This window comes from Shimia sp. SK013 (assembly GCF_001292625.1).
Lineage (GTDB): Bacteria > Pseudomonadota > Alphaproteobacteria > Rhodobacterales > Rhodobacteraceae > Shimia.
In genome coordinates this window covers 229,338-342,710 of record NZ_LAJH01000012.1, presented here as the reverse complement: position 1 = coordinate 342,710, position 113,373 = coordinate 229,338, and the positions used below count along the sequence as shown (strand labels likewise).

General features: G+C 57.6%; 112 protein-coding genes (2 of these 112 running past the window's edge). 51 read left to right on the top strand and 61 right to left on the bottom strand.

All coding sequences use genetic code 11. The annotated features are described in order from the left end of the window. The 8 genes from SHIM_RS11365 to SHIM_RS11330 form a co-directional block, all read right to left on the bottom strand. Positions 1-682, bottom strand: partial view of a branched-chain amino acid ABC transporter permease gene (locus SHIM_RS11365; protein ID WP_054002752.1) — the 5' portion only. It extends 302 nt beyond the left edge of the window; 682 of the gene's 984 nt are visible here — the first part of the coding sequence; its start codon is at positions 680-682; its stop codon lies beyond the left edge, outside the window. 1 nt (position 683) lies between these two features. After that, the gene (locus SHIM_RS11360) at positions 684-1,601 is read right to left on the bottom strand and encodes a branched-chain amino acid ABC transporter permease (protein ID WP_054002751.1); all 918 of its coding nucleotides are present in this window, start codon (positions 1,599-1,601) and stop codon (positions 684-686) included. A gap of 53 nt (positions 1,602-1,654) precedes the next feature. Further along, a complete protein-coding gene (locus tag SHIM_RS11355) occupies positions 1,655-2,794 on the bottom strand; it encodes an ABC transporter substrate-binding protein (RefSeq protein ID WP_054002750.1) in 1,140 nt (379 codons plus the stop codon). 128 nt (positions 2,795-2,922) lie between these two features. Further along, complete coding sequence (gene argE / locus SHIM_RS11350; RefSeq protein WP_054002749.1) at positions 2,923-4,080, bottom strand: acetylornithine deacetylase; 1,158 nt, start codon at positions 4,078-4,080, stop codon at positions 2,923-2,925. Between the two features lie 3 nt (positions 4,081-4,083). Beyond that, positions 4,084-5,268, bottom strand: coding sequence for a M24 family metallopeptidase (locus tag SHIM_RS11345; RefSeq protein WP_054002748.1), 1,185 nt, complete (start codon positions 5,266-5,268; stop codon positions 4,084-4,086). 19 nt (positions 5,269-5,287) lie between these two features. Then, positions 5,288-6,661, bottom strand: coding sequence for an aspartate aminotransferase family protein (locus SHIM_RS11340; protein WP_054002957.1), 1,374 nt, complete (start codon positions 6,659-6,661; stop codon positions 5,288-5,290). A gap of 283 nt (positions 6,662-6,944) precedes the next feature. Beyond that, positions 6,945-8,312 carry a sensor histidine kinase gene (locus SHIM_RS11335; RefSeq protein ID WP_054002747.1) on the bottom strand — a complete coding sequence of 456 codons (1,368 nt, stop codon included), beginning with the start codon at positions 8,310-8,312 and terminating at the stop codon, positions 6,945-6,947. Beyond that, positions 8,312-8,980 carry a response regulator transcription factor gene (locus SHIM_RS11330; RefSeq protein WP_054002746.1) on the bottom strand — a complete coding sequence of 223 codons (669 nt, stop codon included), beginning with the start codon at positions 8,978-8,980 and terminating at the stop codon, positions 8,312-8,314. The genes SHIM_RS11335 and SHIM_RS11330 overlap by 1 nt, the downstream gene beginning before the upstream one ends. A gap of 137 nt (positions 8,981-9,117) precedes the next feature. Here SHIM_RS11330 and SHIM_RS11325 point away from each other — a divergent pair, with 137 nt between their 5' ends. From SHIM_RS11325 to SHIM_RS11305, 5 genes are all read left to right on the top strand, one after another. Next, complete coding sequence (locus tag SHIM_RS11325; RefSeq protein WP_054002745.1) at positions 9,118-10,206, top strand: tricarboxylate transporter; 1,089 nt, start codon at positions 9,118-9,120, stop codon at positions 10,204-10,206. 78 nt (positions 10,207-10,284) lie between these two features. After that, positions 10,285-12,315 carry a tripartite tricarboxylate transporter permease gene (locus SHIM_RS11320; protein ID WP_054002744.1) on the top strand — a complete coding sequence of 677 codons (2,031 nt, stop codon included), beginning with the start codon at positions 10,285-10,287 and terminating at the stop codon, positions 12,313-12,315. Continuing rightward, positions 12,312-13,409 (top strand): 4-oxalomesaconate tautomerase, encoded by a 1,098-nt coding sequence (locus tag SHIM_RS11315; RefSeq protein ID WP_054002956.1) that lies wholly within the window; start codon positions 12,312-12,314, stop codon positions 13,407-13,409. Before SHIM_RS11320 ends, SHIM_RS11315 begins: the two co-directional genes overlap by 4 nt. Before the next feature lie 12 nt (positions 13,410-13,421). Beyond that, positions 13,422-14,243: a universal stress protein gene (locus SHIM_RS11310; RefSeq protein ID WP_054002743.1), complete on the top strand. Its 822-nt coding sequence runs from the start codon at positions 13,422-13,424 to the stop codon at positions 14,241-14,243. A gap of 46 nt (positions 14,244-14,289) precedes the next feature. After that, complete coding sequence (locus SHIM_RS11305; protein WP_054002742.1) at positions 14,290-15,270, top strand: D-2-hydroxyacid dehydrogenase family protein; 981 nt, start codon at positions 14,290-14,292, stop codon at positions 15,268-15,270. On the opposite strand, the gene SHIM_RS11300 is transcribed toward SHIM_RS11305, so the two are convergent. Then, positions 15,267-16,154 carry a LysR family transcriptional regulator gene (locus tag SHIM_RS11300; RefSeq protein WP_054002741.1) on the bottom strand — a complete coding sequence of 296 codons (888 nt, stop codon included), beginning with the start codon at positions 16,152-16,154 and terminating at the stop codon, positions 15,267-15,269. The genes SHIM_RS11305 and SHIM_RS11300 overlap by 4 nt on opposite strands. A gap of 80 nt (positions 16,155-16,234) precedes the next feature. Here SHIM_RS11300 and tcuA point away from each other — a divergent pair, with 80 nt between their 5' ends. Beyond that, entirely contained in the window at positions 16,235-17,617 is a 1,383-nt protein-coding gene (gene tcuA / locus SHIM_RS11295; RefSeq protein ID WP_054002740.1) for an FAD-dependent tricarballylate dehydrogenase TcuA, read from the top strand. Then, positions 17,607-18,668, top strand: a complete 1,062-nt coding sequence (tcuB, locus tag SHIM_RS11290) for a tricarballylate utilization 4Fe-4S protein TcuB (protein ID WP_054002739.1) — start codon at positions 17,607-17,609, stop codon at positions 18,666-18,668. The genes tcuA and tcuB overlap by 11 nt, the downstream gene beginning before the upstream one ends. A gap of 40 nt (positions 18,669-18,708) precedes the next feature. On the opposite strand, the gene SHIM_RS11285 is transcribed toward tcuB, so the two are convergent. From SHIM_RS11285 to SHIM_RS11270, 4 genes are read right to left on the bottom strand one after another with little or no spacing between them, the layout of a single operon-like run. Next, on the bottom strand, positions 18,709-19,314 hold the full coding sequence (locus SHIM_RS11285; RefSeq protein WP_054002738.1) for a pyridoxamine 5'-phosphate oxidase family protein: 606 nt from the start codon (positions 19,312-19,314) through the stop codon (positions 18,709-18,711). Further along, positions 19,301-20,041 carry a lysophospholipid acyltransferase family protein gene (locus SHIM_RS11280; protein ID WP_054002737.1) on the bottom strand — a complete coding sequence of 247 codons (741 nt, stop codon included), beginning with the start codon at positions 20,039-20,041 and terminating at the stop codon, positions 19,301-19,303. Before SHIM_RS11280 ends, SHIM_RS11285 begins: the two co-directional genes overlap by 14 nt. Further along, complete coding sequence (locus tag SHIM_RS11275; RefSeq protein WP_193749917.1) at positions 20,041-20,934, bottom strand: cell division protein FtsX; 894 nt, start codon at positions 20,932-20,934, stop codon at positions 20,041-20,043. The genes SHIM_RS11280 and SHIM_RS11275 overlap by 1 nt, the downstream gene beginning before the upstream one ends. A 5-nt stretch (positions 20,935-20,939) precedes the next feature. Further along, entirely contained in the window at positions 20,940-21,617 is a 678-nt protein-coding gene (locus SHIM_RS11270; protein WP_054002735.1) for a cell division ATP-binding protein FtsE, read from the bottom strand. Positions 21,618-21,741: 124 nt separating this feature from the next. Here SHIM_RS11270 and SHIM_RS20560 point away from each other — a divergent pair, with 124 nt between their 5' ends. After that, positions 21,742-22,842 (top strand): zinc-ribbon domain-containing protein, encoded by a 1,101-nt coding sequence (locus SHIM_RS20560; protein ID WP_054002734.1) that lies wholly within the window; start codon positions 21,742-21,744, stop codon positions 22,840-22,842. Positions 22,843-22,878: 36 nt separating this feature from the next. On the opposite strand, the gene SHIM_RS11260 is transcribed toward SHIM_RS20560, so the two are convergent. From SHIM_RS11260 to argH, 5 genes are all read right to left on the bottom strand, one after another. Further along, positions 22,879-25,467 (bottom strand): TIGR02302 family protein, encoded by a 2,589-nt coding sequence (locus SHIM_RS11260; protein ID WP_054002955.1) that lies wholly within the window; start codon positions 25,465-25,467, stop codon positions 22,879-22,881. Between the two features lie 60 nt (positions 25,468-25,527). Further along, on the bottom strand, positions 25,528-26,793 hold the full coding sequence (gene lysA / locus SHIM_RS11255; RefSeq protein WP_054002733.1) for a diaminopimelate decarboxylase: 1,266 nt from the start codon (positions 26,791-26,793) through the stop codon (positions 25,528-25,530). Positions 26,794-26,876: 83 nt separating this feature from the next. Then, a complete protein-coding gene (locus SHIM_RS11250) occupies positions 26,877-27,194 on the bottom strand; it encodes a DUF2834 domain-containing protein (RefSeq protein ID WP_054002732.1) in 318 nt (105 codons plus the stop codon). 83 nt (positions 27,195-27,277) lie between these two features. Beyond that, positions 27,278-27,475 (bottom strand): hypothetical protein, encoded by a 198-nt coding sequence (locus SHIM_RS20000; RefSeq protein ID WP_241488846.1) that lies wholly within the window; start codon positions 27,473-27,475, stop codon positions 27,278-27,280. Positions 27,476-27,726: 251 nt separating this feature from the next. Continuing rightward, positions 27,727-29,115, bottom strand: a complete 1,389-nt coding sequence (gene argH / locus SHIM_RS11245; protein WP_054002731.1) for an argininosuccinate lyase — start codon at positions 29,113-29,115, stop codon at positions 27,727-27,729. A gap of 21 nt (positions 29,116-29,136) precedes the next feature. Here argH and SHIM_RS11240 point away from each other — a divergent pair, with 21 nt between their 5' ends. From SHIM_RS11240 to phbB, 8 genes are all read left to right on the top strand, one after another. Beyond that, positions 29,137-29,754: a TlpA family protein disulfide reductase gene (locus SHIM_RS11240; protein WP_152926526.1), complete on the top strand. Its 618-nt coding sequence runs from the start codon at positions 29,137-29,139 to the stop codon at positions 29,752-29,754. Between the two features lie 27 nt (positions 29,755-29,781). Further along, complete coding sequence (locus tag SHIM_RS11235; RefSeq protein ID WP_054002730.1) at positions 29,782-30,432, top strand: hypothetical protein; 651 nt, start codon at positions 29,782-29,784, stop codon at positions 30,430-30,432. A 66-nt stretch (positions 30,433-30,498) separates the two neighbouring features. Next, complete coding sequence (locus SHIM_RS11230; RefSeq protein ID WP_054002729.1) at positions 30,499-30,888, top strand: hypothetical protein; 390 nt, start codon at positions 30,499-30,501, stop codon at positions 30,886-30,888. After that, positions 30,885-31,814 (top strand): sterol desaturase family protein, encoded by a 930-nt coding sequence (locus tag SHIM_RS11225; RefSeq protein WP_054002728.1) that lies wholly within the window; start codon positions 30,885-30,887, stop codon positions 31,812-31,814. The genes SHIM_RS11230 and SHIM_RS11225 overlap by 4 nt, the downstream gene beginning before the upstream one ends. A gap of 104 nt (positions 31,815-31,918) precedes the next feature. Beyond that, positions 31,919-32,086 carry a hypothetical protein gene (locus tag SHIM_RS20415; RefSeq protein ID WP_193749910.1) on the top strand — a complete coding sequence of 56 codons (168 nt, stop codon included), beginning with the start codon at positions 31,919-31,921 and terminating at the stop codon, positions 32,084-32,086. A gap of 124 nt (positions 32,087-32,210) precedes the next feature. Continuing rightward, entirely contained in the window at positions 32,211-33,056 is an 846-nt protein-coding gene (locus tag SHIM_RS11220) for an EAL domain-containing protein (RefSeq protein WP_054002727.1), read from the top strand. Positions 33,057-33,207: 151 nt separating this feature from the next. Next, a complete protein-coding gene (locus SHIM_RS11215; RefSeq protein ID WP_054002953.1) occupies positions 33,208-34,383 on the top strand; it encodes an acetyl-CoA C-acetyltransferase in 1,176 nt (391 codons plus the stop codon). 191 nt (positions 34,384-34,574) lie between these two features. Continuing rightward, positions 34,575-35,297 carry an acetoacetyl-CoA reductase gene (gene phbB / locus SHIM_RS11210; protein WP_054002726.1) on the top strand — a complete coding sequence of 241 codons (723 nt, stop codon included), beginning with the start codon at positions 34,575-34,577 and terminating at the stop codon, positions 35,295-35,297. 78 nt (positions 35,298-35,375) lie between these two features. On the opposite strand, the gene SHIM_RS20410 is transcribed toward phbB, so the two are convergent. Then, a complete protein-coding gene (locus SHIM_RS20410) occupies positions 35,376-35,528 on the bottom strand; it encodes a hypothetical protein (RefSeq protein ID WP_193749909.1) in 153 nt (50 codons plus the stop codon). A gap of 132 nt (positions 35,529-35,660) precedes the next feature. On the opposite strand from SHIM_RS20410, the gene gcvA reads away from it, so the two are divergent. Together gcvA and yddG are read left to right on the top strand one after the other, a co-directional pair. Beyond that, the gene (gene gcvA / locus SHIM_RS11205; protein ID WP_054002725.1) at positions 35,661-36,611 is read left to right on the top strand and encodes a transcriptional regulator GcvA; all 951 of its coding nucleotides are present in this window, start codon (positions 35,661-35,663) and stop codon (positions 36,609-36,611) included. Beyond that, positions 36,608-37,477: an aromatic amino acid exporter YddG gene (gene yddG, locus SHIM_RS11200; RefSeq protein WP_054002724.1), complete on the top strand. Its 870-nt coding sequence runs from the start codon at positions 36,608-36,610 to the stop codon at positions 37,475-37,477. The genes gcvA and yddG overlap by 4 nt, the downstream gene beginning before the upstream one ends. 20 nt (positions 37,478-37,497) lie before the next feature. Here the strand turns inward: yddG and SHIM_RS19995 are convergent, their stop codons facing one another. From SHIM_RS19995 to SHIM_RS11190, 3 genes are all read right to left on the bottom strand, one after another. After that, the gene (locus SHIM_RS19995) at positions 37,498-37,662 is read right to left on the bottom strand and encodes a YdcH family protein (RefSeq protein ID WP_082358368.1); all 165 of its coding nucleotides are present in this window, start codon (positions 37,660-37,662) and stop codon (positions 37,498-37,500) included. Positions 37,663-37,891: 229 nt separating this feature from the next. Next, a complete protein-coding gene (locus SHIM_RS11195; protein ID WP_054002723.1) occupies positions 37,892-38,662 on the bottom strand; it encodes a tRNA1(Val) (adenine(37)-N6)-methyltransferase in 771 nt (256 codons plus the stop codon). After that, complete coding sequence (locus tag SHIM_RS11190) at positions 38,659-38,880, bottom strand: putative signal transducing protein (RefSeq protein ID WP_054002722.1); 222 nt, start codon at positions 38,878-38,880, stop codon at positions 38,659-38,661. The genes SHIM_RS11195 and SHIM_RS11190 overlap by 4 nt, the downstream gene beginning before the upstream one ends. A gap of 71 nt (positions 38,881-38,951) precedes the next feature. Between SHIM_RS11190 and SHIM_RS11185 the strand changes: the two genes are divergently transcribed. Beyond that, positions 38,952-39,953, top strand: coding sequence for a polyprenyl synthetase family protein (locus tag SHIM_RS11185; RefSeq protein ID WP_054002721.1), 1,002 nt, complete (start codon positions 38,952-38,954; stop codon positions 39,951-39,953). Positions 39,954-39,966: 13 nt separating this feature from the next. On the opposite strand, the gene SHIM_RS11180 is transcribed toward SHIM_RS11185, so the two are convergent. The 3 genes from SHIM_RS11180 to SHIM_RS11170 form a co-directional block, all read right to left on the bottom strand. After that, positions 39,967-40,818 (bottom strand): 4-(cytidine 5'-diphospho)-2-C-methyl-D-erythritol kinase, encoded by an 852-nt coding sequence (locus SHIM_RS11180; RefSeq protein WP_054002720.1) that lies wholly within the window; start codon positions 40,816-40,818, stop codon positions 39,967-39,969. Continuing rightward, complete coding sequence (locus SHIM_RS11175; protein WP_054002719.1) at positions 40,802-42,514, bottom strand: tetratricopeptide repeat protein; 1,713 nt, start codon at positions 42,512-42,514, stop codon at positions 40,802-40,804. The genes SHIM_RS11180 and SHIM_RS11175 overlap by 17 nt, the downstream gene beginning before the upstream one ends. A 317-nt stretch (positions 42,515-42,831) precedes the next feature. Continuing rightward, a complete protein-coding gene (locus SHIM_RS11170; RefSeq protein ID WP_054002718.1) occupies positions 42,832-44,487 on the bottom strand; it encodes an electron transfer flavoprotein-ubiquinone oxidoreductase in 1,656 nt (551 codons plus the stop codon). A 254-nt stretch (positions 44,488-44,741) separates the two neighbouring features. Here SHIM_RS11170 and greA point away from each other — a divergent pair, with 254 nt between their 5' ends. The 11 genes from greA (at position 44,742) to SHIM_RS11115 (ending at position 58,450) form a co-directional block, all read left to right on the top strand. Continuing rightward, entirely contained in the window at positions 44,742-45,212 is a 471-nt protein-coding gene (greA, locus tag SHIM_RS11165) for a transcription elongation factor GreA (protein ID WP_054002952.1), read from the top strand. Further along, complete coding sequence (locus tag SHIM_RS11160) at positions 45,209-46,255, top strand: hypothetical protein (RefSeq protein WP_054002717.1); 1,047 nt, start codon at positions 45,209-45,211, stop codon at positions 46,253-46,255. Before greA ends, SHIM_RS11160 begins: the two co-directional genes overlap by 4 nt. A gap of 521 nt (positions 46,256-46,776) precedes the next feature. Beyond that, positions 46,777-48,366 (top strand): arylsulfatase, encoded by a 1,590-nt coding sequence (locus tag SHIM_RS11155; RefSeq protein ID WP_054002951.1) that lies wholly within the window; start codon positions 46,777-46,779, stop codon positions 48,364-48,366. 64 nt (positions 48,367-48,430) lie between these two features. Then, entirely contained in the window at positions 48,431-50,122 is a 1,692-nt protein-coding gene (locus SHIM_RS11150) for an alkaline phosphatase family protein (protein ID WP_241488844.1), read from the top strand. A 26-nt stretch (positions 50,123-50,148) separates the two neighbouring features. Beyond that, a complete protein-coding gene (locus SHIM_RS11145; protein WP_054002716.1) occupies positions 50,149-51,126 on the top strand; it encodes an AAA family ATPase in 978 nt (325 codons plus the stop codon). Positions 51,127-51,136: 10 nt separating this feature from the next. After that, complete coding sequence (locus SHIM_RS11140; protein ID WP_054002715.1) at positions 51,137-52,081, top strand: DUF58 domain-containing protein; 945 nt, start codon at positions 51,137-51,139, stop codon at positions 52,079-52,081. After that, positions 52,081-52,563 (top strand): DUF4381 domain-containing protein, encoded by a 483-nt coding sequence (locus SHIM_RS11135; protein WP_054002714.1) that lies wholly within the window; start codon positions 52,081-52,083, stop codon positions 52,561-52,563. The genes SHIM_RS11140 and SHIM_RS11135 overlap by 1 nt, the downstream gene beginning before the upstream one ends. Beyond that, positions 52,527-53,546 (top strand): VWA domain-containing protein, encoded by a 1,020-nt coding sequence (locus tag SHIM_RS11130; RefSeq protein WP_241488842.1) that lies wholly within the window; start codon positions 52,527-52,529, stop codon positions 53,544-53,546. The genes SHIM_RS11135 and SHIM_RS11130 overlap by 37 nt, the downstream gene beginning before the upstream one ends. After that, the gene (locus SHIM_RS11125) at positions 53,543-55,087 is read left to right on the top strand and encodes a VWA domain-containing protein (RefSeq protein WP_241488840.1); all 1,545 of its coding nucleotides are present in this window, start codon (positions 53,543-53,545) and stop codon (positions 55,085-55,087) included. Before SHIM_RS11130 ends, SHIM_RS11125 begins: the two co-directional genes overlap by 4 nt. Continuing rightward, positions 55,084-56,334 carry a BatD family protein gene (locus tag SHIM_RS11120; RefSeq protein ID WP_082358367.1) on the top strand — a complete coding sequence of 417 codons (1,251 nt, stop codon included), beginning with the start codon at positions 55,084-55,086 and terminating at the stop codon, positions 56,332-56,334. Before SHIM_RS11125 ends, SHIM_RS11120 begins: the two co-directional genes overlap by 4 nt. Positions 56,335-56,491: 157 nt before the next feature. Next, the gene (locus tag SHIM_RS11115; protein ID WP_054002711.1) at positions 56,492-58,450 is read left to right on the top strand and encodes a multiheme c-type cytochrome; all 1,959 of its coding nucleotides are present in this window, start codon (positions 56,492-56,494) and stop codon (positions 58,448-58,450) included. A 49-nt stretch (positions 58,451-58,499) separates the two neighbouring features. On the opposite strand, the gene SHIM_RS11110 is transcribed toward SHIM_RS11115, so the two are convergent. From SHIM_RS11110 to SHIM_RS11090, 5 genes are read right to left on the bottom strand one after another with little or no spacing between them, the layout of a single operon-like run. Beyond that, positions 58,500-59,765 carry a molybdopterin-binding protein gene (locus SHIM_RS11110; protein ID WP_054002710.1) on the bottom strand — a complete coding sequence of 422 codons (1,266 nt, stop codon included), beginning with the start codon at positions 59,763-59,765 and terminating at the stop codon, positions 58,500-58,502. A gap of 1 nt (position 59,766) precedes the next feature. Beyond that, complete coding sequence (gene mobB, locus SHIM_RS11105) at positions 59,767-60,288, bottom strand: molybdopterin-guanine dinucleotide biosynthesis protein B (RefSeq protein ID WP_054002709.1); 522 nt, start codon at positions 60,286-60,288, stop codon at positions 59,767-59,769. Continuing rightward, the gene (mobA, locus tag SHIM_RS11100; RefSeq protein ID WP_054002708.1) at positions 60,285-60,929 is read right to left on the bottom strand and encodes a molybdenum cofactor guanylyltransferase MobA; all 645 of its coding nucleotides are present in this window, start codon (positions 60,927-60,929) and stop codon (positions 60,285-60,287) included. The genes mobB and mobA overlap by 4 nt, the downstream gene beginning before the upstream one ends. Continuing rightward, a complete protein-coding gene (locus SHIM_RS11095) occupies positions 60,926-61,468 on the bottom strand; it encodes a YcxB family protein (RefSeq protein ID WP_152926525.1) in 543 nt (180 codons plus the stop codon). Before SHIM_RS11095 ends, mobA begins: the two co-directional genes overlap by 4 nt. Continuing rightward, the gene (locus SHIM_RS11090) at positions 61,465-62,349 is read right to left on the bottom strand and encodes a formate dehydrogenase accessory sulfurtransferase FdhD (protein WP_446740603.1); all 885 of its coding nucleotides are present in this window, start codon (positions 62,347-62,349) and stop codon (positions 61,465-61,467) included. Before SHIM_RS11090 ends, SHIM_RS11095 begins: the two co-directional genes overlap by 4 nt. 143 nt (positions 62,350-62,492) lie before the next feature. Here SHIM_RS11090 and SHIM_RS11085 point away from each other — a divergent pair, with 143 nt between their 5' ends. Both SHIM_RS11085 and SHIM_RS11080 read left to right on the top strand, forming a co-directional pair. Then, a complete protein-coding gene (locus SHIM_RS11085; protein WP_054002705.1) occupies positions 62,493-63,218 on the top strand; it encodes an AzlC family ABC transporter permease in 726 nt (241 codons plus the stop codon). Next, positions 63,215-63,541 carry an AzlD domain-containing protein gene (locus SHIM_RS11080; RefSeq protein ID WP_054002704.1) on the top strand — a complete coding sequence of 109 codons (327 nt, stop codon included), beginning with the start codon at positions 63,215-63,217 and terminating at the stop codon, positions 63,539-63,541. Before SHIM_RS11085 ends, SHIM_RS11080 begins: the two co-directional genes overlap by 4 nt. Before the next feature lie 17 nt (positions 63,542-63,558). Here SHIM_RS11080 and SHIM_RS11075 read toward each other — a convergent pair whose 3' ends face one another. The 5 genes from SHIM_RS11075 to SHIM_RS11055 all read right to left on the bottom strand — a co-directional run bounded on the left by SHIM_RS11075 (position 63,559) and on the right by SHIM_RS11055 (position 67,726). Beyond that, positions 63,559-64,206: a hypothetical protein gene (locus tag SHIM_RS11075; RefSeq protein ID WP_082358365.1), complete on the bottom strand. Its 648-nt coding sequence runs from the start codon at positions 64,204-64,206 to the stop codon at positions 63,559-63,561. A gap of 17 nt (positions 64,207-64,223) precedes the next feature. Then, a complete protein-coding gene (locus SHIM_RS11070) occupies positions 64,224-64,358 on the bottom strand; it encodes an aa3-type cytochrome c oxidase subunit IV (protein WP_054002703.1) in 135 nt (44 codons plus the stop codon). Positions 64,359-64,495: 137 nt separating this feature from the next. Next, on the bottom strand, positions 64,496-64,945 hold the full coding sequence (locus SHIM_RS11065; protein ID WP_054002947.1) for a DUF6173 family protein: 450 nt from the start codon (positions 64,943-64,945) through the stop codon (positions 64,496-64,498). A 13-nt stretch (positions 64,946-64,958) separates the two neighbouring features. Beyond that, positions 64,959-66,005, bottom strand: a complete 1,047-nt coding sequence (locus tag SHIM_RS11060) for an MBL fold metallo-hydrolase (protein ID WP_054002702.1) — start codon at positions 66,003-66,005, stop codon at positions 64,959-64,961. Beyond that, positions 66,005-67,726 carry an acyl-CoA dehydrogenase gene (locus tag SHIM_RS11055; RefSeq protein ID WP_054002701.1) on the bottom strand — a complete coding sequence of 574 codons (1,722 nt, stop codon included), beginning with the start codon at positions 67,724-67,726 and terminating at the stop codon, positions 66,005-66,007. The genes SHIM_RS11060 and SHIM_RS11055 overlap by 1 nt, the downstream gene beginning before the upstream one ends. 81 nt (positions 67,727-67,807) lie before the next feature. On the opposite strand from SHIM_RS11055, the gene SHIM_RS11050 reads away from it, so the two are divergent. Beyond that, entirely contained in the window at positions 67,808-68,791 is a 984-nt protein-coding gene (locus tag SHIM_RS11050; protein WP_054002700.1) for an L-threonylcarbamoyladenylate synthase, read from the top strand. Positions 68,792-68,801: 10 nt separating this feature from the next. Here SHIM_RS11050 and meaB read toward each other — a convergent pair whose 3' ends face one another. Further along, complete coding sequence (gene meaB / locus SHIM_RS11045) at positions 68,802-69,785, bottom strand: methylmalonyl Co-A mutase-associated GTPase MeaB (RefSeq protein WP_054002699.1); 984 nt, start codon at positions 69,783-69,785, stop codon at positions 68,802-68,804. A 31-nt stretch (positions 69,786-69,816) separates the two neighbouring features. Here meaB and SHIM_RS11040 point away from each other — a divergent pair, with 31 nt between their 5' ends. The 4 genes from SHIM_RS11040 to SHIM_RS11025 all read left to right on the top strand — a co-directional run bounded on the left by SHIM_RS11040 (position 69,817) and on the right by SHIM_RS11025 (position 75,237). After that, a complete protein-coding gene (locus SHIM_RS11040; RefSeq protein ID WP_054002698.1) occupies positions 69,817-70,566 on the top strand; it encodes a DUF3108 domain-containing protein in 750 nt (249 codons plus the stop codon). Between the two features lie 54 nt (positions 70,567-70,620). Next, a complete protein-coding gene (gene hrpB / locus SHIM_RS11035; RefSeq protein WP_054002697.1) occupies positions 70,621-73,065 on the top strand; it encodes an ATP-dependent helicase HrpB in 2,445 nt (814 codons plus the stop codon). A gap of 104 nt (positions 73,066-73,169) precedes the next feature. Beyond that, entirely contained in the window at positions 73,170-73,628 is a 459-nt protein-coding gene (locus tag SHIM_RS11030; RefSeq protein ID WP_054002696.1) for an NUDIX hydrolase, read from the top strand. 121 nt (positions 73,629-73,749) lie between these two features. Next, the gene (locus tag SHIM_RS11025) at positions 73,750-75,237 is read left to right on the top strand and encodes an inorganic phosphate transporter (RefSeq protein ID WP_054002695.1); all 1,488 of its coding nucleotides are present in this window, start codon (positions 73,750-73,752) and stop codon (positions 75,235-75,237) included. Between the two features lie 16 nt (positions 75,238-75,253). Here SHIM_RS11025 and SHIM_RS11020 read toward each other — a convergent pair whose 3' ends face one another. From SHIM_RS11020 to SHIM_RS11010, 3 genes are all read right to left on the bottom strand, one after another. After that, on the bottom strand, positions 75,254-76,285 hold the full coding sequence (locus SHIM_RS11020) for a 2-dehydropantoate 2-reductase (protein WP_054002694.1): 1,032 nt from the start codon (positions 76,283-76,285) through the stop codon (positions 75,254-75,256). A gap of 139 nt (positions 76,286-76,424) precedes the next feature. Continuing rightward, complete coding sequence (argF, locus tag SHIM_RS11015) at positions 76,425-77,351, bottom strand: ornithine carbamoyltransferase (protein ID WP_054002693.1); 927 nt, start codon at positions 77,349-77,351, stop codon at positions 76,425-76,427. A 12-nt stretch (positions 77,352-77,363) separates the two neighbouring features. Continuing rightward, a complete protein-coding gene (locus SHIM_RS11010; protein WP_054002692.1) occupies positions 77,364-78,545 on the bottom strand; it encodes an aspartate aminotransferase family protein in 1,182 nt (393 codons plus the stop codon). Between the two features lie 327 nt (positions 78,546-78,872). Here SHIM_RS11010 and SHIM_RS11005 point away from each other — a divergent pair, with 327 nt between their 5' ends. Next, positions 78,873-79,772, top strand: coding sequence for a DMT family transporter (locus tag SHIM_RS11005; RefSeq protein WP_054002691.1), 900 nt, complete (start codon positions 78,873-78,875; stop codon positions 79,770-79,772). A 3-nt stretch (positions 79,773-79,775) separates the two neighbouring features. Here the strand turns inward: SHIM_RS11005 and SHIM_RS11000 are convergent, their stop codons facing one another. The 3 genes from SHIM_RS11000 to SHIM_RS10990 all read right to left on the bottom strand — a co-directional run bounded on the left by SHIM_RS11000 (position 79,776) and on the right by SHIM_RS10990 (position 84,424). Next, positions 79,776-82,058, bottom strand: a complete 2,283-nt coding sequence (locus SHIM_RS11000) for a glycosyl hydrolase family 28-related protein (RefSeq protein WP_054002690.1) — start codon at positions 82,056-82,058, stop codon at positions 79,776-79,778. 154 nt (positions 82,059-82,212) lie between these two features. Beyond that, entirely contained in the window at positions 82,213-82,632 is a 420-nt protein-coding gene (locus SHIM_RS10995; protein ID WP_054002689.1) for a DUF4864 domain-containing protein, read from the bottom strand. Positions 82,633-82,780: 148 nt separating this feature from the next. Continuing rightward, positions 82,781-84,424: a lysine--tRNA ligase gene (locus tag SHIM_RS10990; protein ID WP_054002688.1), complete on the bottom strand. Its 1,644-nt coding sequence runs from the start codon at positions 84,422-84,424 to the stop codon at positions 82,781-82,783. A gap of 123 nt (positions 84,425-84,547) precedes the next feature. Between SHIM_RS10990 and SHIM_RS10985 the strand changes: the two genes are divergently transcribed. Beyond that, positions 84,548-84,976: a tellurite resistance TerB family protein gene (locus SHIM_RS10985; RefSeq protein WP_054002687.1), complete on the top strand. Its 429-nt coding sequence runs from the start codon at positions 84,548-84,550 to the stop codon at positions 84,974-84,976. Positions 84,977-85,004: 28 nt separating this feature from the next. Here the strand turns inward: SHIM_RS10985 and SHIM_RS10980 are convergent, their stop codons facing one another. Next, positions 85,005-86,627 (bottom strand): response regulator, encoded by a 1,623-nt coding sequence (locus SHIM_RS10980; protein ID WP_241488837.1) that lies wholly within the window; start codon positions 86,625-86,627, stop codon positions 85,005-85,007. 276 nt (positions 86,628-86,903) lie between these two features. Between SHIM_RS10980 and SHIM_RS10975 the strand changes: the two genes are divergently transcribed. Then, the gene (locus tag SHIM_RS10975; RefSeq protein WP_054002685.1) at positions 86,904-87,110 is read left to right on the top strand and encodes a cold-shock protein; all 207 of its coding nucleotides are present in this window, start codon (positions 86,904-86,906) and stop codon (positions 87,108-87,110) included. 105 nt (positions 87,111-87,215) lie between these two features. Here SHIM_RS10975 and SHIM_RS10970 read toward each other — a convergent pair whose 3' ends face one another. Both SHIM_RS10970 and dacB read right to left on the bottom strand, forming a co-directional pair. Then, the gene (locus SHIM_RS10970; protein WP_054002684.1) at positions 87,216-87,710 is read right to left on the bottom strand and encodes an AAA family ATPase; all 495 of its coding nucleotides are present in this window, start codon (positions 87,708-87,710) and stop codon (positions 87,216-87,218) included. 1 nt (position 87,711) lies between these two features. After that, complete coding sequence (gene dacB / locus SHIM_RS10965) at positions 87,712-89,202, bottom strand: D-alanyl-D-alanine carboxypeptidase/D-alanyl-D-alanine endopeptidase (protein WP_054002683.1); 1,491 nt, start codon at positions 89,200-89,202, stop codon at positions 87,712-87,714. 129 nt (positions 89,203-89,331) lie between these two features. Between dacB and SHIM_RS10960 the strand changes: the two genes are divergently transcribed. After that, entirely contained in the window at positions 89,332-90,153 is an 822-nt protein-coding gene (locus SHIM_RS10960) for a DMT family transporter (protein ID WP_241488836.1), read from the top strand. Here SHIM_RS10960 and SHIM_RS10955 read toward each other — a convergent pair. Next, positions 90,150-90,749: a nicotinate-nucleotide adenylyltransferase gene (locus tag SHIM_RS10955; protein WP_054002946.1), complete on the bottom strand. Its 600-nt coding sequence runs from the start codon at positions 90,747-90,749 to the stop codon at positions 90,150-90,152. The genes SHIM_RS10960 and SHIM_RS10955 overlap by 4 nt on opposite strands. Positions 90,750-90,856: 107 nt before the next feature. Here SHIM_RS10955 and SHIM_RS10950 point away from each other — a divergent pair, with 107 nt between their 5' ends. Both SHIM_RS10950 and ettA read left to right on the top strand, forming a co-directional pair. Further along, a complete protein-coding gene (locus tag SHIM_RS10950) occupies positions 90,857-91,732 on the top strand; it encodes a bifunctional helix-turn-helix transcriptional regulator/GNAT family N-acetyltransferase (protein ID WP_054002681.1) in 876 nt (291 codons plus the stop codon). Between the two features lie 189 nt (positions 91,733-91,921). Next, on the top strand, positions 91,922-93,577 hold the full coding sequence (gene ettA / locus SHIM_RS10945; RefSeq protein ID WP_054002680.1) for an energy-dependent translational throttle protein EttA: 1,656 nt from the start codon (positions 91,922-91,924) through the stop codon (positions 93,575-93,577). Positions 93,578-93,926: 349 nt separating this feature from the next. Here the strand turns inward: ettA and SHIM_RS10940 are convergent, their stop codons facing one another. Then, positions 93,927-94,871 carry an Abi-alpha family protein gene (locus tag SHIM_RS10940; protein ID WP_054002679.1) on the bottom strand — a complete coding sequence of 315 codons (945 nt, stop codon included), beginning with the start codon at positions 94,869-94,871 and terminating at the stop codon, positions 93,927-93,929. A gap of 383 nt (positions 94,872-95,254) precedes the next feature. Here SHIM_RS10940 and SHIM_RS10935 point away from each other — a divergent pair, with 383 nt between their 5' ends. Further along, positions 95,255-95,473 carry a hypothetical protein gene (locus SHIM_RS10935; protein ID WP_054002678.1) on the top strand — a complete coding sequence of 73 codons (219 nt, stop codon included), beginning with the start codon at positions 95,255-95,257 and terminating at the stop codon, positions 95,471-95,473. Here SHIM_RS10935 and SHIM_RS10930 read toward each other — a convergent pair. Beyond that, positions 95,470-95,808, bottom strand: coding sequence for a BrnA antitoxin family protein (locus tag SHIM_RS10930; protein ID WP_054002677.1), 339 nt, complete (start codon positions 95,806-95,808; stop codon positions 95,470-95,472). The genes SHIM_RS10935 and SHIM_RS10930 overlap by 4 nt on opposite strands. A gap of 112 nt (positions 95,809-95,920) precedes the next feature. Continuing rightward, positions 95,921-96,337 carry an acyl-CoA thioesterase gene (locus SHIM_RS10925; protein WP_054002676.1) on the bottom strand — a complete coding sequence of 139 codons (417 nt, stop codon included), beginning with the start codon at positions 96,335-96,337 and terminating at the stop codon, positions 95,921-95,923. Between the two features lie 88 nt (positions 96,338-96,425). On the opposite strand from SHIM_RS10925, the gene SHIM_RS10920 reads away from it, so the two are divergent. Then, positions 96,426-97,577, top strand: a complete 1,152-nt coding sequence (locus tag SHIM_RS10920) for a geranylgeranyl reductase family protein (RefSeq protein ID WP_054002675.1) — start codon at positions 96,426-96,428, stop codon at positions 97,575-97,577. A gap of 2 nt (positions 97,578-97,579) precedes the next feature. Here the strand turns inward: SHIM_RS10920 and trxC are convergent, their stop codons facing one another. The 6 genes from trxC to SHIM_RS10890 all read right to left on the bottom strand — a co-directional run bounded on the left by trxC (position 97,580) and on the right by SHIM_RS10890 (position 102,291). After that, complete coding sequence (gene trxC, locus SHIM_RS10915; RefSeq protein ID WP_054002674.1) at positions 97,580-98,011, bottom strand: thioredoxin TrxC; 432 nt, start codon at positions 98,009-98,011, stop codon at positions 97,580-97,582. A gap of 125 nt (positions 98,012-98,136) precedes the next feature. Next, on the bottom strand, positions 98,137-99,126 hold the full coding sequence (locus tag SHIM_RS10910; protein WP_054002673.1) for an ABC transporter substrate-binding protein: 990 nt from the start codon (positions 99,124-99,126) through the stop codon (positions 98,137-98,139). A 112-nt stretch (positions 99,127-99,238) separates the two neighbouring features. Further along, positions 99,239-100,084, bottom strand: a complete 846-nt coding sequence (locus SHIM_RS10905; protein WP_054002672.1) for an ABC transporter permease — start codon at positions 100,082-100,084, stop codon at positions 99,239-99,241. Beyond that, entirely contained in the window at positions 100,084-100,956 is an 873-nt protein-coding gene (locus SHIM_RS10900; RefSeq protein ID WP_054002671.1) for an ABC transporter permease, read from the bottom strand. Before SHIM_RS10900 ends, SHIM_RS10905 begins: the two co-directional genes overlap by 1 nt. Before the next feature lie 2 nt (positions 100,957-100,958). Continuing rightward, on the bottom strand, positions 100,959-101,486 hold the full coding sequence (locus SHIM_RS10895; protein ID WP_054002670.1) for a hypothetical protein: 528 nt from the start codon (positions 101,484-101,486) through the stop codon (positions 100,959-100,961). Beyond that, a complete protein-coding gene (locus tag SHIM_RS10890; protein ID WP_054002669.1) occupies positions 101,473-102,291 on the bottom strand; it encodes an ABC transporter ATP-binding protein in 819 nt (272 codons plus the stop codon). Before SHIM_RS10890 ends, SHIM_RS10895 begins: the two co-directional genes overlap by 14 nt. 17 nt (positions 102,292-102,308) lie before the next feature. On the opposite strand from SHIM_RS10890, the gene SHIM_RS10885 reads away from it, so the two are divergent. Next, positions 102,309-102,722 carry a cupin domain-containing protein gene (locus SHIM_RS10885; protein ID WP_054002668.1) on the top strand — a complete coding sequence of 138 codons (414 nt, stop codon included), beginning with the start codon at positions 102,309-102,311 and terminating at the stop codon, positions 102,720-102,722. A gap of 10 nt (positions 102,723-102,732) precedes the next feature. On the opposite strand, the gene hydA is transcribed toward SHIM_RS10885, so the two are convergent. Genes hydA through SHIM_RS10870 form a run of 3 tightly spaced genes read right to left on the bottom strand, consistent with a single transcriptional unit; the run spans position 102,733 to position 105,961 of the window. Then, positions 102,733-104,190, bottom strand: a complete 1,458-nt coding sequence (gene hydA / locus SHIM_RS10880; RefSeq protein ID WP_054002667.1) for a dihydropyrimidinase — start codon at positions 104,188-104,190, stop codon at positions 102,733-102,735. Beyond that, positions 104,187-104,714 (bottom strand): hypothetical protein, encoded by a 528-nt coding sequence (locus tag SHIM_RS10875; protein ID WP_054002666.1) that lies wholly within the window; start codon positions 104,712-104,714, stop codon positions 104,187-104,189. Before SHIM_RS10875 ends, hydA begins: the two co-directional genes overlap by 4 nt. After that, complete coding sequence (locus SHIM_RS10870) at positions 104,711-105,961, bottom strand: Zn-dependent hydrolase (RefSeq protein ID WP_054002665.1); 1,251 nt, start codon at positions 105,959-105,961, stop codon at positions 104,711-104,713. Before SHIM_RS10870 ends, SHIM_RS10875 begins: the two co-directional genes overlap by 4 nt. A 152-nt stretch (positions 105,962-106,113) precedes the next feature. On the opposite strand from SHIM_RS10870, the gene SHIM_RS10865 reads away from it, so the two are divergent. Further along, positions 106,114-106,767 (top strand): TetR/AcrR family transcriptional regulator, encoded by a 654-nt coding sequence (locus SHIM_RS10865; RefSeq protein ID WP_054002664.1) that lies wholly within the window; start codon positions 106,114-106,116, stop codon positions 106,765-106,767. 82 nt (positions 106,768-106,849) lie between these two features. Continuing rightward, on the top strand, positions 106,850-107,467 hold the full coding sequence (locus SHIM_RS10860; RefSeq protein WP_054002663.1) for a TetR family transcriptional regulator C-terminal domain-containing protein: 618 nt from the start codon (positions 106,850-106,852) through the stop codon (positions 107,465-107,467). Positions 107,468-107,688: 221 nt separating this feature from the next. Here SHIM_RS10860 and preA read toward each other — a convergent pair whose 3' ends face one another. Both preA and SHIM_RS10850 read right to left on the bottom strand, forming a co-directional pair. Next, positions 107,689-108,993 carry an NAD-dependent dihydropyrimidine dehydrogenase subunit PreA gene (gene preA, locus SHIM_RS10855; RefSeq protein WP_054002662.1) on the bottom strand — a complete coding sequence of 435 codons (1,305 nt, stop codon included), beginning with the start codon at positions 108,991-108,993 and terminating at the stop codon, positions 107,689-107,691. Between the two features lie 14 nt (positions 108,994-109,007). After that, positions 109,008-110,330, bottom strand: coding sequence for an NAD(P)-dependent oxidoreductase (locus SHIM_RS10850; RefSeq protein WP_054002945.1), 1,323 nt, complete (start codon positions 110,328-110,330; stop codon positions 109,008-109,010). A gap of 443 nt (positions 110,331-110,773) precedes the next feature. On the opposite strand from SHIM_RS10850, the gene SHIM_RS10845 reads away from it, so the two are divergent. Then, on the top strand, positions 110,774-110,980 hold the full coding sequence (locus SHIM_RS10845; RefSeq protein ID WP_054002661.1) for a cold-shock protein: 207 nt from the start codon (positions 110,774-110,776) through the stop codon (positions 110,978-110,980). Between the two features lie 231 nt (positions 110,981-111,211). Here SHIM_RS10845 and SHIM_RS10840 read toward each other — a convergent pair whose 3' ends face one another. Then, positions 111,212-111,814, bottom strand: a complete 603-nt coding sequence (locus SHIM_RS10840; protein ID WP_054002660.1) for an arylesterase — start codon at positions 111,812-111,814, stop codon at positions 111,212-111,214. Positions 111,815-111,898: 84 nt separating this feature from the next. Here SHIM_RS10840 and SHIM_RS10835 point away from each other — a divergent pair, with 84 nt between their 5' ends. Both SHIM_RS10835 and SHIM_RS10830 read left to right on the top strand, forming a co-directional pair. Further along, positions 111,899-112,585: an ABC transporter ATP-binding protein gene (locus SHIM_RS10835; RefSeq protein WP_054002659.1), complete on the top strand. Its 687-nt coding sequence runs from the start codon at positions 111,899-111,901 to the stop codon at positions 112,583-112,585. Continuing rightward, positions 112,582-113,373, top strand: the 5' portion of a protein-coding gene (locus SHIM_RS10830) for an ABC transporter permease (protein ID WP_054002658.1). It continues 1,734 nt past the right edge of the window; only the first 792 of its 2,526 coding nucleotides appear in the window; the start codon lies at positions 112,582-112,584; the stop codon falls past the right edge of the window. Before SHIM_RS10835 ends, SHIM_RS10830 begins: the two co-directional genes overlap by 4 nt.

Sequence of the window (113,373 nt, the reverse complement as noted above, 5' to 3'; positions counted from 1 at the left end):
TCGCAAAGGCCGTGAGGTATAGTCGATACGGCACCTGCCCAACCGCCTGCAAGCGTTCTTCGTTTTGCCGCGCCGCCCGCAATGCCAGACCGAAAGACGCGTTGGCCATACGGTGCACGCCCCACAGAACGAGCAGCAACAGACCGTAACAAATCGCGAAAAACTGGATCGGATCCATCGTGTTCAACCCCGGAAACGAATTGCGCACATAGATCGACAACCCGTCCTCGCCCCCGTAGGCCGACCAACTGATGGTGAAATAGAAAAACATCTGCCCAAAAGCTAAGGTGATCATGATGAAATACACACCCGACGTGCGCAGGCTGAGCGCGCCAATCGCCAAAGCAGCAAGACCGCTCGCCACTATGGCCACAGGCCAAATCACCAGCATCGATTTCGTGCCCTCAATCACAAACGGCCAGTCCATCAACGGCGTATAGGTCTGTGCATGATAGGCCAGAATGCCCATCGCATATCCGCCCAACCCAAAAAACGCAGCATGCCCAAAGCTCACCAGACCGCCAAACCCAAGCGCCAGATTAAGCCCCACGCCCGCAATTGCGAAAATCACGGCGCGCGTGGTCAGCGTGATGATAAATGGCTCATCCAATGCCCATGCCGCCAACGGTACAGCCAGCAAAAGCCCCATCAAGACGACGTTCAAACAGCTTTCCCGCGTCATGTCATGCGCCCCCAAACAGGCCCTTGGGCCGCACCAAAAGAACACCCGCCATCAGGATGTAGATGGACATCGAGGCCAGAGAGGATCCCACCGACGTGGCCGCCGCCGGAGACAGGAAAAGCGCAAAAGCCTTGGGCAAAAGAAAGCCGCCAAGCGTGTCGGTGAGGCCAACCAGAATGGCCCCGACCAAGGCCCCTTGCACCGACCCGATCCCACCAATCACGATCACAACAAAAGCAAGAATAAGAACCGGCTCGCCCATGCCGACCTGCACCGATTGGATCGCGCCAATCAACGCGCCCGCCAGTCCGGCAAGCGCTGCCCCCAATGCAAACACAAGCGTATATAGCCGCGAAATATCGACCCCTAGCGCGGCAATCATCTCGCGGTCGTTTTCGCCAGCACGAATGCGAATGCCAACCCGCGTCTTGGCAATCATCCAGAACAGCCCAGCCGCCACAGCTAACCCCACACCGATCAACGCCAATCTGTAGCGCGAATATTCAATGCCAAATGGCAGCGACACCGTGCCGGACAAAGCTTCGGGTCGGTCCAAAAAAAGCGGAAAAGAGCCAAACGCCCAACGCGTGCCCTCAGAAAAAATCAGGATCAGCGCAAAGGTCGCTAGCACCTGATCAAGATGGTCCCGATCATAAAGGCGGCGGATAATTGTGGCCTCGATCAATACTCCGGCCAACGCGGCGGCTGCCAAACTGGCGATCAACGCCAAAACGAACGACCCTGTCGCTGCGGCCACCGCGGCGGCGGCAAACGCACCAACCATATAAAGCGAGCCATGCGCGAGGTTGATCAGCCCCATGACCCCGAATATCAGCGTCAGCCCCGCAGCCATTAAAAACAGCATCACGCCGAATTGCAGCCCGTTCAGCGCCTGCTCCACAAGTAAGATCCAGGACATGTCTTCCCCAAGAAAGTGCCCGCCCCGATACCCCGGGGCGGGCCAAAAGTCACTTACATCTTACAATCAGCCGCATAGGCATCACCACGATCTTCCAGACCTACGGAGATGATCTTGTTGGTAAAGACATCGCCTTCCTGAATGACTTCGCGCACATAAATGTCCTGAATCGGGTGATTGTTAGGACCAAAGGCAAAATCCCCCCGCGTGGAGGCAAAATCAGCTGTCTGAAGGGCTGCGCGGAATGCGTCCTGATCCGCAACATCCGCCTTGTCCATCGCGGAAATCAACAGGTTCGCAGTATCAAACCCTTGGCTGGCATAGAGCGACGGCAGACGTCCGTATTTGGCAGCAAAGCTTTCCACAAAGGCGGCGTTGGTTGCGTTGTCGATATCCTTGGACCATTGCGACGTGTTGCGCACACCCAAAGCCGCCGCACCAACCGCCTGCAGGATGCCCTGATCAAAGCTGAAAGCTGGCCCAACGACAGGCAGGTCCACACCGCTGTCGGCATATTGTTTGAGGAAGGAAATCCCCATGCCGCCCGGCAGGAAGAAATAGACGCTGTCAGCTCCGGACGCGCGGATCTGCGCAATCTCGCTGGCATAGTCTGTCTGCCCAAGCTTGGTATAAAGCTCCCCCGCCAGCGCACCTTCGTAGAACCGCTTATATCCGGTCAAAGCGTCCTTACCCGCCGGATAATTTGGCGCCAGAATGAAGGAATTGCCAAGCCCAGCCGTATTGGCATAGGCGCCTGCAGCTTCGTGCAGGTTGTCGTTCTGCCATGCCACGTTGAAATAGTTTTTGTGGCAGCCCTTACCGGCCAAGGCCGACGGGCCCGCGTTTGGCGAGAGGTAAAATTTGTTCTGCGCCACGGTTGCGGGCACCACGGCCATCGCAAGATTGGACCAGATGATCCCGGTCAGCACATCAACCTTCTCGGATTGAATCATCTTATCGGCCAGCTGAACCGCCACGTCCGGCTTGCGCTGATCATCCTCGATGACAACTTCCAGATCGCTGCGACCGGCCTGCTCGACCGCCAGCATAAACCCGTCCCGAACATCAATCCCCAATCCAGCGCCGCCGCCGGACAATGTGGTGATCATGCCGACCTTAACGCCCTCGGCCTGCACCGTTGTCGCAAGCAATGCTGTGCACGCTGCCGTCACAAGTAATTGTTTCAATTTCATAGTTCCCTCCCCTCGAGTGGTTTTGCATAAATTCTGAGATCAATTTTGCGAAGACTGCGGGATCGACCACGTGTCAGGCAAGAGATTTTTGCAATATTTCCAAACTCTTGCTTTTCACGCGGTGCGGATCATAGCTCAGCGAGCTTGCCAGCCAACCCGTCCAGCACCCCAAGGCACGCCTCAAGCTGCGCAACCGCGACAAACTCATTGGCCTTATGGGCCTGCGCTATGTCGCCGGGTCCACAGACGACCACATCCATGCCCATGGATTGGAACAGCCCCGCCTCAGTGCCAAACGGCACCAACTCGGCGCTGTTGGCTCCTGTCAGGTCCATAAGCAAACGCCGCGCCTCATTGCTGTCTTCGGGAACCAGCCCCACAACTTCGCCCACCACCTCGGTGTCAATCTTTGCGTCGGGATAAACCGCGCGCATCAGCGGCAGCAATTCATCCCGGCAGTATGCTTGCAGATGTTGTTTCACAAAATCCGCATCGCTGGTTTGAACCGGCCGCATTTCCCACGCAACTTCGGCTTTCGGCGCGATAACGTTGTGCACGCTACCGCCCTGAAACGCACCGACATTCACGGTGGTCCATGGCGGATCAAACCGGCTGTCCACCGGGGCCATCCCCCTAAGCTGGTCCTTGACCGCCAACAGCCGCGCCACATACCGCACCGCATACTCGACCGCGTTCACACCCAAATCAGGCGCTGATCCATGGCCCTCAAGCCCATGAAACCGGGTCGTATATTCATGACACCCCTTGTGGCCTTCAATGATGCGCATGCTGGTCGGCTCACCGATCAACGCCATCCGAGGTTTCAGCCCGCGCTCCTTTAGAGTTTGCACCAAATGCCCCGCCCCGACGCAGCCGGTTTCTTCGTCGTAGGTAAAGGCAAAGTGCAACGGCCGCTCGGCAACCTGCGCTGCAAATTCCGGCGCCATCGTCACCGCCGCCGCGATGAACCCCTTCATGTCGCAACTGCCGCGCCCATAAAGCCGCGCGTCGCGCTCCTCCATCACAAACGGATCGCTGTGCCAATCCTGATCCGTGACAGGCACCACGTCGGTATGGCCCGACAGGACGATGCCCCCGTCGCGCTCCGGCCCCAGCGTGGCAAACAGGTTGGCTTTCTTCCCGCTGGGATCGATCATCGCCTCCACCTTGGCGCCACAGTCCTCCAAGCGCCCGGCCAGACACGCAATCATCTCCAGATTGCTGTCCGCTGAGACCGTTTCAAAGCCAATCAGCTCAGACAACAGCGCTTTGGTGGCGTCAATCATCGCTCAGCCTTTGACAAACAATTGACGGTCCACATCACACAATGGCTCCGCAGCGCCGTCGGTTCGGATCAGGATGGTTTCGGTGGTCTCAAGCCCCCAACTGTCCATCCACAACGCAGGCATAAAGTGAAACACCATACCCGACTCCAGAACGGTTTCGTCTTCGCTGCGGATCGACGCCGTGCGCTCCCCCCAATCCGGCGGATAGCTCAGCCCAACCGGATAGCCCATGCGGCCTGACCGCTCGATACCATGTTTGGCAAGCACATGCATAAACGCATTGGCAATGTCACAGGTGCGGTTGCCAGCCCGCGCAGCTTCAAGACCCGCTGTAATCCCTTCAAGCTGGGCGGCTTCGGCCCGCCGCATGTCTTCAGATGGGGTGCCAAGGAAAATCGTCCGACACAATGGCGCGTGATAGCGGCGGTAACAGCCTGACAACTCAAAGAACGTCGCCTCACCCGCCTGCATCGGAGTTCCATCCCACGTCAGATGCGCAGCAGTCGCGTCCAATCCCGAAGGCGTCAGCGGCACGATGGCTGGATAGTCGCCCCAGTCCTCGTCCACGCCTGTGATGCCGGCGTGCATGATGTCCGCCACCAGATCGTTTTTACGCACACCTGGCTCGGCGCGCTCCAACGCCGTGCGCATCACCTTGTCCGAAATCCGCGCCGCTTTGCGCACAAAATCAAGCTCTGCGTCGGACTTGATCAGCCGCTGCCAATTCACAAGCGCTGTTGCGTCCACCAATGTTGCGTCGGGCAGCTCAGCACTCAGCACAGCGTGCGCTTTGGCGGAATAATAGTAGTTCTCCATCTCCACACCGATGCGCTGGCGGGCAAATCCACGCGCACTCAGATGCTGCGCCAGATCCTGCATCGGATGCACCTCGGTGGACTGCACATAATGGTCGCCATAGCCAAGGATGTGATCGTGATCCATCCAACACGTGCGACGCCCGCCCATCATGTCCATGTACCGCCCCCACCAGATCGGCGGTCCATCCATTGTGACGATCACCCCCTGATGCACGTAAAACGACCACCCATCATAGCCGGTAAGCCAAGCCTGATTGGAGGGATCCGTGACAAACAGCACATCCAGCCCCGCAGCCGCCATCGCGACGCGGGTTTTGGCCAAGCGGCGTTCATATTCCGCAATGCTGAACGGGGCTTTTGACTGGGTCATCGTGTGGCTCCTTTCGAAATCATGGCAAAACCGACGTAACAGCACGCACTGTCGCGGCAACAACTTGGTCGGCCTCTGCGCGGGTCAGACAAAACGGCGGCGCGAACCCGAGGATGTCACCCTGCGGCATGGCGCGGGCAATCACACTGTCCTGCTCCAAAAGTTTGGCGGCAATCTGCGGCCCAATCTTGTCGCCCGCATCAAAGAACGTGCGGCTGTCCTTGTCGGCCACAAACTCGATTGCGCACAGCATACCTTCGCCACGTATTTCACCGACATTTGCATGATCCGCCAACGCAGCAGACATGCTGGCATTCAGATAGGCTCCGGTGCTGCCCGCGTTCTCAATCAGATTGAGACTGTCGATCAGCTGCAAATTCGCCACGCCTGCCGCCGCACCAATTGGATGCGCGGAATAAGTCCAACCGTGGCCAATCGGTCCGTTCTCATCGGTGCCCTGCTCCAACACCGCCCAGATTTTGTCAGATACAATCGAACCCGACAGTGGTGCATAAGCAGAGGTCAGCCCTTTGGCGATGGTGATCAGATCGGGCTTCATGCCGTAATGTTCTGATCCAAACATGCTGCCAAGTCGGCCAAAACCTGTGACAACTTCGTCAGCCACCAACAGAATATCGTGTTTGTCCAAAACCGCTTGAATGGCAGGCCAGTAGCCCTCTGGTGGCGGAACAATACCACCTGTGCCAAGCACCGGCTCGCCAATAAAGGCCGCAATGGTGTCGGCCCCTTCCCGTGCAATCATCTCCTCCAGCGAGGCCACGCATTGCGCCACAAACTGTGCCTCGCTTTGGCTTTGATCCTTGCGCCGGAAATAATACGGCGCGTCGGTGTGCAAAACCTGCGCCAACGGCAGATCGAACTTGTTGTGAAACAACTCCAATCCGGTCAGCGAGCCGGTCATCAGGCCGGACCCGTGGTACCCACGCCAGCGCGAGATGATTTTCTTCTTCTGTGGACGACCAAGAATGTTGTTATAGTACCAAATCAGCTTGACGTTGGTCTCGTTGGCATCCGAACCCGACAGGCCAAAATAGACTTTGGACATGTGATCAGGTGCGCGGTCCAGCACCATTTTGGCCAGCGTTATTGACGCCTCGGTGCCATGCCCGACATAGGAATGATAATACGCCAACTCCTTGGCCTGCTCGGCAATCGCTTCGGCGATTTCGGGTCGCCCGTAACCAACGTTGACACAATACAGCCCGGCAAACGCGTCCAGCATCCGCGCCCCACTCCGGTCCTCGATGTGGCATCCGTCACCGCCGGTCACAACACGTTGCGGCAGGTTCCCTCGCGCGAACTCTGCAAGATGTGTGGACGGATGGAAAAACGACTCGCGGTCCCACTGTTCCAGTTTATCGTTGTGTAGCATGGTTAATCCTTTCGACGATGGCGGCGCGCCGCCTGAGTGTTGAAAAGGAGCCATTTGCGCACGTGGGGCAGCAACACCCTCACTTTGAGCAGACAGGCTCCGCTCACCCGGACAGCAGCGCGCAATGCCTTTATTGTCGGGATTGACCAATCTTCAGCACAACCAAAGCATATAGATCAACAGGAAATTCCTGAGTATTGCATTTATCCGCGTGGCGGCGCTTCGCACCTTGGAAAATGCCCCAAAGTTCAGCGTCAGATACCCGCGCCGCGCCCAACGCCTCTCACGCCTGAAGCCGTGGCAACATCACCGAAAGGCTCGCGCCTTTCTCAACACGATTGATTGTTACAGTCCCGCCGTGCTGTTCGGCGACCGAGGACACAATCGCCAACCCAAGGCCGCTACCTTCTGACGGTTCAATCTGGGAAAACCGCCCAAAGGCCGTCGCCGCTTCTTCCGGCACAAGGCCCTTTCCGTCGTCGGACACTGTTATGTCCACGCTGTCCTTATTGGAGGACACTGCCACCGAAATGCTGCTTAAGGTCTCGCCGCCGTGCTTAAGCGCATTGTCCACAAGGTTCTTGACCGCCTCGCTGACAAACAGCGGATCACAAGAAACCGCCATAGGCCTATCTGGCAGATCAACCACAAAATCGATGTCCGCTGACAACACCGCCGGCCCCACGTCCGAACACACCTGACGCATCAACGCCGTCAAATCTACCTCTCGGAAATGGCCCGACCCAAGCGGCTGGCGTAATCGGTCCAACGACAAGAGTTGCTCCGTCACCCGTGCCGAGGCACGCGCCGCAGATATCAGCTCCTCCGTGCGCCGTTCACGCTCCTGCTCGCTTGGCGCATTGCGCAGGCTTTCGGCCATGGACTGCACCGCTGCCGCCGGATTGCGCAGCTGATGCGCCGCGTCCGAAATAAACGTCTGATGCGCATTCATGCTGGCATCCACCTTGGAAAAAAGACGGTTCAGAGTGCGCACAATGCCACGCGCCTCCATCGGCACCGCTCGTTTGATCCGGCTAAGGTCGTCTGGAGAACGCACAGCGATAGCCTCCTCCAAATTCAAAAGTGGGCGCAAACCAATCGCCACCCCAAACCAAACCACAAGCGCCACCGTCGCCACCAGCGCGCCAATCAGTGCGGCGGCCCGAAACGCCAAATCCACCGCAATCCGGTTGCGGTCGCTCAATCGCTGCCAGACAGTCACCGTTGTGTCACCGGTCAAAGTGTCAACCGTCACTTGCTCTGTGACTTTCATGACCCGCACACCTTCGCCGCGGTAAACCGCCTCAAACACGTTCGGCTTGTTCCGCTCCATCTGAAGGGCCGTCAGGCTGGTCGGTGGATAAGCGTAGCCCGTGACGTAACTGCCGCCGGGTCCGGTGGCGTGATAAAACACCTCCCCACCCGCGACATCGCGGATCAAACTCCGAGTGGTGGGTGACAAAGCGTCTCCGCCCGACACCGCCACATCCCGTGAAATCGCCAACGCCGTTGACAACAAAGAGCGATCAAACAGCTCTTGCGCGGTTTGCTGTGCAACCGTGAACCGCCAAAACCCCAACAGGATCGCCATCGCGATCAACGGCGTCAGGATCACAACAAACAACCGCAGCCGCAGCGACGCCCGCCGCATCAGTCCGTGACCTCAAGCATATATCCCAGCCCCCGCGCGGTTTTGATCCTGACACCGTGGTCCGCCAACCTCTTGCGCAGCCGCGACACATGCGGCTCGATCGCGTTGTCGCCAACATCCGCGCCAACCCCGTAAACAAAATCAATCAGATGCGTTTTGGACACGATCCGCCCTCGCCGCTCCACAAGACACTCCAGGACCGCAAGTTCCCTGCGGGGGATCTCAAGCGTTTGTCCAGCAGCCAAAACCTGTCGGTTGCTGCGGTCAAACGTCAGATTTCCGAGCGTTTCCTGCGCGCCATAGTCCAAATCTTTGCGGCGCGACAAGGCCCTGATACGGGCGTCTAACTCGTCCATTTCAAAGGGTTTAACAAGGTAGTCGTCCGCCCCCTTGTCCAGCCCTGCAACGCGGTCGGCGGTCTCGGCGCGTGCAGTTAACAAAATCACTGGCGTGCCATCCGCACGGGCGCGCATCGCTTGCAGAATGTCCAGTCCTGACCGGCCGGGCAGGTTGATATCAAGCACCACCAAATCCGCGCCTTCCTGTGTCAGAAAGCGGTCCGCCTCGTCACCGTCATGCAAGACATCAACTGCATGGCCGTGGTCGCGCATCCTATAGGCAATGGCATTGGCCAAGGCCGTGTTGTCTTCGATAATGGCGATACGCATTTTGGCTCCGCAAGCTTGGCGCAAGGTTGGCCTTCCATGATCGGCAGATCGAAGGGGGAATCAATCCCCGAAATTTCGAACAATCATGGTGACGCTGGAGACGTTGTCGTGCTTGTCTGGTCTACAGGGAGGAACCAATGACCATTTCAACCTTTACGCGCCGTGCCGTTGTCGGCCTGCTCGCGGCCGCTGGCCTTGCGGCTCCGGCCACCGCCGAAGTCGACTTTTCCGGCAAAACCATTGAATGGGTCATCCCTTTCTCTGAAACCGGCGGCTCGGCAAAATGGGCCAACTTCTTTGCGCCTCTGCTGTCCGAAGCCCTGCCCGGCGCTCCGACTGTGGTCGTGAAATTCATGCCCGGCGCTGGATCGACCAAAGGCGCCAACTGGTTCCAGAAGGAAAAGCATGACGACGGCACATTGCTGTTCGGCACATCCGGCTCAACGCAGTTCCCTTATCTTCTGGGCGACCCGCGCGTGCGTTATGAATACAACGACTGGACCCCGGTTATGGCATCCGGCACCGGTGGCGTGGCCTATCTGAACGCCGAAGATGGCACCAAATTTGACGGCTCGGCCAATATGCTCAAGGACGTGGATTTCATCTACGGCTCGCAGGGCGCAACCCGCCTTGACCTCGTGCCTCTGCTGGCATGGCAAATGCTGGGCATGAACGTTGAACCTGTGTTTGGCATCAAAGGCCGTGGTGATGGCCGTTTGATGTTTGAGCGCGGCGAAGCCAACATCGACTACCAAACGTCTTCGGGCTACCTTAAAGGCTCCGCCGAAATGGTTGCTGACGGCAACGCGGTGGCGATGATGACATGGGGATCTCTGGACGGCGATGGCAACATCGTGCGCGACCCGACCTTCCCTGATATCGCAACCTTCAAAGAAGTCTGCGAAGCCACCGACGGTTGTGAAACCTCGGGCGAACAGTGGGACGCATGGAAAGCCTTCTTTGTGGCGGGCTTCCCCGTGCAAAAACTGGCCTTCCTGCCCGCAGGCACACCACAAGACGTTGTCGACACCTACACCGCTGCCTTTGAGGCTGTTGTGGCCCGCGCCGACTTCGCTGAGATCTCCTCCAAGCGCGTCGGCAAATACTCGGTCTTCACCGGTGCAGGCGCACAGGCTGCACTTGGCACCGCGACCAACGTGCCAGACTCGGCGAAGGCCTACGTCATCAACTGGCTCAAAGAGTCCTACGGCGTCGAGCTGAAGTAAGCGCGACACCACAGGGACGGCCTCACCCCTCTGAGGTCGTCCCACCTTCCCATTTTTCGAACAAGAAAGGCGGCCCCCATGGAGGCTTTCGCCACAGCCCTTCCTGCACTTTCAGATGCGTGGGCTCTGATTCTGCAACCTGTCGTTCTTGGCTACTTGGTGCTCGGTGTCGTCATGGGCCTCGCGGTCGGTGTCTTTCCCGGTCTTGGCGGCATCGCCGGTCTTTCCCTGCTTTTGCCCTTCATGTTTGGCATGGATCCCATTCTTGGCCTCGCGCTGATGATCGGCATGGTCGCGGTGGTGCCCACCTCCGACACCTTTGCCTCGGTTCTGATGGGTATACCCGGCTCGTCGGCCTCACAGGCCACGGTGCTTGACGGTTTTCCCATGGCGAAAAAAGGTGAAGCCGCGCGCGCCCTGTCCGCCGCCTTTGCCAGCTCGCTGTTTGGCGGGCTTGTTGGCGCAACTTTCCTAACCGTCTTTATTCTCGTGGCCCGCCCCATTGTGCTGGCTTTCGGGCTACCCGAGATGCTGATGATCACCATTCTCGGCCTTTCCATGGTTGCCGTGCTCGCCGGGCGCTACGCCCTTAAAGGCCTCGCAGCCGCCGGCCTAGGCCTGATGATCGGCACGATTGGCGAGGCCGACGCAGGTGGCTCCCTGCGGATGTCTTCTTATGATCTGCCTTACCTCACGGACGGGCTGAAACTGGTGATCGTCGGCCTCGGCATCTTTGCCATTCCGGAAATCGTATCCCTGTTGCGTCAGGACCGCTCGATTGCCAAAGGCGCGCAACTCGGCGGCGGCTGGGTTGACGGCGTGCGCGACTGGTTCGCCAACATCTGGCTGTCGGTGCGCTGCTCCATTATCGGCGTTGTCGTCGGTGTGATCCCCGGCCTTGGTGGCTCGGTCGTTGACTGGATCGCATATGGCCACGCGGTGCAAACCACCAAAGACAAATCCAACTTCGGCAAAGGCGAAGTGCGCGGCGTGATCGGCCCTGAAAGCTCCAACAACGCCAAAGAAGGCGGAGGGCTCGTTCCCACTCTGCTCTTCGGTATCCCTGGCTCAGGCTCGATGGCGATCTTCATCGGTGCGGTGGCGCTTTTGGGCTCCGGCTCAATCGAAGTCGGCCCCGGCATGCTGAAAAACAACCTCGACATCACCTATTCGATTGTTTGGCTGCTGGCGCTTGCCAACGTGGTTGGCACGGTCCTTTGCATTGCGGCCTCCGGTGGCATCGCCAAGCTGACCACCATCCGCTTCACCTATCTGGCGCCGTTCCTCTTTATGCTGATCAGCTTCGCCGCCTTCCAGTCTGGTCAAAACTTCGAAGACCTTCTGGCGCTGTTTGTGATCGGCCTGATCGGCATCTTCCTGCGCCGCTTTGACTGGTCACGTCCCGCTTTCCTGATCGGCTTTGTGTTGTCCAATCCGGTAGAAAAATTCACCAACCAAGCTTTCCAGATCGCGTCTTTCCGCTTCCGCAAAAGCTTTGACCAAGGCATCGAGTATATCTTCTCACCCATCGTGATCGTCCTGATCGTCATCACTGTTGTGTCGGTCTTCTTTGGCATCCGTCAGGCCAAGTCGATCATGGCCGAGGGCGATGTCAAAGCAGGCAGCAAACGCGCGCCGGTTATCTTTCTTCTGGTGATCGCGGGCTACCTTCTGACCGCCTTCATCAACGCCAGCATGATCCCTGACTACAACATGACCGACAAAGTCATCCCGTTGGTGATCGGAGGGTTTGCGCTGCTCTGCTGCCTGATCCTTATGGTGCAAATGATGATGCGCCCCGAAGGCGATCCCATCTTTGCAGACAAAGAAGTCGCCGGAGACGAAGCAGACGCGCCTTACGGCCTGTGGTCTACGCTTGCGTGGTTTGCCAGCCTGATCGCCGGCACATTCTTTGTCGGCTTCATCCTTGCGCTGGTCGGCTTCCTGATCGCCTTCTTCCGCGTTCGCGCCGGTGCCAGCTGGCCACGGACGCTGTTGCTGACGGCTGCAGGCATCGCCTTTATGTGTCTGATGGCGGGGGCGCTCAACCGTGACTTCCCACCCGGCCTGCTGCAGGGAATGGTGGATCTGCCATGGCCACTCAAATGACGCAGACCGGTATCCCATTTGTCTTCATGCGGGGCGGCACCTCGCGCGGCCCTTACTTCAACCGCTCGGATCTGCCAGCGGAATTGGACACTTTGGCCGAGGTACTGATTGCCGCGGTCGGGTCCGGCCATCCGCTCAATATCGACGGCATCGGCGGCGGGGCCGCCGTGACCACCAAAGTCGCGATGTTGTCGCGCTCGGAGGATGACTGGGCCGACATCGACTATTTCTTCGCGCAGGTTTCGGTCGAGGATAAGCTGGTGGATTTCAAACCCACCTGCGGCAATATCCTGTCCGGTGTGGGTCCGGCGGCAATCGAAATGGGCCTGATCCGCCCAACCGGCGACAGCACCGACATCAAGATCCGCGCCGTGAACACCGGCGCTCAGGTCGAGGCCACCGTCGCCACCCGGGGGGGGCAGCTCACCTATGAGGGCGACACTGCCATCGCCAGCGTGCCCGGCACAGCGGCACCTGTAGCCCTTAAATTCATGGGGGTGGTTGGCTCCGCAACTGGGCAGCTTCTGCCTACCGGCAACCTGCGCGATACGTTTTACGGGATAGAAGTTACCTGCATGGATGTCGCCATGCCTGTCGTAATCGCCCGCGCCGAGGATTTCGGCCTTACAGGGCATGAAAGTGCCGAAGACTTGGACGCCAACCCTGAGTTCTTCGCCCGGATGGAAGCGATCCGCCTTCAGGCAGGCGCAGCCATGGGCATGGGCGACGTCACCAAATCTGTGACACCCAAGTTTGCCTTCCTCGCACCCGCGCAAAGCGGCGGCACCATTGCCACGCGCTACTTCATGCCATGGAACACCCACCCGTCGATGGCCGTCACCGGAGCCCAATGCATTGCGTCTTGCGCACTCACCCCCGGGTCTGTGTCGGATGGCATGTTGGACCGACCCTCTGACAGCCCGGCCAATGTTGTGCTAGAACACGCCTCGGGCACAATCGAGGTGCTTGTCGATTTCACAGCCAACAACGGGTTTGACCTCAACGCCGCCGGATTGGTGCGCACCGCCCGAAAACTGGCAGACGGTCAGGTCTATGTGCCTTCCACAATCTGGTCGGGCCACCCCGATACGTAGAAAGGATTTCCCATGAGCTTGAAGAACATCCTCGTCGCTTTCAACGGATCCGAAGGATCGGTCTCGGCCCTAAAATACGCCGCCGCATTGGCGGATGAAACAACCCACGTCACCGTGCTTCTGGCGCATTCAGACCACGACATTGTGACCTCCAGCGGCATGTGGGTGCCCAGCAGCGCGCGGGCTATCATCGAACAGGCCAACATCGACTTTGTGGCCGAAATCGAAGCGCGATTTAACGCCCTGCGCAGTGACCTAAATCTCGGCGATCGCCTGCACTACCGGCGCGAGGCCGGCCGCGTGGACGGTGTGATCTCGGAAACTGCCCGCGCCTTTGATCTGGTGGTTATCGGTCAGGATCTCCCAACCGAAGAGGTCAACGAACACATTTTCGTGCACCCCGACCGCATCGCTTTGGTCAGCGGCCGTCCGGTTCTGATCGTGCCACAAGGCCACGACGCCAAGGCCATCCACTCCCATGCGGTTCTTGCGTGGGACGGGGGCCGCGCTGCCGCCCGCGCACTTTCTGATGCGCTTGGCCTTCTCGAAGATCAGGGCCACGTCACCGTGCTTAGTGTCGGAGACACAGATGCGCCGCGCCCTTCCAAAGATCTGATGGACCATCTTGCGCGTCACGGGATCTCGGCAACCCGCGAAAAGATCCCTGCGACCCCCGGTCCAGCGCGTGCTTTGCTAGCCTATTGCCGTGAAAAAGACCCCTGTCTTTTGGTGATGGGGGCTTATGAGCATTCGAAGTTCCGGGAGGACTTTTTGGGTGGCATGACCGCGCGCGTTTTCAAACGCACCCCCATTCCAGTGCTTTTGTCCCACTGAAAACGGCACCTCCGCATTACCGACGCGATACCGACGGGATACAGACATGAAAATTCACATCCTCGACGACTGGTTTGACACACTGCGCAGCTTGCCGTCTTTTGCCAAACTTGCAGGGCATGACGTCACCGTCTGGACCGACCATACCGACGATATCGGCACTTTGGCGGAGCGTTTGTCCAAAGCCGAGGTCCTGATCCTTTTTCGCGAACGCACCGCCGTAACCCGCGCCCTACTGGAACGGCTCCCCAACCTCAAACTGATCAGCCAACGTGGCGTCTTTCCACACGTCGATGTGCAGGCCTGTTCTGACAAGGATATCCTGCTTTGCTCCAAGCAGCCCAAAGGCGGTGGAACCAACTATGCCGCAGCCGAACTGACTTGGGCGCTGGTGTTGTCAGCGATGCGGGATCTGCCAACACAGATGGCGTCCGCCAAAGCGGGGAAATGGCAAGCCGGTGTGGGAAAAACCCTTCATGGCCGGACACTTGGCCTATACGGATATGGCCGCATTGCACGCACTGTTGCGCAATATGCCGAGGCTTTTGGCATGCATGTTTTGTGGTGGGCTTCGGACGACGGACGCACCCGCGCCGCTGGTGATGGCGCACAGGTCGCCCCCTCTCGCGAGGCGTTCTTTTCAAGCTGCGACGTGATCTCTCTTCATGTCCGATTGAAACCGGAAACCCGCGGTTTGATCACCTCCCAAGATTTCGCAAATATGCGCCCTGACTCAGTTTTTGTGAACACCTCCCGCGCCGGCCTTGTGGCCGCTGGCGCCTTGCTGGACGGTCTTAACAATGGACGCCCCGGTTCAGCTGCAATCGACGTCTTTGACACCGAACCTTTGATCGACGCCAACGATGCGCTGCTGGCCCACCCCAACCTGATCGCAACGCCTCATATCGGCTTTGTCACCGAGGACGAATTCGACAAGCAATTCTCTGATATCTATGATCAAATTGTCGACTACGCCGACGGAAATCCAAGCCATATGATCAACCCAGAAGTCTGGGCGCGCACTTAAACATTCGCCCGAATGGCAGCCTTAACAGCGCTCACCAACGACGTGTCGACCTGCCCGACCCGCGACAACAAACCAATCGACCGCGATATCCCTGGCGACTGCAGCGTTGCGACGCCCACCCGCGCCGGATCAATCGCCGAAAGCGGCAACAACGCGGCCCCCATTGCCCCTTCCACCAGATCAAGCGCCGATGTGGTGCGCCCAACTTCAAAACTCCACCGCACCTGCACCCGCGCACGCGCCAAAGCTTCGTCAATCAGCAACCGGTTTCCGGTGCCTTTGGCGGGCAGGATCAACGGCAAGTTTTTCAGAGCGTCAAACGGCAGGTTTTGCTGTCCGGTCAACGCATTGCCCTGCGCGATGGCCACAACGATAGGATCATCCAATAGCGGTTCAAACTCCGTACTCGGCTCAAGCACCGGGATCGAGCACAGCCCGAAGTCCGCCTCTCCTTGGGCCACCGCCTCAGCCACCTCATTGGCCGACCCATCCAGCAAACGTACTCTGAGTGATCGGTCTGTCACGCCCTTCAAGGCCGGCACCAGCAGACGGGTTATGACCGTCGGAACACTCGCCACCGTCACCACTGTCCCGCGTTGATGGGCAAAGGCGACGCTTGCATCCCGCATCGCACGTGCAGTTTCATGTGCGTCATTGACCATCGCCTCCGCCCGCGCCTGTAGACTTTTGGCTGCCAACGTCGGTTTGACTGCCCGCGTCGTGCGCTCAAACAGCTGGCTGCCGAGCGCGTCCTCCAATTTGCGCACCCGCCGTGTAATGGCGGATTGCGACAGGTTCAAACGGTCAGCCGCTCCATGAAAGGAGCCGGTTTCTTTAACGGCCAAAAAGGCTTCAAGGTCGCCAAAATCATAATTAATGCTCATGGCGCATCAATTATGCACCAACCGTCATTTGTCAAATAAACGGCTGGTCAATATCAAAGTATCAGCCAAGGAAATGAGCCATGACGCAGTATGACATCGCAGTAATTGGTGGCGGAAACGCCGCGCTATGCGCAGCCATGACGGCCGCCGAATCCGGCGCCAAAGTTTTGATTTTGGAAACCGCCCCAAAGGCTTATCGCGGCGGAAACTCCCGCCATACCCGCAATTTTCGCTGTATGCACACGGGACCACTTGGGCCATTGGTCGAGACCTACTCCGAGGATGAGTATTTCGAGGACCTGCTAAAGGTCACCAAGGGCAAGACCAACGAAACGCTCGCCCGCCTTGCCATTCGCACATCCGAGGCTTGTCTGCCCTGGATGCAGGATCACGGGGTCCGCTTTCAGCCTTCGCTGTCCGGCACGCTCTCATTGGGGCGCACCAATGCCTTCTTCATGGGCGGCGGCAAAAGCCTTGTGAACGCCTATTACCGCACCGCCGACAAGCTTGGTGTTGATGTTCTGTATGAGGCCGCAGTGACCCACCTCGAACTCAGCGAGAACGCCGTCCAATGGGTGGACTACACCCACGAAGGCAAATCCCACCGCATCACGCCCAAAGCCGTGGTTGTCGCATCTGGAGGTTTTCAAGCAGACACGGATTGGCTCACACGCGCTTGGGGACCGGCGGCCCAAAATTTCCTGATCCGTGGAACGCCATACAACCGCGGGATTGTGCTTGCAGACCTGTTGGAACAAGGCGTCAGCCAAGTGGGTGACGCTGATCAATGCCACGCCGTTGCCATCGATGGTCGCGCGCCCAAATACGACGGCGGGATCGTGACCCGACTGGACTGCGTGCCTTTCTCGATTGTTGTGAACAAAAACGCGGAACGTTTCTATGACGAGGGCGAAGACGTTTGGCCCAAACGGTACGCTATCTGGGGGCGCCTTGTTGCGGCCCAGCCTGATCAGGTTGGCCATGTGGTGATCGACAGCAAATCGATCGACCTGTTTATGCCTTCTGTTTTCCCGCCGCTCAAAGCCGACACGCTTGAAGAACTGGCCGCGCTGATGGACATCGACGGCGCCAAGCTCAAAGACACGGTGGAGACCTTCAACGCCGCCTGCGGGGACACGTCGGATTTCCACCCAACGGAACTGGACGGTGTGGCCACCTCAGGCCTCAGCCCTGCTAAAACCAACTGGGCCCGCCCCATCACCGACCCACCTTTTTATGGCTATTCTCTGCGCACCGGCGTGACCTTCACCTACCTTGGATTGAAAGTCGACGAAAACGCCCAGTGCAGCACCGATACCGGCCCCATCAAGAACCTCTGGGCCGCCGGGGAAACCATGGCTGGCTCGATTTTGGGCCAAGGCTATCTCGCCGGATACGGCATGACCATCGGAACCGTCTTCGGACGCATCGCAGGCCGGGAGGCCGCCGCATATGCAAACTGACCTCGTTCAAGAAGCCCGCCGTCAGGCCGAAATCTGCAACGCCTGCCGCTATTGCGAAGGCTATTGCTCGGTGTTTCCGGCGCTTCATGCCAATCGCGCATTCACTGACGGCGACATCGCGCAGCTTGCAAATCTCTGCCACAACTGCCGGGGCTGCTATTATGCCTGCCAATACACTGCGCCGCACGAATTTGACCTGAACCTGCCCGCTGCCCTGGCCGAAGTCCGTCGCGACAGCTGGGAAAGCTACGCATGGCCACAGCCAATGGCGCGGCGGTTCCACACGCACGGCGCAGCCATTGTGACCGCGTTGGTAGTTGGCTTTGCTTTGCTCTTTGCCGCGATCAAGATGATTGGGTCGGCTGGCGGCGAGGGTTTTTACGCCGCACTGTCTCACAACGCCATGGTTGCGATTTTCGCGCCGGCCTTTTTGTTGCCTCTTGCCAGCCTCGGCATAGGTTTGCGTCGCTATTGGCGAGACGTCGGAGGCATCGGAATTCGCATGTCGCATCTCACCAAAGCCTTTGGTCGTGCTGCCAAAATGAAAGACCTCGCTGCGGGTCATGGCGACGGCTGTAATTTTGAGGACGAAGACCGTTTCAGCCAAGGCCGTCGACACGTGCATCAAGCTATAATGTACGGCTTTCTGTTGTGCTTTGCGTCAACTTCCACGGCCACGGTCATGCACTACGTCTTTGACATGCCCGCCCCTTATCCGCTGCTGTCTCTGCCAAAACTCCTTGGCGTTGTTGGCGGCATCGTTCTGACACTGGGGTGCATCGGCATGATCATGTTGAAACGCAAATCCGATCCGACACTCGGTGACGCAAAGGCGTGGGGCGGAGACATGGCCTTTGTAGCTTTGCTCGGGTTTGTCGGCTTCTCGGGCCTTGCACTTTATGCGCTAGGCGCCAGCACAGCCATGCCAGTACTACTTGCCATCCATCTTGGCGCAGTGCTGACCTTCTTTCTGCTCACGCCTTTTACCAAAATGGCGCATGGGTTCTATCGGCTGGCCGCCTTGATCCGCGATGCACAACGCGTCAGCTAAGGCGTTCAGCAATCACATTGGTTGATCACCCAACGGGCTGCTACCACATCGTTTTTGCAGCCCGTGCGCCCCACGCGTCGTCGTACGTTGCCCCACCTTCGGCCCCGTCGGTTTGCTCTGACAGAATATCGCCCGCAGTGGGCAGACCAGCGCTTTGGTCTTCGCCGCTCCAAAGGCCCGCGCGCATCACTGCGCGGGCGCATTGTGTGTAAATCTCTGCAATTCGGATCACGATCACCGAGCGAGGATGGCGCCCTTTGACTTCAAAGCTTGCGCAGACCTCCGTATCCGTGGTGACTTTCGCCAAGCCGTTCACGCGCACCACAGTGTTGGAACCAGGAATCACAAACATCAGTGAAATCCGTCCGTCCGCCACGATGTTGCGCAGCGAATCCATCCGGTTGTTGCCACGCCAGTCGGGCATGGCCAGCGTCTTGGGATCCAGTTCGCGCACCACCGGACCATCGTCGCCACGCGGGCTTCCATCGGTGCCCTTTGGTCCAACGGTGGACATCACGCAAAACTGCGAACCCATGATCCATTTCCGATAGAGCGGCGTTAGGTGGTCTGCGACCTTGGCAGTTGATGCAATGCCCGGCTTTCCATAGAGCGCTTCAAGCTCTGCAATGTCTTCAACCCACTTCATCCGGCTCAAACCCCGCCTCGCGCATCAAATTGTTGGACCCTGTCTCAATGGCGTCTTCCAACTGATGCATGAAATCTTTCTGGTCAACGCCCTGCTCAATCGGATCAAGAAACTCCACCACCGCCAAACCCGGGGTACGCAGCATTGTTCCCTTTGGCCAGAACATACCCGCGTTGGTGGCCACAGGCACGGCGGTTTGGCCGGTCTCTTTATAAAGTACGTAAGGCCCGACTTTGTAGGGCTGGTACTCTCCCACCGGCACCCGCGTGCCCTGCGGATAGATTACCAGCTGCCCGGGAGCCACACGGCCGCTGTCCACATCTGCCAACATGGACTTGATCGCCGCGCCTCGTTTTCCACGCCGCACAGGGACACAGCCAAGTCGCCACGCATAAACGCCGATGATGGGCGTAAACAGCAGCTCGTATTTCATGATAAAACGTGGCTGCGGGATCGCGTTGTAAATCATCAAGATATCAAGGAACGACTGATGCTTGGCGGGAACCAGAACTGCGCCCGAGGGGACCGTTCCGCGCACTTCTGTGCGAATGCCGACAAGCCAGCGGGCCGACCAAAGCGCCCAGGTCGCATAAGTCTTACAAGCTGTCATCGCCCCTTTCGGCGACACCAGCGCCCAGGGAAAAAACAAAATGCCCATGACCAACATCATCACTGCGTTCTGAAACACATAAACAATAGACATGATCCACTGGAAAGCGGTGCGCATCAGGCCAGTTCTCCCAATGTTCGTCGAGCTGCCGCCCCTGTCGCCAAATAGGCCACCACCGCGGCCAGCGGCGGGATCACCAGAGGCAAGGCCCAGCTTGCGCCAGAGAAGCCTAAACCAGTTAGAAATCCGGCTTCATCCTGTGCCGCCGGTAGCAGAAAAATCGCCAACATCCCAATCGCAGTTCCCAGCGCAGCACCGGTCAAGCTGCGCAGCGTGAAGCGGCGCACAAAAGCCTGCGCAATATAGCCGTCTTGCGCCCCGATAAGACGCAAAACCGCAATCACCTGCGCGTTAGCTGACAACGCGGCGTTGGCCGCAAGCGTGATCATCGCAGCGGTGGCCGCCCCGATCAGCCCAATCGACACCCAGCCCAGAAATCGCAGTCGTCCGGCTGCTTTTTCGAGCGGGCGCCGCCAGCGCGTGTGATCATCCAGCACCGCACCGGGCACCTCAGCCTGCAGCCGATGGCGCAACCCAACGGTGTCGTAGCCTTGTTCGGTCTCTTTGATTTCAATCAGCTGCGGAATGGGCAGGCTGTCTATTGGCAAATCCGGTCCGAACCAAGGAGACAGCAAAGCGCGCTGTTCATCCGCGCTCAAGGCGCGCGCACTGGCAACGCCGGGTGTGCTTTCAAGCACGGCCAAAGCCGCGTCGGTCTGAGCATCCAGTTGCTCGGACGGTGCCGAAATCCGCAAAGTAGAACTTTGGGCCAACTCGTTGCCCCAGCGTTGTGCAAGACGGCCTGTCGCCAAAGACAAGGCCAGCGCAAACACGGTCAGAAACGCCATCGCCGCAGCCGCAAACAACGTCAGTCGCGCGGTGTATCCAGTGGGAGGCACCACACGGTCCGCTTGCGCGTCGCCCACAAACACAGCGCTTAACGCGTTCAGAAACCTCAAAGATCCGCCCCCGCCAATTGCAACTTGCGATTGGATATCCGCAGAACACGCGCTTGCACATGGCCTTTTGCCGCGCGGATCAGGTTCATATCGTGGGTCGCGATCAGGATGGTCTTGCCCATCTTGTTCAACTCCACCAGCAACTGAAGCAGGCGCTGTGACATGTCCCAATCGACGTTGCCCGTTGGTTCATCGGCCAACACCACATCGGGCGACATAATCACGGCGCGTGCCAATGCGGCACGCTGGCGTTCCCCGCCCGAAAGCTCGGGCGGCAAAGCACCCGCGCGATTGCCAAGGCCCACCCAGCTAAGCAGCTCTTTAAGGTTGGACACTTGCTCCAAATTTTCACGCCCAGATACCATCAAAGGCAAAGACACATTCTCGCGAACGGGCAAATGATCCAAAAACTGACAGTCCTGATGCACAACGCCGATCTGGCGCCGCGTCAACGCATGATCATCACGGCTCATCTCGCGCACATCGCGACCAAACAGCTCCACATGCCCTGACGTAGGGACCAAAGCGCCGTAACAAAGCTTTAGAAAGGTGGTTTTTCCTGAGCCCGACGGACCGGTCAGAAAATGAAACGAGCCTGGGGCAATCTTGAGTGACACATCACTCAAAAGTTCACCGCCGCCATAGCTATACGCAATATTGTTTAATTCGATCAAACGGGACCCCTTTGTCTGGGCCTGTTGTGCCTGAGCATCGCTGCGGTTTCAATCCACATCGCCAGAGGCTTTGCACTTTCGCAGAGGTTTGTTACAGATTAGAATTAATGAACAAAGACAAAACATGGGGCAACGGGGACTTGCGATGCGGCTGACATGCCCGAATTGCGGCGCTCAATATGAGGTGCCTGACGACGTTATTCCTGCCGAAGGGCGGGACGTGCAGTGCTCAAACTGCGGCGACACTTGGTTTCAAGCCCATCAGGACGCGCTGTTGCCTGAGGACGACGCGCCCGAAGAGTTGCAATCAACGGTGGATTCTGTTGATGGGGACCTCAGCGAAGAGCCCGCTGAGACATTTGATGAGGTTGAGCCCCCGGATGTGAGCTTTGATGAAGACGCCGACGAATACACTGACGTTGACGGCAACGATTGGGATTTGGACGACGACTGGCAAGACACGCCTGCACAGTCTGCTCATGCCGACGAGACACCATCGCATGACGCTGAACTGACCGAAGGCTCCACAGCTGACCTCACCGACGAGCCAGACGAGGCGACTGAATTCGCGGACTATGAAGGTGTCGATGAGGCTCTTGAAAACACTCCGCTAGAGAATGACACTGACGAAACAGACACCCCCCAAAGGCGTGGTCTGGATCCGTCGGTGGCCGACGTTCTGCGCCAAGAGGCCGAACACGAAGCCCATCTCCGCGCCTCCGAAGGGCGTGAAACACTTGAAACGCAAACCGAACTCGGGTTGGGCACATCTGCACCGGACGTCGCAAGTCGGGCAACCGAAGCCCGTGACCGGATGCGCAAATTACGCGGTCTTACCGACGACGGCCCAGCCTCGGAGCCCGTCGATATCAGCCCCCAACGGGACAGCCGCCGTGACTTGTTGCCGGACATCGAAGAGACTAATTCGACACTCCGCCATTCGGGTGACATGGCGCGTCCAGCGGATGCGGATACTGCGCTCCCCTCAAGTTCTGCCCGCGGCCGCGGATTCAGGCTTGGGTTTGTCTTGGTGATTTTGCTCGCTGCAGGCGCAGTTTATGTCTACAGCAGCCACGACAGTCTCTCGGCAAGCTATCCGCAGTTTGCGCCACAAATCGAGGGATTTGTTGACAGCGCGAACAATTCGCGCGTCTGGCTGGACACTCAGGTTACCGGGTTGTTTCTGTGGCTGAACGAAATCGCGAGCGGAACGCCAGAAGGCTAATAGCTGCGACAATACCTAGCCTTTTAATAGGCTGGGTCAGAAACGATCCAATAGCCGTTCAAGATAGTTGCGCTCGATGTCAGGTCGATCTGTTTCACCGGCGCGTCGACGTATTTCGTCGAGCAAGCGTCGTGCCTGCCGATAAACGTCTTCGCCCTGCAAAAGCCCGTCATCTGTACCCGCAGCACCCCGGTTGCCCTGAGACCGCCCCAGCGGATCACGGTTTGCGCCCTGGGTCTGAGCATTTCCTTGCGCGCCCTCTTGTTGATCCTGCGCCATGGCCTCTCCCAGCTCACGCATGCCTTCTCTCAAGGCTTCCATGGCGTCCGCTTGCCGGTCAATTGCTGTGGCCAGATCATCCTGCCGCAGGGCGTCCTCAGCCCCGTCCATTGCATCCCCTGCGCGCCCTAATGACTCGCGCGCAGCGTCGCCATCCGGTGTGCCCTGACCGGGCAAATTGCGCATCTGGCGGTCCAACTCCTGACGCAGCGCTTGTTGGCGATCGCCAAGCCCCATGTCTCCACCGCCGGTTTCCTCACCTTGTTCACCGGCTTCACCTTGTCCCTGTTCAGAGCCGTCTTCCCCTTCGCCTTGTCCGGAACCTCCGGTGCCATCATGCGCCGTACCACGGCCTTCGCCTCCGCTAAGGCCTTCGTTCTCTCCAGACTGGCCCGCCTGAGCGTTGGGGTTGAACTGTTCCTGCAAATCGCGAAACGCCTCGTCCGACAACCCCTGTTGATCGCGCAACGTGTCGGCTAGCCCCTGCATGGTCTGGTCACCCTCGTTGCCCTGACCCTGCCCTTGTGTCACCTGCATGTTTTCCAACATACGCTGCAACTCCTCCAGCGCCTGTTGTGCCTCAGCCATACGGCCTTGCTCCATCAGCTCCTGAATGCGGTCCATCATACGTTGCAGATCATCTTGGTTCATCTGCATCGAGTTTTCAGCTTGCTGCTGTTCGCCGGATTGTTGGCCTTCCTGTTGATTGCGCCGCGCCAATTCGCGCATGTAATCATCGGTGGCCTCACGCAGTTCCTGCATCAGTTGTTCAATCTCGGCATCGCTGGCGCCATTTTTCATCGCCTCGGCCAGCCGTTCCTGCGCCTGCTGCAACCTTTCCAGCGCATTGCCGAGGTCGCCATCTTCCAGATTTAGTGCCAGCTCCCAAAGCGCCTCAGCCAGTTCTTCTTGTTTCTCTTCGCTCAGGCCGTATGCCTTGTACGCTTCAAGCCGGCGCAAAATCGTCCGCAAGCGCAGGTAATCCGTTTCTCGTTTGAATATGCCGTCTACCGGTCGATGGCTGATGGCGCGCATAAGTTGTGACACACGCACCGCATTGTCTTTGGACCACAAAAGGTCACGGCGAAGCTCGATCACAGCCGACGCCAAAGGATCAAAAAAGCGGCGTGCAGGCAACGTGATGGGCAAATCAATCGACTGGCCGGACTGGCCAGCGGCGTCTTCTGCGCTCAAGGTGACAGTGACTGGCAAATGCGCCCAGACATGCTTGGAAAAGTCCTCTATCAAGACTTCTTCAAAGGAAGATCTGTCCCCGGCGATTGGCAATGGCAGGGGCACAGAAATAGGGTCGCGCGCGTCCGGCGAAGCCATCAGCCCGAAGCGGCGTTCGACATTGGCAAGGTCCAAGGTGATCTGAGCTTGCCCACCGACAACTTCGTAGTCATCAAGAGCTTCAAACCCGAGTGTCATCTCTCCGCGCGCCGAGGTGTCAGCCTGTCCGGAGATGGCAATCTCGGGGGACGCATCCAGCAACAAAGCCACATCCCACTTGGCACCGCCCGGACCCGCTATTTCAAGTCCACCATCCTGAGTGACCTCAAAATGCTGCTCAGGCTCCGCAGCACTTGGCACCTCACCAGTACGGCCTGACACAGTTTCAGCCACCGTTAACGCGCCCACCTCGCCATATAGCCGCAACAGAATGCGACTACCTTCTGGGATCACCAGTGCGCCTTCAGGTTGGTCATTCAGATAAAGGGCCGGTTTTCCGGTATAAGATGGCGGCTCTATCCATCCCTCCCAAGTCGGGCCAGCAACAAGGTCCGAGCCCGCGCCGCTCGCAATATTTGCGATGTTGCCCACGCGTGTGAAGGAGCCAAACAGCAACCCGATCAGCAGAAGCAAAGTCGCGGTATAACGCAAACCAAACGGATCAAGTCGGGCCAACTTCAAATCCGGCGCGACCGCAGAAGCTCCAGCGGTGCGTTCAGCCATGCGTGCCTGATGGGCGCGCCACAGAGCCTGCGATCCCATATCGCCTTCGCCAATTGCGGGTGCGTCCCGCAGCGCCTGAATCGGCCTGCCCGGAAGGGTCGAATCCAGGCGTGAAATGGCGTCTCCGCGTGACGGCAAATGAACTCTGGCCACGCCCCGCACGATGAACCACGCACTGGTCAGCACGACCAACAAGGCCAACACCCACGTGACCTCAAGCGGCAGCACCTCCAATGCCCCGATCATGACAGCCGCAACAGCGACAAAAAGCACTGTCCAGACGGGCCAGAACGCGCGCGTCAGGGTCTCGGCCAATAGACCGAGCCGTGTCAGCCCAAGCACGAAGCTTAGGCGTTTAAGGGCTGTTTCACTGGTCGACCGATTACGCACGGCGCTTCCATTCACAGAGCAGGTTTAAAGGGTCACGATGTGACCCCCGAGGCGAATGCCTCAAAGCCATGTGGGGATGCTATCGCGGTTTATCATCTCTTCATAGGTGGGGCGTTCGCGGATAACCGCAAATTGATCCCCTTTCACCAGTACTTCTGGGATCAAAGGGCGTGAATTGTATTCACTCGACATCACCGCACCATAGGCGCCCGCGCTGCGAAACGCGACCAAATCGCCTGCCTTCAGCTCGGCCAAGTCCCGGCCCTTGGCAAAAGTATCACCGCTTTCACACACCGGACCAACAATATCGTAGCGCGCAGGCTCTTGACCCGGAGCGGCCTCGACCACCGGAACAATGTCATGATGCGCTTCATACATGGCAGGACGAATTAGATCATTCATCGCCCCGTCAATGATCAAAAACTCCCGGTCTTCACCGGATTTCACATAGATGACTTTGCTCACCATGATACCGGCGTTTCCAGCGATCAATCGGCCTGGTTCGATCTCGATCTCACAGCCCAAATAACCCAGTGTCTTTTGAACCATGGCCCCATATTCCACCGGCAAAGGCGGTGCCGTATTAGAACGTTCATAGGGAATGCCCAGCCCGCCGCCCAAATCCAGACGGCGAATGTTGTGACCATCCGCGCGCAAAGTTTCGGTCAATTCTGCAACCTTGCTATACGCCAATTCAAACGGCTCCAGCTGAGTCAGTTGGCTGCCAATGTGAACATCGATACCGATCACATCCAGCCCGGGCAAGCTTGCGGCCAGTGCATAAACCTCACGGGCGCGACTGATCGGAATGCCAAATTTGTTCTCTGATTTTCCTGTCGCGATTTTTGCGTGCGTTTTGGCATCCACATCCGGATTCACCCGGATCGTAATCGGAGCGGTTTTGCCCAACCGCGTCGCAACCGCGCTGATCGCCGCCATTTCAGGCTCGCTTTCGACATTGAACTGACGAATGCCGCCCGACAACGCATCGGCGATTTCCTCATCGGTTTTGCCAACGCCAGAGAATACAATCTTATCACCAGGTACGCCAGCCGCTTTGGCCCGTGCATATTCCCCCCCGGACACTACATCCATTCCCGCGCCAACGGCGGCTAGCGTTTTCAAAATGGCCTGATTGCTTGCCGCTTTCATGGCAAAGCAGACAAGATGCTCTATGCCGGCCAAAGCTTCGTCAAACAGACGAAAATGCCGCTCGAGCGTGGCAGTGGAATAGCAGTAAAATGGCGTTCCAACCTGCGCCGCGATTTCACTCACAGGAACGTCCTCGGCATAAAGCTCGCCGTCACGATAAAGAAAATGATCCATGTGGCGCCTCCTGCCGGTCGTGGTGTCTGTCAGCCCTCGTCATAGCGCCGCACCCGACACCATTCAATGGCGCAAAACCGTGATCACCGCACCGGCTTGGCCCGCAGGAACAGATACAGCGGCAACCCGCAGCTAACCCCGATCATCCAAATCGCCGGGATAGCCAAAAGCGCCAGCCAGTTCCGCCGGACAGCAACCTCAGAGATTATCCAAATATTCAACGTGATCGCCGATATCACAAGATCCCAATAGATGCCCGTGACCGCGTCATTTGCTTTCCACAAGGCCACCATCGCCTGAAGATCAAATCCGTTTTCCGCGATCCACGGCGCGAAATAAGCCATCGGATGAATGGCACCCCAAATGGCAAGGCCAAGAAAAACGAAACGAAGAGGTGACATTGGCGGTCTCCGACGGTGCATAAATCAATCTCGAAGACTACGCCCGAGATCGTGGAATGGTTCAACCAAAAACCAGCCTTGGTCTACCGGCATCCATAGCGGTAACACCCGCCGCCGACTGAAATCGTAACCGGTCCATTGCTGATGCCGATGCTGCCAGACGTGTGTACACCGTCACTGCCGACCCCAATCGTGCCAGACATGGTTGGCGTCCACGGCTCTCCGTCAACACCACAGGCCGCCAGGCCCAAAGTCGAAATTAGTCCAATGATTCGCAGCACATCACTCTCCCGTCAGGGCCGACAGTGTACGCTATATCCGGGCAAGTGACAAAGTTGGGGATCCGTCGGAGAAGGCCCGCGGTTCCTGTACGGAATATTGCCGCTCGTCACGCCAATCTCGGCGCTGCCGGAAATCGTAATACCCGACTGGGTTTTTTGAGGCGCCTGCTGTTGCGGCCTCGGATACCCCGAAGGGGCGCCACAGGCCGAAAGTGTGATCGCCGCAAGGGCGATAGCCGCAATAAGTTTCATCACAAAGCTTCTTTCCAGCGCGCGATTTGTTCTCGCACCCGAGCGGGTGCTGTTCCGCCATAAGACAAACGTGAGGCCACCGAGTTGTGAACACCCAAAACGTCAAACACGTCAGTGGTGATGGCCTCATGCACGGATTTCATATCTTCCAGCGTCAGGTCCGGCAAATCGCATCCGCGAGATTCCGCCATCGCCACAAGTGAGCCCGTCACATGGTGCGCATCACGAAATGGCATGTTCAGTGCACGTACAAGCCAGTCAGCCAAATCCGTTGCTGTCGAGAAACCGCTGCCGGCGGCGGCCTCAAGGCTGTCGCGGTTGGCGGTCATGTCTTTCACCATGCCTTCCATCGCGGCCAGCGCCAGCATCAGGTTGTCCGCGGCATCAAAGACCTGCTCTTTGTCTTCCTGCATGTCTTTAGAATAGGCCAGCGGCAGCCCCTTCATGACCATCAAAAGCGCGGTATTCGCACCGAATATGCGCCCGATCTTGGCGCGGATCAGCTCGGCAGCATCCGGGTTTTTCTTTTGCGGCATGATCGACGAACCGGTGGAGAAACGATCTGAAAGCGTCACAAACCGGAATTGCGCAGACGACCAGATCACCAGTTCTTCAGCAAAACGGCTCAGGTGCATGGCACAGATGCTGCTGGCTGCCAGGAATTCCAACGCAAAATCCCGGTCCGCCACCGCGTCCAAGGAATTTGCGGCGGGACGATCAAATCCAAGTGTTTCGGCCGTCATCTGGCGATCAATGCCAAAGGATGTTCCGGCCAAGGCCGCGGCGCCCAAGGGAGATTCATTCATGCGGGCACGTGCATCTTGAAACCGTGTCAAATCGCGGCCCAGCATTTCCACATAGGCCATCATGTGATGGCCCCACGTTACTGGTTGCGCGGTCTGCAAATGGGTGAACCCGGGCATCACCCATTCTGCACCGGCCTCAGCTTGCGCAACAAATGCTCGGATCAACGCAGCAATGCCTTGAATGGCCGCGTCAATTTGATCCCGCACCCAAAGTTTGAAATCCGTTGCGACCTGATCGTTGCGACTGCGTCCTGTATGCAGGCGGCCCGCAGGCTCGCCGATAATCTCTTTCAGACGCGCCTCGACATTCATATGAATGTCTTCCAGAGCCGCAGAAAACTCGAATGTGCCGCTTTCAATCTCTGACAAGACCGTGAGCAGCCCTTCCCGAATGGCCTCGGCGTCGCTATCAGTCAGGATGCCCGTCTTGGCAAGCATCGCCGCATGGGCCCGCGAGCCGGCAATATCCTGCGCTGCCATACGCTGGTCGTACCCGATCGAGGCGTTGATCGCCTCCATGATCGCGTCCGGTCCTGCGGCAAAGCGGCCGCCCCACATTTGGTTCGAGGTATCTTTGGTCATCGTCTGCCCTTCGGAGGGAAAATGAAAGTTAACGGGTTCATAAAACACTGGTCAGTGTTGGTCTATACGGCGAGTACAGTATTCGCAATTGCAGCGGGCGCCTTTGTCGCTGCCCCTGCAGCGCGCGCGGATGAAGCACGCGATTTGGCTGCGATCATCGAGATGCGAGAAGGCGACATGCGCAAACTCAACTTTCACTCCGACCCCAAACCGGTTTCGTCCAAGAGCTTCATATCTGAAGACGGAGAAGACATGACGCTTGAGGCATTCCGCGGCAAAATCGTGCTGCTGAATTTCTGGGCTACGTGGTGTGCACCTTGTCGACACGAGATGCCGATGTTGTCAGAGCTGCAAACGCAATTGGGCGGCGACTCTTTTGAGGTCGTAACGATTGCCACGGGTCGCAACATGGTGCCCGCTATGCGAAAGTTTTTCGAAGACATCAGCGTGGACAATCTTCCCCTGCATCGCGATCCGAAACAATTGCTGGCACGTGAAATGGCCGTATTCGGCCTGCCGGCCACACTAATTGTCGATGCCAACGGTAAAGAAATTGCACGACTTCAAGGGGATGCGGACTGGTCTAGCGAAAATGCCCGTGCTATCCTCTCGGCGTTAATAGAGATAGAAACACCCTAATTGCCCGGAGGTGGGCGCCTTGACGTCATGAAATATCGCCAACTGCCAACCTTCCGTATCGTTCTTGTATTAATCCTCTCCACGATGTTTTTAGGCCTGCATTTGGCTGCGGCCAATGCGCAGGGCATCAACGTCCAGAAAAAGAAAAGCCGTTTGCACGAAGTGGCAGACTTCAAGCTTCGCGGCACGGCCAAGTCCGAGTTCAAGCAGTTCAAACGCAAGGCTGAGTTTTACGGTGCCTTTTTTGCCAACCCTTCTGAAAACACCGCTGGGTACTACTACAACGCCAGTTCGATCGCCGTGGCCGAAGACTACGCACGCACCGTCTGCCAAGCCAGTTCGCGCAACCCTTTTGGCTGTGTGCTTTACGCGCGCATGCTGCCCAAAAAATTCGACCCAACCGAACCAGGGCTGACGTTGTCTCGCCAAGGCAACAAAGACTTTCGCGAGTACCAACGTCTGCAAGATCCTGAGCGCTATGGCGCTTTTGCCCAAAGCGACAACGGCGCGTCCGGCTTTAGCTGGGCGGAACACAACCGTGATTCCGCCGAAGAGGAAGCCCTAAGACGTTGCGAGAAAGCGGCGCGCAAGCTGCTGCGCAAGACCCCTGAACACTTGCGAACCACCGTTGCCGACCCATCAAAACAAATCTGTCGCGTGGTCCACCGTTCCGGGTGACCCAACGCCACCTTTGACAATTGCATCGCTCCAAGGCTTCAATTTAACCGGAGGAGGACGCACAGCATGACTTTACCGGTGTTGCTTGCGCTGGTTGTCGGCGGAATCGCGGGTATCGCGGCAATATTGCATCTCATGGGATTGACCACACCTTATCGGTTTTCCAATGGGCACGATGCCATATCCGCTTGGGAGCGCGAGGTGCCAGAGCGACCGGCAACAGGCTTCCATTTGTCATCAGATTCTCGCGCGTCACTGGTCACTTTTGAAGGTGGCGTCGGCATTGTCTGGAGCTTCGGCGGCGACACCGTTGCCCGCCTTCTTGGCGACACGCCGCCTCAAAAAACCCAAAACGGATTGCGATTCGACTTTCCGGATTTTGGGTCTTCGGCGCTTAAGGTGCGCTTGAAGGAGACCGATCTAGACATCTGGATGAAGGCACTGGAGGCCCAATGACCGATCACTTGACCTATCCCGATGTGGTTCAACTTGCTGTGCCGTTTTTCATCATCGCCATCCTGGTTGAACTTGTCTGGATCGCGACCAAGGGACGCGGCGGGCGTTACGAAACCCGTGACGCGGTGACATCCCTGATTATGGGCGCGGGCAATGTGACATCCGGTATCCTGCTAGGGTTTATTGCCTGGGGGTTTTTCATGGTGCTGTGGGAGATCACGCCACTTGATTTGGGTACCAGCTGGTGGATTGTGCTTATCTGCTTTGTCTTGGACGACCTGCGGTATTATTGGGTGCACCGCTTCGGTCACCGCATTCGCTGGGTGTGGGCTAGCCACGTCAACCACCACAGCTCGCAGCACTACAACCTGACTACCGCTCTGCGCCAAACGTGGACCGGCACCTTCACATTTATGATGGTGGTACGCGCGCCGTTGATTTTGGTGGGCTTCCATCCGGCGATGGTGCTGTTTTGCGGCGGCCTCAACTTGATCTACCAATTCTGGATCCACACAGAGGCCATCAACAGGCTGCCCCGCTGGGTAGAAGCGATTATGAACACTCCCAGCCATCACCGCGCTCACCATGGGCGCAACCCGCGGTACCTGGATTGCAACTATGCCGGCGTGCTCATTATTTGGGACAAATTGTTTGGCACTTTCGTACCTGAACAGGACGATGATAAGGTCGACTACGGCCTTGTGCACAACCTTGGCACATTCAATCCCCTGCGCATCGCATTTCACGAATGGGTTGGCATTTACCGTGACATGACCCAACGGGGCCTCACGGTCCGCGAACGTCTGATGTATGCTTTTGCCCCACCTGGCTGGAGCCACGACGGCAGCCGAAAATCATCAGACGAGCTCAAACAAGCCCATCTGCGGCGACACCCCGAAGACAAGGGCTCCGCAGGCTTTTCCTAAGGGCCGCGCCTTCGACGGATGCGGCGATAAAAGGCGGAGCTTTCTTGACATCTCTAAGGCAAGGCATACATTCGACTTGCAAACCCAAGACAGGAGGCGCCGCAATGTCCGCTACCACACAAATGATCCGCAAGGTGATGATCCGCGTTCAAAACGCAGTGTCGGGGCTGGAAGCGAGCTTAACGTCTTTGATCGCTGGGCCGCAGCTTGATGAGCGTGCCGTTTTGATCCCGGTTCGGGATGAGCGTCGCGAACAGCGGCCGGATCAATAACCCTCGCTGTTTTGCGTAAGCGTTTATCCGCTTGCGCCGAAAAACACGCGGCTGAACGTTAAAGAAGATTTCACCACTAAACCTGTATCTTGCTCAGAACCGTTGGTTCAGCGCAGGACTCGTAATGGATCGCCCCAAAAAGAAAAACCAAAAAGCGAAATTGACGCGTGAGCAGCGCGACCCGCTCGCCTACGCCGTCGATAAGCGCGATTCGTCCACTTTGGACATGGTGCGTGAAGCGATCCGTCACAAGCAAGTCATGCTCGCTTTTCAACCCGTTGTTCAATCAAGTCGAACCAATCACGCGGCCTATTTTGAAGGCCTTTTGCGGGTGTTGGATGAAACCGGACGCATCATTCCAGCCAAAGATTTCATGGGCGCCGTTGAAGACAACGAACTTGGTCGACAGCTGGACTGCCTCGCGCTGGAACTTGGTCTGAAAACTCTCGCATCCCAACCCAACCTGCGCCTTTCAATCAACATGTCAGCACGCTCAATTGGCTATGCGCCGTGGATGCAGACCCTGCAGAAGGGGCTGTCGCAAATGGGGACAGTTCCGGAACGGTTGATCCTTGAGATCTCCGAAAAGTCCGTGGTGCAAGTGCCTGAAATCGTGCGCGGTTTTATGGAAGATCTACAAATCAAAGGCATTTCCTTTGGTCTTGATGACTTCGGCGCTGGGTTGTCTTCACTGCGGGTATTTCGCGATTTCGACTTTGATATCGTTAAACTCGACGGCACCTTCAGCTACAACATCGCCAATGATTCCGCCAATCAAGTCCTCGCAGGTGCCGTGGCCGCAATTGCCCAACGCTTTGATATGATCTCGGTTGGCAGCCGCATCGAAAGCCCGACAGACGCCGTAACCATGCACGAACTAGGTTTTGATTGTTTGCAGGGCTTTGCGTTTGGCGCCCCCACTATTTCGCCACCATGGCTGAAATCGGGCCGAAAAACCGACGCCGCCTGACCAGGCAACTCCACAACGTCTCGCTGAGACAAGCTGTCCATTGCCGCAGTGCGGCAGATGCGCTATTGACGTCGCGGAAAGGTGTTTTGGCACCTTGATGGATCGGAGCATTTTGCCAATGCTACGCCATCACCAAGTGGAGGACTACCATATGACCAATGTTGTGATCGCGTCCGCAGCCCGCACCGCCGTGGGCAGCTTCAGCGGTTCTTTCGCAAACACCCCCGCCCACGATTTGGGAACCGCAGTGCTTGAGGCTCTCGTGGCCCGCGCGGGTATCGACAAATCTGATGTCTCTGAAACCATTCTCGGTCAGGTGCTCAGCGCCGGTCAGGGCCAAAACCCGGCCCGTCAGGCCCATATCAATGCAGGTCTTCCTCAGGAAAGTGCCGCATGGGGCATCAACCAGGTGTGCGGATCCGGTTTGCGCGCCGTTGCCCTTGCGGCGCAACACATTCAGCTGGGCGACGCCAGCATCGTTGCCGCTGGCGGTCAGGAAAACATGTCGCTTTCCCCCCATGTCGCGCATCTGCGTGCCGGCACCAAGATGGGTGACGTCAAATACATCGACTCGATGATTCGAGATGGCCTATGGGATGCGTTCAACGGATACCACATGGGTCAAACCGCCGAGAACGTCGCCGAGAAATGGCAGATCAGCCGTGAACAGCAGGATGAATTTGCTGTTGCCTCGCAAAACAAAGCGGAAGCCGCTCAAAAGGCTGGGAAATTTGACGACGAAGTGATCCCCTTCACTGTGAAAACCCGCAAGGGTGACATCATCGTGGACAAGGACGAATACATCCGTCACGGCGCCACAATGGCTGCGATGCAGAAACTGCGTCCCGCCTTTGCCAAGGACGGCTCTGTCACCGCCGCGAATGCCTCTGGTTTGAATGACGGTGCAGCTGGCGCGCTCCTGATGTCGGCAGACGACGCCGAAAAGCGCGGCATCGAGCCGCTTGCTCGTATCGCATCTTACGCCACCGCGGGTCTGGACCCGTCGATCATGGGCGTTGGCCCTATCTATGCGTCCCGCAAGGCTCTTGAGAAGGCCGGCTGGAAGGCTGAAGATCTGGATCTTGTCGAAGCCAACGAAGCTTTTGCCGCACAGGCTTGTGCTGTGAACAAGGACATGGGCTGGGATCCGGCGGTTGTGAATGTGAACGGCGGCGCGATTGCGATCGGTCACCCTATCGGCGCATCCGGTGCCCGTATCCTGAACACATTGCTGTTCGAAATGCAGCGGCGCGACGCCAAAAAAGGCCTGGCTACGCTTTGCATTGGCGGCGGCATGGGTGTGGCCATGTGCCTTGAGCGTCCATAATTCGGCGCCCGCAAATGATTCTGCAAAGGGGCGCCCATCTCGGCGCCCCTTTGTTGTTTTGGAGGGGGTTTTTCGCACAGGCAGCAAAAAAATATCTGCAGCGCGGCAATTCATCACGCAATTATGTTGCGTATTATGTTTATAGACCGTAACAGAATTACCAGACCACTGGACTTATTGGAGGACCACACATGGCCAGAGTAGCACTTGTCACCGGCGGCAGCCGCGGTATCGGTGAAGCCATTTCCAAAGCACTCAAAGCCGAAGGCTATGACGTTGCTGCAACCTATGCCGGCAACGACGAAAAGGCTGCGGCCTTTACCGAAGCCACCGGTATCAAAACCTACAAATGGAACGTCGCTGACTATGAAGCGTCCAAAGCCGGTCTCGCACAAGTCGAAGCGGACCTCGGCCCGATTGACGTGGTTGTCGCCAACGCTGGCATCACACGCGATGCTCCGTTCCACAAGATGACGCCCGAGCAGTGGCACGAAGTTATCGACACGAACCTGACCGGTGTTTTCAACACCGTGCACCCGATCTGGCCAGGTATGCGCGAGCGTAAGTTTGGCCGCATTATCGTGATTTCCTCGATCAACGGGCAAAAAGGGCAGTTTGCTCAAACCAACTATGCCGCCACAAAGGCTGGCGATTTGGGAATCGTCAAATCTTTGGCCCAAGAAGGCGCCCGCGCGGGCATCACCGCAAACGCCATCTGCCCAGGCTATATCGCTACCGAAATGGTCATGGCTGTGCCGGAAAAAGTGCGCGAGTCCATTATTGGCCAAATTCCGACCGGCCGATTGGGTGAACCTGAAGAAATCGCGCGCTGCGTGACTTTCCTCGCCTCCGACGACTCGGGCTTTATCAACGGTTCGACCATTTCCGCAAACGGCGGCCAGTTTTTCGTCTGACGTCTAAAACCACGACAATACAACAAGGGCCGGTCTCGCGACCGGCCCTTTTTTATAGTCCCGTAAGTGCAAACCTGCTCAGCGGGACGGCACCGTAAGGCCAAAATCGACCAGCGGTGTTTCGGACTTACCGAACAACCATTTGAACATGCCAACAAAGGCGCGACTGCGCTCGGCGTGGGCGTCTTGCATGGCTTGAGCGATGCGGGCGTTTGCGGCTGTTTCGATCATGATGCGCCTCCTTGGGCTCTAAATGATTGTCGGTTCTCAGTGTTCTTTAACTGCACCCAATATGTCGCCCAAGATACAAACCTACAAACGAGAGTTTTGACATCTTCAGTTAAGCTGTATTTAACTGAACGCATGTCTGACCGTCTCCCGCCACTCACCGCCCTGCGCGCCTTCGAGGCCGCCGCCCGCCACATGTCTTTTGCCAAGGCGGCAGAGGAACTGTTCGTCACTCCGGCCGCACTTTCGTACCAAATCAAGTCACTCGAAGAGCATTTGGGGGCACCTTTGTTTCATCGACTTAATCGGGCAGTCTCTTTGACGGAGGCAGGCACTGCTTTGGCGCCCGGCGTGCAAGACGGCTTTCAATCCCTCAATGTGGCTTGGCGCACTGTCCAGCGCTTGATGGACGACGCCACACTCATGGTTACAGCAGGGCCGGGCTTTACAGCGAAGTGGCTTGCCCCGCGATTTTTCGAATTTGCCCGTGCACACCCGGAAATTGACCTGCGCTTTTCGGCAACCCTACGCAACGTTGACTTTGCCCGAGACGAAGTCGATGTGGCCATCCGCTTTGGCCTTGAAAAGGACGCCGCAGGGCTGTGGACCTATCCACTCGCACGGGAATGGGTGATCCCGGTAATGACGCCGGAGCTCGCCAAGATCCACACCACACCTCAATCGCTCGCACATGCCACTCTGATCCATGACGATTCCATAAACTTTCTCAAGCCACGCGCTGATTGGTCGGCTTGGGCTCGGATGATGGGCGTGGCGCTGGACACATCCCACGGTCCGCGCTTCTCCGGTGCCGACCACTCTATCGACGCGGCTCTTGCAGGCGCAGGTGTCGCGCTGGGACGCCGTGCATTGGTGGTCAAAGACATTCACGAAGGCCGACTTGTTGCGCCTTTTAAGCAAGCGATCAATTTACAAGCCCGTTTCCGGTTTCTTTGCCAAAACGGCGCGAAAAATCGTCCGCACATTGCCGCCTTCCGACACTGGATTCTGGAAGAAATCGAAAAAACCGCGTACATCACCGAGGCGCTGACCCTGACCCCTATCGAGGACATCCCCCCTTCATGACACGTGCCCGTGCCACATACGTGGGATTGATTGCGATTTTGCTATGGGCCCTTCTGGCTCTGTTTACAGTTGGCAGCGCGCCAACACCGCCCCTTCTTTTAAATGCCCTCTGTTTCGCCATCGGTGGCGGGCTTGGTGTCATATGGGGCCTAATCACAGGCAATTTGTCTGCATTGCGCCGCGTGCCCTGGCATGTCTATGCCTTTGGCACCATCGGCCTCTTCGGCTACCACGCGCTGTACTTCAGCGCCCTGCGCAATGCCCCTGCTGCGGAGGCGGGATTGATTGCTTACCTCTGGCCATTGTTGATCGTTTTGTTTTCCGGACTTTTGCCCGGCGAACGCTTGCGTAGAGGCCATCTCATCGGCGCATGTTTGGGTCTGTCAGGGGCTGCCTTGATCATCTTGGGCGGCAGTACGGGTTTCGACCCTGCTCATACGAAGGGCTATATTCTGGCCGCTGCTTGCGCCCTTATGTGGTCGACCTATTCCGTCGGCTCCCGCCGCTTTGGCAACGTTCCAACAGCGTCAGTCATCGTCTTTTGCTTGGCCTCTGCTGTGCTGTCTGCGGGATTGCACTTTGCGGTGGAAGACACTGTTTGGCCCGCGGGAAAGCTAGGCTGGGCCTCGACAATCGCCCTTGGCCTTGGGCCTGTGGGGCTGGCCTTCTATGTTTGGGATATAGGCGTAAAGCGCGGTGACATTCAGCTTTTGGGGACCGCGTCCTACTCGGCGCCGCTTTTGTCAACACTTGCGCTAGTGGCTGCCGGTATCGCCACCCCCAGCTGGAAGTTGGCGCTTGCCGCGCTGCTGATCACCGCAGGGGCCGTGTGTGCCGCGCTCGCCAGTATGAAAACTGATCGTTAAGTCCGAGCGCGGCGACTGGTTTAAACAGAAAGTCGGTTAATCTCTTCTTTGAGTTTCAGCTTTTGCTTTTTCATTTCAGCGATCTCATGATCACTGGACCCAGGCGAACGCTGCTCTGCTTCGACTTGCTCAGAAAGCGTTTCGTGCTTGCGTTTCAGCTCTTCCAGGTGCGCGCTTACGCTCATGGTGTCTCTCCTATCAAACAAAAAACCGTTTGATGATTGCAGCACAGATTTCTCAGCCTGTCACGCGCGACTTGCGCCGCTTTTGCAACAACGGCGCTTTATTGCCGCCAACCGTGCGATCTGTCGCAATTCCGTTTCATCCCCGTGACACCCGCACCTCTCTGGAATCGTTTTGGAATTCCCTCGCGTGTCTCAGACCCTGATTTGCCTTGCCGCCGACCTAATAAAATCAGGCGGTTTTGGCCGAGGTTTCGAACGGCAACGGCGCACCGTCCCGCAAAACAGCGCGAATCTGCGGCGTATAACTATCACCATCCGCCTCGTGCCGAGCGCCTAGATGCATCAAAACAGGCGCATGAAGCCTAAAATCCGCCCGTCCTCCCTTCCGGCCACGCACCAAAACAAGTCCAGGCTCCCGGCCCTCGCGAGCCTGCAGCGGCAACACCTGAATAGACCCCAGCCGTCCCGACATCGCAGAAAGAAGGTCTGGCAAACGCTCGGTGCGGTGAATGAAACTTGCATATCCCCCCTGCCTAAGGCGGCGGGCGGCGGTCATGACCCAATGGGCCAGCGGCGTTGCTTCTCCCATCGCCACTTCGCGACCCGAGTCGACAGCCGCCGTGCTAGCCGCGCGATCAAAATAGGGCGGATTGGCGATCACGTGATCAAATTGAATTTGGCGCAACGGCTCTGGCAAAACCTGCAGGTCACCCTCAAAAACATCAATCTCAATGCCGTTACGGGTCGCATTCTTACGTGCCAATTCTGCGTAATCAGGCTGTATTTCGATGGCTGACAGCTTCAGCCCAGGCACCCGTGCAGCCAAACAGAACGACGCAGTGCCAACACCGCACCCAAGTTCCAGAACCGATTGCCCGGATTTGGCAGGTAGCGATGCCGCGAGCAGAACCGGATCAACACCAGCCCGATAGCCCTTCTCCGGCTGAATAATCGACAGCTGCCCGCCGAGAAATGCATTTTCTGTGACCGTTTTCGTCACAAGCCCCGCCCCAAGGCAATCCCGTTGTCGCTCATTACGACTTCGGCGTCTTGCAATTCCACCGCACGCACCATCAGACGCCTTGGCAAAATACCAATGCTGCCTTCTAGCACGCTCATATTTACGTCCATTTCAAAGCAGTCTATACCCTCTCCTCGGAGAAGAGCCGAGGCAAAAGCGATGATCGTCGGGTCGTTGCTACGCAGAAGTTCTTTCATAAGAGGATGTAAGTGCAGGGAAGACGTTTTGTCGACCCTAGCCACAAGAAGTTGAGCCAGGAAAAGTGCGTATGGGTCTGGATATCGCCACAAGCAAACCTCACGAGGCCCTCGCCGGGCTGTTGGCAGACGATATGGACGCCGTGAATACGTTGATTGAGGCCCGCATGGCCTCTGAACACGCACCGCGCATTCCAGAGGTTACGGCCCACCTTGTCGGAGCCGGCGGCAAACGTTTGCGTCCCATGCTGACACTGGCGGCCGCGCGGCTTTGTGGCTACGACGGCCCATACCATGTGCATCTTGCGGCCACGGTTGAGTTTATTCATACGGCAACTCTGCTGCATGATGACGTGGTGGACGAAAGCGACAAACGCCGAGGGCGCCCCACCGCTAACTTGTTGTGGGACAACAAAAGTTCGGTTCTGGTTGGTGACTATTTGTTTTCACGCAGCTTTCAGTTGATGACGGAAACCAATAACATCGACGTGCTGCGCATCCTTTCCAACGCGTCTGCGACAATTGCCGAAGGCGAGGTCTTACAACTGACGGCAGCAACCGATCTGCGTACAGATGAGAGTGTTTATCTTCAGGTTGTGCGCGGCAAAACAGCCGCGCTGTTTTCGGCGGCAACCGAAGTCGGCGGCGTGATCGCCGAAGCCAACACAGCCGATGTGAAGGCACTTTTTGACTATGGCGACGCACTTGGAATCGCGTTTCAGATTGCCGACGATTTGCTGGATTATCAGGGAGATAGCGCTCAGACCGGCAAAAATGTCGGAGACGATTTCCGTGAGCGTAAACTGACCCTGCCAGTGATAAAAGCAGTGGCGCAGGCCACCCATGAAGAGCGGGCCTTTTGGGTGCGTACCATCGAAAAGGGACGCCAGGAAGACGGCGATCTTGAGCACGCATTGGCATTGATGGACAAGTACGACACACTATCAGCCACTAAACAGGATGCGCTTGCATGGGCCGACAAAGCCAAGTCCGCCATAGCAAAACTGCCCACACATGAAATCCGGGATCTACTCGGCGACATTGCCGACTATGTGGTCGCGCGCCTGAATTGATCGCGCTCGCGGCTTAGCGGCACTTCACGCCGCAATCTTCGGTTGGGACAATCCACCATTTCGGGAATGCTTGGCGCAACTGCGCCAAAGCCTGATCGCGGAATTCGTCATTCTTATAGATGCCAAAACACGTCGCGCCCGACCCGGACATACGCGACAGCAAGCACCCCGGACTCACGCGAAGCTCCTCTAGGCATGTGCCGATCACAGGCTCGACAGCGATTGCTGGCGCTTCAAGATCATTGCGCTGAGCCACAAGCCAAGACAGTGCCAGATCGTCTTGGAGACAATCAGGAAAACCCTCATCCATAGGAGGGTTTTTCTTATTCGAGAGTGCTTTGAATACTTTGGGCGTCGGTACGTCCACACGTGGGTTGATTAAGATCATCGGCCAATTGACCCCTGTTCCTAACCGAATGATTTGGTCTCCGATGCCCGCCATTCGCGTCCAATCAGGTGCAAGACAAACCGGCACATCGGCACCAAGCCTCAGCGCCTCGTCCGCTGTTGGGAGTGGAATGTTGTAAAGCGTACTCAATGCTCTCAGCGCAGCAGCCGCGTCAGATGACCCGCCGCCAATCCCCGCAGCAGCAGGCAGATACTTCTCAAGCGTGATCTTCGCGGTTACCCCAAGAAGATTAGCGGCTTGAACCACCAAATTACGTTTATCTGTCGGAACTCCCGCAGCCATCGGGCCCAAAACCGTGAGTGTGGTTTCATCCGCCGCTTCGACCGTGATCTCGTCGCCCGCATCCGCAAACATCACCAAGGAATCGAGCAGATGATACCCATCAGCCCGCTGTCCCGTCACATGCAGAGTCAGATTGACCTTGGCAGGCGCGAATGCCTTAACCGTCCGAGCCATTTTCCACATTCAAAGGCGCAGCGCCTTCTTCTTCAAGAACTTGGTCCAGCCCGACCTCGAGCTTGCGCCGGATGCGGTCAGGTTTGGCCTCTTCGGCAGTTTCCTCATCCACAAAGCTCAGTGCGCGACGCCACTGAAACTGCGCCTCAAGCTTTCGGCCCACAGCCCAAAAGCTGTCACCCAAATGGTCATTCACAACAGGATCAACCGGCATCAATTCTGCGGCGCGTTCCATTTGAATGACCGCTTCGTCATACCGTCCCAAGCGGAACAAAACCCAGCCGAGGCTATCGACGATGTAGCCGCTGTCAGGCCGCGCAGCGACTGCGCGTTCGATCATGTCCAGCGCTTCATCCAGCTTGATCTGCTTTTCCACAAGAGAGTAGCCAAGGTAGTTCAGAACCTGCGGCTGCTCGGGATTTAGCTCAAGTGCCGTGCGGAAATCGGCCTCCGACTGTTCCCAATTCTCCAGCCGTTCATGGGAAATCCCGCGGGCATAAAACAGGAACCACTGTTGTTGGTCTAGTGTGTCAAAAATCTCGATTGCGGTGTCATATGCTGCAACCGCGCGTTCAAAATCCCGCTCTTGCCTATGCAAGTCACCCAGCGCGGAATGTACGTAGGGCAGTGTCCCTTGGCTGCGCGCCAGTTGCTCCAGAACTTCAATCGCAGCGTCAACTTTCCCCGACTCTCGCAGTGCTTCTGCACGGCCCATCTCGGCTGCGTGAAAAGACGGATGATCCGCAGGAACACGACGATAAGCCTGAGACGCCAATTCGAACTGCCCCAACTGCTCCAGCAACTCGGCGCTCAAAAGGAGGGCCTCGATGTGATCTGATCGCAGAAATTCTGCGATCCGAGTGTACAGCAGAGTGTAATCTGCATTGGCCTCGACCTGTAGCGCGCTGCCAATTGTGTAGTACACTTCGGCAATGCCATCTTGCGCACTGCGAATATGGCTGAACGCAAACTGCTTTCCGTCCCGCAAGTCCGCTTGCATTTGGCGCAGTTCCGGATCCAGATCACCGCCGAACACATCTTCAAGCAATGCCAGTGCATCCTCATTGCGATCAAGCTGGCTTAGCACTTCCACCTCAGCCATAACGCCGCGACGGGTGTGTTGCAGACCGTTTTCCGCGCTGTTGTCAAAAATCAGCTGCGCGCCTTCAAAGTCACCAACCGACGCCATTGCCAGCGCCTTATGGTAGGCTGAAAATCCACCGAGCATGGGTTCAGTGGCCACTGAGTCAAAAGCCGCCACCGCCTCGGACATAGACCCGCGTCCGATATGCGCCCAGGCTTTCATCAGCCCGTCCACCAACGGCCCAACGCCCCGGGTTTCCATGCGCGCCAGAAGTTCGGAATACTGACCATCCAGAACCATACTGGACGTGATCACCATTTCGGCGATCTGGCTTTTGAACCCTTCCGCGTCCAACTTGCGCGCCACGGGCATCGCACGGTCCATCTGCCCCAGTGCAAGAAACGCCAGAACTGTATTCTCCAGCAACGCAGGATTGGATGGGTCCTTGGTCAAGGCCTGAGCATAGTAGCGCGCGGAACTCGCATAATCGCTGCCATAACTTGCCTGTCGGGCCGCAAGGTAGGACCCCGCTCCTCCATCAGCACTTACCGGCACGGCAAACGCAGCCAGCAACGCCGAAACGGCAACAGAGCGGAAAAATCGATGGGCCACGGGCAACTCCCTGTTCAGATCACCAAAGAAAGGTAGTCCGCGCCCAACAGACTAGCAATGGGGCACAGCGCCTTTGAGCGGATTGATGTCCAAGAAGTGATCATTGTGTGTACCTCACTCGCACAGTGGCGCTGACATTGAGGTTTTGCCGCCCTCGACCACCGCAAAAATGTGTTCAAAAACACATCTGCACCGGTCTTGTTCAAACCAAAAGCTCCGAGCAGGATATCCCACTCGGAGCTTTTTTGATGTCCGCGCCAATGTCCGCGAAGTTCTATTACCGGTGCCTGAATGCCGCTTTCTAACGACTGGACCCGTCACATATTTGGGTAATTGGGTCCGTCACCACCTTGTGGCGTGGTCCAGGTGATGTTCTGGCTCGGATCTTTGATGTCACAAGTCTTACAGTGCACGCAGTTCTGGAAGTTGACCACAAACCGCGGATCACTGCCTTCTTCCTGCACAATCTCATAAACACCCGCAGGGCAATAGCGCTGCGCTGGCTCATCAAACTTCGCCAGGTTGACCGCAGTCGGCACCGCAGGATCAGCAAGCTTCAAGTGACAAGGCTGGCTTTCCTCATGATTGGTCATCGAAAAGCTCACGTTGGTCAAACGGTCAAAACTCAGCTTGCCATCGGGCTTGGGATAATCAATCGGCTTGTGCTTGGAAGCTTCTTCGGTTGCTTCCGCATCGTTTTTGCCATGGCCCAATGTGCCAAACAGCGAGAACCCACCAAAGATCGTCTGGAACCACATGTCAAAGCCACCCAGAACCAGCGACGGCATCAAGCCCCACTTGGACCACATCGGCTTAACGTTGCGCACTTTCTTGAGGTCTTTGCCAATCGCGCCACCGCGCACATCGTCCTCATAGCTGTTCAGCTCATCACCGGACCGCTCCGCCTTAATCGCATCAAAGGCCGCTTCGGCAGCTGCTTTGCCCGACAACATCGCATTGTGGTTGCCTTTGATACGCGGCACGTTGACCATGCCTGCAGAACACCCCAGCAACGCCACGCCCGGTGCCACTAGTTTCGGCATAGACTGATAGCCGCCTTCGGTGATCGCGCGCGCGCCATAGGCCACACGTTTGCCGCCTTCCAGCAGTTCCGCAATCATCGGGTGATGCTTGAAGCGCTGGAATTCCATGTAAGGGAACATGTGCGGGTTCTTGTAGTTCAGGTGAACCACAAAACCGACGTAGACCTGATTGTTTTCAAGATGGTAGACAAACGACCCGCCACCCGCGTTGGAATTCAAAGGCCACCCCATGGTGTGGGTAACAGAGCCCTCTTTGTGTTTGGCTGGGTCGATCTCCCAGATCTCTTTCATGCCGACGCCGTATTTCTGTGGCTCTTTGTCAGCTTGCAGGTCGAACTTCTCGATCACTTCTTTTGAGAGCGAACCGCGCACACCTTCGGACAGGAACACATATTTACCATGCAGCTCCATACCTGGCTCGGTGTTGGGGCCATAGGTGCCGTCTTCTTCCAGACCAAAGACACCGGCCACCACGCCTTTGACTTCGCCGTTGTCGCCATAGACCAACTCAGAACACGCCATGCCGGGGAAAATTTCCACGCCCAGTTCTTCAGCCTGCTCCGCCATCCAGCGACAAACGTTGCCCATCGACACGATATAGTTGCCGTGGTTGTTCATCAGTGGCGGCATCGGAAAGTTGGGCACGCGAATTTCGCCCGCTTCACCAAGCAGATAAAAATGGTCTTCAGTGACCGGTGTGTTCAGCGGTGCGCCTTTTTCTTTCCAATCAGGGATCAGAGCGTCCAGACCACAGGGGTCAAGCACGGCACCAGACAAGATGTGCGCGCCCACTTCGGAGCCCTTTTCCAGAACCACAACATCAAGGTCGGCATCCAACTGTTTCAGTCGTATCGCGGCTGACAGGCCCGCAGGACCCGCACCGACGATGACAACATCATATTCCATGGCTTCGCGTTCGATTTCCGACATTGGCTTCCCTTCCCGGATCGCTGGCGTAATATTCTTTCGCATCTGCTAGCCTGAGTTTAACGTTTCCGTCAATCGGAACCCCACGACATTTCGCGCTAAAACGACATGTTTTGCTGCGACACAGCATAATTGTGCTTGCAATGCGCTCCGCTCTTGCATTTCAAGAGCGCCTTGGGGCAAGTTGCCCCACGTGTTTTAAGACTGACCTGCCTTTGTTTGCATATTCAGGGGCCAACGACCAACGGGACCGCCCCATGGAAAAACTACCAATGACCCGCGCCGGCTACACGGCGCTCGAAGCGGAGTTGAAGCAACTCAAATCCGTGGAACGCCCTGCGATCATCGAGGCGATTGCCACGGCACGCGAACTTGGCGACCTCAAAGAAAACGCAGAGTATCATTCTGCCCGCGAAAAGCAGGGTTTTATCGAAGGTCGGGTCAAAGAATTGGAGGCCGTGATTGGCCTTGCCGAGGTCATTAACCCCACGGCCTTTTCCGGAGCGATCAAATTTGGCGCGACCGTTACGCTCGTGGATGAAGACACAGACGAAGAAAAGACCTGGCAAATTGTTGGTGAACACGAAGCCAATGTTGAAAAAGGTCTGCTCAACATCAAATCTCCCATCGCCCGATCTCTCATTGGCAAAGACGAAGGCGACAGTGTCGAGGTACGCACCCCGGGCGGCGTGAAAAGCTACGAAGTTCTGAGCATCACCTACAAATGAGCCAGTCAGACCGTCAGCAAAAGATCAAAGACGAAAACGACAGTAAATCGACCCCTCTGGGCATCTATGACAGGCCGCAAGTTCCTACCGTCAGCGGTGTCGAGGTGATTGCGTTTGCCTTGAGCTTTGTTTGGCTTGCTGGGGCTGTTGTGTTCTTTCTGGTCCTGGATACGGACGCCTTTGGAGAAGTCGACAACCTGCGGTTCATTATGACGTTGCTGGCGATTTTTATGCCGGTTGCAATGATTTGGGTCGCCGCCACGGCCGCACGTTCGGCGCGGGTCGTACGCGAGGAAAGCGCGCGACTTCAGGCTGCGATTGACGGGATGCGGCGCACCTATGTGGCTCAATCTCAGGGCGCACAGGTCCAGATGAACTCAGAGAATTCCGTAACGCAAAAACTGGATGAAATTGCGGCCGCCACCCGCAAAACAGAAACCACGCTAGCCACATTTTCAACCAGCCGCGAACGTGAAGGCGGCATCCGAAAGCCCGCCGAAGCCGCAGTTTCGGACCAGATTGCAAATCAGGGACTGTTGGAGCTAGGCACCCCCGCCGAAGAGCTTGGCCCTCCCCTGTCGCGTGCCGACTTCATCACCGCCCTGAATTTCCCAGAAAACCCAGACGACGCCCAGGGGTTTGCGGCCTTGCGACTGGCACTAAAAGACCGCAAGGCCGCGCATCTCATCCAAGCCAGCCAGGATATTCTGACACTGCTCAGTCAAGATGGCATCTATATGGACGACTTGCGCCCCGACCTTGCACGCCCTGAAATTTGGCGCCATTTCGCCGCAGGTGAACGTGGCCGTGCGATTGCCGCGCTGGGCGGGGTGCGGGACCGCTCTTCTCTGGCACTTGCTGCTGGCCGAATGAAGCAAGATCCGATCTTTCGCGATGCCGCGCACCACTTTCTGCGCCGGTTTGACACGAGTTTTGTCGAGTTTGAAGAGACCGCAACCGATGCCGAAATCGCCGCTCTTGCGGACACACGCACCGCACATGCGTTCATGTTGTTGGGCCGCGTGGCGGGGATTTTTGACTGACCATCTAGATGTGGCGCGCGCTTCACTGGGGAATTTCACACTTAAAACTCTCTGCTGAGGCGTGCCGATAGCGGATGACTCAAGCCACCTGTAAACTGTGAAATCGGCCATTTCGGGGCCTTTTTTTTGCACCACGGCGGATCACTTAACAGGCGTGGTAATTCGCCCAATCATGATCATAGATCATCTAAGACGCAGGTTACATCGGGGTCGTTGTCTGGACAGAAGCGGTTCCTCTTGGTTTGAGGGGCTGCATCACAGATTCGACGCCCTAGTCCCACACAAAAACAAACGCTTATACACGTCATGCTCCTATGAAATAAGGCAAATTCCCTATTGCACGCCTTCCCTTGTGCAAAGAATTTGTGACAGGACAACCAAGCTACCGAGTCCCAAATCTTATTTGACTCTATTATTGATCGGGTTACTCTTGGGATACGTAACCATTAAGTCCATTTGGCACACCACACGTTTTCTGTGGCCTTTTATTCGTGGGCATTTTCAACGAGGAGATAGAGAAGATGGCTTTTTCCACTTCCATGGCGCTGAGGGGGCTGGCAGTGGCAACTGCAGCTCTGACGTCAGCAGCTACCAGCCTATCGGCGCAAGACAGTCCGAACATACTTGTCATATGGGGAGATGACGTCGGTAGATCCAACATTTCTGCCTACACGATGGGTATGATGGGTTACCGCACGCCTAATATCGACCGAGTTGCCAACGAGGGTATGATTTTCACCGATTATTATGGTGAACAATCGTGCACCGCCGGCCGGTCCTCCTACATCATGGGCCAGTCTGTGTTTCGAACCGGCTTGTCCAAGGTGGGTCTGCCCGGCGCGGATCTAGGTATGCAAGAAGAAGATCCGACCATTGCCGGCCTTCTGAAAGCAGAAGGGTATATGACCGCTCAGTTTGGCAAGAACCATTTGGGCGATCAGGATTCGCATTTGCCGACAAATCACGGTTTTGACGAATTTTTCGGCAACCTCTATCACCTGAATGCCGAGGAAGAGCCCGAGAATGAAGATTATCCCGGCGATGCTGTTCTTGCGGATGGCCGGACGTTCCGCGAAGCATTTGGTCCGCGAGGCGTGATCAAATCATCTGCTGATGGCTCCATCGAAGACACCGGCCCGCTGACCAAGAAACGCATGGAAACCGTTGACGAAGAAACCGTCGCCGCGACCATTGATTTCATCAAACGCGCCAATGAGCAGGGCAAGCCGTTTTATGTCTGGTGGAGCGGAACGCGTATGCACTTTCGCACCCACGTGAAAGACGAAATGCGCGCGAAAGCCAATGAAATTGTCGGCAAGAAAGTGGATGAGTATACGGCCGGCATGATCGAACACGACATGCATGTCGGACAGCTTCTCGATTTGCTGGATGAACTTGGCATCGCTGACAATACAATCGTGCACTACTCCACTGACAACGGACCGCATTACAACACCTGGCCTGACGCGGCGGCGACACCGTTCTTTGGTGAAAAGAACACCAACTGGGAAGGCGGCTGGCGCGTGCCATCAATGGTGCGTTGGCCCGGCAAAATCGAAGCAGGCGCGGTTTCCAATGAAATCATGCACCACATGGATTGGCTGCCGACGTATCTTGCTGCTGCAGGTAACCCAGACATAAAGGCGCAGCTGAAAGAAGGCGGTGTTCAAGCGATTGGGCGCGAATACAAAGTCCATTTGGATGGCTACAACTTCCTTCCACATTTGACCGGTGGGGAAGACGCAGGCCCGCGTGACGAGATATTCTATTTCTCGGATGACGGTGATCTGACTGCCCTTCGCTATCAGGACTGGAAGATGATCTTCCTTGAGCAGCGCCAATACACCACGTTGCGTGCTTGGGCTGAACCTTGGACCGAACTGCGTGTTCCACTGATTTTCCACCTTCGTCGCGACCCTTATGAGCGCGCTTATCGCACCTCCAATACCTACTACGATTGGTTGATCGACAGGGTGTTCCTGATGGTTCCCGCGCAGCAATATGTGGCGCAATTCCTGGCAACGTTCCAGGAATTCCCACCGCGCCAAAAGGCGGCGAGCTTCACGCTTGAACAGGTCATGGATCAAATGACCCAAGCGGTTGGCGACTGATCCAATCTCCTAGATGCGGCCCCAACTTGGGGCCGCATTTTTTATGTTAACAGGACCTTTTGTAATGGTTATGTCAAAATTGCTTTTGACCACTTTCATCTGTGCTGGATTGTTTTTGCCTCAGCCCTCATTTGCACAGCAGACGCCCCCCAAACTTGTTTTACAGATCACGGTGGACCAACTTCGCGGTGACCTGATCGAACGCTACGGCTCCGAATTGGGCGACGGTGGTTTCAACCGTCTGCGTGCCTCTGGCGTGACCTACGTGAACGCCCACCATCGCCACGCCAACAACGAGACCATCGTGGGTCACACCACGCTTTCAACCGGCGCCGATCCGGCGATGCATGGTATGGTTGCCAACCTTTGGTATGACCGCGAAACCGGCAGTCAGTTTTACAACGTTCAGGACCCCGATTATCCTCTGGTGGGGGCGGCCGGCATCGACGCGGGCAGCGAGATTGACCCGACGCAACGCGCGGCGACCACTGACGGGCGTTCTCCCGGCAATATTCTGGTCAGCACGATCGCAGACGAAATTCAGATGTTTTATGGCCCCAAGGCCAAGGTTTTTGGCGTTTCCGTCAAAGATCGCGGCGCCATCGCGATGGCGGGCCACAGCGGACAGGCCTATTGGTTTTCCAAAGCCGAAGGTCGGTTTGTCACCTCGACGTTTTACCGCGACGACTATCCCCAGTGGGTGAAGGATTGGAACGACAGCGGCAAAGTCGGCGCCTTTGCAAACACGTGGTGGACACTGCGCGACGCGCGCGATTCCTATCTGTTTGGTGAGCGGGACGATCAACCGTGGGAGACGGATTTCCCCGGCTATGGTCGCGTTTTCCCGCACGACTTCGGACCTGCTGACGGCAAATATTTCACCACACTCCTAACACTCAGCCCCGCAGGGGATTCCCTAACCGGCGATTTCGCCAAGACGCTGATAAATGCGGAAAGCATCGGGCAAGATGACGTCACCGACTACCTGTCGGTCAGTTTCAGCTCCACCGATTACGTCGGCCACATTTTTGGTCCCTCCTCGCTTGAGGCCGAAGACAACATTCGCAGGCTGGACGACACCTTGGCGGATTTTCTAGACCATGTGGACGCCTCTGTGGGGTTGGAACACACGCTCGTCGTGCTGTCCGCTGATCACGGCGCGCCGGATCATCCCGCTTATCTGGCCGAACACGGCATAATGGCTGATACCTTTGATTTTGACCGCACCGACATGCAGCCCGGCACCGTGCGGTTGCGAGTCAAACTAGGCAGCACCGGTGGGCTGGTGCGGAATTTTTCGAACCCCTACGTTTATCTGGATCGCAAGGAAATCAACAAACAGGGGCTTGAGCTTGACACCGTGGCCGACGAATTGGCCAAAGAGCTGGCGCTGTTGCCAGGGGTCGCACGGGCCATTCCGAGTTGGCGGTTGCGCGACTCCAAATTGAACAACGATGTTATCTCGCAGGCTGTGCGCGCGAACTTTCATGCGGAGAGGTCCGGCGACATCTATATTGTCTTTGAGCCCCACTGGTTCATTGCCGATTTTGACGGTCTGACTGTGGCAAGCGCGCACGGGTCACCATGGTCGTATGACACACATGTACCGATCATTGTGGCAGGCCCTGGCATCTCGCCCGCCCGTGTCGCGCGGCGGGTGGAAACTGTGGACGTGGCAGCCACTATTGCCACCTATCTTGGCACAAAAATGCCGTCGGGTGCATTTGGCGCGCCACTGGCCGAAGTCTTTCCCTAAATCCGCACAACAGCAGGAGTACCCGCATGTCCCCACTCGAGCAGATCGCGACATTGCGCACGCGCATGGGCGAAAGCATTATTGGCCAACGCGATGTGATCGAGCGGTTGATCATTGGTTTGCTGGCGAATGGCAACCTGCTGATTGAAGGTTTGCCGGGGCTTGCCAAAACACGGGCGGTCAAAGCCTTGTCCAACAATCTTGAGGCCGAGTTTTCCCGCATCCAGTTTACGCCCGACATGTTGCCTGCGGATGTGACCGGAACAGAGGTGTATCACCAAACGTCCGAGGGCGCCGAGTTCCGCTTTGAGGCGGGCCCCATTTTTGCAAACGTAGTGCTGGCAGATGAGATCAACCGCGCGCCTGCCAAAGTACAAGCCGCCCTTCTTGAGGCGATGGAAGAGCGACAGGTCACAGTTGCCGGTACCACCCATAAAATGCCGCCACTTTTTACCGTGATGGCCACACAAAACCCGATCGAGCAAGAAGGGACGTATCCCTTGCCCGAGGCACAGATGGACCGCTTCTTGATGCACGTTCAAGTGCTTTATCCGTCTGTTGAGGAAGAGGTGAACGTGATCCGGCTGGTCCGGAGCGAAGAGCAAAAGGCGCACCGCACCGTCGGAGCGGAGCGGGCCGAACCAATTGCGCAGGACACGGTGTTTGCTGCGCGGGTCGAGATCGGGAAAATTCACGTGTCTGACGCAATGGATCGCTACATCGCCGATCTCGTGCAGGCGACGCGAACACCGGCTGCGCTGTCGGATGATCTTGCCCGGTGGATTGAAGTTGGCGCCAGTCCGCGGGCGTCTCTGGCCTTGGACAAATGCTCCCGCGCGCATGCATGGCTGCAAAGCCGGGACTACGTCGATCCGGTAGATGTGCGCGCGATCTTGCATGATGTGTTCCGGCATCGGATAGCGTTGTCGTTCGAAGCGCAAGGTGATGGCGTGACTGTCGATCAGGTAATCGACGAAATTGCGGCGCAAGTCGCGTTGCCCTGAGGCGGTCCGCATGGCTGAGAAAACGCAAGATTTGGACCCCAGGATACACGCCGATCACGCCCACCTGCGTCGTCTTTCGGGTCCAGCGCGGGCTTTGTCGCTGTTGCCACGCCAACCGGTCCGGTCTTTATTGAACGGGCGGCACTCATCGCGACTGCGCGGACGGGGCCTGAATTTCGAAGAGCTGCGCAATTACCAAATCGGGGATGACACACGCACAATTGACTGGAAAGTCACGGCGCGCACAGGCACCCCATATGTGCGGGTTTATACCGAAGAACGGGACCGGCCGACCTTGTTGCTGGTCGATCAGCGCATGAGCATGTTCTATGGCAGCCAGCACAACATGAAATCGGTAACCGCAGCAGAGGCTGCAACCTTGGCTGCATTCCGGATCCGGGCGCAAGGCGATAGGGTCGGAGGCATCGTGTTTTCCGACGAGGTCGTCGCGGAATTGCGCCCCAAAGCCTCTGAAAAAGCGTTGAACCGGTTTGTGTCAGCTATTGGGGATGCCAATTGCGCGCTGCGAGCGGACCGGATTGTGACCCAGTCCATGCCACTCAATCAACCGCTCGAAGCGGCTGCGCGCATTGCGACCACTGGCAATCTTATCCTGATTTTCTCTGATTTTTCCGAAGCCGACGAGAAAACAGAAAATCTGGTGCGTCGTATGGCGGCGCACAACGATGTGATGCTGTTTCCAGTCACGGACCCCACAGAGAGCCGATTGCCCGACGACCTTCGAATTGTGGTTTCGGACGGACAATTGCAGGCGGATCTGAACCTTCAAGAGGGTGACCGCGCCGAGCGTATTGGGTCGTTTACGCGAGGGCGCGTCGCCAGATCGATTGGGTGGGCTGGAAAATACCGCATTCCGGTGCTGCCGTTGACCACATCACGCGACACGGTGCCGCAATTGCGGGAACTGTTGGGCCTCAAAGGTGGCGCGCGCTGATGGCGGATGCTCCTGACACCGACGGGCTTGGGCTTGTCGACCTGCTCAACCTGCTCAAGCCGGTACCTGAACCCGAGCCGATTTCAATGATGCCGGAAACCCAAGGGTGGATCTGGCTGGCCATCGCGACCGTGATGGCATGTTCCTGGGGGTGTGTGGTGTTGGTCCGACGTCGGCGGGCTACTGCTTATCGCCGCGAAGCGCTCGCCGAATTACACTCGGTTGCAGCAGACCCTGCCACAATGGCAAGAATAATACGCCGCGCGGCTTTGGTGGCGTTCCCTCGTCGGAAAGTTGCCTCTTTGGTCGGGCAGGACTGGGTGCAGTTTTTAAATTCAAACTGTCCTGACGCACCCTTTTCGGGCCTGGCGGCGGAGGCGCTTGTCGCCGGCCCCTATCACCAAAACTCACGCGAAAATCCCGAACTGAAGGCGCAATGCCGCGTATGGCTGAAGACGCATACGGCAGGGTCGATGCAATGACCTACACGCTGGCGTTTCCCTGGGCGATTTTGCTTTTGCCATTGCCCTGGCTAATCTGGAAATTCGCGCCACCGCATCGGGAACAAAGCAAAGCGATCCGCATCCCGTTTTTCCGGCAGCTGACCAAGGCGGCGGGCGTACAAGCCAAGGCGGGGGCATCGATCCTGGCGCGCAAGCGCGTGCAAATTGTCGCTGCAACGCTTGTCTGGATGCTGCTTGTGCTGGGATTGGCACGACCCGAGCAGCTGGGTCAGTTGTCCACAATTGAAAAAGCCGCACGGGATCTTGTGATCGCGGTTGATATCTCCGGATCGATGGATGCGCGCGATATGAAAGACACCAATGGGGAACCGCAACAACGCCTTGCGGTCGTCAAAGATGTCGTTGGCGAATTCATTGAAGCCCGCGCAGGCGACAGAGTGGCACTCGTTGTGTTTGGGACCCGCGCGTTTGTACAAACCCCCTTTACCGAAGACCTTGCGGTGGTGCGCGATTTGCTTGACGCGACCACGGTTGGCATGGCGGGCCCTCACACGGCAATTGGCGATGCAATTGGCCTCGCAATCCGCACTTTTGAAACCTCTGAGGTGGACCAGAGACTGATGGTTTTGTTGTCTGACGGCGCGGATACCTCAAGCCGCATGTCGCCTGTGAACGCGGCTGAAATTGCCGCCGACAGAGGCGTAAAAATCTTCACAGTCGGAGTTGGTGATCCATCAGGCAGTGGCGATGACAAGGTTGATTTGCAAGCTTTGGAAGACATTGCGCGTCGCACCGGCGGCGCGTTTTACTTTGCCTCTGGCCGCGATGGTCTGCAGGATATCTATGACGAGATCGACCGTCTCAATCCCCGGATGACGGAAACCCTCAGCTTTCAGCCCAAACGCCCACTGGCATGGATCGCGTTTGGCTGCGCGGCTATTTTGGCCATGGTGACGCTGCTGGGTTTACACCTGACAGATTTGCGGAGGGCCAAAGCATGATGGATGTGTTTTGGGATGCCGTCAGCGCCTTTCGGTTCCTGCGCCCTGCGTTTTTGGGCCTGCTGCTGCCAATCGGGCTGCTCTGGTGGGCCATTCGGCATCAATTGGTGAAACCAGATCAACCCACGCGGGGTATGGCGCCGCATCTTGCGCGTGCGCTCACCGTTGGCGCTGGTAAGGACCGGCGTTTTGTGCCGATTGACGGCGTTGCTATCTGCCTGATCCTGCTTAGCCTGGCTGCGGCGGGACCGTCGTGGACCCGTGTGCCAAATCCGTTGCTGGCCAAGACCGCACCTATGGTTGTTGTGCTGGAAGTGAGCCGATCGATGGAGGCACCGGACCTGCCACCTAACCGCCTGGAACGCGCAAAATTCAAAATTCTCGACCTTGTTGAAGCCCGCGCAGGCGCGCGCACTGGGTTGATTGCCTATGGTGGAACCGCACATCAGGTTGCGCCTCTGACCGAAGATCCGAATGTTTTTCGGGTTATGTTAGAGGCTTTGTCGCCTGCGGTCATGCCAACGCCGGGGGAGAACGCGACTGACGCGCTCAAACTGGCGAAAACTGCTTTGCAGAGCAGCCAGACGCCCGGCGCGATCCTGTTTGTCTTGGATGCGCTGGACGCAAACGATGCCGCAGCCTTTACAGCGGATGCGCAAACCGGAGATGCGCCGGTGATTTTTTTGGTGGCAGCGCCCAAAGGCGCTGCGACTGGCGCGCTTGCGCAAATCCCCGGCGCCACAGTTGTGCCCCTGAGCGCGGATGACTCCGATATCAAAGCCATAGAGCGAGCCACAGCCTCGGCGTACCGGGCTGCGCTTTTGGAAGACGAGCGTCTGGAATGGGAAGACCGGGGATGGGTCTTGGGCTGGTTGGCGATGCCGCTGTTGCTGATTTGGTTCCGGCGCGGATGGACGATGCGCTGGGCAGTCGTTGCCCTTCTGTTGGGTGGGACCGTCGCACCCTCGTCTGCGCGGGCAGACGTGCTTGATTGGTTTTTCACGCCGGATCAGCGCGGCATGATCGCCATGCGCGACAAAAATTATTCCGACGCGGCAAAGCGGTTTCAACACCCGATGTGGCGTGGCTATGCGCTGCTCAAATCGGGCGACTACGAGGAGGCTGCCGACCTTTATGCGCGGATCGACACGCCGGAGGCCGCGTTTGCCGAGGGTTTGGCACGCATGCGAAACCGCCAATACCGGCCCGCGATTGCGGCCTATGAGAGGGCTTTGACATTGCGTCCAGACTACGCTGAGGCCGAATGGAACCTGCAAGTCAGCCGCGCAGTTCTGGAGTATGTCGAGTCCGCGCGCGAAGCAGGGGACACCGGAGAGGAAACAGGCGTCGGCGCGGACGATGTTGTGTTCGACAATGAAGCCAACCGTGGCGCCGAGACAGACACCGATTTTTCCGAGCAAGAAGACACACCCCCGCCGATGCAAACCGCCGAGCAGTGGATGCGCTCTGTGGACACAGATATGGGAGACTTTCTGCGCGCCCGATTTGTGCAGGAAAATGCCACGAGGGATCAGCCATGATCCGTGTGCTGCTGGCCTTATTGATGCTCGGGATCGGCGGTGAAATCCGCGCACAGGAAATTTCTCAACCGCCGGTGATCGTGCGCGCAGCATTGCCTGAAGAACCGCCGGTTGTTGGCCAGCCAATTGTCTTGAGAGTAACGGTTTTGGTGCCCACATGGCTCCCGCAACCGCCCCAGTTCCCGTCGATGGAAACTCCCAACCTGATTGTGCGACTGCCGAGCCGTGCCAGCAATCCGGTAAGCGAAACCATCGAGGGCGAAACGTGGTCGGGTGTCAGCCGTGCCTATCGCTTGTACCCGATGGTACCGGGCAGGTTTTCCCTGACGCAAAAATCAGTGGGGGTGACCTATGCCGACCCCGAAACTCGCGCGCCGATTTCAATTGATGTGCCTTTGGGGCCAATCGTCTTTGAGGCAACGGTCCCGCCCGGCGCAGAACAATTGGATCCGCTGATCGTGGCGCAGGGGCTCACGCTGACGCAAGAACTTGAGGGAAACGATGGGGTGCTCGGTGAAGGTGACGCCCTGACACGCACCGTCACCGCCAAGATCACAGGTAGTTCCGCGCTTTTCCTGCCACCCCTGATTGCGCCAATCGAGACTGACGCGGCGCGGGCCTACCCCAAAGAGGCTGCGGTGTCTGAAAGTGAGGATCGCGGGGTGCTTTCCGGCATGAGGCTTGAGACCACCAGCTATGTCGCGCAATTTGGCGGCACTCTGGAACTCCCTGCAATCTCGGTGCAGTGGTTCAACACCAAGACCAACAAAGTCGAAACGGCACAATTGAATGGCGCAACCGTCGAGATTGATGCGCCCGCAGCACCAAGAGAGCCCGTGATCAGCCGACGTCAAATCGTCGTTGTTGCCACAATACTGGCGATTTTGGCGGCAACGCTGCGCCTGTCTCAGCGGTATGTGGTTCCGCCTGTGACTGCGGCATTGCAACGGCGTCGCGCCCGCTGGTTCAACAGCGAAGCTTATGCAAGTTCATTGGTGACCGATGCGATCCGCGCCCATGATCTTTCACAAGTTTACCGCGCCTTGCCTCTTTGGGAGGCCCGCTGTCCCGGTCAATCTGGGTCTGGCTTGCAAACCGCGTTGGCGGCGGTTGGGAAAGGTTTTTATGGGAAAGAACCAGACGGAACCGAGGCATGGGATGCGCTTTCCGACGCGTTCAAAGTGGACCGTAAAAGTAGATTGGCGCGGTCCAATCCCAACATTTTGCCGCCTCTTAATCCGACCTAGCCAGATGCAATGGCTAAAAGATTTTTCGCCTTGTGTGGATATGCAGACTTTGCGTCCCTCCCATACTGTCGCATAGTCGGCGAGTGACTGATTTTATCTCCGGCGCTAAGGCACTGGCTTTGCCAAAAACCACTGCGTGCCGGCCGAAAGGGCCCTTATGAATTTCTGGCCACGTGACAGCATTTCCCTCCGGATCTTTACCTTGGTCTTTGGCGTCTTTTTGTCGGCAAGTGTGCCCGCAATTGCGCAGCAGGGCGGGGATGGGACAGCAGACTATATCGGGTCCCAAGCCTGCGCTGACTGCCACACACAGGCCTACGCCGCATGGCAAGGCTCCCATCACGCAAAGGCCTGGCGGCTTGCGGGCCCGGACACTTTGGTGGGCGCCTTTGAGGGCGAAATGTTTTCCGCGAACGGCCTGCAGGCAAAGTTTACAAAAGACACCGACGGATTGACCGTCACAGTTCAAGAGAGCGATGCCACCACAACCGTTTACAAGGTGCACTCTGTTGGTGGTGTGCATCCGCTGGAGCATCTGATCCTTGAAACAGGCGACGGCTTTTTACAGAGCTTTGATATCGTCTGGGATGTGGAGCAGCGGCGCTGGTACCACCTTTATCCGGATCAGGATTTGCCACCTGTGGACGCGTTTCACTGGTCCGGTGCCTATAAGAACTGGAATGCACGTTGCGCAGAGTGCCACGCCACCGGATTTGAGAAAAACTACGACTTCCGCAACCGAAGCTATGCCTCAAGACAGGTCGAGATTGGTGTAGGATGCGAAGCTTGCCATGGCCCGGGATCGGCACATGTGGCAATTGCAAACAAAACAACCGCAGACCCAACTGTCAGCGGACCGGAATTTTGGGGATTTGCCGAGGTTCTGTCCAATCCAGAAGGCCAAATGGCGCAATGCGCCGGATGTCACGCCCGACGCGAGGCTTTTGGCGACGGCAATCCTGTGCCCGGAGTGGCTTTTGCAGATAGCTACAACCTCGCTATGTTGCGTCCCGAGCTCTATCACGCGGACGGGCAGATATTGGACGAGGTCTATGTCTATGGCTCGTTCTTACAATCCAAGATGCACCAAAAGGGCGTAACCTGCGCCAATTGCCATACGCCCCACGCGGCCGACACGGTTGCGGATGGCAATGCTGTGTGCACGCAATGCCATTCCGAAGCGGGCAATCCGGATTTCCCAAGCTTGCCCTTGGCCGATTACGACACCGAGGCCCATACCCGCCATTCGCAAAACAGTGACGCAGCAATGTGCGTGAACTGCCACATGACCGACAAGGTCTATATGGGTATCGACGCCCGGCGCGATCACAGCTTTCGCGTGCCCCGCCCAGATTTGAGTGACGTGCTGGGTGCACCCAACGCGTGCACAACCTGCCACACGGATCAAGCTGCCACATGGGCCGCCGATAAAATCCAAGAATGGTTCCCTGACGGACAATGGCAACAGCCGCACTATGGCGAGGTTCTTGCCAAAGGGCGACGGAGTCCGACCTCGGCCGCGCCGCTTTTACTTGGGCTGGCTCAGGACTTGGATCAGCCGGACATCGTGCGTGCGACCGCGTTGTGGCTCCTGCGCGATGGGGCCATTAGCCTCGAAGTCTCCGACCTGGGTGCGTTTATGAATGACGCTGATCCCCAAGTACGCGTCGCCGCGCTTTCGGCGTTGCGCCAACGCGCGTCTGTAATCTCGGAGCCTTATTTGATCCGCGGATTGAACGATGACACGCGCGCGGTACGGATTGCCGCGGCGCGCGCAATACTCAGCCAGCAACCAGGGCGGATGTCAGAAGGGCTTCGCGCGCAGGTTGGCAAAGCCTACGCGGAACTTGGCGGCGTCCTGCGCAACCAGATGGATTTCGCAGAAGCTCACTTGCAAGTCGGCGGATTTTCGATGGTCGCGGGCAACGTTCCGGCGGCAATTTCCGCCTTGAGCGAAGCTGTGCGCATCAACCCACAGACACCGCAAGCCTGGCACAGCCTCATTCGGATGGTGGCACAGGCACAAGGGCTGGAAGCTGCGCAAGAGCTCATGCAGCAAGCGTTAAAGTCCAACCCCAATGATATAAGTCTGTTGTCGCTGGCAGCAGAATTTTAAGCGGTTCCGGCAGGTCGCGTCCGGAGTATTTAGGCGAATAAGAAGCAGCTCAGAGCCCGAATGCAGCGTAGCTGTAAAATGCGACATCTGTACCGGGGGCTATTTCACAAGCGTCATCCGGCAGCGCGACCAGACCCTCGGCCCAGCTCAGACCGCTAATCCTGCCTGATCCTTCAGACGCAAATGCCTCCGCTTTGCCATCGCGCAAACGCGCGCGCAGGTACTCGCGTCGTCCCGGCTTTTTGCTTTTGGTGAAATTGGCCGGCACCATCATCGGTTCCGGCAAACGCCAGCCCTCACCAGCCAAAGCCCCCATCGCCGGTCGCGCAAAAATCAAGGTGCACACCATAGCAGCCACCGGATTGCCCGGCAGACCAAACACCGGTTTTCCGCGCCACATCCCTAACGCAAGCGGCCGTCCCGGTTTGATCGCAAGTCGCCACAACGTCATGGCACCACTTTCATTGAGCAGCGCCGACAAATGGTCTTCATCTCCAGCAGAGGCCCCGCCCGACGTGAGGATCAAGTCCGACGTCTCCGCAGCACGATCCATCATGCGTTTCAGCTCTGCCCGATCATCCGGCGCCCGCCCGGCATCTACTGCCTCAAAGCCAAACCGGTTTATCATCGCCAGTAACATCGGCCGATTGGCATCATAAATCTGGCCCGCCCGCGCGTCCTCTCCCGGCTGGGCCAACTCGTCACCCGTGGAAAGCACCGCGACCCGAAGACGGTTTCGCACCTGCAAGTCCGACACCCCAGTGGCTGCCGCCAGCGCCATATCCGCAGGTGTCACCCGCCGCCCTTCGGTCAAAATCACATCGCCCGCTTCCACATCTTCTCCAGCCTGCCGCAGGTTAGCGCCCTTTTTGAGAGGACCATGAAACGCGACCTGCGCACCATCGGTTGTCACGCCTTCTTGCAAGATCACCGTGTCCACGCCCTCCGGTATTGTCGCCCCCGTCAGGATACGCACGGCCTGACCAGCGGCCAGCACGCCTTCAAACGGCGCCCCTGCCGCCGAACGCCCAGTCATCAACGCCATCGTCTGCGGTCCATCCTTCGTGCCCGCATGGCGCACCCCGTACCCATCCACCGCAGAGTTGGCTTCCGGCGGATTGGCCCGTCGGGCGATGACATCCTGCGCCAGCACCCGATCCAAAGCGGCGTCCAGTGCAACAGTCTTTGTCCCGACCACCACAGCCAAACGATCTTCTAGCATGGCATGCGCCTCAGCCACCGGCGTCCAATGGGTGCCCGCAGGCAGCGCAAAACAATCGTCCGTCAACGGCGGTGGCATAAGCGGGTCGTTCATCTCAGCTGGCCTCACCTTTGGTCTGCGGCAAACCCACCTCTGAAAGCACAAAATCGGCAATCACCGATGTGTCATTCAAATCAAACACCACTCGGTCACTCGCGACCGGCGCATCCGCTGCGATGGCACAAATGGTTGGATCATCTGGTGCAATCAAAGGGTTGCCGGTCTCAGCCCGAAACGCCTCCACTTTGGGGTGCGCATCGCGCTTATAGCCTTCGACCAGCACCAAATCGACCGGCGCCAGTTTTGACAGCAACAACTCCAGCGGCGGCTCCTCCTCTTTGGCAAGCTCGTGCATCAATGCCCAGCGTGCGCCTGACGCCAAAAGAACTTCGCGCGCGCCTGCTGTGCGGTGACGGTGGCTGTCCTTGCCCGGCTGATCCACGTCAAAGGTATGATGCGCATGTTTCACTGTCGAAACCGAAAATCCGCGACCCGTGATCTCAGACACAAGTCGCTCCATCAACCCTGTCTTGCCGGCGTTCTTCCAGCCCACCACGCCGTAAATTCTCTGAGTCATACTGCCCCCACCATGCGCCGTGCCTCCGAGAGGTCTTCGGCAGTATTCACATTAAAAAACGGGTTCCCAAGGCTGGTAGGAAACTCCGCCAATCGCCCGTCATGCGGGTCGGTCCACAGCACCACTTTGCGCAAGCCTCCGTCAAGCGCCGCCCGCAAGTCATGACGCAATGCCACCGGCCAGAGGCCAAAAGTCGGGTGCCGGATCAGGCCGGATCGGGACATGGATTTGGTTGCCTCACCTTCGCCACGCGGCGTCGCCGCCAACGCCAGACGATGCTCCATACCGTCTGTTGCCATCAATAGACGCGGCACAAGATCACAAGGAAAAAACGGTGTGTCCGCCGCAGCTGTTACGATGGTTTCTCCGCCCTGTTCCGCCGCCCAATCCAGACCCGCCAGCACACCAGCAAGCGGTCCCGCAAACCCGTCCAGATCATCTGCGATCACCGGCAAACCCAGATCGTCAAATCGCGTGGCATCGCCATTGGCATTAAGCGCCAGCCCCGCCACTTGCGGCTCCAGCCGCTCAATCACATGCGACAAGATCGAGCGATCGCCGAGCATCAAGCGCCCCTTGTCGCCTCCGCCCAAACGCGTGGCCTGTCCGCCCGCAAGTATCACGCCGAGAGGTTGTTTCATGCGGCAGCTCTCCACTCATTGATGGCGCCGACAAAGGTATCCCGATCCGCATTGCCAAAGGCTGTTGAAGGCAGGACATAAACATAAGCGCCCGAGTAGAAGAAAAAGCCGTCCGCTGTAGCCTTGAAACTGGTCACAGCGGGCCATTTAACCTCCCATTTGGCGTTGTCGGTTGCCATCGACAAACCCTCTTTGCCGAAGGAACACCGTGTGTTTCCAGAATAGATCGGCGACTTCAATATGGCACCGACGTGAACACGAAAATTATACGCAAACGCCAATTTCCATAATAGGAGCGCCAAGAAAAAGCCGCCAAAAACGACAGGCATGTCACGTGCAATTTGCCCATAACCGACCTTGAAAGCGACACCAATCGCAATCGCGATACCACCTACACCCAAGACTGCTGCAAGGAATGATCCCAGCGCAAAACTCACGATTCTTGATCGGAGACTGCCGTGCTTCTTAGGGCAACCCTTTATCGCCCGCGCCATTACCTTAGCATCCACCGGCCCATTCTGCTCAAATTCAAACGTCACGTCCCCGCCCCTTTGCGCCGGTGTTTTTTGTCTTCATCGCCGACGCTCTTCGGGTCAACATCCCGCAGCAGCCGGTCCTCGCCGCTCAAACAAACAAACCGCTGCCCGCGCATCCGGCCTATCAGCGTCAGGCCGACCTGCTGTGCGATTTCCACGCCCCATGCCGTAAATCCAGAGCGCGACACCAGCACCGGAATGCCCATCATCGCAGTCTTGATGACCATCTCACTGGTCAGACGCCCCGTCGTGTACAGCACCTTGTCGTCCGCCCGCACGCTTTCCTGAAACATCCAGCCCGCGATTTTATCGACAGCGTTGTGCCGCCCGACGTCTTCCATATAGACCAGCGGTCGCGCGCCTTGGCACAGCACCGTGCCATGGATGGCACCGGCTTCGAGATAAAGCGACGGCGTGCGGTTGATCTTGTGTGCCAGCGCATAAAGGTCCGATGTGCGCGTCTGCGTCGGCGGCAACACAACGCCCGCCAGCCCCTCCATCATGTCGCCAAACACCGTGCCGACCGCGCAACCGCTGGTGCGGGTTTTCTTGGCAAGCTTTTCCTCGTGGTTGGTTTCGGTCGCGGTGCGCACCACGACCACCTCAAGTTCCTCGTCATATTGAACGCCCGTCACCTCATCATCAGGCGCGACCATGCCCTGATTGAGCAAAAACCCCAGCGCCAGAAATTCGGGATAGTCGCCAATTGTCATCGCGGTGACGATCTCCTGACTGTTCAGATAGATCGTCAGCGGGCGCTCCTCGACCACTGAAATTGTGGTCTCACGGCCCTCTTGATCGCGACCTGTCACGACCCGCGTCAACCGCGCGGCACCGGGATCTGGCGCGATAATATAGTCTTGCAATAATTCTTGGTCGCTCAATGAAATAGGCTCCTCCAGCTCACCGAAACCTAATGCGGTTTTGTCAAAGTGACCACAGATGAATCATCGTTCATTGCATCCCCCTTTATACCGCGCTACGCCTTTGCAGTCTGAGTGTTTTCTTACCCCTGTTGCGAGTCCCGATGCCCTCCTATTATGACCGATCCACCTATCTGCGCGGCGTCAAAGACGGTTTGCCGTTTATCCTCGTGGTTGCGCCATTTGCGCTGCTGTTTGGTGTTGTCGCAACCGAAGCAGGGCTGACCGTCTTTGAAACCATGACCTTTTCGGCGGTGGTCATCGCGGGTGCCGCGCAATTCACCGCGCTTCAGCTAATGAACGACAACGCGCCAACCGTCGTTGTGATTGCCTCGGCCCTCGCTGTGAACTTGCGCATGGCAATGTACTCTGCCTCGCTCACGCCTCACCTTGGTGCCTTGCCGTTTTGGCGGCGCGCCTTTGCGGCTTACACGCTGGTTGATCAAAGTTACGCCCTCAGCACGTTGGAGTATGAAAAGAACCCCGACATGACGCTAGCGCAGAAAACCTCCTACTTCTTTGGCGTTATCACTCCGGTGTTGCCCAACTGGTATCTCTGGTCCCTTATTGGTGCGATGGTGGGTCAATCGATCCCGCCCGAACTTGCGCTTGATTTTGCGGTGCCGATCACTTTCATCGCTATGATCGGCCCCATGCTGCGCACCGGCGCGCATGTGGCCGCCGCCTTTGTGTCTGTGACCTGCGCCATTCTGTTTGCGTTTCTGCCGTGGAACCTCGGCCTGATCGTGGCGGGCGTTGTTGGCATGATGACGGGCGCACAAGTCGAACTCTGGCAAGAACGCAAGTCTGGCAGCGAGGACGCATCATGATTGATAAATCCGACCTCTGGATCATCATCATCGCGATGGGGATTGGCAGCTTCGGCCTGCGCTTCTTGTTTCTGGGGCTGGTTGGCGACCGCGAGATGCCGCCTTGGGTGTTGCGCCATCTACGCTATACTGCGGTCGCCGTGCTGCCCGGCCTTGTGGCGCCACTTGTCCTTTGGCCCGCAGCGACCAACGGTCAGCCCGATCCCGCGCGCATGGCTGCTGCGCTGGTCACGCTTGGCGTCGGATATTTCACCAAAAACGTGCTTGCCGCAATTTTCAGCGGCGCCGCCACGCTCTATTTGGGATTGTTTCTGCTGGGCTGACGAAAAAAGGCCGGCGATTAATTCGTCGGCTTCGTAGGTTCGTCTTCGTACTGCGGCGTAAAAGCTGCGAGAACCTTGGATTTGTCATCCTCGTCATATTCGAACAGACGCTCATAGGTCGCGCCTTTTGCGGCGAAATATTCTTCAAGCTTGACCGGGAACAGCGTCGATGGCGCGTCTTCAAATCCCGGCAATCCCCGCAAAATCTGCGACGTCGACTGCGCACATTGCGATTCCAGAATCGGCCCCAAAGATTGCGCCTTGCGCAGTGCCATTTCGGCGACCTGCGGGCTTACGTCCAGAGACTGCACCACAACGTGATAGGTCTCGCGCGCGTGGAACCGGGTGTATTGATCCACCAACCAAGGGGTCATGCCGTATACCACGTCGTTCTTGGCGACAATCGCACCTTCTTTTCGGAAAGAGCCGGCCGGATCAAACGCAATCCGCTCCGATCCGTTGATCATCAGCGACGTGTGAGCGCCAGACCCGTTGCGGTTGGACCGCATGGTATAAAGCGTCAATCGGGCTGGCCCGTCATGCACATAACGCGCGGCCAGAACCTCTGTATCAGGAGAGTTTTCCTTAACCGGATTGCGCACCGTGCAAGCCGACAAAGACACAACAGCCGCAATCACGGCACACAAACGCAACACCGATTTCATGACGCTAAATCCCGCAATTAGCTGGTGAACAGCGCCATAAAGATCAGGATACCAATCGAAGCCGCTGCAACGCCGATCGACCATTTTACAAAGCCATCAAAGGTCTTTTCCTGAACCTTGGTGTCCATCGTGCCGTGTTCATGTTCCGCCATTGTCGCGTTCCCTCTAGTTCGCTGGCTTAGGACAGGCCCAAGCGTTCTTTCCCTCTGATCAGAAACCTGATCACATTCATTTTCGGCTGGATACCCGATTCATGCAGCCCTGTCACCACGACATTGACGCACAGGTGTCACGATCTCTCAAGATCGTCCGCCAGCCGAAATCCAATACGTGCAGCTTCGGACTGCTCTGCTGGCTTTGGCAAAGCCCGCAACAACACGTTTAGCTGGCTCACGTGTTGCACCAACTGGGTTTTGATACCGTTGCTGTCGCTACCGTAAAACGTCACAATATCGGGATCAAAGAACCCCATGCCTTCGATGCGCATCACACCCGCATCACCGCCAGTGAACCCCATTGCCACTTCGTGGTCGCCGTCCAGCTGTTTCTCGAAATTCTGGATGTACATAATCAGTCGCTCATAGGCCCATTCGGCCGGGCTTTTCTCAGCAACGGGTTTTTTGGCAACGCCGTCAGGCACTTCTACAGGGGTGGCGTCAGGATCAGAATGCACTTCATGGCTGCGCGGCAGGGCCGACGCCTCGACGGCTTCAGCGGTGGTATTGATCTCAGTGCTCATTTTGGTGACCTTTTCAGTCGATGCGTTGCCACAAATACGCGCCGTCATCCCGAACCGTGCGCCGTGCAGTCCCAACATGATAAAGATGGTTCAGGTGCGCAAGAGCCTCTACCAAGGCCAGCCCATATGCCCCGCCTTCGATGTTCCGTTTAAACAACGGAATGAAACATTCGGCCGCCGTCATCGGCGTGTCCAGATGGTCACGCAACCGCCTGAGTGCACCATGATGATTGTCGATCAACTGCCGCATCCGAAGTGGCGCGCCGGTAAACGGCAACTTATGGCCGCCAAGGAACAATTGATCCTCACGCACCAACAAGGACAACCGCTCGCAAGACTCCAACCAATCCGCCACCGGATCAGCTTCTGGCTCGGTGGCATAGACACCGATGTTGGAACTGATCGATGACAGGATTTGATCGCCTGACAGCACCAGATTGTCGTCACGACTCCAGAACGTTGCGTGTTCCGGCGCGTGGCCGTTGCCGACGTGTACGTCCCAGACGCGCCCGCCAATCTCGATCACGTCACCTTGCTTGATGCGTTTGAACCCCAACGGCATTGGCGCCACAACGTCGGCGAAATTGAACGGCCGTTCGCTGGCCCGCTGCTGATAGATCGCCTCGTCCATGCCGCAACTGCGATAAAAATCCAGAGTTTCCTGACGCGGAACCGCCTGCTCGTCGAGTTGCAGCATCCGCGCAAAAAGCCACGACGTGCGCGTGGTCCAAAGGCTCGCGCCATGTTCGGTCTGAAACCAGCCTGCAAGGCCCACGTGATCCGGGTGGTGATGGGTCACGATCACACGGCCAACGGGTTTGCCGCCCAGCGGACCGGCCAAAAGGTCGCCCCAAATGGCGCGACTTTTTTTGGTGTCAAATCCGGTGTCGATGATCGTCCAGTGATCGCCTTCGTCCAGGGCGTAGACGTTCACATGATCCAACGCCATCGGCAGTGGCAACCGCATCCACAAAACCCCCTCGGCCACCTCTATGGCCTCTCCAACCTCAGGTGGGGTTTCCCAAGGATACCGAATAGCTGCAGCCTTTGTGTCGCTCATTAAGCGGCTCCCAATTCTTCCGCGCTCAGCGCATAAATACCGGCTGCACCCTGCATCGCGTGCTCAAGAAGACCAGAGTGCTCAGGCAACAACCGCTTGATATAAAACGCTGCCAGCTTGCTGCGCGCGCCTTCGCCACCCTCGGCAATGGCCGCTTTCAGGTGGAAATACCCGCCCAACACGCGGGCAAACCCCATCAGGAACGGCACCGATCCGGCGAAACGCTCATTCATATCGGTCTGCGCAACCATCCATTCGGTGGCCTCGCGCAACGTCTCGGTCGCCTGCCACAGCGGCTCGGCAAGATCAGACATGCTCTCGCGCACCTTCTCTGCACAATCTTCGATCTCATCCAACAACGCATAGGCCGCGTCGCCGCCATCCATCAACTTGCGCCCCACAAGGTCCATCGCCTGAATGCCGTTGGTGCCTTCGTAAATCGCCGTCACCCGCACATCCCGCAAGAACTGCGCCGCGCCTGTTTCTTCGATAAAGCCCATGCCGCCATGAACTTGCACGCCCTGCTGGGCGACATCCATGCCGACTTCGGTACCAAAGGATTTCGCAATCGGCGTCAGGAATGCCGCGCGGGCTTTCCAATCTTTGTCACCGGTTGCCGTGTTCATGTCGATTGCCACAGCACAAGACATCTCGATGGCGCGCGCGGCAAAGATGTCGGCTTTCATACCTGCCAACATGCGGCGCACATCGGCGTGCTCCAGAATGGTGCCAGTGCCGCCTTCAACCGGCGTGCGGCCCTGTTTGCGTTCCAAAGCATAGCCCAGCGCATACTGATAGGCGCTTTCGGCGACGCCGATACCCTGACCGCCAACACCCAGACGGGCGTTGTTCATCATGGTGAACATCGACTTCATGCCGTCATGCTCCCCACCAACCAGCCAACCCTTGGCGCCGTCAAACTGCATCACAGCAGTCGGGCTGCCGTGCAGGCCCAGCTTATGTTCAAGACTCACAACGCCCAGAGTGTTCGCCACGCCAGGTTTGCCGTTCTCATCCGGAATGAGCTTTGGCACCATAAAGAGGCTGATGCCTTTGGTGCCCGCAACGCCATCAGGCAAACGCGCCAACACAAGGTGGCAGACGTTTTCGGTAAAGTCGTTGTCGCCCCACGTGATATAGATTTTCTGACCCGTCACAGCATAGCTGCCATCGCCATTTGGCACCGCTTTGGACTGCAACGCACCCACATCCGATCCCGCGGCAGGTTCGGTCAGGTTCATCGTGCCGGACCATTCACCAGAGATCAGTTTGGGCAGATAAAGCGCCTTGATCTCGTCACTGGCGTGATGTTCCAGCGCTTCGATCTGGCCCTGCGTCATCAACGGGTTCAGCTGCAATGCCAAACAGCCCGAGGCCATCATCTCATTAACAGCTGTGGTGATCGAATGCGGCAGGCCCATGCCGCCGTATTCCGGATCCGCGCTTGTTGAAATCCAGCCACCGTCTGCCACCTGCTTGTAGGCCTCGCCAAAACCCGGCGACGTGCGCACTTTGCCATTCTCCAATCGGGCGCCTTCAAGGTCGCCCGCGCGGTTCAATGGTGCCATCACCTCTTCGACCATTTTGCCGGCTTCCAGCAGGATGGCTTCGGTGGTTTCGCGATCCGCGTCGGCAAACCGCTCGGTCGCAGTCACGTTGGCAAAATCGACGACATGGTCGAATAGGAACTGAAAATCGGTCACAGGGGCGCGAAACGGCATAACATTCTCCGGCAGGCTTGGCATTAACTGCTGCGGCTTGTATGCAGCATTTCGCTTTACGGTAAGGGGCGAAAGAGCCCTATGATAGAAGAACGCAGCGTCACAGGAGCCGCCCCGTTGGAAACTGAAACCCTCACGCCTGATGCGACCGGATTTACCCGCGCAGCCGACATTCTCGGTCAAGGTGGGCTCGTCGCGTTTCCAACCGAAACCGTTTACGGGCTTGGCGCGGATGCGCGCAGCGATTTGGCTGTGGCACGCATATTTGAGGCCAAAGGCCGCCCCCGCTTCAATCCCTTGATTGTGCATGTGCCGGATGTTGAGGCAGCCAAACGCTACGTCGTTTGGGACGACACGGCCGATCGGATTGCCAGCGCCTTCTGGCCCGGACCGCTAACACTGGTGCTGCCCTTGCGGCCCGACGCCGGACTTTCCCCGCTTGTGACGGCTGATCTTCCCACGTTGGCGATCCGCATCCCTGCCCACCCAGTGGCGCGGGCTTTGCTCAAGGCGTTTGATGGTCCCGTCGCCGCGCCTTCGGCCAATCCGTCCGGCCGTATCAGCCCAACCGAGGCTGCCCATGTTCTTGCCGGTTTGTCGAACCGCATCGAAGCCGTGGTTGATGGCGGCCCCTGCGACGTTGGGGTCGAAAGCACCATATTGGGTCTCGCGGACACGCCACGCCTATTGCGTCCGGGCGGTTTGCCACTGGAAGCCCTTGAGGCCGCGCTTGGCGCATCACTCGCGCTGTATCAGGATGGCGACGCTTTGACCGCACCAGGCCAGATGACGTCACACTATGCCCCCGGCGCGCCAGTGCGACTGAACGCGATCAAGGTCAAAACAACCGAACGCTTGCTAGGGTTTGGTAAGGTAGACGGCGCCACGCTGAACCTAAGCCCGTCCGGCGACCTGACCGAAGCCGCTGCCAATCTGTTTCACCACCTGCATAGGCTCGATCAAGAGGGAGACACCCCGATCGCTGTCTCACCTGTGCCGGAACATGGCCTGGGCCGCGCGATCAATGACCGTTTGCGCAGGGCCGCCGCCCCGCGCGGCGCGTAACCGCCTCGTCTCAGCTCTGAGTAATCCCCAGAGCCGCGAGCGCTTGGTCCGCCGCAACGGACGGCGCAACGTCCCCCGCAGCAACCTTGCGGCCCATTTCGGCAATCACGGCCTGCGCGTCTTTTGTTTGCAGCTGCGCCAACAACGCTTGCCGCAACTCTTCATGAAACCAATACTGCGCCTGATCGGCCCGCCGCGTGGCCCAATGTCCGGCCTCCTTGCGCCACTCGGTCAGCGAACACAGCTCTTCCCACGTCTTGGAAAGACCGTCTTCTTGCAAAGCCGAAACCGTCATCGCCTTGGGAAACCCTTCGGGATCCTGCGGACGTTTTCGCAGCAGGCGCAGGGCGCCGGAATAGTCGGCACAGGTGCGCATGGCTGCGGATTTCAGATCTCCGTCGGCTTTGTTCACAAGGATCAGGTCCGCCATCTCCATAATGCCGCGCTTCACCCCCTGCAATTCGTCGCCACCCGCAGGTGCCAACAGCAACAAGAATAGGTCCGACATCTCTGCCACGACAGTTTCGGATTGCCCAACACCCACCGTTTCGATCAACACAACGTCAAATCCTGCCGCTTCACAAAGCGCCACCGCTTCTCTCGTACGCCGCGCGACACCGCCCAAATGGGTCTGGCTGGGGGATGGCCGGATAAAAGCGTTTTTGTCGCGGCTCAGCCGCTCCATCCGCGTCTTATCCCCCAAAATCGACCCGCCTGAGCGGGCTGAACTTGGATCCACCGCCAGCACCGCAACCCGCAGTCCCTGCGCGGTCAACATCATACCAAAACTCTCAATGAACGTGGATTTGCCCACACCCGGCGTGCCCGACAGCCCAATGCGCAACGACTGACGGCCACTTCCGCGCAGACCGTCCAGCAATTGCGCGGCCTGCGCCCGGTGGTCCTCGCGTGCGCTTTCAACCAACGTGATGGCCCTTGCAAGCGCCCGACGCTCTTGGTTCAATATCCTGTCACGCAAGTCTGCGATATCCATTCCGTCACCTGTAATGATCTAGGCCCTTTTCATGCCCCGCCCAAAACACTCTTGTCCAGCCCGCCGGCCACTTTTGCGCCATTTGGGACAACGGGTCGCTCTTTGCGCACCCCTGATCCTGCCAACCGCGGCCGCGGCCAACGAGTCCCAACTTTGGTCCGTTCACGCGTTTGGCCTCAAAGTCGGAGAACTGCGGGTGGCGACCTCACAAACTTCGACGACCTACAAAGGCCGCGGCGCATTCAAAACCACAGGGCTCGCGGGGATTTTGAAACGCATCCGGTTTGAAATTGCCGCCAACGGCGCTGTGCGCCAAGCCAGCTTGGTGCCCGCTGCCTATGACGGGTCAATCGACACCGGTCGGCGCGTGTCGGAAACCAAATTGCGTTTTGCCAACGGCCTGCCCACCAAAACCGCCGGCGCACAAGATCCCGAAACGCCGATCCCAGACACTGCAAAACAGGATGCCATTGACCCCATGACAATGATGTGGCTCACGCTTCGCGACCAAACAGATGCCACGCTGTGCCAGCTGGACCAAACCCAGTTTGACGGCACACGCCTTGTTCGCATCACCCTGAAAAACCGCGACGGTGACGCCAACAAGGTCACCTGTTCCGGCACCTATGATCGCATCGGGGGCTATTCAGCCGACGAGCTGGCAGAACTCAAAACCTCGCCCCTGTCTATCACCTACGAGCGGGTAGCAGACATGTGGCAGGCCTCCGAAATCCACCTGACATCGCGCCACGGCAAGGCCAAACTGTTCCGCAAAGACTGATTCCGGCCGATCTCACCACTGGACGCCGCCCACGTCCTGCCTGATAACGCAGGCATGACCACCTTGCCGATCCACGACGCGCTTGACCCGCTGCTGTCCGCTTTGCGGGCGCACAATCGCGCCGTGCTGCAAGCCCCTCCCGGCGCCGGCAAAACCACAGTTGTGCCGCTTGCGATGCTTGAAGCGGGCCTCACCAAAGGCCGCATTCTTATGTTGGAGCCACGCCGCCTCGCGGCCCGCGCGGCGGCCGAGCGCATGGCCCAGACGCTGGGCGAAAAGGCTGGCGAGACCGTCGGGTACCGCGTGCGCGGCGACAGAAAAATTGGCAAATCCACCCGCATCGAGGTTGTGACCGAGGGCATCCTCACCCGAATGATCCAATCAGACGCCGAGCTTTCTGGCATCGGCGCGGTGATCTTTGACGAATTCCACGAACGCAGCCTGAACGCCGATCTTGGCCTCGCCCTGTGCCTTGAGATCGCGGACGCCCTGCGCGATGACCTGATCCTTGTCGCCATGTCCGCGACGCTTGACGCCGACCCGGTGGCCGAACTGATGGGCAACGTGCCGGTCATCACCTCGCAGGGCCGCGCCTTTCCGGTGGAAACCCGCTGGCGCGGCCGCCCGCTGGCCAAAACCGAGCGGTTGGAAGAGGCCACCGCCCGTCTGGTTGAACAGGCCATTGCCGAAACCGATGGCGGCGTTCTGGTGTTCCTTCCCGGCGAAGGCGAAATTCGCCGCACCCAATCTGCCCTGCGTTTGCCGCCGGGTTGCACCGTGCATCCCCTTTTTGGCGCCATGCCGTTCAAAGACCAACAGGCCGCAATCCGCCCCATCGACAAAGGCCGCAAAGTGGTTCTGGCGACGTCGATCGCCGAAACCTCTCTCACCATTCAGGACGTACGCGTTGTCGTGGATGCTGGTCGCGCCCGCCGCGCGCGCTTTGATCCCGGATCCGGAATGTCGCGCCTAGTAACAGAGCGGGTCACCCGCGCCGAAGCCACCCAACGCCAAGGTCGCGCCGGTCGTGTCGCCGAAGGCATCTGCTACCGCCTGTGGACCAAAGGAGAAGAAGGCGGCCTGCTGCCTTACCCCCCCGCCGAGATCGAGGCCGCCGACCTCACGGGTCTGGCGCTTGAGTTGGCACTATGGGGCGCGACACCCGACGGCCTCGCCTTTCTGACACCTCCCAACCCGGGAAGTTTTGCCGAAGCGCAAACCGTCCTGCGGATGCTCGGCGCGCTAGACAGCAACAATCGCATAACCACGCACGGCAAAACCCTCGCCACTTTGCCCCTGCATCCACGTCTCGCGCATATGATGGCCGTCGCGGGCCCGCAGGCTGCGCCCGTCGCTGCCCTTTTGGCCGCACGCGATCCGCTCAGCCGGGGCGCGCCGGTCGACCTTGCCCTACGGCTTGAGGCGCTAAACGATCTGCAGACGTTCACCAACCGCCGCCCCTTCAGCGTCAACCGCGCCACTCTCGCTACACTCCGCAGCGAAGCCAAGCGCTTGCGCCAATCCACAAGGGACCTGCGCTCAGACAGCCTCGCCCCGGAAGAAATGGCGGCACTGGCCTACCCTGACCGCATCGGCCTTCGCCGCAAAGGCGACACGCCGCGGTTCGTGCTGTCGGGCGGCAAAGGTGTCATCTTGGACGACGGCGATCCAATGGCAAATGCCCGCCTGATCGTTGTGACCGACACTGACGGTAACCCGCGCGAAGCCCGCATCCGCCAAGCTATTCAAATTTCAGAATCCCAACTTCGCGACCTGTTTATCGAACAAATTCAATGGATTGATACCTGCACGTGGTCGAAACGGGAACGGCGGGTCATTGCCCGACGCCAAGAACGCCTTGGCGCCATCGCGCTGGATGACCGCATCTGGAAAGACGCGCCGGACGACGCCATAGCCTCAGCCATGTTGGACGGTGTGCGCGATCTTGGCATAACGCTTGCGCCTGCCGCACACCGTTTTGTGGCGCGGGTCGAGCTGATCCGCACCGCGGGTCACGACTTGCCGGACATGACGCCCAAAGGGTTGATGGCCTCGATTGAAGACTGGCTATTGCCACATCTGTCTGGCGTGAAAACCTCGGATCATTGGAAGAAATTCGACCTGTTGGAAGCCCTTCGCACCCGCCTTGATTGGCCGCAGATGCAGCTTGTTGACCGCCTCGCGCCTGCGCACTTCACCACGCCGCTCAACCGCAAAATCCCGATCGACTACTCCGGCGAGACCCCGGAAATCACCCTGCGCCTGCAAGAGATGTTTGGTCAAACCAGCCACCCAATGGTGGGCCGCACGCCGTTGCGCGTCACACTTCTCTCTCCAGGACAGAAACCCGTCCAAACCACCATGGACATCCCCGGATTTTGGGCGAGCTCTTATGCGGATGTTCGCAAAGACATGCGTGGGCGCTACCCCAAACACCCTTGGCCAGAAGACCCAACTCAGGCCGATCCGACATTGCGCGCAAAACGACGAAACCCTTGAAAAACCTGCCCGCCTTGACGCGAGCGCATATCGTACGTATATACATTCTTAATCAATCAAGATTACAAAAACAGAACAACAAGACCGAGCAGACTGACCTCACTATGCCCAGCGCACTTAGAAAAGCTTTTGACAGCGTGCTTGTTCCGCTGCTGCGTCGCCCCCGGCGGTTGCAGGTTGCTGCTTTGTGCCTGCGTGAACCCGGTCCTGCTCAAGAGGTGCTGCTTGTCACCTCACGGGACACCGGCCGCTGGGTCCTTCCCAAAGGCTGGCCAATTGACGGCAAAGACGCCCCCGGCTCCGCACTGCAGGAAGCCTGGGAAGAGGCCGGCGTACGTGAGGCCAATATGAACACCAGTCCTGTGGGCAGCTACGGCTATGACAAGCGTCTGGACACAGGCCTTGAGATCCCGGTCGAAGTCAAAGTCTATGAGGCGCATGTGACTCAGCTTGAGGACACCTTTCCCGAAGCAGACGAGCGGACGCGCAAATGGGTGCGGCTCGAGCAGGCCGCCGAGATGGTGAACGAACCAGAACTGCAAGCGTTGCTGCGAGACTTCTAATCCGCCGCAAGCCGTCTTTGTCGCGCTAAAACCATTCCCTTTGTGACAGATTTGTAACTACACCGTTGAAATGCGCGGTGCATGTCTTTAGCCCTGTGCCAAATATTTCAGGGATTCCATCATGGCTGCGCCTAAACACGGTAAACAATGGTCCGCTCTGGACCGCGATCTGCACCGTATCTCTCATCTGGAAGCTGGCACTCAATATGTGTCCCGCCCAATGGTGGGCCTTGGCGTCGCGCTGGCGTTTATCGTGGTCGCGGGCTTGGTTGCAGGGTTTTTCTTCGGCAACCACCCCAGCAACCTGTTGATTGTCGCCGCAGCTGCAATTGGCGCCTATATGGCCATCAACATCGGTGCCAACGATGTGGCCAACAACATGGGCCCCGCGGTGGGCGCCAATGCCTTGACGATGGGCGGCGCGATCCTGATCGCAGCCATTTTCGAAAGCGCCGGAGCTTTGCTCGCAGGCGGCGACGTTGTGTCGACGATTTCCAAAGGCATCATCGATCCCTCAGGCATGGAAAGTGCACAGGTGTTTATCTGGGCCATGTTGGCCGCGCTGATCTCAGCGGCGCTGTGGGTCAATCTTGCCACATGGGTCGGCGCGCCGGTGTCCACCACCCACTCGGTGGTTGGCGGCGTCATGGGCGCAGGCATTGCGGCAGCGGGTTTTGGCGCTGTGGATTGGCCGACAATGGGGAAAATTGCGGCCTCTTGGGTGATTTCGCCGGTTCTTGGCGGCGCCATCGCGGCCGCCTTCCTCGCCTTTATCAAAGCCAAGATCGTTTATCAGGACGACAAAATCGCCGCCGCCCGCAAATGGGTGCCGGTTCTGGTCGCCATTATGGCCGCTGCCTTCGCCGCCTATCTGGCGCTCAAAGGCCTCAAGCGCATCATCAAGATCGACCTGCAAACCGCTTTGCTGATCGGTGCAGCAATTGGTGTTGCCACTTACTTCATCACCCGCCCGCTGATCCGTCGCCAATCCGAAGGCCTTGAGAACCGCAACAAATCTCTCAAAGTCCTCTTCGGCCTGCCGCTGGTCTTCTCCGCAGCACTTCTCTCCTTTGCACACGGTGCCAACGACGTGGCAAACGCCGTAGGTCCGTTGGCGGCCATCGTGCATGCCTCGCAGTTCGGCGACATCGCTGCCAAGGTGGCAATCCCCACTTGGGTTATGATTATCGGCGCGCTTGGTATCTCTTTCGGCCTGTTCCTCTTTGGACCGAAACTGATCCGCATGGTTGGCGAGCAGATCACCAAATTGAACCCGATGCGCGCCTACTGCGTGGCGCTCTCTGCCGCGATCACGGTGATTGTCGCCTCTTGGCTGGGCCTGCCCGTCAGCTCCACCCACATCGCCGTGGGCGGTATTTTCGGGGTTGGGTTTTACCGTGAATGGCACACCGAACGCCGCCGCCGCAAGTTGGCTGCAACGCGTCCGCTGCCACATATTCCGCTCCTCGCTCCGGAAGAACGCCGCCGCCGCAAGCTGGTCCGCCGCAGCCACTTCATGACCATTGTCGCGGCTTGGGTGATCACCGTACCGGCCGCTGCACTGATGTCTGCATTTGTGTTTTGGGTACTCAATTCACTGATTGGCTGACACGTATATTGTCCGCTCAGTCACCTCGAACCTGATCCGGGCGCAGTCCCGGTGCGCCTGCACCTGCCGCTTCGGCAGCCCGTATAAGGTTGACGACCCGCTCATTGATTGGCGCTGGAATGTTGCTCTCACGGGCCAGCGCCACGATCACCCCCTGCAACTCGTCGACCTCGGTGTGCCGCCCCTTGCTTAGATCTTCCCACATCGAACTGCGGGCATTGGGATCAATCGCCAGCATCGCCTTGGCCACTCCGCGAAACGCCCATGTCGGCAATCGCAATATCCGCGGTACCAACCGCATTGGCACCGCCTGCGTGACTGGGTTTGTGGTCTCAATGCGCGCCGCGTCCAGCACCACCAACGCCTCTTTCATCTGATCCGCCATTAGCCGCCGCCAACGCATGTCCATGATCTGATGACGCAATGGCAGGTCAGACAACGCATTGAGCGCATTGTTGAGGTTGATCAGCAGTTTTCCCCATTGCACCGGCTCCATGTGTTTGACCTCATGCACATCAAGCCCGTTTACACTCAGCTTGCGCGCCACATGCCCCGCCCCTTTTTCAATCAGGATGTCACCACTGGTGCCGCGGTGAAACCTTCCGCCCCCCATCGCGACCACGTTGAACGGCACCATGCCCGCGCGCACATCCCAGCCCTGCAGACGGTCGCGCAAGACCTGCGCGTTCTGCGTGCCGTTTTGCAGCGAGACAACCACGGCCTCCTTGGGCGCGTGTTCGGCAATCTGTTCAGCAATCGCCGCCGTCGCACCGCTCTTGACCGTCACCAAAATGATATCCGCCTCAGACAGGCCAGCCGAACCGGTCACAAGTGTCACTGCATCCGGCGACAACGCCTCATCCAGACCGCCAAAATCTGTCAGCGAAACCCCCTGCTTTGAAAGCTCTTCGGCCATATAAGGCCGCACCAACAGCGTCACATCCTGTACGCCCCGCGCCAGCATGCCACCTACAAAACAGCCAATACTACCCGCGCCCGCCACCACAATACGCGGTTGCCCCGACTGTTTCCGCTCTTCGTCCGTCATATCGCTCCCCAAAGCCAGATGCCCTTGCAATGACAATTATGCACGATTTGAGGCAATTTTGGGGCATATCGCAGAGCGGAATACAAAACAGGCGCCGCGTCACACGCAGCGCCTGCCATTTCGTTCCAGTCACTAGGGCTTACTTCCCCACGCACCACTTCATGATCGCTTTCTGCGCATGAAGCCGGTTTTCCGCCTCATCAAAGATCACGGAATGCGGCCCGTCCATGATTGCGTTTGTGGCTTCCTCGTTGCGATGCGCAGGCAAGCAATGCATGAACAGCGCATCTGCGTTGGCGTGCTGCATCAGCTCTTCGTTCACCTGAAACGGACGCAGCTGGTTGTGCCGCCGTTCGCGTGCAGACGGCGCATCATGCATGCTGACCCACGTATCTGTCACCACAAGGTCTGCGCCTTGCACGGCTTTGATCGGGTCCCGTTCAATCTCGACAGACACACCTTTGCTGCGCGCCTCCTCGATGAACACCGCCTCGGGGTCCAACGTGTCTGGACCGGTAAACGTCAGGTCAAACCCGAATTGGCCAGCCGCATGGGCAAAGCTGGCAAACACGTTGTTGCCGTCACCCGACCAAACAACTTTCTTGCCTGCAATCGGCCCACGGTGCTCTTCAAACGTCAGAATATCCGCCATGATCTGACACGGGTGCGTGCGGTTGGTCAGCCCGTTGATCACCGGCACATCGGCGTATTCCGCCATCTCCAACAGCGTCGCTTCCTCAAACGTGCGGATCATGATCATGTCGACATACCGGCTCAGCACTTTGGCGGTGTCGGCAACAGTTTCGCCATGGCCCAACTGCATCTCACTGCCCGACAACACCATTGTCTCGCCACCCAGTTGGCGCACGCCAACGTCAAAGCTTACCCGCGTCCGGGTCGACGGCTTCTCAAAGATCAAAGCGACCATGTGGTCCTTCAACGGCTGGTCTTGGTCCAGCGCACCTTTGGGCAAACCGCTGCGGGCATCTTTGATGGCCTTGGCACTGTCGATCATGCCGCGCAGATCGTCTTTGTCGGTTTTGTTGATATCCAGAAAATGCTTCATTTTCTCAAGTCCTTACACTTTCGAAGCGACTTGCGTCGCTGCCTTTTCGAGCCGGTCAACCGCCTCAGAGATTTCGTCGTCAGAGATGTTCAAAGGCGGCAAAAGTCGCACCACATTGTCCGCCGCCGGCACCGTGATCACCTCGTTGTCATAGCCCGCGGCCACCACATCTGTACACGCAGGCTTGGCGCATTTCAGACCCAGCATCAGGCCTGAACCCCGCACGCTTTCAAACACGTCCGGATGCGCAGCCACCAGCCCTTCCAGCTTTTGACGCAGCAAACCTGCCTTACGGTTGACCTCCGCCAGAAACGCGTCTTCCGCGACCACATCCATCACCGCGCCGCCTACGGCGCAGGCCAACGGGTTGCCGCCATAGGTCGACCCATGCGTGCCAGCAACCATGCCGCTGGCCGCATCTTCGGTCGCAAGTACTGCGCCAAGCGGAAAGCCCCCGCCGATGCCTTTGGCAACCATCATGATGTCGGGCGTCACGCCAGCCCATTCGTGCGCAAACAGCTTGCCGGTCCGGCCCACACCGCATTGCACCTCATCCATAATCAGCAGAATGCCTGCCTCGTCACAGATCTCGCGCAAGGCCTTCAGGTCCGCGTCTTCCATCGGGCGAATGCCGCCTTCGCCTTGAACCGGTTCAACAATTACTGCCGCCGTGTTCTCGGTGATCGAGGCTTCCAAAGCCTTCAGATCTTCCCAGTCCACATGCGCAAACCCTGGCAACAGCGGCCCAAAGCCTTTGGTTAGTTTCTCGCCACCAGCAGCTGCAATACCCGCCGAGCTACGGCCATGAAACGCGCCATGAAATCCGATAATTTCCACGCGGTTCGGCTGACCTTTGTCATGCCAGTACTTGCGCGCCATCTTGACCGCCAGTTCACAACATTCTGTTCCTGAATTGGTGAAAAACACCGTGTCGGCAAAGGAGGCGCCCACCAGCTTGTCGGCCAAGGCCTGCTGCTGCGTGATGTTGTAAAGGTTGGACACATGCCACAGTTTGTTTGCCTGCGCCGTCAGCGCCTCAACCAGCACTGGATTGGCGTGGCCCAGCACATTCACCGCGATGCCGGCACCAAGATCAAGAAAACGTCGCCCGTCCGCCTCGATCATCCAGCTGCCTTCGCCCGACTCAAACGTCAGGTCAGCACGATTATAGGTTGGCAAAACGGAGGGGATCATCGCGATCTTCCTTTTCAAAAAAATTATGCCTCAATCAGTGATGAGCAGAGGCGTTTTCGTCAACAGTCATGGAAGGTTTTGCGCCGTTTTCAGACACAGGGGATCAAAGGCCGGTTACGCGCAAAGGCGTCGGCGTCGCTCAGACAGGATATCTCGTCGTTTGATCATGGCGATTGCCTAGACTGAAAGGCGGCAAATGGGAACCCCCTTCTTTCGCTTTGCGCAACCGACCCCGCATTCATCCGTTTCGGGCGAACAAACCGCCGCCACTTATAGACGTGTGGCGCAACGCTTGCCCTCCGGCAACACCCCGCTCATAAGCACTCCATGACCGCCCCAACCCCACCCCGCTCAAATCCCGCCCTCGCCGCCGCCTTGACGCTGGCGGCATCCGCTTTTGCGGCCGGCACGACCCTGCTTGCCAAGGCGCTTGGCACCGACGCGCTTGGTGCCCCTTTGCACCCTTTGCAGATCAGCCACGGACGGTTCCTCTTTGCGTTTCTGATTTTCTCCACCGCAGCAACGCTCCTGCGGCCGCAGTTCACGCGCCCCAACTGGCGGCTTCACATCGGGCGCTCCTCGCTCGGCTGGGGCGGAGTGACCCTGATGTTTGCTGCGGCCGCTTTTATCCCGCTGTCAGATGCCACAGCGATCAGTTTCCTGAACCCGGTCGTCGCCATGCTGCTGGCGATTCCGTTTCTCGGAGAACGCATCGGCCCATGGCGTTGGGGATCTGCAGCGCTGGCGTTTGGCGGCGCCATTGTTCTGACCCGCCCGGGGTCCGGCGCACTGGAACTTGGCGCGCTACTTGCGCTTGGCGCGGCCTGTGCGCTGGGTGCCGAAGTGATTTTCATAAAACTGCTGTCCGGCCGCGAAAAGCCCTTCCAAATCCTGTTGGTCAACAACGCCATCGGCCTTGTGATTTCCACCATTGCTGCGGCCTTCATCTGGCAAACGCCAAACGCCGCCCAATGGGCGGCGCTTGCGGGCATCGGCGCGTTGATGGCCTCGGCCCAAACCTGTTTCGTCAACGCCATGCGCATGGCCGACGCCAGCTTTGTGTCGCCGTTTTTCTACACAACACTGGCGTTTGCAGCGCTTTATGATGCTCTGGTCTTCACCGTTCTGCCCGACACCATATCTTGGATCGGCGCCGCCATGATCCTTACTGCTGCCGGCATTCTGGTCTGGCGCGAAGCCCGCCCCAGAATGCGGCAAATCCCCTAACGCCTAGTCCATGCGCACAATCACCGTCATGTTCCCGGCATAGCTCTCCGCCCACCGCAGATCGACTTCACTGCCATCGCTGCCTTGTTCCAAATTCACATTGGGCATGTCGTAGGCCGTGACATTGGACGTATCCTTCAGCTTGGACGTGGCCACCAACCCGTCCACGCCACGCGCACGCCCGCCAAACGGCAATTTGCCTTCGGTGCGCACCGTCCACGTGCTCTGATGTGAATTCTGGTCATGCTGCACCCTCAGTGGATTGTGCGCGGCGGTCACGACATTGTGGAACGTATTGCCGGTGAACAGGACATTTTTGCCTTTGCTCATATCGAGATCGGAAAAACTCGTGTCCACCCGATCCACCCGATCAATGGTGCCATTGATCGACCGGAACTTGTTGCCCGTCACATTGAGGCCGGTGAAAAAATGCCCGATCCCATGCGGTTTAATCACGATATAGCCAAACCAAGGCGCAACATCCCCTGACAGAAAAACATTGTCCGTAATCGACAGCGACCCAAACGAGAACCCACCGGTGAAATCCGGCTCGCTGTCATATTCGTTTGACCATTCCAGAAACGCGTTATCGACATAGTTCCCGTCAAACGTCGCCGACGTGAACCCCTGCGCAAACACGATCCCCGCCGTGCGCACCCCATCTGGCTCGTCATCGCCTTGAAAGAAGTGGTTGCCCGTCACCATGGCGTTTTCTCCGCCAATCACTGCGAAATGGCGGAACTGGCTGGCACGGTTGTTGCGCAATTTGAAATCATTGGCGTTGCAATTGATGCCAACGCTAATCCGGTCCTGTGAGCGCGTACCGCCCTCGTTTGTGATGAATTGACAGCGATCCACCAACAGCCCCTGACAACCTTCTCCGGGCGACGAGATCCCGCGATGCTTCGGCCTTGTGAAGAAACAGTCGCGCACATGAAACGCCACACCGGACGGCGACAACAAAATCCCGTTTGCCTTGGAATTGCACTGAAACTCGATGTCAGACACGGAAAAAGCGCTGATCTTGGAAAACCCGCTGAAGTCAAAGATGTATTTGAACCGCGTAAAGGTGAAATTCTGCGTGCCTGCCGCATCATAAAGCGGCTGACTCAACGTGACTTCCTGCGTCGCCACATTCACCTCCCGAACGTAGACCTCCCGCCCCACACCATTGCCCGACACCAGCGATCCAACTTGAATATTTGCCGCGTTGCTGACATTGCGCAGACGCCGCCCCTCGCTTGTGGAATAGGTCGCCTGACTTGTCACAACGTCCGGCTCCCAAGCGCTGTCGCCCGAGACGTAGAATTGCCCGTTCGCAATATGTCGCCGCTGCGCATAGCTGCCCCGATTGGGCACCGCTGCCTGCAAATCAATCGGCTCGGTTATGGTGATGCGCCGCCCGCCCAGATCAAGGCTCTCATGATCGGCGTTGTTCAGCATCGCCTGAAACGCCTTCTTAAATGCCAACTCCTCGTTGCCAAACGCGTTGATATAAGTCGGCAGATCAAAATTCTTGGTCAGCGAAAAAATCGACCCTGTGCCCATCGTAACGGTGCCTTCAAACACCACAGGGTTTTCAAACGTCACACTGCTGCCAAGAAAGAACTCCCCTTCAGACACCAGCACACGCTTGCCGTCCGCCGCCGCATCCGCCGCTTCAAAGGCCGCGGCGCAATCCGTGCTGCCGTTGCCCACGGCGCCAAAATCCTTCACATCGACCCAGTTCATCATATCGCGGTAAAACTCGCCAGTGATGTCCTCGATCCTGATGTCATCCACCCGCACAACGCCGCCATTGGATCCGGTCAGATCCAGACCAAAATGACCATAGGCCGGCGTGGTGCCCCAAATCATATCAACACCACCGCGCGCGCCACTGCCGACGATCGCGCTCAGCTCCACAACAGAACCGTAGGTCTGCAAGGTCTCGCTGTTGCCAAGTTCAGTTAGCCCGTTGACGTGTGCGCCCCCCGCCGTCGCAGCCCAGCCGGCGATGCGCACGTTCGGAAGGTTGCCGCTGATCGCTTTCACCCGCGCGGTGATGCGCAGATAACACCCCGGCAAAATCGGCGTCTGCGCCATATACCGCAGTTTCTGAGTGCTCTCGGTTTTCAAAAGCTCAAGACACCCGCCAAAATCGCTGTCCGCCGGCACAAAGGCCGCGTTGCTCGCCCCGTCATATGTGTCAGAGCCCGGCGTGCCATTCTCACTGGACCACACATCCAGCCCACCCGCAAAAGCCGTTGGCATCAACACCAGCCCGTCGGTAATCGCCTTGTTCATCTTGCCCTTTCCGCGCCCGGCACCACCATGCAAGACGTCCCATATCCACAACCCGTGCGCCCGAATTCAAGGCGACACCAAGGGCATAGCGCGCAAGGCTTTAACGCGCGGCTTGACCACCGCGCGTTGCCGCAAGCTCAAATGTTGTGAAACGTCAGGCGCTTTCCGGCGCACCTACCAAAGTCACGGCCGCAATCCGCCATCCCGCCTCAGTTGGCACCATGAGATAGTCCAACGCGAAGAATGCCCCAGCACCATCGCGCACCAAAACCCGCTGCCACACAGCTCCGCCATCCTGACGCATCGCGCCAAACCGCACCTCTGCGGGGCGGTGCACCATCGGATAGCCCCGCTTGACCATTTCGCCAAAGTTTTCAGCCGTGCCGAACATCCGGCGGATGTTGTCTGCGGCATATCCAAAGGCCGCCACATAATCATCGCTCTGAAAAGCCCGCATTTGCTGATCAATCACCGCTTCAATCTGCGGCGCAACCCCGTCTTTACCGTTTTGCTCGGCGCCCGCCCCAACGGCAAAGCCAATCACAATCAAAAACGTCAGCAGCATCTGTTTCATCACACGTCCTCCTACCCAAGACTACGCACCACCACTCGTTTCAGATCATCCTCCCCCTTGACGCACACGCCAAAACGGCCAAAGGCCCGCCAAAGCGGACCCTTGCTAAACGTGTCTGCGCCACAAGGCGCAGCCCTTTGATCATCGCTTAGACGAGATCACCATCCAGTGCTTTGTTGATCAACTGACGGGTTTCTTCCACGCCATAAAGCGCGATGAACCCACCAAAACGCGGCCCTTGGCTCGCGCCCAACAGCACCTCGTAGATCGCTTTGAACCAATCACGCAGCGGCTCAAAGTTGTGGATTTTGCCAACAGCGAACACGATTGACTGCAAGAACTCCTCGTCGCTGAAATCCGGCTCGGGCAGCGGATCGTCGTTGCCAACAAGGTCGTTTTTGGCCGCAATCATCGCCAGTGCGGTCTCAGCCGAACCCAGCGCGCTGCACAAATCTTCCAGCGCGGCACGCTCTGGCTCTGTCGGCGCACGATACACTTTCGCAGGCTTCACAAAATCATTGAAATAGCGCACCGCATAACCCGCCGCCGCATCCATACCGGGATGCGTTTCAGCCGTCGCATCAGGCGCATATTTGTTGATAAAGCCCCACATCGCCGCCTTGTCCTCAGCCGAAGACGCGCTCGCCAGATTGAGCAGCATCGAGAAGCTGACGACCATATCGGATTCCGGCACGTCACCCGCGTGGATATGCCAAACAGGGTTGTTCAATTGCGCTTTCGCGTCTTGGGTGTGATAGGCACGCAGCTGCTGATGATATTCATCAACTGCTTTCGGGATCACATCAAAATGCATCCGCTTTGCCGTTTTCGGCTTCAGATACATAAAGTAGCTCAGGCTCTCGGTCGAGGCATAGGTCAGCCATTCGTCAATCGAGATGCCGTTGCCGGATGACTTGGAAATCTTCTGCCCTTTGTCGTCCAGGAACAGCTCATAAGAAAAGTGGTTCGGAGCGCGTCCGCCCAGAACCCGACAGATCGCATCATAGATTTTCTCGTTGGTGGCATGCTCCTTGCCGTACATTTCAAAGTCGACACCCAGCGCGGCCCAGCGCGCGCCAAAATCCGGCTTCCACTGCAACTTCACATTGCCGCCCGTCACCGGCACGGTCCACTCTTTGCCCGTATCGTCATCAAACGTCACCGTATAGGTCTCGGCACAGACCTTTTTCATCGGCACGTACATGACCCGACCGCTTTCGGGATGCAGCGGCAGGAAGATGGAATAGGTCGCCGCACGCTCTTCGCGCAATGACTTCAGCATGATCGCCATAACCTCGTCATAGCGTTCCACGGCCAGTTTCAGAATCTCGTCAAACTGTCCGGACTCATAAAATTCCTTGGCCGAGTAAAACTCATATTCAAAACCAAAGGTATCAAGGAACCGACGCAGCATCGCGTTGTTGTGGTCGCCAAAGCTGTCGTGCGTGCCAAACGGGTCCGGCACCGAGGTCAGCGGTCGCTGCAGGTGTTGCTCCAGAGCTTGCGGATTTGGCACGTTGCCCGGCACTTTGCGCATGCCGTCCAGATCATCGGAAAAACAGATCAAGCGCGTGGGCACATCGGAAATTGCCTCAAAGGCTTTGCGGATCATCGTCGTGCGCAAAACTTCGCCGAAAGTGCCGATATGCGGCAATCCTGACGGGCCATAGCCGGTCTCAAACAGAACGAATCCCTTCTTGTCCTTGCTTCCTTCATACCGTTTGAGCAGCCGGCGCGCTTCTTCAAAGGGCCAGGCTTTCGATACGAGGGCTGCTTCACGCAGGTCAGACATGGGTTTTCTCCGATTTTAGGAAGTCTTACCACACGCCGGAATGCGCGTGACAATCCGACGCTTCCTATTGCCCCTGACACTGGCAGTCAATAATCTGCACTGCAACACAGCCTTGCAAAGGAAATGACCGTGTCACAAGACTTGCCCCACGCCTTATCGCCACAAGACAGCCTCGTCGCTGTGATGATCGCCGTATCGGCCTCAGATGAAAACATCCGCACCGCTGAACTGCTAAAGATTCAGGTGGCTCTGAACAACCTGCCGGTCTTTGCCGAATACGACATCGACCGCCTACAGACCATCAGCCAGATCGTGTTTGACCTCTTTGAACAAGAAGACGGTCTCATGGCGCTGTTCGGGCTTGTGCGCGAAGGCCTCGACGAACGGCTTTACGAAACAGCATATGCGCTGGCCTGCGATGTGGCTGCTGCGGACGGCTCACTGGCCGAACCGGAATTGCGCCTGCTCGAAGAAATCCGCTACGAGCTGAACATCGACCGGCTGCACGCGGCCGGCATCGAACGCGGCGCGCGCGCCCGCCACATGGTGTGATCGCCGCATCCTGTTCTTGGCGTGAAGCTTAACCGTCAGTGCCCGCAGCCTCTGCTGCGGGACCTGCGGTTCCTTGCAGAATGGAAAACAAGGCGTCTTTGCGGAACGGCTTGCTGAGAAAGTCGTCCATGCCGGCGGCCAAACAATCCCGCACGTCCTTTGGTTGCGCGTTTGCGGTAAGGGCAATGATCCTGCCCTGCGCCCATCCGGCCGCCTGTTCATGCTGACGGATCAATTGGGTCGCCTCTAGCCCGCCCATCACCGGCATCGACAAATCCATCAGAACCAGATCGCAGGCGGCTGCCTTATACGCCTCAACGGCCTGCTGTCCATTTTCGACAACGCGTATGGTTACGCCCGTTTGCCCCAGCATCTTTTTGACGACCAACTGGTTGGTAAGATTGTCTTCTGCGACCAAGACTGTCATCCCGGACAAATCAGGCGGCGCCGTGTCGGGTTTTTGCGTCCCCGCTGAAAACCTTCCAACCTGCTGGGCTGTCTCTAGGATCGCTGCCCCCACGGCTGTCGGCTCCGACAAATCCAAATGCACAGAAAATGTTGTGCCTTTGCCAAGCGTACTTTGCAGCGTGATGTCACCGCCCATTCTTTCAACCAAAGCACGAGTGATCGCCAATCCAAGCCCAGTTCCGTCTTCGCGATGCACTCCGGGGTTTTCTACCTGCTCGAACGCGGAGTAAATAGTTTCCTGATGCGCCACCTCAATCCCGTGTCCCGTGTCCGCGACTGAGATTTTCAACGGCAAGTACCGCCCACGTTCCCCATAGTCCACGCGCACATCGATCTGGCCATGATCGGTGAATTTGACGGCATTGCCGATCAGGTTCGTCAAAATTTGTCGCAAACGGCCTTGGTCCCCGACAAACTCTTCCGGCATCGCGCTATCATAGTGAAACAACAACCTGACGCCTTTGCTTTCAGCTCCAATGCGCAACAACATGCAGATTTCCTCAACCAGAGCACGCAGTGAAAACGGGGCATCGTGTAGCGACAATTTCTCCGCCTGAATTTTGGAGAAATCCAACACGTCATTGATGATATCAAGCAGCGCATTTGCGGAATTGTAAATCGTATCCGCATAAAGCCCTTGGTTCTGATCCAGCGGCGTCTCGCGGAGGAGTTCGCACATCCCAATGATGCCATTCATTGGCGTGCGGATTTCATGGCTCACATTGGCCAGAAACTGTTCTTTGGCCTTGCTGGCCTCCTCCGCTTCTTCTTTGGCAACCTTGGTCAGCTCCAAAGCCGCATCGCGCTCTTTTTCCGAGGTCACGTCCATGGACGACCCGATCAAATGCGTCACTTTCCCAGCGTCGTCCAAATAGGGCACCAGCGTGGACCGCAGCAGCCCCAGCCGTTGCGCGAAGGGAATCACCACCTCATAAGACACCGGTCGCGCGGCCTGGATCACCTCCAAATGCTGGTTCAGCGCCTTCTTTCCTGCAACACCGCCATAAATTTCCAGCGCGGTTTTCCCAACAACCTTTTCAGGCGTCAAACCCGTCCACTCCAGACCAACATCGTTGATTTTGACATACCGAGGCAAACCGTCATCCGAAACTTTTAGAACAAAAACGGATATTTGCAGTGCGTCCATCAGGACAAAGGGATCCAAACCAAGGGGTTTTGTCACGGGCGCCTCCGACTAAGTCGACTGTTATTAACGGTAGTTATTTTCGGCTTAACTCAAACTCGTTATCAAATTCTTGCCATGCGCTTAAGAACACGAGCCGCAAAAAAATATTTCTGAACCCTTTCAATCGGTCCCCTAAGCTCCTATGTGACGCTTGCTAACGTTTTTCTTTTTCGACCACTGTCTCCCGTCATACGGCGGTCAGTCCTTCGATCCAGACCGACCACGCCACGCTGTCGCAATCATGCGGACAGGTTTTTTTAGGAGACTACGGATATGGCTACTGGCACCGTAAAATGGTTCAACACAACTAAAGGCTTCGGCTTCATCGCACCAGACGGCGGCAGCAAAGACGTGTTTGTACACATCTCTGCTGTTGAGCGCTCCGGCCTGACTGGCCTGGCAGACAACCAGAAAGTGACCTTTGACATCGAAGCAGGCCGTGACGGCCGCGAATCCGCGACAAACCTCGCACTGGCATAAGCCAACCTGCGAGCGTCGCGCACGCTTTGACAAAGACATGAAAACGCGGCCCTGCAATATGCGGGCCGCGTTTTTTCTTGCGCGCCAGTTGGGCCGCGTTGCGCGTCAGACGGCGGAATGCACAACCACCTCAAGACCTTCTTCGTCTGTTGGCGCCACAAAATGCTGCGCCAACTGATCAAACTGCGCCTCACTGACTGAAAACGGGTGGCTGCCTTTGGCGTTACGTTCCCGCAGCCGCGCTTTGCAAACTTCGTCGGGCACATCCAGATGATGCACTGTCGCCTGCACCTGTGCTTGTCGGGCCAGCCCCGCCATCCATGCCCGGCTTTCCAGCGTGTTGGCCTGAAAATCCAACACCACCGTCACGCCCGCCTTTAGCAAGTCCACCACATGTGGCCCGGCCACTTCACGCACCCGTTGCGAACATCGGACAAAATCGGCAATCGAACTCATTTGATCCCCGAAAAGGGTCGCCAACCATGCGTCCTCTGAAATCACAACCGCACCCGCCGCACGCGACAGCTGCGCGCACAAGGTCGATTTTCCGGCCGCCGGCTTGCCGCACAGCACATGCAATGTCGCGGTTTGGTTCATCATCTCACGCCCGATACACCGCGCCCCAGCGCTCAATCAGCTTTTGCTGCAATTTCTTGGACCGGCTATTATAAGTCCTCGCGCCTCTGGGCCGTTCCCGATCTGGCCCGATCAATCGCTCGCGTGCGCCGACGTCCGCGCCAAAAATCGCAAACGCCAGTTCGGTATTGCCCGGCCCCGAGATATACCCAGCCAGCGCGCTGACAAAATGCAACGTGCCGGTCTTGGCTTTAACCTCCAGCGGATGGCCCTTGTTGACGCGTCCGTTTTCGCCCCGCAACGCAATGTCTTTCAGGATCGGTTGCAGCACCTTCTGTTGCGACGCCTGCGCCAACACCAACGCAAATTCGTCTGCCCGTATTCGCGATGCCTCGCCAAGGCCCGAATGATCCACCAGACGGGCGCTTTGCAGACCCAACGTTTCTTCGGCCCACAGGTTCATCGCTTGTGCCGACGATTTCAAACTGGTGACCTGCGCCCCGCGCGCGTGGCTCGCAGCCATGCCAACCATTTCCGCCGTGATGTTGGTGGAATACTTCAGCATTCCTTTCAGAATCGTGCGCAGATCCAGACTCTGGTGTTGGGCTACAACGGAGCCAAACGGCGCGCCCTGCGTCACTTTCGGCGCCTTTAGCGTTATGCCATGCGACCGCGCCATCGTGCGAAACACTTCGCCCGCATAAAGCTCCGGCTGGCGCACCGGCAGCCACCGCGCCCCACCATTGGCCAAAGCACTGCGGGCCACGGTCCAGTGATCCTCTTTGCCCACAGCCTTATAGGTGTAAACCGGCACATCGCGATTGGAGATTTTCATCTTCGCTACCGTGACATCAGGTCGGTACTTGTTTGACCGCGCGTCCATCGACGTCACATAGCCATTGGCGCTGCGCTTCCATTCAAAATGTACGCGGTTGTAGTTCAGCGACAGACCGGAAACCGCCGGATTGTAACCGGCATGATCAGGCTGCTTCTTGTCGATCCGCGCGACGCGCGCCATCGCCCCGCCCCAAACCAAAAACCGACCTGTCACCCCGATGATACCCGCGGCCTTAAGACTGCGGGCCAAAGCCGCCAACGCGTTGGTGTCCAACGTCGGATCGCCCCCACCGCGCAGAACAAGGTCGCCCTGTATCACGCCGTTCTTCACCGGTCCCGTGGCCACAACTTTGGTCAAAAATCGATGCGTCGGCCCCAAATACTGCAACGCATAAAGCGCGGTCAGCGCCTTCGCCACGCTGGCGGGCGGCTGCGCACTTTGGGCACCATAACTTTCCAGCACCGCTGCATCGCCAACCCGCGCCACAGCAACGCTTACCTTGCCGCTGACACCTGCGTCTTTCAAAAGACGTTCGATGCCCGGCATGTTGACCACACCAAGCCCGTCCGGACGCGGCACCGGCCGCAACGATCTGGACGGCGGATTGGCCCAGCCAGGCGTCGCCAAACCGGCCGCCGCCAAACCCAAAAACACACGCCGTGAAACATCGTTACCCATGTGGCCAAGCCTACCCGCGCCCGCGCCTTGGTTTCAAGCGCTCAAACCGCAATTCTTCCTGTCATTTCCGCCATCTGGCGTGTAACGGCCTTCACTATGTGGAAACTTCCAGCCCTTATGTTTCTGGCGATGTCCCTAATCCCGGCCGGGGACGCCGCCGGCAAACTGATGACACAGGATCACGGCCTCAGCCCGATCTTTGTTGCATGGTCGCGCTTTGCTCTGGGCGCCTTACTCGCCCTGCCGCTGGTCCGCGCCGATACGTTTCGCCTCTTGGCGGACTGGCGCATCTGGTTGCGCGCGCTATTGCTGGTGGGCGGCATCACCTCGATCCAGTTTGCATTGGTCCGCGCGCCGCTGGCGGATGTTTTTGCCGCCTTCTTCATCGGCCCGATCTTCAGCTTTGCACTCTCCGCCCTGCTCTTGCGCGAACCCGTCACCCGGGTCCGCACCGTCCTCATGGTGCTTGGCTTTTTCGGTGTGCTGCTGGTGGTACGCCCTTCGCTCGGCGGTGACGGCCCGCTCCTGTCATCAGGGCGCAGTTTCGCGCTGATGGCCGGTCTGTTTTACGGCGCTTTCCTAACCGCCTCGCGCTGGCTGGCCACGGCCGCCCGCCCTGCTGACCTGTTGTTCACGCAGCTGTTTTTTGGCGCCATCGCTTTGACGCCTTTCGGGCTTGCTGTTTTGCCGGACATGACCGCATCGGTCGCTGGGCTAACCTTTGTCAGCGCCTCCTTCTCCGCACTTGGCAATTTACTACTGATCTATGCCTACACACGCGCCAATGCGTCCGAACTCGCGCCGTACGTCTACTTTCAACTCGCCAGCGCCGTGGCACTCGGCTGGGTGATTTTTGCGGACTTGCCGGATGCGCTCACTTGGGCGGGTCTGGCGCTCATAATCGCAGCAGGCCTCGCCTCAGCGATGCTTGCCAGTCGCAAACCGGCCTAACGCCATCGCCCCTTGGCGCGGATCTCGCTGGAACTTGCGTCATGCATTGGCAGGTTCACAAAACACCATGCCGGCGCCGTGCTGCGCCCCAACAGGTGCGACGCCCTTGGATGCAGCCGCGCTTGACGCATCACTCGCGCCGCCTTGCCGGTCCGGCCTGCAATCCGGTCACCAGGCCGCGCCAACACGCCAATCGGCACCCTCGATGCAATCTCACGCCAGTCTTTCCACAAATGAAACTGCGCCAGATTGTCCGCGCCCATCAGCCAGACAAACCGCGTCTGCGGGCACGCCGCCTGCAGCGCCATGATTGTGCGCGCCGTGTACCTTGTGCCAGCATGGGCTTCAAAATCGCTCACTTTGACCTGCGGATGATCCATGATCGCGCGCGCCGCCGCCATCCTGCGCCCGAGGTCGGCTGGCCCATGATCCTTCAACGGGTTTCCGGGGCTCACCAGCCACCAGACCTCGTCCAGACCAAACCGCTTCAAAGCCTCTTGGGTGATGTGCACATGCCCCGCGTGCGGCGGATCAAACGATCCCCCCAACAGACCAATAACACGGCCCCGTGGCGCATATGGCAACCCGTTCATCATCAAGGGTTTCTTGCCTTGCACCCGGGTCCTGTCAACCGGCAATTGCCTGCTTGACCTCATACATTAGTTGACTTATGTAAACAATTAAAGTTGACCGAGGTAAACCAATGTCCATCAATCCCATCACCCGCATCCGCCGTTTCAACCGTGCCGTTGTGCGCGAAACAGGTGTGCTTGACCAAAGCTATCTCGGTCGTGGCCGACCGCTTGGGCCTGCCCGCGTGCTGCATGCCATTGGCCCTGATGGCGCCGAACTGGAAACAGTCCGCAGCTATCTCGGCCTCGACAAAACCCTGCTCAGCCGGTTTTTGAAATCCCTTGTAGACGAAGGCATGGTGCTGCTGGAACAAGACCCCAACGACGGCCGCCGCCGCATCGCCTCCCTCACCGAAACAGGCCGCGCTGAACACACCGCCTACAACGCGCTCTCCGATGCACAGGCCAACGCCATCCTCTCCCGCCACCCCCGCGCCGACGCCCTGCTGGATGCGATGGACCTGATCGGCAGCGCACTCGGGCAGGACGAAATCACCTTCGAGGCGGTCGATCCACGCTCTGAAATCGCGCTCTATTGCTTGCATGAATACTACGCCGAACTCGACCGCCGCATCGACGTCGGCTTTGACGTGAACCTGTCTGCCGATCCCGACGCCACCGACATGATGCCGCCGCGCGGCACCTTTCTTTTGGCGATGTCAGACGGCCTGCCTTTGGGTTGTGTTGGCCTCAAAGGCACCGACAAAGGCTACGCTGAAATCAAACGCCTCTGGATCGCGCCCTCCGCGCGTGGACTGGGTTTGGCAAAACGCATGATGGAACAGGTCGAAGCTGCCGCACGTGATCTCGGCATTTCCCTACTGCGGCTCGACACAAACTCAAAGCTCGGCGAGGCGGTCAAACTTTATGAAACCAGCGGCTGGACCCCAATCGAGCGTTTCAACGAAGACCCCTATCCGGACGTGTTTTTTGAGCGGGCGGTGTGAAGCAGCCACCAAAGCCAAAGCAATGCTTTGGCTAGCGCCCGAACCGCCCCCACGGGGCGGGCGCTTCGCTTCCACCCCTCGGTTCGCGCACGCCGCGCAACCGTAAACACCAACCTCCATTGCCCCCGCCTGCTCCCTCCGCTATCACCTCTGCCAACCTAGAGTTTCCCCCATGACGGAGTCGTCCCAATGGCAGCCTATCAATACGTCTACCACATGCAGGGTGTGTCCAAGACCTACCCCGGTGGCAAGAAATGCTTTGAAAACATTCACCTGTCCTTCCTTCCCGGCGTGAAAATCGGTGTCGTCGGCGTCAACGGCGCCGGTAAGTCGACCCTGATGAAGATCATGGCTGGTCTGGATAAGGACTTCACCGGCGAGGCATGGGCCGCCGAAGGCGCGCGCGTTGGCTATCTGCCACAGGAGCCGAAACTGGACGACACCCTGTCGGTGCGCGAAAACGTGATGCTTGGCGTCGCAGCCAAAAAGGCCATACTGGATCGCTACAACGAACTGGCGATGAACTACAGCGACGAAACCGCTGAGGAAATGGCCGCCCTACAAGACGACATCGACGCCCAGAACCTCTGGGATCTCGACAGCCAGGTCGACATCTCGATGGAGGCCCTGCGCTGCCCGCCTGATGACGCCCGCATCGCCGACCTCTCGGGTGGTGAAGCCCGCCGTGTCGCTCTGTGCAAACTGCTGCTCGAAGCCCCCGAAATGCTGCTGCTCGATGAACCGACCAACCACTTGGACGCCGAAACCATCGCATGGCTGCAACAGCACCTGATCGACTACAAAGGAACGATCCTTTGCGTCACCCACGATCGCTATTTCCTCGACGACATCACCAGCTGGATTCTGGAACTCGATCGCGGCAAGGGCATCCCCTACGAAGGCAACTACTCCGCATGGCTGGAACAAAAAGCCAAACGTCTGGAGCAGGAAGCCCGCGAAGACAAATCCAAGCAACAAACGCTGCAACGCGAACTTGACTGGATGCGTCAGGGCCAAAAAGCTCGCCAAGCCAAATCCAAGGCCCGTATTTCGGCCTATAACGAGATGGCCAATCAGTCCGAGCGTGAAAAGGTCGGCCGCGCCCAGATCGTCATCCCCAACGGCCCGCGTCTTGGCTCCAAAGTGATCGAGGTCGCGGGCCTGTCCAAACACTATGGCGACAAGCAACTGATCGAGAACCTCGAATTCTCCCTGCCCCCGGGCGGCATTGTCGGCGTGATCGGCCCCAACGGCGCCGGTAAATCGACGCTGTTTAAAATGCTCACCGGTCAGGAACAGCCTGACGAGGGCTCTGTGGAATACGGCGACACTGTTAAACTCAGCTATGTCGACCAATCCCGTGACGACCTGAACGACAAAGACACCGTCTGGGAAGCCATCTCGGGCGGCGCGGAAATCATCGAACTTGGCGACGCCCAAGTGAACTCCCGCGCCTATTGCTCCTCGTTTAACTTCAAAGGCGGCGACCAGCAGAAACCATTGAACCTGCTGTCGGGCGGGGAACGCAACCGCGTGCACATGGCGCGTTTGCTCAAAGAAGGCGGCAACGTGCTGCTGCTCGATGAGCCGACCAACGATCTCGACGTCGAAACCCTCCGCGCGCTCGAAGACGCCTTGGTGGATTTCGCCGGCTGCGCCGTGGTCATCTCCCACGACCGTTTCTTCCTCGACCGCATCTGTACCCACATGCTCGCCTTCGAAGGCGATGCCCACGTGGAATGGTTCGAAGGCAACTTTGAGGACTATGAGGAAGACAAGAAACGCAGGCTTGGGGCGGATGCCTTGGAGCCAAAGCGGCTCAAGCACAAGAAGTTCAGCCGCTAGGTTGACCTTCTGGGGATTGCCGTTTGGCTCCAAAGAGTGCGTGGCAGGGTTTTGGCGCAGCCAACAACCCGTACGCCCCCCGGTGAGGCGGCTCGCAAACGCTGATTGACAGAACAAAAACACCCGCGCTCCGTCGCGGGTGTTCTCATTTCCCCACCTCAACACTGCCACCCCAAAGCCCGCAAAGCGGGCTTACGCGTCCGATCCGCCCCCAACGGGCGGGGGGCATGGCGTTGTTTTGACATGCTAAAACTTGAGTGCTGACGACACCAAAAAATTCATGGGAACACAACCACTGCCCTTGCCCGAATATCACCAGCACCCACTTTTCCAAAAACACGAAACCAACTTAGAAAAATTCTGGATCCACTATCGAAAGAAACACTTTCCCGAAATCGCTCAGCTCGAAATTGACCTTTGCTTCTTTGCCTTCCCTGAAAACAAAAACCTCACGATCCATCGACAAAAGCCTTTCAGATGCCCAATCTTCAAAATGCTCGCTTTGCCTATGAAGCTCCTGAAATGCAGCCTGGACTTGCTTGTCAAAGTCACGTTTTGAGTTAGAAACAAATAGTCCAGGATAACGTCTGTTAAAGAAGATCGAACTAGCTTTTTGTCCACCAAGTGGCTGAATTAAATGTAAAGCAATGAGTTGTGCCTTTGCTAGTTCACGAAAGGTACTATCTTCCATGCCTTGTTCCGCGATTATCCCCGCTACTTCATTTTTGAATTCAATTTCATCATCGTGAAGCCTGCGCCGAAATTCGTCCACTTTTCCTGCTTCTTCTTTTTGTTCGAGCTCTCCTTCCCGAAAAGAGTTGAGTTTAGCAATCCTAGCGTCGTTGAAATCCGACAACTTTTCATCCACATCAACAATTAGCTTGAGAAGTCGAGCGTCAAATCCAGACATTGTCGACAGTGTAGATGACACTCTTTGCGACGTTTCTTCGGACGTGTTTCCGCGCAAGGCGTTTGCAAGCAATCCACCCCACATTGATTGAAGGTTGGGCTCGTCGCATTTGCTAGCCCCTTCAAAAACTCGATAAAGTTCACCGTCTGGAAGCGCTTGCAAATTAGCTGTAGAAATGCCATTCGAATTGAGGATTCGCCAAGTTTTTTCAAGCGAATTGACTAAGTTTCGTTGTCGCCACAATTTCACCCTATCGCCAATCAATCCGCCCCAAACATCAGTGACTGTCGATCTAATTCCATCGCCCGCTCCTCCTGATGCGGCTTTCACAATCTCAACGACCGCTTGAGAGGGAAGAACTGGCAATGGGTTATCTTCGTTCATACTCAATCCTAAGCTGTGAATTAGCTTAGAAGATAGAAGTAGTGACTAGTGAATCAAAGCCCAACTTTGACGAAATGGGTAAAACTCCTGGTGCGAGTAAATGTCAGGCCATCGCCCGCGCTCCCCGTCGCACCAAAGGTGCGCCGTTTATTGATGGCACGCCTCCGGCGCGACGGGAGGGCGATCTTGCTCCCGCTGCACCACAAACCACTGGCAATCATCTTGCCCCCCCAAGCCATTCTCCGCCCACTCCCCTCCCAAACCGGCAACCTCCCGCCGCTCCCGCGCCTCGGCACCCTCTCGCCTCGCCAGCGCCCCATTTCCGCCCTATTTCCCCGACAAGGTTAATGTGTGCAATCCAATCAAATGGCGGAGTCCCTCCAATGGCCCTGATCCTGTTCTTTGTCGGAAGTTTCCTAGGCATTATCGTTGCCGCCGTGCAGACGCTGTTTCACAACGCGACCCTGTGGCAGGCTTTTGGCACCTACTGCACCTTCTCCCTCGCGATCCCGTTCTTCGTTGGCCTGCTGGCCTATGCGCTTTCCAATCTGCGTTCGATGGACGATGAAACCGAGTCTAACTACGGCATGAACAAAGCCTAACGCCGCGCCGCGAGCGCCTTTTCCAGACGCAGCTCATCCGCGATTTTCATCTGTGCCCACGTCGCCAGCAAACGGTTGATGCGGGCGTGATAGCCTTTGCCCATCGCGCGGTAAAACTTTGCCACCGACTGATCCAGATACAAGGTCACCTTTTCCTTCGGCTCCTCCACGTCCAGATCGGCCTCAAGCGTGTGCCACGCCTCGGGGATGTCCTCCCGCAATGCCACTGGAAGCCAGCTTTCAGAATTCAGCAACAGCATATTGCGCGCCAGTTTGGCCTGCGCCAGCTTTTGGGTTTTGGTCAACGTTTTGGTCTGTGGTTTTGATCCGGTCATCGGCAAATCTCCATTGCTGATGACTCTCGCAAATGGCGTTTAGGACGCCCTAAACGCACCGCGCGGCGGCACCTACGCGATGCAGCCGCAATACCGACGCGATACAGACAGCCTATTCAGTGGGCCAGATCTCATCTTCCGGCGGCACCGGACGTGGGTTTCCGTGCTCATCAATGGCCACATAGGTGAACACCGCCTCCGTCACTTTTTCATAAACACCACGCCGGTGCCGAAACGCCCAGGCCTCGATCCGAACGCCCATAGAGCTGCGCCCAACCCGTTCAACCCACGCCCAAACGCACAGAATATTGCCAACTTTCACGGGGCGAATGAACTTCATCGCATCCACCGCCACAGTCGCCACACGCCCCTTGGCCCGCTGCCCCGCAACGATACCCGACGCGCTGTCCATCTGGCTCAGAACCCAACCACCGAAAATGTCGCCGTTGATGTTCACATCCCGCGGCATCGCCGACACCCGCAAGGTCGCCTCACCCTCCGGTCTTTTCTCCTCGCGCTGATCGGTCATGCTGGTTCCTCTTCGCTGATCACCCCTATCGTAACCCTCTGGCGTCGCGGGCGAAAGCTGGTAGAACCACGCGTAATCAGGAGAGCCCATGTCTGACTTCGACATCATCGTCATAGGCGCCGGACCTGCCGGCAGCGCGGCCGCGGCTTGGGCCGCAAAACACGGCGCGCGCGTCGCCCTTGTCGACAAGGCCACCTTCCCGCGCAACAAGCTCTGCGGCGGGCTGTTTACCGAACGCAGCAGGCGCTATTACCGTGAAATCTTCGGGCAAGATTTCGATCTTACCCAAGCGGTCACCCGCCACGACATTGCCTTTTGGCATGAAGGTTCAGAGCTCGCCGTAATACGCGACATCCCGCCCCTGCATCTGACCATGCGTCTGGACCTCGACGATACATTATTTCGCCACGCCCTCGATGCCGGTGCCGTCGACTTCTCTGGTCGCTCTATCGCGCAACTTTCTGAAAACTCTATGAGTTTCAAGAATGGCGAAACCCTCACAACTGATATCCTGATCGGCGCGGACGGGGTGAACTCCATTGTCGCCAAACATCTTTTCGGCGCCGCCTTTGACACCGAAACAGTTGGATTTGGTCTCGAAATTGAATTGTCTGAAGTCACTCAAAACCCGGGCAAAAATCAACTTCGGATCGACTTCGGTGCCGCGTCATGGGGCTATGGGTGGTCCTTCCCGAAGCAGCATTCCACCACAATCGGCGTTGGCGGATTGCGTGCACCCAATCCGAACATGAAAACGCATATGCGTCACTATCTCGAAGCTCTTGGATTGGACCCTGACGCGGTCAAGTTCAAAGGCCATCACTTGCCGTTCGGCGACTTCCGTAAGACCCCGGGTCGCGCCAATATTGTCCTCGCTGGCGATGCGGCTGGCCTTGTGGACCCGATCACCGGCGAGGGCATCGCATTTGCCATGAAAAGCGGCCAGATCGCCGCGCAGTCTGCTCTGGATGCCTTGGCCGCTGGCGCGCCGGAAACCACGCTTACCCGCCACAAAATGGGCCTGCGCGACATGCATAAAAACCTGCGCATTGCCTGCACTTTGCGCCGGATCATCTTTGCCCCTCGATGGCAAAAAACCTTTACTGAAACCTTCCGCAGATCGAAAACCGTTCGTGTGATGTACATGCGGCTTCTGGCTGGCGAGTTGGAGTACCCGCAACTCGCGCGCGCTGTATTGGCACGCCTGCCCCGCTACGTGGTCAACGCGTTTCGACGCTGACATCACACAGATTTTTTTACCCAATTCACAATCGCCGACTTGGGCATTGCACCGGCTTGGCGCGCACGTTCCTTTCCATTTGCAAAGGCCGCGATCGTCGGAATTCCGCGTATCCGGAATTTTGCACCCGCATTGGGATGTGCCTCGGTATTAAGCTTCACCAATCTTACGGCGCCCTTAAATTCTTGCGCCGCTGATTGATATTGCGGCGCCATTTGCTTGCACGGCCCGCACCAAGGCGCCCAGAAATCAACCACCAAAGGCACGTCATCCGTTCGGGCCGCTTTCTCGAAAGTCGCAAGATCCACTTCGGCCACTTTGCCGCTCATCAGGCCGGTTCCGCAGGTGCCGCACTTCGGCCCCGCACCCAATTTTTCAAAAGGCACGCGATTGATCTGACCACATTCAAAACAGGTGAGTTTCTTGCCCGCCATATCTGCCTCCACATTTCAATATTCGATATTTCATATATGTATTCTTGCGCGCCTGTATACCCTGGCTTCAAAAGAAAAGGCCGGACACATGGCCCGGCCTTTTCCAATTTCACCGATTTGGAAAATCAGTTCAGAGCTTTGTCCGTAATCGCATGTGTCCATGCGCCTTCGGGCTTGGCAGTGATCACCGGATCAGAGCCACCAGACATCAGGCTGCTGACCGTGCGGTCATAGTCTGCCGGATCAAGTGCGCCGTTGCTGCCAGCAGTCAGCTTGGCAACTTCGCCCATCATGCGGATCTGGTGCTCTTCTGTCTGAGCGCCGGTCGCATCGTTGTCCAACACGATCATTGCCGCATCTTTCGGGTTCTCTTCGGCCCACTTCCAGCCTTTCATCGACGCGCGTACGAAACGTACCATTTTGTCCTCAAAGGCGGGATCTGACAGGTTTTTCTCCAGCACATACATGCCGTCTTCCAGTGTCGCGACACCTTGATCTTCGTACTTGAACACCACCAGATCGTCGGGGCTCAGGCCCGCGTCGATGATCTGCCAATACTCGTTATAGGTCATGGTCGACACACAAGCCGCCTGACCTTGAAGGATCGGATCAACGTTAAAGCCCTGCTTGAGCACGGTTACACCGCCCTCCGAACCATCTGTCGCCAGACCCAGTTTGCTCATCCAGCTCAGGAACGGATATTCGTTGCCAAAGAACCAGACACCCAATGTCTTGCCAGCAAAATCCTCTGGCGAAGAGATCCCCGCGTCCTTGCGACAAGTCAGCATCATGCCAGAGCTTTTGAACGGCTGCGCGATGTTCACCAACGCCAGACCTTTTTCACGGCTGGCCAGTGCCGACGGCATCCAGTCCAGAACCACGTCGGCTCCGCCACCTGCGATCACTTGCGCAGGCGCGATATCAGGGCCACCGGGCTTGATGGTCACGTTCAGGCCTTCAGCTTCATAAAAGCCCTGATCCTGCGCCACATAGTAGCCTGCGAACTGGGCTTGCGTGACCCACTTCAGTTGCAGCGTTACGTCATCTGCGGCCTGTGCCACGCCGGCGGCCAAAACCGCTGCGCTGGCGAGGGCTGTTTTCAAAAATGTCTTCATCTTCAGTCTCCTAGCTGGTCATTTTGTTTTGATTTTTGTTATCGCGCCGTCTGGTGCGGCACCTCTTTATGCAAACCCACCCGCTCCCCGGATGGTCTTGAATTCCAATGTCTTAGCGGTCCTTCCTCTGACTTGGGTGCCAGAAAGTCACCGCCTTCTCCAAAAGCGCAACGCCACCATAAAACAGCGATCCCGCTAATGCGGCCACCACGATCTCAGCCCAGACCATATCAAGCGCCAACCGGCCCACCTCGGTCGAAATCCGAAAGCCCATGCCTTTGATCGGGCTTCCAAAGAACTCGGCTACAATCGCGCCGATCAACGCCAATGTTGTCGATATTTTTAGCCCATTAAAAATGAACGGCATCGCCGCTGGCAAGCGCAGTTTCATCAACGTCTGCGGATAGTTCGCCGCATACGTCCGCATCAGGTCCCGCTGCATGTGGTTTGTGGCCTGCAGCCCCTCAACTGTGTTCACCAGCATCGGGAAAAACACCATAATGACAACCACCGCCGCTTTGGATTGCCAATCAAAGCCGAACCACATGACCATGATCGGGGCCATGCCAATGATCGGCAACGCGGCCACAAAGTTGCCCACAGGCAACAAACCACGCTGCAAAAACGGAAAGCGGTCAATCGCGACAGCTGTCAGGAACGCCGCGCCGCAGCCGATGATGTATCCAGACAAGGCGCCTTTGATCGCCGTCTGCACAAAATCCGCCCAAAGTGTCGGGATCGATGTGGCAAACGTCACCGCAATCACAGAAGGAGCGGGCAGCAGAACCGGATTGATCTCAAATCCCCGCACCAGACATTCCCAAATGAAAATGAGCGTCAGGCCGAAAATGGTCGGCACTGCCAAAGATATCGCGCGCGACGGCGGCAGCGACGACAACCAAACGTTGACACGCCACGCCACAAGCCAGCCAATAAGCCCTGCAAATAGCCACACCATCACGCCATCCCCATCCGTTTGAGAACCACTTTCTGGATCATTCCGATGATGCCAACCAGTGTCGCCGCCAACACAGCCGCAGTGATCAGAGCGCTCCAAATCTGGATTGTTTGACCATAATAACTCCCGCCCAAAAGACGTGCGCCCAATCCGGCCACAGCCCCTGTCGGCAGTTCACCAACTATGGCACCCACCAGCGACGCTGCCATCGCGATTTTCAAGGACGGGAAAAGGAACGGCATCGACGACGGCAGGCGCAGCTTCCAGAATTCCTGCCCTTTGCTCGCCGACCAGGTTTTCATCTGATCCACCATCATATGATCCGGACTGCGCAGGCCTTTGACCATGCCGACCACAATCGGGAAGAACGAAAGATACATTGATATTATGGCCTTAGGCAGCAGCCCCGAAATGCCGATGGCATTCAAAACCACGATGATCATCGGCGCAATCGCGAGGATCGGAATGGTCTGGCTGGCAATCACCCACGGCATCACACTCATATCCATCGTGCGGTTGTAAACGATCCCAACCGACAGCAGGATGCCAAAGCCCGTGCCCAGCGCAAAGCCAAGCAGCGTGGCGCTCAGCGTGATCCAACTGTGGTAAATCAGACTGCGCTTGGAAAACGCGCGGCCTTTGGCGACCATAGCACCCGTGGTTTTCCAAATTTCCGCGCCCACTTGATGCGGCGGCGGCAACTTGGGCTTCTTCTGAGCCATCGTGTCGGCGATCAGCTCTTTGGTGGTCAACTCAATGCCCGCCCGCTGCGCTTTGTCATGGGCCCAAGGCGCGTTCAACGCGACCGACCCCGCATACCAAAGCGCAAAAATCGCCGCGACGACGGTGAGAATGGGAAAGAGGTTTTTCATATTCAGTCCACCACCGTTACCGGATGCACTAGGGTCAATTTCTCACGTGTTTGTGTGTCCGTCACCTCAAGTACCAAACCAAAAGTGCCCGACGGATCGACCTTCTCGAACACAATTGTAAAATCGGCTAGCCCCGCGTCTGTAAAGCCGTCGACTTCAGCATTCGACTTCCTAGAGCACCTTTGTCTCTTTCCAACGTTTCCTTGGCGCCCATCCGGCGCGCGCAATTTCGGCAGGCACCTGAAACGTCGCCCCGCCGCCTCACTTTGAGGCACCCCGATCGCGACCACAAAACGAACCACCTGGCCCCTTTTCACTTTAACCGCCTTGGGAAAAGTCCGTGTTTCCGAATACCCCACGTTTTGATACGGGTCGCCGCCGCTTTCGACGCGCGCATCCAGTTTTAGGACAACATCGCCAAGCTTCCCGACTGTCTCTGCTCCAGCATCCGAAGCATAAAAAGCGTGTCCTAAAATCAAAAACAGGAGCAGTCCCGCGAGTCGTATCGACAAAAGCTTAGTCATCGCCATGCCCCGCCCGCAGACCATCACGCACACGATGGGCAATCTCGATGAATTCCGGACTGTCGCGAATATCCAATGGCCGTTCTTTGGGTAACGGGCTTTCGATTACATCCGCAATCCGCCCCGGACGCGGGCTCATCACCACGATCTTGGTCGACAGATACACCGCCTCGGGGATCGAGTGGGTCACAAACCCAATCGTCTTATTGGTCCGCGCCCAAAGGTCTAGCAGCTGTTCGTTCAGGTGATCACGTACAATTTCGTCTAGCGCCCCGAATGGTTCATCCATCAGAAGGATGTCGGCATGAAACGCCAAGGCCCGTGCAATAGACGCCCGCTGCTGCATCCCACCTGACAATTGCCATGGGAATTTGTTCTCAAACCCTTCCAGATGCACCAGATCAAGCACGTCTTTGACCGCGGCATCCTGCGCCGCGCGGTCCATGCCCATGATCTCAAGCGGCAAGCGAATGTTGCCGCCAATCGTGCGCCACGGATAGAGCCCCGCATGCTGAAACACATAGCCATAGGCCCGCGCCTCTCGGGCCTCACGTGCGCTCACACCGTTGACGGTGATCTCACCCGCTGTGGGTTGTTCCAGATCGGCCATGCAGCGCAGAAATGTGGTTTTGCCACAGCCCGACGGCCCGATGAAGGAGACAAAATCCCCCTTGTTAATCTCAAGGTTAATATCCTTGAGCGCATGCACCGGCCCGTCGTTTGTCTGAAACGTCAGGCTCAGGTTTTTGGCGCTGATCACGCTTGACACACCGCTCTCCACTTCTCTGATAGTCTTATTGTATTTACCCATTGCGGGAAGGAGCCCCCATGTCGACGTCCATGCCCACCACCTGTCAAAAGCTGCGCCTTGGCGAAACCTATGAAGGCAAACAAGGGTTTAGTTATTTTCAAGGCATTGCCCGTGAAACCACCGGATCGCAGGCAATCTGTATGCACATGCTGCGCATTCCGCCCGGCGGTCGCGCCAACGCCCATATGCATGAAAGCCACGAAACCGCGATTTATGTGATTGAAGGCGAAGCGATCATGTATTGGGGCGAAAAGCTCGAAAACCTGATGGAAACCAACGCGGGTGATCTGATTTACATTCCCGCTGGCGTGCCACACCTGCCAATCAACTCTGGATCGCGTGAAGCGGTCGCAGTCATCGCCCGCACCGACCCGCACGAACAGGAAAGCGTAAAGCTTTTGCCCGAACTTGAGGATTTGGTGCCGCAATGACCGCATTTCCCTAGACCCCCGTCGCCGGAATACCCGATCGCTTCACTGGCTGCGGCGCGCTCAGCTCTTTCCAGGTAGACAGCGCCTTGTTCACAGTGGTGTTGGCCTCCCGCGCCACAAACTTGCCGTGGCCTTCCTGCGTGCGGATTTCGCCATCGTGTACAGCTACATGACCCCGTGTCAGCGTAAAGCGTGGCAGGCCTTTGACCTCATGGCCTTCAAACACGTTATAATCAATCGCCGACTGCTGGCTGGCGGCCGTAATCGTCTTGGACTTCTCCGGATCCCAAACCACAAGGTCCGCATCTGCCCCCACAAGAACCGCGCCCTTTTTCGGGTAACAGTTCAGGATTTTGGCGATGTTGGTCGAGGTCACCGCGACAAATTCGTTGGGCGTCAAACGCCCCGTCGCCACACCCTGCGTCCACAACATCGGCAAACGATCCTCAAGACCGCCAGTGCCATTCGGGATCTTGGAGAAATCGCCAACGCCAAAGCGTTTCTGCTCGGTTGAGAAGGCACAGTGATCCGTTGCAACAACACTCAGGCTGCCGGACTGAAGACCCGCCCACAGGCTGTCCTGGTGTTTCTTGTTGCGGAACGGCGGGCTCATCACGCGTCGCGCGGCATGGTCCCAATCGGCGTTGAAATACTCGCTTTCATCCAGCGTCAAATGCTGGATCAACGGCTCACCCCAAACGCGTTTGCCCTGCATCTTGGCGCGTCGGATGGCCTCATGCGCCTCCTCGCACGATGTGTGCACCACATAAAGCGGCACGCCCGCCATATCGGCAATCATGATCGCACGGTTGGTGGCTTCACCTTCCACCTGTGAAGGCCGCGAATAGGCATGCGCCTCTGGGCCGGTGTTGCCTTCGGACAGCAACTTTGCAGTCATCTCAGCAACCACATCGCCGTTCTCGGCATGCACCATGGCAATCCCGCCCAGCTCGGACAGGCGGTTGAACGAGGCAAACAGCTCATCGTCATTCACCATCAACGCGCCTTTGTAGGCGAGGAAGTGTTTGAACGTGTTGATCCCGCGTTGCTTGATCACCGTTTCCATGTCGTTGAAAACCTGCTCGCCCCACCATGTCACCGCCATGTGGAAGGAATAATCACAGTTTGCGCGGGTCGATTTATTGTCCCACCGCTTGATCGCATCCATCAGGCTTTCGCCTTGGTTGGGCAGACAGAAGTCCACCACCATCGTGGTGCCCCCCGCAAGCCCTGCCCGCGTGCCGCTCTCGAAATCATCGGTGGAATAGGTGCCCATGAACGGCATTTCGAGGTGCACATGCGGATCAATCCCGCCCGGCATCACGTAACAACCGGTCGCATCCAGTTCCTCGTCGCCCTTCAGGCCTTTGCCGATCTCGATGATCACACCGTTCTCAACCAGCACATCCGCCTCATAGGTCAGATCTGCAGTCACTACGGTGCCGTTTTTGATAACCTTGGTGGTCATAGTGCTTTCTCCCTGGGATTATGAGGCTTTTCTCCGCCCTTTAGGTGACTGATTTCCATTTGATTTCTGACCGATCGACGATCAGCCTCAATGCTTTGACGATATGCAAGCCAGGCAATCAGCAGCCCAGCGGCAGTAAAAACGGCTCCCATTCTTGTAAGCCACTTCACCTCCCGCCTCTCGCTATTGATCGCTTGGTCACGCGCAAACTCGACGGCACGCGTAAGCAACCGACTTGCCTGCTCTTCCGCTAAGTCGCCACAGTCGTTATTCTGGCACAGAGTTCCCAAAATCTGCTGGTTGAGAAGCTCCTTCCGGCTGAGTTTCTCGAACTCCTCCCACAACGCATTTGCTTGGTCTTCAATGCTCTCCGGAACCCAGCTAGCTCCTCCATCGCCGCACGCCCAACCGCAGCCGCTGTCTGAACCAGCACCCCAGACGCCACCGTCGCCGTCACTCGCACCAAAGGCCGATACAGAAACGCCAACAAGAGATAAAATAAGGGAGAGAAGAAAGGGCTTCACTCCACAATCTCCGCCGTCTCCAGCACAGCGTGCATCAACACATCAGTCCCTGCCGCCGCCCAGTCTTTGGAAATCTCTTCAGCTTCGTTGTGGCTCAACCCGTCCACACAAGGACACATCACCATCGCCGTCGGCGCCACCTGATTGATCCAGCAGGCATCATGCCCCGCGCCGGAAATCAGGTTACGGTGACTATAACCAAGCCGTTCCGCCGCTGAACGCACAGCGCTCACACAGGTTTCATCAAATTTCACCGGATCAAAGCCGCCGACCTTTTCAAAGGAAATCGTCAGCCCCATCTGGTCCGCGATTTTCTGCCCTTCGACACGCAGCCGCGCTTCCATATCTTCGATCACAGAAAGCTCAGGTGACCGGAAATCAACGGTGAACACCACTTTGCCGGGGATCACGTTGCGCGAGTTCGGGTAAACATCGATGTGACCCGCCGCCCCCACCGCATCCGGTGCATGGCTCCAGGCGATGTCATCAACTTTTTCAAGAACGCGGGCCATCCCCAGCCCGGCGTTCTTACGCATTTTCATCGGCGTTGAGCCGGTATGCGCGTCCTTACCCTCGATTGTCACCTGCGTCCAGCTGAGCCCCTGACCGTGGGTGACCACGCCAATCTCTTTGCCTTCGGCTTCCAGAATTGGCCCTTGTTCAATGTGCAATTCAAACATTGCGTGCATCTTGCGCGCGCCCACTTCTTCGTCGCCACGCCAGCCGATCCGCTTCAGCTCGTCCCCGAACTTCAACCCTTCTGCATCTTCTCGGTCATACGCCCAGTCTTGCGTATGAATGCCCGCAAACACACCGGATGACAGCATCGCAGGCGCATACCGCGTGCCTTCTTCGTTGGTCCAGTTGGTGACCACAATCGGGTGTTTGGTTTTGATGCCAAGGTCTTTCATCGTGCGCAGCACTTCCAGACCGCCAAGCACGCCCAGCACACCGTCATATTTGCCGCCAGTCGGCTGCGTATCCAAATGCGAACCCACATAAACCGGAAGCGCTTCGGGATCGGTCCCCGGATATGCGGCAAACATATTGCCCATCTGGTCCAGCCCCATGGTGCAGCCAACGGCCTCGCACCAAGATTGGAACAACGCGCGACCCTCGCCGTCTTCATCCGTGACGGTCTGGCGATTGTTGCCACCTGCCACGCCGGGGCCGATTTTGGCCATCTCCATCAGACTGTCCCACAGCCGATCCGCATTCACCTTCAGGTTTTCTCCGGGTGCACCCATCTCATCACTCCCTATATCTGGCCCAGGCATTCACCTTCTCGGGCCGCCCCTGCCGAGGGGCTATTGATCTCACGGCCATCCTGACCGTATGGTCAAGTTCAGACGACCACACCCTGACCAACCGGTCAAGATTTTTTAGCAAAGCGATTTTGATGCCAGATCACCAATCTTCGTCCGCAAAAGCCAGCAGCAAGAAAATGCGCCGCCAGGAAGCTGAGGCGCTCATTTTGTCAGCAGCAGAAAAAGTCTTCGCCGAGGCGGGGTTTGGCGGGGCCACGATGCAGCTGATCGCCGACATGGCAGGATTGCCCAAAGCTAACCTGCATTACTACTTTCCGACCAAGGAAACCCTTTACCGCCAAGTGGTGCAAAACATCTTTCAGATTTGGCTGCAGGCCGCAGACATCTTTGATCAAGCCGATGGTCCAGCCGAAGGCATCGGCGCCTATATCGACGCCAAGATGGAGATTTCCCGCCGCCATCCCGAAGGCTCCAAAGTTTGGGCCGCCGAGGTGATGCACGGCGCGCCCGTCATTCAAGACTATTTGGAAACCACTCTGACTGAGTGGACCAATGGACGAATCTCTGTGATTGAACGCTGGATTTCTGAGGGTCGCATGGACCCGATTGACCCGCGCCATCTGCTCTACATGCTTTGGGCGACCACACAGCACTATGCGGATTTCGGCCATCAGATTGAAACCCTCAACGGCGATACCGCACTCAGCGACGCACAATGGAACGCGGCCAAGTCCAGCGTAAAAGGCATCATTCTCAAAGGCATCGGCGCAAAAGACCACGTCTGACTGCGTTTAGCGTGCCGACCTATCTGGACAGAGAGCACTTGCCTGCACTAGCTTGCCAATGACCGCCCAAAGAAGGTGAAAAATGACCGAGGCTTCCGCACGCAAACCCAGCCGCATCCAGTTGCGCAATCGCAAAATAATCATTGAGGCGGCGCTGGATGTCTTCTCCCGGTACGGCTATCGCGGCGCCACGCTGGATCAAATTGCAGAGCAAGCCGGGCTCTCAAAACCCAACATCTTGTACTATTTTGACGGCAAAGAAGACATTCACGTGCAGCTGCTCAATCAGCTGATGGAAAGCTGGTTGGACCCGCTGGAACATATGGACCCCGAAGGCGATCCATTGACTGAAATCCTCGGCTATGTGCGGCGCAAAATGGAGATGACCCGCGCCTTTCCTCGTGAAAGCCGCCTGTTTGCCAATGAAATCCTACAGGGCGCACCTCGTATGGAGCCGCACCTCGAAAGCGGATTGAAGCCTCTGTTTGATCGCAAGACCGCAGTGATTCGCAGCTGGATGGCACAGGGTAAACTTGCCCAAGTTGATCCGCGTCATCTGATCTTTTCGATCTGGGCCACGACACAGCACTATGCGGATTTCGATGCTCAGGTGAAGGTTCTTATGCCCGAAGACGAAAACGCACTGGACGGCGCTGAGATCTACATTGAAACGCTGTTCACCAAACTTTTGACGCCATAGCTCGACAAGGCGCGTCCGGCTTCTTCTGACTTTCTGCGAAAGACATCAAATGTTGGGTCAGGCTCAGCTCTTTGTGGCGTGCGTCAGCACATCTCAAAAGGGGCAGGAGCGCCTCGTCAAAGAAAAACCCGTCGCGACAAGCCATCGCGACGGGTTTCTCTCAGGGACGGGAGAGCCCCCTTGCGCAGGCGGGGAACAAATCCTCCTGCGCAGATTTTGACTTACTCGGCGGCCTTGGCCATCGGGTTGTTGGGATGCTGCGTCCAGTTGCCGTAGTCCGCAACAACCGGTGTACCGGTGCGTTCGTCCATGTCACCTGGTTCCAGCGTGCGCATGGTGATGCAGCCCTCGACCGGGCAGACATTGACGCACAAATTGCAGGCCACGCACTCGTCGTTCTTCACGGTGAACACGCGGTCCTCGCTCATGGCAATCGCCTGGTGGCTGGTGTCTTCACATGCCGCATAGCAGCGGCCGCAGCTGATACAGTCGTCCTGATTGATCTCGGCTTTGGTGATGTGGTTAAGGTTCAGATACTGCCAATCGGTCACGTTTGGCGTCGCCATGCCGACAAAATCGGCAGTGCTTTCATAGCCTTTTTCGTCCATCCACTGGCTGAGACCAGAGATCATTTCCTGAACGATTTTAAAGCCATAGGTCATCGCCGCCGTACAGACCTGCACATTGCCCGCGCCGAGCGCCATGAACTCTGCCGCGTCGCGCCAAGTGGTGATACCACCAATACCAGAGATCGGCAGACGCGCCGTCTCGGGATTGCGGGCGATCTCCGCCACCATGTTGAGTGCAATGGGCTTTACCGCAGGACCACAATAACCGCCGTGTGTGCCTTTGCCGTCAATCATTGGCTCCGGGCTCATCATGTCGAGGTTCACATTGGTGATTGAATTGATCGTGTTGATCAAACTCACCGCATCCGCCCCACCGCGCAACGCCGCCTCAGCGGGGCGCAGGATGTTTGTGATGTTGGGCGTCAGCTTCACAATCACCGGCAAATCGGTGGCTTCTTTACACCAGCGCGCGACCATTTCGATGTATTCTGGCACCTGACCAACCGCAGAGCCCATGCCGCGCTCCGCCATACCGTGCGGACAGCCAAAGTTCAGCTCAAACCCGTCACAGCCGGTTTCCGCAATCATCGGCAAGATGCGCTTCCACTCGTCTTCTTCACAGGGCACCATGACCGAGGCGACAACCGCATGGTCGGGATAATCCCGCTTCACGCGCGCCATTTCCTCAAGGTTCACCTCAAGTGGACGGTCGGTGATCAGCTCAATATTGTTAAGCCCCAACAACCGTCGGTCCGCGCCAAAGATTGCCCCATATCGCGGGCCATTGACGTTCACCACAGGTGGGCCTTCGGAGCCCAGAGTTTTCCAAACAACTCCGCCCCAGCCCGCCTCAAAGGCGCGGCGCACGTTGTATTCTTTGTCCGTCGGTGGCGCGGACGCCAGCCAGAACGGGTTGGGGGATTTGATCCCTACGAAATCACTTTGAAGATTGGCCATTTGCTTATCTCCTCCTACGCCGACAAGTGGGCGTTGATGTCTTCGGCCGCATCGCGGCCCTCGGCAACAGCTGTCACAGTCAAGTCATCGCCACCCGTGGCGCAATCGCCCCCGGCCCAGATGCCCTCAACTGACGTACGTCCTGTTCCGTCCACAGCGATCTTTCCACGCTCCAGATCTGGCAAACCATCGCCTTCCAGCGTTTGGCCAATTGCCTTGAACACCTGATCCGCAGGCAAACGCACGGTTTGGCCCGTGGGTTTCAAATCGTCGTCTGTGTATTCAAACTCGATCTCGCGCACCGCGCCATTGCCGATCACCGCTTTGGGCGACGCATTGGTGATGATCCGCACGCCACTGGAAGCTGCCAAATCCTGTTCGAATTCCGACGCATTCATCCGGTCTTTGCCACGGCGATAGACCAGCGAGACATTCAGCGCGCCCAGAAGCTTGGCCTGCACCGCCGCATCCACAGCGGTCATACCGCCGCCGATCACGACCACATCGCGCCCAATCGGCAACGTTCCAAGCTCTTTGGCCTGACGCAAGTCCGCGATGAAATCGACTGCATCATCAACGCCGTCTTTGTCTTCGCCGTCCACGCCCAGCGCGTTTACACCGCCAAGGCCAATGCCAAGAAACACCGCATCGTTTTCAGCTTGCAACGCATCAAGCGACAGCCCGTCGCCAAGCGCCTTGCCCGTTTCAACAGTAATACCGCCGATCTTGAGCAGCCAGTCGACCTCACGCTCCGCAAAGCTGTCGACCGATTTATAAGCCGCGATGCCAAATTCGTTCAGGCCACCAGCCTTTGCCCGCGCGTCATACACGGTCACGTCATGACCGTATCCCGCCAACCGGTGCGCCGCTGACAAACCAGCAGGACCCGCGCCGACCACGGCAATCTTTTTACCAGTCGCCTCAGCGCGTTCAAACGGGTGCTCCCCCGTGTCTACCAACACATCAGTCGCAAACCTCTGCAACCGGCCAATCTCAACCGGCTTGCCCTCGGCGACCTCACGCACACAGACCTCTTCGCAAAGAGTTTCCGTTGGGCAGACCCGCGCGCACATGCCACCCAGAATGTTCTGGCTGAAAATCGTCTTGGCCGCAGCTTCCGGTGTTCCTGTTGAAATCTGTCGGATGAACAACGGAATATCGATGTCCGTTGGACAGGCCGTCATACACGGCGCGTCATGGCAAAAATAACAACGATCCGCCGCGACAAGCGCTTCATGATCGTCAAGACGGGGATGCAAATCCCCAAAGTTCTCGGCAAGTTCCGCAGGCTTTAAACGACCCGACTGGATACCTTCGCTGAACGGTGTGTTGGACATGATACCTCCCCGTACACCCTGTTTGGCTATTGACCTCAAGCTGACACAGGTCTTTTGACCAATCAATAAAAATTTTGACCGCACGGTCAAAACATTTGCAATGGCGGAAAAAACAGCACCTTCCCATGAGCTTGCAAATTCAATGTGCAACTCGAAAACACGCCGAAAATTCGCAACAATCCTGCTGTTTCTAGCAGCTTCAAAACAAGTCGAAGACTGCTGGGCCACTGAAATCGCATGACAAAACCATAAAATCTGTAGTTTTTTGGCCTGTAAACTGCCCCCACGTCACAAAGACTCTTGCTTTATTCAAATCCTCTGGTCTGATGGTCCCTGCGAAGTTTCTATTATCGACCATCTGCTCCTAAACGGCTCAGTCTCTCGATCAAGATACACGCCGAGTTGTCGCATGCTGCGGACAGCCCAATTTAAGGAGAACGACGATGGCGACTGGCACCGTCAAATGGTTCAACACCACCAAAGGCTACGGCTTCATTGCGCCTGATGATGGCGGCAACGATGTGTTCGTGCATATTTCAGCAGTAGAACGTTCCGGCCTGACCGGCCTCGCGGACAACCAGAAAGTCAGCTTCGAGTTGCAAGAAGGCCGGGATGGCCGTCAGAACGCGACCGATCTGTCCCTGATGTAAAAACCAAAATTTACGTTGTTTTGAAAGGCGGCCTTTGGGTCGCCTTTTTTGTGTGTTGCCACCTAAGACGCGACCCAATCCACATCGGCGGCCTCTTGAACCGCCAGAAGCCCACTCAGACCGGGCACCATCAGCGGTCCGACATTTTAGTTTGGTGCAGATGTCACCTTGGCGATTTGCGCCAAGACACGCGCACCACAGCACACCACACCGCCGCACGCCATGTCGAGCCTACTCGATCTTTGCCGCCAAGATCTGCACATATGGTCCCAAGACTTCTACAATCCTCACCACGCCGTCTTTGTTGGGATGAATGCCATCCGGCTGCATAACCGTTGCCAACTGGTTTGTTGGCACATCCCGCAGCCCTGCAAAGAAATCCGGCGCGAGCGCGACGTCGAACTCAGCGGCAAGCGTTCCATACATACTGTCAAACGCGGCCTTATACTCGACGCCAAAATTGTTTGGGGCGGTCATACCAACCAACAATACATCCACATCTGCGATCGCTGCCGCCTCAAGAATGCCTGCAAGGTTGGCCTTGCTCAGCGCTGGATCAATCCCGCGCAGCACATCGTTTCCGCCAAGTGCCACGATCATCGCATCCACATCCGGCCCCAACGTCCAGTCAACCCGCGCCAACCCGCCTTGCGTTGTGTCACCCGACACTCCGGCGTTCTGCAGCTCAACCTCAACACCCGCTTCCTTCAGCCACGCCGACAGCTGCGGCACAAACCCATCGCCCTGTGGCAAACCGTATCCATGGGTGAGGCTGTCGCCCAATGCGGCGATCACTACAGGCTCCGCTAACACGGGCGCGCTGCCCAAGCTCATCAAAATGCCTATTGCCAATGCCTTGTTCCGGCCCCCGACAAGCCCATATAGAGATGAAAGATTTTTCAACAGGCAGCCCCCATAATGACATCCGTTCTTACCCTCAAAGATGCCACTTTGGCGCTCGATAGCAATGCCGGACGGGTGGAAATCCTCAACGGGATCACACTAGACGTTCACAAAGGCGAGACTTTGGCACTGGTTGGCCCGTCGGGTTCGGGGAAATCCTCGCTCTTGATGTTGATGGGCGGGCTGGAACGCGCAACGTCAGGCAAAATCACTGCCCTTGATCAAAACCTGTCGCAAATGTCCGAAGATGCCTTGGCAAAATTCCGACGAGAGCACATGGGTGTCGTCTTTCAGAACTTTCACCTGATCCCGACAATGACAGCGCTGGAAAACGTGGCGACCCCACTGGAACTCGCCGGTCGCAAAGACGCGATGGCGCGCGCCCGGGTTGAACTGGATGCCGTAGGCCTGTCGCATCGCGCCGATCACTACCCCAGTCAACTTTCTGGCGGCGAACAACAGCGCGTTGCGCTGGCGCGCGCTTGCGCACCGTCGCCGCAGATCCTGTTGGCAGACGAACCCACAGGCAACCTCGATCAGGCCACCGGAGAGGTCATAATGGACCTGTTGTTTGACCTGCACGAAAAACGCGGAACCACCTTGGTTCTGGTGACCCACTCCAACGATCTCGCTAACCGCTGCGCCCGCACAGTGCGCTTGCGTGACGGCGTGATCGCGCCTCAGGCCGAGGCCGCTCAATGAGCCTTACCACCGCTGCCCGCCTAGCCCGCCGCGAAATCCGGGGCGGTCTGCGTGGTTTCACCGTGTTTTTGGCATGTCTCGCGCTTGGCGTGGCCACCATTGCCGCCATCGGCTCGGTGCGCGCGGCCATCGAAACTGGTCTTGCCAACGAGGGCGCTGCGCTTCTTGGCGGCGATGCAGAGATGAGCTTCACCTACCGACGCGCCACCGACGTCGAACTGGCGTGGATGGGCGACAATGCGCAAGACAGCTCAGAGATCATCGATTTTCGATCTATGGCCGTGGTGCCGCGTGGCGACGACGCCGAGCGCGCCCTCACTCAGGTCAAAGCCGTCGACAATGCTTATCCTTTGATTGGCTCCGTCGCTTTGCAACCGGACATCCCCCTCGCAGACGCGCTCGCCGGCAAAAACGGTCTGCCAGGGGCCGTGGTCCAAGGATTGCTGGTGGATCGGCTCGGCCTGACGCTCGGCGACACATTCAAACTTGGCGCACAAGAATTTGTGCTGACCGCCCGCTTGATGCGCGAACCTGACAGCTCCGGCGGCTTTGGTCTCGCGCCTCGGACGATTGTGACCATTGACGGGCTCGGCACCTCCGGTCTTCTCGCACCAGGCACGCTTTTTGAAAGTCGCTATCGTCTTGTTTTGCCGTCAACAACCGACCTCGCAACCCTCAGCGCGGATGCCACGGAAAAGTTCGAGAGCACCGGCCTGCGCTGGCGTGACAGCCGCAACGGCGCGCCGGGCCTCAGCCAGTTTGTCGACCGCTTCGGCGCTTTCCTGATC

Bases quoted from the DNA above. Each gene is read 5' to 3' on its own strand.
- SHIM_RS11360 (WP_054002751.1), bottom strand. From the start codon at position 1,601: ATGTCCTGGATCTTACTTGTGGAGCAGGCGCTGAACGGGCTGCAATTC.
- SHIM_RS11355 (WP_054002750.1), bottom strand. From the start codon at position 2,794: ATGAAATTGAAACAATTACTTGTGACGGCAGCGTGCACAGCATTGCTT.
- argE (WP_054002749.1), bottom strand. From the start codon at position 4,080: ATGATTGACGCCACCAAAGCGCTGTTGTCTGAGCTGATTGGCTTTGAA.
- SHIM_RS11345 (WP_054002748.1), bottom strand. From the start codon at position 5,268: ATGACCCAGTCAAAAGCCCCGTTCAGCATTGCGGAATATGAACGCCGC.
- SHIM_RS11340 (WP_054002957.1), bottom strand. From the start codon at position 6,661: ATGCTACACAACGATAAACTGGAACAGTGGGACCGCGAGTCGTTTTTC.
- SHIM_RS11335 (WP_054002747.1), bottom strand. From the start codon at position 8,312: ATGCGGCGGGCGTCGCTGCGGCTGCGGTTGTTTGTTGTGATCCTGACG.
- SHIM_RS11330 (WP_054002746.1), bottom strand. From the start codon at position 8,980: ATGCGTATCGCCATTATCGAAGACAACACGGCCTTGGCCAATGCCATT.
- SHIM_RS11325 (WP_054002745.1), top strand. From the start codon at position 9,118: ATGACCATTTCAACCTTTACGCGCCGTGCCGTTGTCGGCCTGCTCGCG.
- SHIM_RS11320 (WP_054002744.1), top strand. From the start codon at position 10,285: ATGGAGGCTTTCGCCACAGCCCTTCCTGCACTTTCAGATGCGTGGGCT.
- SHIM_RS11315 (WP_054002956.1), top strand. From the start codon at position 12,312: ATGACGCAGACCGGTATCCCATTTGTCTTCATGCGGGGCGGCACCTCG.
- SHIM_RS11310 (WP_054002743.1), top strand. From the start codon at position 13,422: ATGAGCTTGAAGAACATCCTCGTCGCTTTCAACGGATCCGAAGGATCG.
- SHIM_RS11305 (WP_054002742.1), top strand. From the start codon at position 14,290: ATGAAAATTCACATCCTCGACGACTGGTTTGACACACTGCGCAGCTTG.
- SHIM_RS11300 (WP_054002741.1), bottom strand. From the start codon at position 16,154: ATGAGCATTAATTATGATTTTGGCGACCTTGAAGCCTTTTTGGCCGTT.
- tcuA (WP_054002740.1), top strand. From the start codon at position 16,235: ATGACGCAGTATGACATCGCAGTAATTGGTGGCGGAAACGCCGCGCTA.
- tcuB (WP_054002739.1), top strand. From the start codon at position 17,607: ATGCAAACTGACCTCGTTCAAGAAGCCCGCCGTCAGGCCGAAATCTGC.
- SHIM_RS11285 (WP_054002738.1), bottom strand. From the start codon at position 19,314: ATGAAGTGGGTTGAAGACATTGCAGAGCTTGAAGCGCTCTATGGAAAG.
- SHIM_RS11280 (WP_054002737.1), bottom strand. From the start codon at position 20,041: ATGCGCACCGCTTTCCAGTGGATCATGTCTATTGTTTATGTGTTTCAG.
- SHIM_RS20560 (WP_054002734.1), top strand. From the start codon at position 21,742: ATGGGGCAACGGGGACTTGCGATGCGGCTGACATGCCCGAATTGCGGC.
- lysA (WP_054002733.1), bottom strand. From the start codon at position 26,793: ATGGATCATTTTCTTTATCGTGACGGCGAGCTTTATGCCGAGGACGTT.
- SHIM_RS11250 (WP_054002732.1), bottom strand. From the start codon at position 27,194: ATGTCACCTCTTCGTTTCGTTTTTCTTGGCCTTGCCATTTGGGGTGCC.
- argH (WP_054002731.1), bottom strand. From the start codon at position 29,115: ATGACCAAAGATACCTCGAACCAAATGTGGGGCGGCCGCTTTGCCGCA.
- SHIM_RS11240 (WP_152926526.1), top strand. From the start codon at position 29,137: ATGAAAGTTAACGGGTTCATAAAACACTGGTCAGTGTTGGTCTATACG.
- SHIM_RS11235 (WP_054002730.1), top strand. From the start codon at position 29,782: ATGAAATATCGCCAACTGCCAACCTTCCGTATCGTTCTTGTATTAATC.
- SHIM_RS11230 (WP_054002729.1), top strand. From the start codon at position 30,499: ATGACTTTACCGGTGTTGCTTGCGCTGGTTGTCGGCGGAATCGCGGGT.
- SHIM_RS11225 (WP_054002728.1), top strand. From the start codon at position 30,885: ATGACCGATCACTTGACCTATCCCGATGTGGTTCAACTTGCTGTGCCG.
- SHIM_RS20415 (WP_193749910.1), top strand. From the start codon at position 31,919: ATGTCCGCTACCACACAAATGATCCGCAAGGTGATGATCCGCGTTCAA.
- SHIM_RS11220 (WP_054002727.1), top strand. From the start codon at position 32,211: ATGGATCGCCCCAAAAAGAAAAACCAAAAAGCGAAATTGACGCGTGAG.
- SHIM_RS11215 (WP_054002953.1), top strand. From the start codon at position 33,208: ATGACCAATGTTGTGATCGCGTCCGCAGCCCGCACCGCCGTGGGCAGC.
- phbB (WP_054002726.1), top strand. From the start codon at position 34,575: ATGGCCAGAGTAGCACTTGTCACCGGCGGCAGCCGCGGTATCGGTGAA.
- SHIM_RS20410 (WP_193749909.1), bottom strand. From the start codon at position 35,528: ATGATCGAAACAGCCGCAAACGCCCGCATCGCTCAAGCCATGCAAGAC.
- gcvA (WP_054002725.1), top strand. From the start codon at position 35,661: ATGTCTGACCGTCTCCCGCCACTCACCGCCCTGCGCGCCTTCGAGGCC.
- yddG (WP_054002724.1), top strand. From the start codon at position 36,608: ATGACACGTGCCCGTGCCACATACGTGGGATTGATTGCGATTTTGCTA.
- SHIM_RS19995 (WP_082358368.1), bottom strand. From the start codon at position 37,662: ATGAGCGTAAGCGCGCACCTGGAAGAGCTGAAACGCAAGCACGAAACG.
- SHIM_RS11190 (WP_054002722.1), bottom strand. From the start codon at position 38,880: ATGAAAGAACTTCTGCGTAGCAACGACCCGACGATCATCGCTTTTGCC.
- SHIM_RS11185 (WP_054002721.1), top strand. From the start codon at position 38,952: ATGGGTCTGGATATCGCCACAAGCAAACCTCACGAGGCCCTCGCCGGG.
- SHIM_RS11180 (WP_054002720.1), bottom strand. From the start codon at position 40,818: ATGGCTCGGACGGTTAAGGCATTCGCGCCTGCCAAGGTCAATCTGACT.
- SHIM_RS11170 (WP_054002718.1), bottom strand. From the start codon at position 44,487: ATGTCGGAAATCGAACGCGAAGCCATGGAATATGATGTTGTCATCGTC.
- greA (WP_054002952.1), top strand. From the start codon at position 44,742: ATGGAAAAACTACCAATGACCCGCGCCGGCTACACGGCGCTCGAAGCG.
- SHIM_RS11160 (WP_054002717.1), top strand. From the start codon at position 45,209: ATGAGCCAGTCAGACCGTCAGCAAAAGATCAAAGACGAAAACGACAGT.
- SHIM_RS11155 (WP_054002951.1), top strand. From the start codon at position 46,777: ATGGCTTTTTCCACTTCCATGGCGCTGAGGGGGCTGGCAGTGGCAACT.
- SHIM_RS11150 (WP_241488844.1), top strand. From the start codon at position 48,431: ATGGTTATGTCAAAATTGCTTTTGACCACTTTCATCTGTGCTGGATTG.
- SHIM_RS11145 (WP_054002716.1), top strand. From the start codon at position 50,149: ATGTCCCCACTCGAGCAGATCGCGACATTGCGCACGCGCATGGGCGAA.
- SHIM_RS11140 (WP_054002715.1), top strand. From the start codon at position 51,137: ATGGCTGAGAAAACGCAAGATTTGGACCCCAGGATACACGCCGATCAC.
- SHIM_RS11135 (WP_054002714.1), top strand. From the start codon at position 52,081: ATGGCGGATGCTCCTGACACCGACGGGCTTGGGCTTGTCGACCTGCTC.
- SHIM_RS11130 (WP_241488842.1), top strand. From the start codon at position 52,527: ATGGCTGAAGACGCATACGGCAGGGTCGATGCAATGACCTACACGCTG.
- SHIM_RS11125 (WP_241488840.1), top strand. From the start codon at position 53,543: ATGATGGATGTGTTTTGGGATGCCGTCAGCGCCTTTCGGTTCCTGCGC.
- SHIM_RS11120 (WP_082358367.1), top strand. From the start codon at position 55,084: ATGATCCGTGTGCTGCTGGCCTTATTGATGCTCGGGATCGGCGGTGAA.
- SHIM_RS11115 (WP_054002711.1), top strand. From the start codon at position 56,492: ATGAATTTCTGGCCACGTGACAGCATTTCCCTCCGGATCTTTACCTTG.
- SHIM_RS11110 (WP_054002710.1), bottom strand. From the start codon at position 59,765: ATGAACGACCCGCTTATGCCACCGCCGTTGACGGACGATTGTTTTGCG.
- mobB (WP_054002709.1), bottom strand. From the start codon at position 60,288: ATGACTCAGAGAATTTACGGCGTGGTGGGCTGGAAGAACGCCGGCAAG.
- mobA (WP_054002708.1), bottom strand. From the start codon at position 60,929: ATGAAACAACCTCTCGGCGTGATACTTGCGGGCGGACAGGCCACGCGT.
- SHIM_RS11085 (WP_054002705.1), top strand. From the start codon at position 62,493: ATGCCCTCCTATTATGACCGATCCACCTATCTGCGCGGCGTCAAAGAC.
- SHIM_RS11080 (WP_054002704.1), top strand. From the start codon at position 63,215: ATGATTGATAAATCCGACCTCTGGATCATCATCATCGCGATGGGGATT.
- SHIM_RS11075 (WP_082358365.1), bottom strand. From the start codon at position 64,206: ATGAAATCGGTGTTGCGTTTGTGTGCCGTGATTGCGGCTGTTGTGTCT.
- SHIM_RS11070 (WP_054002703.1), bottom strand. From the start codon at position 64,358: ATGGCGGAACATGAACACGGCACGATGGACACCAAGGTTCAGGAAAAG.
- SHIM_RS11065 (WP_054002947.1), bottom strand. From the start codon at position 64,945: ATGAGCACTGAGATCAATACCACCGCTGAAGCCGTCGAGGCGTCGGCC.
- SHIM_RS11060 (WP_054002702.1), bottom strand. From the start codon at position 66,005: ATGAGCGACACAAAGGCTGCAGCTATTCGGTATCCTTGGGAAACCCCA.
- SHIM_RS11055 (WP_054002701.1), bottom strand. From the start codon at position 67,726: ATGCCGTTTCGCGCCCCTGTGACCGATTTTCAGTTCCTATTCGACCAT.
- SHIM_RS11050 (WP_054002700.1), top strand. From the start codon at position 67,808: ATGATAGAAGAACGCAGCGTCACAGGAGCCGCCCCGTTGGAAACTGAA.
- meaB (WP_054002699.1), bottom strand. From the start codon at position 69,785: ATGGATATCGCAGACTTGCGTGACAGGATATTGAACCAAGAGCGTCGG.
- SHIM_RS11040 (WP_054002698.1), top strand. From the start codon at position 69,817: ATGCCCCGCCCAAAACACTCTTGTCCAGCCCGCCGGCCACTTTTGCGC.
- hrpB (WP_054002697.1), top strand. From the start codon at position 70,621: ATGACCACCTTGCCGATCCACGACGCGCTTGACCCGCTGCTGTCCGCT.
- SHIM_RS11030 (WP_054002696.1), top strand. From the start codon at position 73,170: ATGCCCAGCGCACTTAGAAAAGCTTTTGACAGCGTGCTTGTTCCGCTG.
- SHIM_RS11025 (WP_054002695.1), top strand. From the start codon at position 73,750: ATGGCTGCGCCTAAACACGGTAAACAATGGTCCGCTCTGGACCGCGAT.
- SHIM_RS11020 (WP_054002694.1), bottom strand. From the start codon at position 76,285: ATGACGGACGAAGAGCGGAAACAGTCGGGGCAACCGCGTATTGTGGTG.
- argF (WP_054002693.1), bottom strand. From the start codon at position 77,351: ATGAAGCATTTTCTGGATATCAACAAAACCGACAAAGACGATCTGCGC.
- SHIM_RS11010 (WP_054002692.1), bottom strand. From the start codon at position 78,545: ATGATCCCCTCCGTTTTGCCAACCTATAATCGTGCTGACCTGACGTTT.
- SHIM_RS11005 (WP_054002691.1), top strand. From the start codon at position 78,873: ATGACCGCCCCAACCCCACCCCGCTCAAATCCCGCCCTCGCCGCCGCC.
- SHIM_RS11000 (WP_054002690.1), bottom strand. From the start codon at position 82,058: ATGAACAAGGCGATTACCGACGGGCTGGTGTTGATGCCAACGGCTTTT.
- SHIM_RS10995 (WP_054002689.1), bottom strand. From the start codon at position 82,632: ATGAAACAGATGCTGCTGACGTTTTTGATTGTGATTGGCTTTGCCGTT.
- SHIM_RS10990 (WP_054002688.1), bottom strand. From the start codon at position 84,424: ATGTCTGACCTGCGTGAAGCAGCCCTCGTATCGAAAGCCTGGCCCTTT.
- SHIM_RS10985 (WP_054002687.1), top strand. From the start codon at position 84,548: ATGACCGTGTCACAAGACTTGCCCCACGCCTTATCGCCACAAGACAGC.
- SHIM_RS10975 (WP_054002685.1), top strand. From the start codon at position 86,904: ATGGCTACTGGCACCGTAAAATGGTTCAACACAACTAAAGGCTTCGGC.
- SHIM_RS10970 (WP_054002684.1), bottom strand. From the start codon at position 87,710: ATGATGAACCAAACCGCGACATTGCATGTGCTGTGCGGCAAGCCGGCG.
- dacB (WP_054002683.1), bottom strand. From the start codon at position 89,202: ATGGGTAACGATGTTTCACGGCGTGTGTTTTTGGGTTTGGCGGCGGCC.
- SHIM_RS10960 (WP_241488836.1), top strand. From the start codon at position 89,332: ATGTCCCTAATCCCGGCCGGGGACGCCGCCGGCAAACTGATGACACAG.
- SHIM_RS10955 (WP_054002946.1), bottom strand. From the start codon at position 90,749: ATGATGAACGGGTTGCCATATGCGCCACGGGGCCGTGTTATTGGTCTG.
- SHIM_RS10950 (WP_054002681.1), top strand. From the start codon at position 90,857: ATGTCCATCAATCCCATCACCCGCATCCGCCGTTTCAACCGTGCCGTT.
- ettA (WP_054002680.1), top strand. From the start codon at position 91,922: ATGGCAGCCTATCAATACGTCTACCACATGCAGGGTGTGTCCAAGACC.
- SHIM_RS10940 (WP_054002679.1), bottom strand. From the start codon at position 94,871: ATGAACGAAGATAACCCATTGCCAGTTCTTCCCTCTCAAGCGGTCGTT.
- SHIM_RS10935 (WP_054002678.1), top strand. From the start codon at position 95,255: ATGGCCCTGATCCTGTTCTTTGTCGGAAGTTTCCTAGGCATTATCGTT.
- SHIM_RS10930 (WP_054002677.1), bottom strand. From the start codon at position 95,808: ATGACCGGATCAAAACCACAGACCAAAACGTTGACCAAAACCCAAAAG.
- SHIM_RS10925 (WP_054002676.1), bottom strand. From the start codon at position 96,337: ATGACCGATCAGCGCGAGGAGAAAAGACCGGAGGGTGAGGCGACCTTG.
- SHIM_RS10920 (WP_054002675.1), top strand. From the start codon at position 96,426: ATGTCTGACTTCGACATCATCGTCATAGGCGCCGGACCTGCCGGCAGC.
- trxC (WP_054002674.1), bottom strand. From the start codon at position 98,011: ATGGCGGGCAAGAAACTCACCTGTTTTGAATGTGGTCAGATCAATCGC.
- SHIM_RS10910 (WP_054002673.1), bottom strand. From the start codon at position 99,126: ATGAAGACATTTTTGAAAACAGCCCTCGCCAGCGCAGCGGTTTTGGCC.
- SHIM_RS10905 (WP_054002672.1), bottom strand. From the start codon at position 100,084: ATGGTGTGGCTATTTGCAGGGCTTATTGGCTGGCTTGTGGCGTGGCGT.
- SHIM_RS10900 (WP_054002671.1), bottom strand. From the start codon at position 100,956: ATGAAAAACCTCTTTCCCATTCTCACCGTCGTCGCGGCGATTTTTGCG.
- SHIM_RS10895 (WP_054002670.1), bottom strand. From the start codon at position 101,486: ATGGCGATGACTAAGCTTTTGTCGATACGACTCGCGGGACTGCTCCTG.
- SHIM_RS10890 (WP_054002669.1), bottom strand. From the start codon at position 102,291: ATGGGTAAATACAATAAGACTATCAGAGAAGTGGAGAGCGGTGTGTCA.
- SHIM_RS10885 (WP_054002668.1), top strand. From the start codon at position 102,309: ATGTCGACGTCCATGCCCACCACCTGTCAAAAGCTGCGCCTTGGCGAA.
- hydA (WP_054002667.1), bottom strand. From the start codon at position 104,190: ATGACCACCAAGGTTATCAAAAACGGCACCGTAGTGACTGCAGATCTG.
- SHIM_RS10870 (WP_054002665.1), bottom strand. From the start codon at position 105,961: ATGGGTGCACCCGGAGAAAACCTGAAGGTGAATGCGGATCGGCTGTGG.
- SHIM_RS10865 (WP_054002664.1), top strand. From the start codon at position 106,114: ATGCCAGATCACCAATCTTCGTCCGCAAAAGCCAGCAGCAAGAAAATG.
- SHIM_RS10860 (WP_054002663.1), top strand. From the start codon at position 106,850: ATGACCGAGGCTTCCGCACGCAAACCCAGCCGCATCCAGTTGCGCAAT.
- preA (WP_054002662.1), bottom strand. From the start codon at position 108,993: ATGGCCAATCTTCAAAGTGATTTCGTAGGGATCAAATCCCCCAACCCG.
- SHIM_RS10850 (WP_054002945.1), bottom strand. From the start codon at position 110,330: ATGTCCAACACACCGTTCAGCGAAGGTATCCAGTCGGGTCGTTTAAAG.
- SHIM_RS10845 (WP_054002661.1), top strand. From the start codon at position 110,774: ATGGCGACTGGCACCGTCAAATGGTTCAACACCACCAAAGGCTACGGC.
- SHIM_RS10840 (WP_054002660.1), bottom strand. From the start codon at position 111,814: ATGAGCTTGGGCAGCGCGCCCGTGTTAGCGGAGCCTGTAGTGATCGCC.
- SHIM_RS10835 (WP_054002659.1), top strand. From the start codon at position 111,899: ATGACATCCGTTCTTACCCTCAAAGATGCCACTTTGGCGCTCGATAGC.